This is a genomic window from Janthinobacterium sp. RA13, from assembly GCF_000745325.1.
Lineage (GTDB): Bacteria > Pseudomonadota > Gammaproteobacteria > Burkholderiales > Burkholderiaceae_D > Janthinobacterium > Janthinobacterium rivuli.
The window spans coordinates 3714638-3829980 of record NZ_JQNP01000001.1 but is presented as its reverse complement, the minus strand read 5'-3'; the positions used below and the strand labels follow the sequence as shown (position 1 = coordinate 3829980).

The window sequence follows — 115343 nt, the reverse complement described above, 5'->3', positions numbered from 1 at the left end:
CTGGAAAACGTGTGGGCGCCGGAAACCCGCATCGCCCAGGCCAATCCTCTCGGTAAAGTGCCCTGCCTGGTGATGGAAGATGGCAGCACGCTCATCGATTCGAAAGTCATCGTCGAATACCTCGACACGCTCACGCCCGTCTGTAAACTGCTGCCGGCCGGCGGCAATGGCCGCGAGCGGGCCGATATCAAGAACTGGGAAGCGCTGGCCGACGGCATTCTCGACGCGGGCGTGCTGGTGCGCCTGGAGCGCACGCAGCGCCCGCCCGAGCAGCAAAGCGCGGCCTGGATCGCGCGCCAGCTGGACAAAGTCACGCTGGGCCTGGCGGCTTTGGCATCGCGTCTGGGCGAAAGCGCGTATTGCGCCGGCAAGAACTACACCCTGGCCGACGTGGCCGTGGGCTGTACCCTGGGCTGGCTCAGCTTCCGCTTCCCGGAAATCGACTGGCGCGCGGATCACCCGGCGCTGGCGCGTTTGTTCGACAAACTGTCCGAGCGGCAGTCGTTCAAGGACACCGCGCCGCAGTGAGCGCACGATGACCGGCAACGATACGAAGGCGCAGCAACGCCTGCAGATGGCCGATATCGCGCGTCTGGCTGGCGTGTCCACGTCGACCGTGTCGCGCGCGTTGAGCGGCAGTTCGCTGGTCAATGAAGAGACGCGCGCGCGCGTCATCGCGCTGGCCCGTTCGCTCAAGTATTCCATCAATATCGGCGCGCAAAACCTGCGCCTGAAACAGAACCGCACCGTGGGCGTGGTGGTGCCGTATGACGCGGCCACGCGCCAGCACCTGTCCGATCCTTTCTTTCTGAGCATGCTGGGCAGCCTGGCCGATGCGCTGACGGAGCAGGGTTTCGACATGCTTATCTCGCGCGTGGATGCCGAAACGCTCGATGCGGCCGCCCAGTCCTTCGACAGCGGCCGCGTGATCGGCATCATCCTGATCGGCCAGTGGCGCCACCATGAACAACTGAACCAGCTGGCCGCGCGCCAGGTGCCCATCGTCGTGTGGGGCGCGCAATTGCCGCAGCAGCTGTATTGCACCGTCGGCGGCGATAACATCGCCGGCGGCCGGCTGGCCACGGAACACTTGCTGGCGGCGGGGCGCCGGCGCATCGCCTTCTTTGGCGACGCCAAGCTGCCCGAAGTGGCGCAGCGCCATCAGGGCTATGCGCAGGCGCTGGCCGCGCAGGGACTGGCGCCCGACCCGCAACTGTACGTGGCCGGCTCCTTCCTGCCGCAGGGCGGCGCGACGGACGTGCAGGAACTGCTGGACCGCCAGCTGCCGTTCGACGCCATCTTTGCCTGCAGCGACTTGCTGGCCATGAGCGCCATCAGCGCCCTGCGCGCGCGCGGCGTGGCCGTGCCGGAACAGGTGGCCGTGGTCGGCTACGACGATATTGAACTGGCCGCGTATTTCCATCCGCCGCTGACCACCGTGCGCCAGCCGATCCGCGCCGCCGGGCGCGCGCTGGTGGCCTCGCTGCTGGCGCTGGTCGACGGCGCACCTGCGCCATCGCAGCAATTGCCAACCGAGCTGATCATACGCGCCTCGGGCCGCTGAAGAGCGCGTTGCCTCTCGGCTGCAACCGATTGCAATAAATTCCAATTTATCCGTATATTTTCATGCTGCGCCGCAGCATGAAAACCGTCGTATTCGCCTCATATCCCGCATGTTTGGCTCTGTGTCACCCGTAAAATTCTCTTGAAAACAACATAAAATCCATGTTGCAGTGCTCGATTGCAATCGATTGCAATAAATTCTTATTCGTTGAATAATGACGTACCGGCTCAGCCAGCGCGCCACGGCATGCGGCGGCCAGGACTCATAACAAGCGGATACCTCGATGTATCGGCATACAACACTGGAGACAAGATGAAGACACGTACTGCTCAACGCGGCTGCATGGCCGCCGCCGTCGCCCTGGCCTTGCTGCAATGGGGCGCCGCCCAGGCGCAAACGACCGCCGATACCACCAGCGCCGCTCCCGCCGATGGCCTGAACCTGGAACGCATCGTCGTCACGGGCACCACCGGCGGCACGTCCAAAATGAAATCGAGCAATTCCGTCAGCAGCATGGAGCTCGACACCATCCTGCACAACGCACCGACCAGCGCCGCCGAAGTCCTGCGCTCGGTACCGGGCTTGCGCGCCGAATCCTCGGGCGGCGAAGGCAATGCCAACATCACCGTGCGCGGCTTGCCCATTTCCGCTGGCGGCGCGCGCTATGTGCAGATCCAGGAAGATGGCTTGCCCGTGCTGCAGTTCGGTGACTTCAACTTCACCACGCCCGACAGCTTCGTCAAGATCGATTCCACGCTCGACCACCTGGAAGTGGTGCGCGGTGGTTCGGCCTCCACCCTGGCCACCAATTCGCCGGGCGGCATCATCAATTTCATCAGCAAGAATGGCAAGGAGAAGGGCGGCAGCGTGGCCCTCAGTCGTGGCCTGGGCTACGACCAGACGCGCGTCGACTTCGACTACGGTGCGCCGATTTCGGAGCGCACGCGCTTCTTCATCGGCGGCTCCTGGCGCACGGGCGAAGGCATCCGCCATAGTGGCGTGAACAGCGAAAAGGGCGGCCAGATCCGCGGCAATGTCACGCATGAATTCGACAGCGGCTTCGTGCGCCTGTCGTTCAAGCACCTCGACGACCAGTCGCCCACGGCCTTGCCCGTGCCGGTCAGCGTGCGCAATGGCCGCATCGGCGAAATCGCCGGCATCGACCCGCGCAAGGCCAGTTTTTATTCGCCGTACTGGGTGCCCGACATGGTGCTGAACAAGGATAACCAGCGCGTGGCCACCCGCGTCAACGACGGTTTGCACGTGAAGAGCGACACCGTGGGGCTGGAAGCGTCGTTCAAGCTGGGGCAGGGCTGGAGCGTGAGCGAAAACTTCCGCTACGCCGACAATTCGGGCCGCTTCACCGGCGTGTTCCCGTCGAATAACGGCAGTGACGGCAGTTATGTGTTTGCCAGCGGCCCAAACCAGGGCAAACCCTACACGGGCCGCGCGTTTTCCGCCGTGGTGTTCAACACCTCGATCGACGACGCCAGCAATACCCTGAGCGACACCAAGCTGGCCAAGACGTTTGTGCTCGACAGCGGCAAGCTGACCACCACGGCCGGCTTGTACCTGTCGCAGCAAAAGCTGGGCCTGACCTGGAACTTCAATGAATACCTGATGCAGGCCACGGGCGACCAGCCCGCGCTGCTGCAAACGGCCAGCGGCACACCCGGCTACATCGGCCCGGCCTTCGGCGCCTGCTGCTCGCGCGCCGTCGACATGGAATACCGCACGACCTCGCCCTATCTGAACCTGGCCTGGGAAAGCGGCGCGCTGAACCTCGACGGCGGCCTGCGGCGCGACCGCCAGCATGCCAGCGGCACGGCCAACCAGGCCACGGGAGCGCAAGCGTATCTGCCGTCGACGGTGCAGCAGGTCGACTACACCCTGGGCCATACCTCGTACTCGCTGGGCGCGAACTACAAGCTGCAGGCGAATCTGGCCGTGTTTGCCCGCGTCAGCGAAGGCGTGGCCTTCAATGCGGACCGCATCCTGTTCGGCACGCCGCTCGATGGCAGCGTGCCCGTGGCGATCAACACCGTGCGCCAGCTCGAAGGCGGCGTGAAATGGCGGCGGGGACCCCTGAGCACTTTTGTGACCGTGTTCCAGGCCAAGACCAAGGAAAGCAATTACGAAGCGACCACGCAGCTGCGCACGGCCAACAGCTATGAAGCGAAGGGCGTGGAACTGGAAGCGGCCTACAGCGCCGGCGACTTCCGCATCAATGGCGGATTGACATTCACGGATGCCGAGATCACGGGCACGGCGGCGGCCGACGTGGCGCTGATCGGCAATACGCCGCGGCGCCAGGCGCGCGTCGTGTACCAGATCGCGCCGACCTATGAGTGGGGGCAGGCCACCCTGGGCGCGAGTCTGGTCGGCACGGGCAAGTCCTGGGGCGACGATGCGCACACGATCACCTTGCCCGCCTACCAGGTGCTCAATGCCTTCGTCAATTACCAGCTCACGCCGCAGATGCAGGTGGCGCTGACGGCGAACAATCTGTTCAACAAGATCGGCTATACGGAAGTCGAGGGCGATGGCCATGCGGCCCGCTCGATCACGGGGCGCGCCGTCAAGGTCAGCCTGAAATACGCATTTTAAGCAAGGATAGATTCATGATGTCGATACGCAGCCCCCTGGCGCGCCTGCTGGCGCCGCTCCCCACGCACTTGCGCGACGATGCGGCGCGCCGCTATGCGCGCCAGGAGGCGGTCTTGCTTGACCGCCTGGGCAGCCTGTATGGCCAGCGGCCGGACTTCCTGCCCTGGCTGGGCGACCTGATGGAAAGCGTGGGGCGGCTGTATGCGGCACGTGCCCCCGAGCTGCTGCGCCAGGATGCGCAGCGCGCAGCGCAGCCGGACTGGTTTGCCAGCCAGTCCATGCTCGGCTACAGCGCCTATGTGCAGCGCTTCGGCGGCAACCTGCAGGGCGTGGCGGCGCGCATTGCCCACCTGCGCGAACTGGGCGTGACGTATCTGCACCTGCTGCCGTTCCTGCGTGCACGCGCCGGTGAAAGCGATGGCGGCTTTGCCGTCGCCAGCTTCGAGGAAGTCGACCCTGCGCTGGGCAGCAATGCCGACTTGCTGGCGTTGACGGCGCAGTTGCGCGCAGCCGGCATCAGCCTGTGCTCGGACCTCATCCTCAACCATGTGGCCGACGACCATGCGTGGGCGCTGGGCGCCAAGGCGGGCGATCCGTTGCTGCGCGATTTTTTCCATACCTATCCCGACCGTGTGCAGCCGGACCGCTACGAGCGCACCGTGGGCCAGGTTTTTCCGCAGGCGGCACCGGGTAATTTCACCTTCGTGCCGGAGCTTGATCGCTGGGTCTGGACCACGTTTTACCCGTACCAGTGGGATTTGAATTACGCCAATCCGGCCGTCTTCGCGGCCATGGCCGGCGCCATGCTGGGCCTGGCCAACAAGGGCATCGAGGTGTTCCGCCTCGATTCGACGGCCTTCCTGTGGAAGCGCGAAGGTAGCGATTGCATGAACCAGCCCGAAGCCCACAGCCTGCTGCAAGCGTTGCGGGCGATTGCCGCCATCGTCGCGCCGGGCGTGCTGCTCAAGGCCGAAGCCATCGTGCCCACGCCCAAGCTGCCCGCCTACTTTGGCAGCGATGCGGCGCCCGAATGTCATATCGCCTATCACAGCAGCCTGATGGCTGCCGGCTGGGGCGCGTTGGCCGAGGAAAGCACGGACTTGCTGCAGCAGGTGATCGCCGCCACGCCGCCGCTGCCGCCGGCCGCCAGCTGGCTCAGTTATGTGCGTTGCCACGACGACATCGGCTGGAACGTGCTGCTCAATGAAGCGGGCGCGGACGGGCCGGTGCGCCTGGCGCGCATCGCGCAATTCTTTGCGGGGGCAACGGGCAGCTATGCGCGCGGCGCCGCCTTCCAGAGCAGCAGCGCCGACAAGGCGCATGGCAGCAACGGCATGGCCGCCTCGCTGGCCGGCCTGCAAAGCGCCACCACGGTGCAGGAGCAGGAATACGCGTTGCGGCGCCTGCTGCTGCTGCATGGCCTGGCCTTGAGCTTTGGCGCTTTGCCGGTGCTGTACATGGGCGATGAACTGGGCATGACCAACGATGACAGCTACACGCAGCACGCCGACCGGGCGATGGACAGCCGCTGGCTGCAGCGTCCCGCGTTCGACGACAGCCTGCTGGCATGGCGCCACGATGGCGTGAGCGCCAGCGGCCGGCTGTACCTGGCGTTGCGCCAGCTGGTCGATGTGCGCAGGCGCTTGCCGGCCCTGGCCGCCGCCGCGCCGCGCAGCGTGCTGCCCGCCGGTACGCCGGCCGTGCTGGCGCTGCTGCGCGGCGACGCGTTTCTCAACCTGAGCAACTTCAGCGGCGCCAGCCAGCGTTTCACCTTGCCTGCGGGCGAATGGCGCAACAGCCTCGATGGCAGCGTGCTGTCCGGCACGGTGGGCTTGCAGCCATGGCATATGCTGTGGCTGGAAAGGGAACAGTCATGAGCGACGCCAGCGCGCACCGTCCGCATCTGTCGTTCTGGCAGATCGTCAACATGAATGTCGGTTTTTTCGGCATCCAGTTCAGCTTTGGGCTGCAGCAAAGCAGCATGAGCCCCATCTACACATACCTGGGCGCCGACGAGGCGAGCCTGCCGTACCTGTGGCTGGCCGGTCCCATGACGGGGCTGCTCGTGCAACCCTTGATCGGCGCCATGAGCGACCGCACGGTGACGCGCTGGGGCCGCCGCACGCCGTATTTTCTGATCGGCGCCATCCTGTGCAGCCTGGGCCTGCTGGCCATGCCGTTCAGTCCGACTTTATGGATGGCCGCCAGCCTGCTGTGGATACTCGACGCGGCCAACAATGTGACGATGGAACCGTACCGCGCCTTTGTCAGCGACAAGCTCGACAAGAAGCAGCATTCGCTGGGTTTTCTCACGCAAAGCGCGTTTACGGGGCTGGGGCAAACGCTGGCCTACCTGACGCCGTCATTGTTGGTCATGCTGGGCATGAACAAGGATGCCGTCAACGGCAGCCATATCCCGCATATCGTCATCGCCGCCTTCCTGATCGGCGCCGTGTTCTCGCTGGCCTCGGTGCTGTGGACGCTGAAGACGACGCCGGAAAATCCGCTCACGGCGGCCGAGCTGGCGGCCATCCGCAGCCGCCCGCCCGGCTGGCGCCACACGCTGTCCGATATCGGCGCGGCCCTGCGCGACATGCCGCCGACGATGAAACAGCTGGCCCTCGTCAACCTGTTCCAGTGGTACGCCCTGTTCTGCTACTGGCAGTACATCGCGCTGTCGCTGGCGGCCACGCTGTTTCACACGACGGACCCCGCATCACAAGGCTTTCGCGACGCGGGCCTGCTGAACGGGCAGGTGGGCGCCTTCTACAATTTCGTCGCCTTTGTCGCTGCCTTCGCGCTGGTGCCGTTCACGCGCCGCTTCGGCCCCAAGCGCATGCACAGTGTGTGCCTGTGCGCGGCAGGTGTCGGCATGCTGAGCATCCCGCTGATCCACAGCCCGGCGCTGCTGTTGCTGCCCATGCTGGGTATCGGCCTGGCCTGGGCCAGCATCATGGGCAATCCCTATATCATGCTGGCCGGCTGCATCCCGCCCGAGCGCACGGGTGTCTACATGGGCATTTTCAATATGTTCATCGTCATCCCGATGATCATCCAGATATTTACTCTGCCGCTGTATTACCGCAGCTGGCTGGGCGGCAATCCGGAGAACGTCATCCGGCTGGCCGGCGCCCTGTTGCTGTGCGCGGCGGTGGCGGTGCTGTTCGTCAAGCTGCGCCCGCCGCAGACCGGCAAGGCTTGACGGCAGGCGAAAAAAAACCGGCGCTGCCGGTTTTTTTTTGATGCTGTGAAAGGATTACTCTTCAATCGCCATCTGGCTTTGCAGATAATTTTGAATACCGACTTTGGCGATCAGGTCGATCTGCGTTTCGAGCCAGTCGATATGCTCTTCCGTGTCTTCCAGGATCATCAGGAACAGGTCGCGCGAGACGTAGTCGCCCGCTTTTTCGCTGATGGCGATGCCTTCCTTGACGGTGGCGTGCGCGGCGCGTTCCAGCTTCAAGTCGCATTCCAGCATTTCCGGCGTGTTCTCGCCGATCAGCAGCTTGTGCAGCGCTTGCAGGTTAGGCAGGCCGTCGAGCATCAGGATGCGGTCGATCAGCTTGTCGGCGTGTTTCATTTCGCCGATCGATTCTTCATATTCCTTCTTGCCCAGCTTTTCCAGGCCCCAGTGCTTGTACATGCGCGCATGCAGGAAGTACTGGTTGATGGCCGACAGTTCGTTGGTGAGCTGTGCGTTGAGCATGCGGATGACTTCTTTATCGCCCTTCATGGGATTTCCTTTGTTCTGTATTGCGTTCGATGATGAAACCGCAGGCTGCTGGCGTTCACTGCCGGGTGGCGTTGGCTGCCTGGTGGCGCGCAGGTTGCCGGTTTCGCTATGCCCGCATGATAGCGCAAAATGTCGGCGATTTCCGGTGCTAAACGGCATTTTTCCGTCTTTTTAACGTAAATATCGTGCGAATAAAACCCATTCTCAAGTGGATTGCCCACTTGCGCCGTTTTTTATTTGTTAAGGAAAATGAAGGCCATTCTCATTCGCGTTTCCGCTGCTGTTTGGCCGCCGCTGGCGCGACTGCATGGCCGCGCCGAAAAGGCGGGAAATGTTGCTCCGTTCTTGCTTTTGTGTCTTCTTGGCCGCTGCCGGCGATGCGATAATCAGGCAGCGATATTTACTGAAAAAGGATAGCAAGATGATGCTGCATATACCCGGCGTGCTGACGCCGGAACAGGTGACGCAGTTCCGCCAGCGCCTGGCGCAGACGGACTGGGTCGACGGACGCGCCAGCGTCGGCGCGCAAGGGGCGCAAGTCAAGCGCAACCGCCAGCTGGCCGAAGGTTCGCCGCTGGCGCTGGAACTGGGCGAGATCGTCAGCCGCGCGCTGATGGCCAATCCGCTGTTCTTTGCCGCCGTGCTGCCGCTGCGCATCCTGCCGCCGTTCTTTAACAGCTATGCGGGCGGCGAGCACTATGGCCTGCATATCGACGGCGCCATCCGCACGCCGAAAAACGGCATGCAATCGATGCGCGCCGATGTCTCCTCGACCGTCTTCCTGAGCGAGCCGGACGAGTACGAAGGTGGCGAGCTGGTGGTGGTCGATGCGTATGGCACGCATGAAGTGAAACTGCCGGCCGGCGACGTGATCGTGTATCCGTCGAGCAGCGTGCACCAGGTGCTGCCCGTCACCAGCGGCGAGCGCATCTGCTCCTTCCTGTGGACGCAAAGCATGGTGCGCGAAGACTGGAAACGCAGCATGCTGTTCGAGCTCGATCAGAACATCCAGAGCGTGCGCGCGGAGCATGGCGATTCACCGGCGACCGTGGGGCTGACGGGGCATTATCACAACCTGCTGCGGATGTGGGCGGAGATGTAAGGCTGGGGTCAGACCCCCGGCGACGTTGGCGCTGAACTGGGCGTTGGCGGTGTTGAGGGTCTGACCCCATAGCAGGCAAAAAAAAGTCTGCCTGGCCCGGGGATGTAGGCTGGCAGACTGAAACAAGCAAATCGCTTGACGAAAACAGGCGCAAAAAAGCAAGCAGGGCACAGGGTGCGGTGCTTGCGGGCTGGCAGCGGCGCCGTGGCCGCCGGAAGGCTAGCTCAGTTGGAAGGTCAGTGGTACTAAAACGTACACGGGAACAGGCTTGCCGTTTTCGATCATCGGCTTGAACAGCGCGCGCTGGGCGGCCTGGCGGCCCGCTTCGTCGAGGTTGTTGTAGCCGGTCGATTTCTGGATCAGGATTTGCTCGGGCAAGCCTTTTTCGTTGATCAGGATGCGCAACACCACGGTGCCGCTTTCGCCCAGGCGGCGCGACAAATTCGGGTAGATCAGTTGCGGCGCCTTGATGTATTCGACGCTGCTGACGGTGCGCGGCGTCGATGGTGCCGGCGGCGTCGGCGATGGTGCCGATGGTGCCGTCGGCGCGGCGGTGGCAACAGCCGGTGCCGCTTCGGCGCGCGTCGGTTGCGGCGGCGTGATCGTCGGTTCGCTTGGCGCCACGGCGATCAGCGGCAGCGGCGGGATCACGGCGCGCGGCACGGGCGCGCTCAATTCCACGGTTTTCGGTACGGACGGTGCCGGCGGTTTCGGCGGCGCCGGCGGGGCGATGATGCTGATGGTGGTGATGGTCGGCATGGCCGCCGTGACGACGCGGCTCAGCAGGCCGCTCTGGATGGCGTAAAAACCGGCGATATGCAGGACGACGATGGCCATCAGCGGCGCGAATTTGTTGCGCTTCTTGTCGAAGTCGGCAAATTGCTGCACGGCCTGCACCGTTACGGGCGGGGGCATCATCGTCATGGCGTTCATCGCTTTCTTTAGTTTGTCAGTACAGCTCGCATCAATACGGTTTCTTGCAGCGCCACGGTGGCGTTCAGGTGATCGTTCAGCACTTCCCGCGCACAGGTGTGGCATTTGCCGCAGCAGGTGGCCACGCCCAGGTCGCGGCGCAGTTCGGCCATGCTGGACAGGCCAAGATCGACGGCTTGACGGATTTCACGATCAGATATGTTGTTGCAGACACATACAATCATTGATACACCTTCTGGCTGGAGGATGAACAGACACTAGTGCTGGAAAGCATTGTTGCTAGTGTTTTAATGAGAATCATTATCATTACGTTTCATTGTCGCGCAAAGTGCGGGACAATGCAAGCGATTTTGATCAAGTGTGCGGCAGTTGGCGGCCTGGCGCGGCGCATCGATATGCCATTTTTTCGGATGGTGCAGCCCTTGGTGGGGGCGGCTCTCCGGGCTAAATAAAAACTATTCGCATTCATGTTTATAATGCTGGTATTGTCTCGGACGGTTGCCGTCTGGACAGATGGAATGGCCGCTTGTCGGTAATGCGCAACAGTTGCGTTTTACCTCACAAACCTGGAACCGGCGGAAGGCGCCCGCGCCGCAGCCGGTATCAGGTGTTCTTAATTTGAACGGAATTTGCTCATGACTCTAGTTCCACCCATGATGACGCTCGATGCGCTGGCAGTCGGCCAGAGCGGCACGGTGTTGCATATCACGCCCCACACGGCAGGACAGACGGAGGACGGCGTCGACCTGGTCCGCCGCCTGATGGAGCTGGGATTCGTTCCAGGTGAACGCATCCGCATGCTCAAGCGCGGCATTCCCGGCGGCGATCCGCTGGCCATCAAGGTGGGCAATGCCACATTCGCACTGCGCCGCTTCGAAGCGGCGCTGATCACGATTCAACCGCTGCTTCAACCGGAATGACCATGGGTGCTGTCGAAACGATCGTCGATGCGGGCGTGCACAAGCCGCCGCATCAGCCACAAATTGCCTTGCTGGGCAATCCCAACTGCGGCAAGACCGCCCTGTTCAACCGTTTGACGGGCGCGCGCCAGAAAGTGGCGAACTACGCCGGCGTGACCATCGAGCGCAAGGAAGGCCATTTCACCTCGCCCGCCGGCAAGCCCGTGCGCCTGCTCGACCTGCCGGGCGCCTACAGCCTGTCGGCCACCACGCCTGATGAAGCCATTACGCGCGACGTGGTGGGCGGCCTGCGCCGCGGCGACCCGCGTCCGGACGCCATCATCTGCGTCGTCGACGCCACCAATTTGCGTCTGAATCTGCGCCTGGTGCTGGAAGTCAAGCGCCTGGGCCTGCCCATGCTGCTGGCCCTGAACATGACGGACGTGGCGCGCAAGCGCGGCATGCTGATCGACACGGCCAAGCTGTCGGCCGAACTGGGCATGCCCGTGGTGGAAACCGTGGCGGTGCAGCACGACGGCGAAAAAGCCCTGCTGAACGCCATCGACGCCATGCTGCCGCTGCCGGCCGTGGAAGCGAAACCGCTGGCGGCCATCGATGCCGTCAGCGTCGAAGAAACCCAGCGCGAAGTGCGCCGCATCCTGGCCGCCGTCAGCAATGACACGAGCGACAAGGGCAACCTGACGGAAAAGATCGACGACGTGGTGCTGCACCCCGTCTTCGGCCCCATCATCCTGGCCGTGCTGATGTTCCTGATCTTCCAGGCAGTATTTGCCTGGGCCGCCACGCCGATGGAAATGATCACCGATGGCGTGGGCCACCTGGGCGCCGTGCTGACGGCGAACATGCCTGACGGTCACCTGAAAAGCTTGCTGGTGGAAGGCATCATCGGCGGCGTCGGCAGCGTGCTGGTGTTCCTGCCGCAGATCCTGATTTTGTTCTTCTTCATCCTGAGCCTGGAAGACTGCGGCTACCTGCCGCGCGCGGCCTTTTTGCTGGACCGCCTGATGGGCGGCGTGGGCCTGTCCGGCCGCGCCTTCATTCCGCTGCTGTCGAGCTTTGCCTGCGCCATTCCCGGCGTGATGGCGGCGCGCACGATCCAGAATCCGCGCGACCGCCTGGTCACCATCATGATCGCGCCGCTGATGACGTGTTCGGCGCGCCTGCCCGTGTATGCGCTGATCATCGCCGCCTTCATCCCGGAACGCCAGGTGTGGGGCTACCTGAGCCTGCAAGGCCTGGTGCTGTTCGTGCTGTACTTCGCCGGCATCATCTCGGCCATGGCCGTGGCCTGGGTCATGAAGCGCGGCATGGGCGTGCGCGGCAACCAGCCGCTGATGCTGGAACTGCCGGCGTATCACTGGCCGCACCTGCGCAACCTGGCCGTCAGCCTGTGGGAGCGCGCGAAGATCTTCCTCACGCGTGTCGGTACCATCATCCTGAGCCTGATGATCATCCTGTGGTTCCTCAGCACCTTCCCCGGCCCGCCGGACAACGCGATCCACCCGCCGATCTACTACAGCCTGGCCGGCATCCTGGGCCGCGGCCTGGAAGTGATCTTCGCGCCGATCGGTTTCAACTGGCAGATCTGCATCGCGCTGGTGCCGGGCATGGCGGCGCGCGAAGTGGCCGTCGGCGCCCTGGGCACCGTGTACGCGCTGTCGCAAACGGGCGACGCGCTGGCCACCACGCTGGAGCCGCTGATCGCCCATTCGTGGTCGATGGCCACGGCGCTGTCCCTGCTGGCCTGGTATGTGTTCGCGCCGCAGTGCCTGTCGACCCTCTCCGTGGTGAAACGCGAGACGGGCGGCTGGCGCTATCCGCTGCTGATGGCCGGCTATATGTTCGCCTTGGCCTATGCCGCTTCGTTCATCACGTACCGCATCGCCCTGATGCTGGGCGCTTAGGAGAAAAGCATGTGGCAAACCCTGATCGTCGCCCTGATCGTCGCAGCCGCGCTGCTGCATTTTTCGACCAAGTACCTGCCGGCGGGCGTGCGCCGCGCCATCGTGCGCGGACTCGTGCGCTGCGGCCTCGATGAGGCGAAGCTGTCGGCCTTCTTCAAGGTGGCGCCCGGTTGCGGCAGCGGCAGCGGCTGCGGTTCCTGCGGCTCCTGCGACAGCTCGCCGCCACCGTCCGCCACGCCGCCGGCCGACGGCAGCAGCAAGCGTGTGATCCTGATGCAGGTGCAGCGCCAGGATTGATGTACATGTAGCCACGGGCGCGCCCGTGGGCTACACTGGGCTTTCCGCATGGCAAGGAGTGGCAATGGCGATACTGTTGATCTTCATGTTTTTGTTTGCGGTCGCCACCTGGCTGCTGGCCAGCCGGCGCGGCCGCCACGGGGGACTCTGGTTCGGCATCGGCCTGTTCCTCGGGCCGTTTGCCCTGCTGGCGGTGGCGGCGCTGCCGCCCGTGCCGGCGCGCTGACCCAGTATTGTCAAAACCCGCAGATGCGGGTTTTTTTACGCCTGCGCGCCCGTGTGGCGCAGCCGGTACTGGCGCGGCGAGCATTTCTGATTTAGATCACACAGAACTAACCTAACGCCAAATACCTCTACCGAGCTGATGCTTTGTGCCCATGACTTCCTAAGCGTTTTGCGCTGGCCTCCCGATCATGCGTGACACTTCCACTCTACGTTGAGTCACGCGCTTCTTTTGCTATCGCATTTTGTCTTGGGGTATGTTTTTTTACATATCGAAGTATGTCTGTAGTGCAGTGGGTTGCGCTCGCGTCTAAGGTCGCAGCATCCAAGTCACCAAAAGTGCAAACAGCCAATAGTCCCGGCCGCAGACAAATTATTACATGGTTCAGTGTGTGGGCGGCGAGGAGGTCGGGGCTTCCTGGTATCCATGTACAAACACTGTATATCTATACACGTACTCTAAAAAAGGTGTACAATTTCACTTAGTCCACCGTGAAAACAAATTTTTCATTTTAAAAACAAAGACTTAGAAATTAAATGGAAGAATTAGATACAATAAAATCAGATTTAGCCCAGATGGTTAGGCTGTCGCTATCAGAGCAACCTGATGATGTACGCCTATATGTCGCGCGATTGGTGCGAAAGTACCGTATCACTGAACCTCGACTGGCTGAGCAACTAGATTTATTTCTGAGAAACAAGCCAACACGAACCAATGCGCCATTGCGTCGTGCGCCCGTGCTACCAAAGAGTACACAGCACGAGTTGCCTATTGATGATGAATCTCAACTAACACTACTTCGCGTATTCAATGATCCTCGGGATTTCCCTGCTCCATTGTTTTCCGAAGATTTGAGCGCGTCCTTAAATCAGTTGTTGGAGGAGCGTCGTCAAACTGACCGGTTATTGGCGGCTGGGCTGCTGCCATCAAGATCGGCAATTTTCGTTGGTCCCCCAGGCGTGGGTAAGTCTTTGACTGCAAGATGGATTGCGGCTCAGCTAGGATTGCCACTTTACATCTTGGACCTCACTGCAGTGATGAGTAGTATGTTGGGTAAGAGTGGTGTCAACCTACGCGCTGCGCTCGATTTTGCAAAGCGAGTTCCCTGTGTCCTTTTCCTTGATGAGATCGATTCGATTGCCAAACGCCGCAGTGATGAGGCGGATGTTGGTGAACTAAAAAGGTTGGTTAATGTAATTTTGCAAGAAGTCGATAATTGGCCGGCAACCGGCTTGCTTGTCGCAGCGACTAATCATCCTGAATTAATTGATCCGGCACTGTGGCGGCGATTCGACCTTGAAATCAAGTTTGAGCTGCCTGATGATGTTGCTATCAAAGAATCAATACGGCGTTTCTTGGGCAATGATTATGCGTTGCTGGTCAAGTGGGTGGATGTACTGACCTATGCATTTAAGGGGTTGTCGGTTAGCGATATTGAGCGCGCAATTCAAAAGTTCCGCCGTTCGCTAGCATTAGGAACAGCGTCGGATGCAGATATTATTGAAGAATTTATTCGCAGCAGAACCCAAATGCTTGCACACTCTGCCCGTATCGAATTGTCCGTCTTGCTTGCAAAAATTGGAATGTTGTCTCAGCATGCGGTCTCGGATCTGACTGGAGTCAGCCGCGACACCATTCGTAAGTATTCCAACGAATCGAAACCAACGAGAGAGGGGCGTAAGAAAGCATGAATAAACCGAACTTCCTGATTGGACGCGGTGAACTACTGGTGCGTGATATCAAGGGACCTAAGCGCTTTGGCGACAAGGCTGAGGTTTATCCGTATTCCTATGCGATTGAGCGACTCCAGCCACAGTTGAAAAGCGCCTCTCAAGCACTGGACAATCTACCTGCAGAGGCCTGCCCACTTGACTTTGGCGTTGCATTGCTGACGCTCAATCCTGCATATATCGCACGCTCGTATTTCCCCGTCGCGTTGTTGCGTGCTGTGGGTTTGGAATCGATCGGCAGCCGGGCAGTAAAGATTACTCCCGAAGCTTGGACGAAGAAAGGGGTGCCTACCGAATCGAGCACGACTCAATTGTTCATTGCGGGCAAACGCAGCGTATTTCGTAGTTTGCCTGAATGGATCAGCCATACTGAGCAGGAGTCCGACGAGGCACTCGATATTGCACATATTGAAGAGTTTAAGGTGTTCTCACCAGAAGCCAGAGTGCGTGACTATGGTAGTAAAAAAGAACGTTTTTTTGAGATCGGACTTCATCTTCTTCAGAGCGATAGCTCGACATTCATTCAGCGAGCTTTTGTAAAATACGCTACGGAGCTTGATGTAAAATTGCATGACGATTTATCCTTTCGTGCTGGTAGTCTATGGTTTGTTCCGGCAGAAGGTAGTCGCCGAAGCGTTGAATTGTTAGCTCAGTTTACGTTCGTGCGCATCATTAGGCCAATGCCGAAACTTCGCGGCATACGGCCGATCACCCGCACATCAAACATCTCAATTACCTGTCAACTACCTACTGCCCAGCCGTTGTCTTCCGAGCCGAGAGTGGCGATTCTAGATGGTGGCCTACCATCGCAGCACCCTATTTCGCCTTGGGTAAAGGCTTATCATCGTCTAGATCCCAAGGCAGATGATGACATGGAGGCAAACGAGCACGGTTTGGCTGTGACGTCGGCGTTCTTGTTTGGTCCCCTTCCGCCTAATGGTATAGCTGAACGGCCTTACTCATACGTTGATAATATCCGCGTCCTTGACGACGATTCGCACACGGAAGATAGCCTTGAGATGTACCGGACGCTTGGATTTGTTGAGCAGGTGCTACTGTCGCGCCAGTATGAGTTCATTAATTTGAGCTTGGGTCCAGATCTGCCGATCGAGGATTCCGATGTTCACGCCTGGACAGCCGTCATTGACGATCTGCTTGGGGACGGTGACACTTTCATGACCATCGCAGTGGGTAATAATGGTGAGCATGACCGAGAATCGGGGAACGCACGTGTACAAGTTCCGTCGGATTGCGTTAATGGTGTTGCTGTTGGGGCTGCTGATAGCACCAATGCACAATGGGCACGAGCGGCCTACAGCGCAATCGGACCTGGTCGCAGTCCTGGTGTGATGAAGCCGGATCTTCTGGCTTTCGGTGGAGAGTCGTCGGAGTATTTTCATGTGCTGACACCATCCAATCGAATTCGTATGTCACCACAAATGGGTACAAGCTTATCAGGGCCAAATCTTTTGCGATCTGCCGTGGGCATGCGGGCGATCTTGGGGACGGATTTATCACCTCTCACTCTCAAAGCGCTTCTGATCCACGGTGCTGATCAAGCTGGACATGACAAGTGTGAGGTTGGCTGGGGAAAAATTCCAGAGGATCTGATGACGTTGATTACATGTCCAGATGGCGTCGCCCGTATTATCTATCAGGGCGAGCTCAAACCAGGAAAGTACCTGCGTGCACCGCTCCCCCTACCGCAAGGTGGTCTCACGGGAAATATCTCATTGAGTGCCACATTTTGCTACGCTTGCCCGATCGACCCGCAGGATGCGTCGGCTTATACGCGCGCCGGACTTGATGTTGTATTTCGTCCGAATTCTGCCAAAGTGAAAGCAGGTGCCGCAAATGCGAACACCGTGGGCTTTTTTGATATGAAGCAATTTGCTACCGAGGATGAACGCCGTTCTGATATGGGGAAATGGGAAACCGTACTTCATGGAAAAAAGAGTATGCGCGGCACATCGTTGAGTGATCCTGTATTCGACGTTCATTACAATGCTCGTGAAGGAGGCGGAAAAGCAAGTAATGCTGAAAAAATTCGCTATGCATTAATTATCACGATTCAGGCACCGAAGCATGCTGATATTTATAATGACATTTTGCATGCTTACACAAATATTCTGACGCCAATCCAACCTCAGATTTCTCTACCAATTCGTGTGTAATTCAATTGGAGCCGTAATAGTTATTAAGTGAAAGCCCTTCTCTGAAGGGCTTTTCAATTTGTTGTTGCCACTTATTCTTACGCGTCTTTTTTGTCAGGTGTCATGGATCAAGCTTTACCGGCCAGTTTGTCGACCACCGGCACCAGCGCTGCCGGGCGGCAGCCGAAGGCGGCCAGGCGGCCTTGCGCGTTGGGCGCCAGGTCCAGGTCATACGGCAAACGGCCCGCCACCAGCCACAGTGTATCCTGCGGCAGGGCTTCGACGAGGCGGCGCTGGCCATCGACGAACATGGCGTTATACGTTTGCAGCACGATCTGCCGCGCGCCTTGCGCAAAGGCGATGGCCTCGTTAACTTCGTCGTCCAGCGCTTCGGCCGACAAGGCGTACTCGCGCACGTCCAGGCCCGCTTCGAGCAGCGCCGGCAGCATCGAGCTGCGCGCCTCCTTGTTGCGGCCCAGCGCCACTTCGTCGATTTCGCTGCGCGAACGCACTTCCACCGTCAGCAGGGTCACGGGCAGGCTGGCGTCGAGCGGGCGGTAGTCGCCCTGCACGCGCAAGGCGGCTTTTTGCAGCAGCTGCGACAGGGCCATGGCGGCTGGCTGCATCAGCGCCGGCGGCGTGACGGGACGTTCGCGCCAGTCGCGCACGGCGCGGTTGCGCTTGAGTTCAGCCACGCGCGCGCAAGCGGCGTCGATGCGGTCGATGGCGATGTCGCCGCGCTCCACGGCCGCGATGACGGCGTCGATGGCGGCCGTCTGCTGCGCTTCGCGGTGCGAAATGAGGACGATGTCGGCGCCCGCCTGCAAGGTGGCGATGGCGCCCTGGGCGATGCCGATGCCGTCGGCAATCGCCGCCATTTCCAGGCAGTCGGTGATGACCACGCCCTGATATTTCAACTCGCCGCGCAGCAGGTCCGTCAGCACGCCTTTCGACAGGGTCGCCGGCACCTTGGTATCGGCCTCGAAAGCGGGGAAGACCACGTGCGCCGTCATGATGGCGTCGACGCCGCCGGCAATGGCCGCGCGGAACGGCGCCAGTTCCACGGCGTGCAGGCGATCCTTGCCGTGCGGGACCAGGGCCATGGCGTAATGCGTGTCGGTGGCCGTGTCGCCGTGGCCGGGGAAATGCTTGGCGGTGACGGCCATGCCGCTGGCGCGCTGGCCGCGCATGGCCGCCATGCCGTAGGCGATGACGGTGGCGGCATCCTCGCCATACGCGCGCACGCCGATGACGGGGTTGTTGCGGTTGTTGTTCACATCGAGCACGGGCGCGAGCAGCAGGTTGATGCCCAGCTGGCGCATTTCATCGCCGCTGATCTGGTTCATGCGTTCGCAGTCGTCGATGGAGCCGGCAGCCTGGAAGGCCATCGCGGCGGGAATTGGCGTCACGCCCTGCTCGATGCGCATCACCATGCCGCCTTCCTGGTCGATGGAGATCAGCAGCGGAATGTCGGACACTTCCGCGTTGATCTCCTGCAGTTCGCGGCACAGGGCGGACACTTGCGCGGGCGTGTGCACGTTGCGGCGGAACAGGATCACGCCGCCCACCTTTTTTTCGCGTATCAAGGTCTTGATATGCTCGTCCGCCTGCAGGGCGTCGAAGCCCACCATGAATAGCTGTCCTACTTTCTCGCGCAAACCCTGCTCCATGCTGCAACTCCTCCGGTATGTATTTTGACGACGGCATACGTATTCTGGCACCGTGGTGGCGCATCGTGGCGGTCACCGGAAAGCTGCCTTGGTTTTGTACTCGTTTTGGTATTGTATTGGATTTGGGTTTTTGCGCAAGTGGTTATTAAGTGGTATTGCTCCACTTGCGTAGTGCCGGCATCAATCGAGGCGCTGGAACGAAGCCGCTTGCGCCTTGGGCCAGTACAGGCCGAACACGGGCGGCAGTTGCGGCAGCTGGCTCGGGTCGAGCAGCTGGCCCGCTTCCAGGAAGGGCAGCAGGGCCGACGCCAGTTTCACCTGATTCGGCGAGATGCGGCGCACCAGGTGATGCGGACGCAGTTCCTGCGGGTGCGCCAGGCCGGCGGCGGCGATCAGTTCGGCCAGCGCCTTCATGGTGTTTTGATGGAAGTGCGCCACGCGGGCGATCTTGTCGGATACCACCAGCGCGCGCTGGCGTTGCGGGTCTTGCGTGGCCACGCCCGTCGGGCAGCGGTCCGTGTGGCAGCTTTGCGACTGGATGCAGCCCAGCGCGAACATGAAGCCGCGCGCCGAATTGCACCAGTCGGCGCCCAGCGCCAGCAGGCGGGCGATGTCGAAGGCCGTGATGATCTTGCCCGAGCAGCCGATCTTGATCTTCGCGCGCAGGTTGGCGCCCACCAACGTGTTATGCACGAGCACCAGCGCTTCCTGCAGCGGCGTGCCCACGTGGTCCGTGAATTCCAGGGGCGCGGCGCCCGTGCCCCCTTCGCTGCCGTCGACGACGATGAAGTCGGGCGTGATGCCCGTTTCCAGCATGGCTTTCACGATGGCGAAAAATTCCCACGGGTGGCCGATGGCCAGCTTGAAGCCCGTCGGCTTGCCGCCGGAGAGCGTGCGCAGGCGGTCGATAAAGTGCAGCATTTCCAGTGGCGTGGAAAAGGCGCTGTGCGCGGCCGGCGAGACGCAATCCTCGCCCACCATCACGCCGCGCGTGGTGGCGATCTCGATCGTCACTTTCGGGCCGGGCAGCACGCCGCCGTGGCCGGGTTTCGCGCCCTGCGACATTTTCAGCTCGATCATTTTCACTTGCTCGGAGCTGGCGTTGGCGATGAAGCGCTCTTCCGAAAACGTGCCGTCCTGGTTGCGGCAGCCGAAGTAGCCGGAGCCGATTTCCCACACCAGGTCGCCGCCGTTTTCACGGTGATAGGGGCTGATGCTGCCTTCGCCCGTATCGTGCATGAAGCCGCCGCTGCGCGCGCCGCCGTTCAGGGCCAGGATGGCGTTGGCCGACAGGGCGCCAAAGCTCATCGCCGAGATATTGAAGACGCTGGCCGAATACGGCTTTTCACGCGGGCAGTCCGGATGGTTGCCGATCTCGATGCGGAAGTCGTGGCCCGTCACCTTGGCGGGCGCGATGGAATGGTTGATCCATTCATAGCCCGCTGCATACACGTCGAGCTGGGTGCCGAACGGACGCTTGTCCGTCTGCTCCTTGGCGCGCTGGTAGACGATGCTGCGCTGGCTGCGCGAGAACGGCGTCGCCTCGCTGTCGCTTTCCAGGAAATACTGGCGGATTTCGGGGCGGATGCTCTCGAAGAAAAAACGGAAATGCGCGAGGATGGGGTAGTTGCGGCGCAGGGCGCGCTTCGTTTGCAGCAGGTCGCTGATGCCGACCAGGGTCAGCGCACCGGCCAGCACGGGCAGCCAGTAATGATCGTAGTAAAACAGGGACAGGACAAAGATGGCTGCCGTCGCAATGAAGGTCAGGTAGCGAAATGGTACTAGGTGCATGGGCACTCCGGTGAAGTCAGACTGATACTGCTGAGTCTACCTTCGAATCGCGGAACGTGCTGGTGGGAAAGAACGCGGCGCCCCGTGGACGCCGCGCGGGATTAGCGCTGTGCGGCGCGGATACGCTCGACCCGTTCAGTGCTGGCCGGATGGCTCGACAGGTAGGGCGTGCCCTGGTCCAGCTTGCCCAGGGCGACAAACACTTGCGCCAGGTGTTCCAGCGGGATGCCGTTCTGGCGCAGCATGGCGATGGCGTAGTCGTCCGCGTCGCGTTCGACGTCGCGCGAATACTTCAAGTCCAGCAGCAGCGGCGGCAGGGTCGCCACCACCGTCGACACGTCGCCGAACAGCAGCGCGGCGCCGGCGCCGACGGCCGAAGTCTGGATGATGCGCCGCGTCAGGTGGCGCTGCTGTAAATGCCCCAGCTCATGCGCCAGCACGCCCATGATGGCCAGGTCGTCCGGCAGCAGTTCGATCATTTCATCGGTCAGCACGATGTCGCCGGACGGCAGGGCGAACGCGTTCGGACCGATCTTGCTCTTGCGGAAAACGATGCGGTGCTGGGGCGTGCCGTCGCCGGGCGTGGCCAGGCGCGCGAACTGGGCGCGCAAGGCTTGCTGGCGCGCGTCAGCAAGCTTGCTCGCCTCAAATACGTGCTGGTCGAGGAAATCGAGCACGCCCTGGCCCAGCTGGCGCTCGACGGACTGGGGAATCGCATACGCGACCCCTTTCGCCACCACGGGCAGCAGGTACTGATAGCTGAGCCATAGGGCCAGCACCGTGGCGACCGTGGCCAGCAGGGCGCCGCGCCAGCTTTGCTGCAGCCGCACCACCCAGCCGTCGCGGTGGCCCGTGGCGTGCAGCAGGCTGTTGAAGGCCGCCTGGTCGGCGATCTCCAGGTAGGCGCCGTCGGGGAAGCTGACCTTGCGCACGGCGTGGCTGCTGCGTTCGGACACGTGCAGCTCGCCCAGCGGGCAGCTGCGCGCGATATCGCCGGCCAGCACGGCGACTCCATCGCGCACGCTGAGCGTCACGTGGTACAGGCGCGAACTCTGGCCGTCGAAATAGCGGGCGGCCAGCGCGGCGTGGTCTTCTTGCGTGTCGGCGTGCATTGCTTACATCGACAGGTCGAAGTCCAGCAGGTCGGCCATGCCTTCGCCCGTGGCCGACACTTGCTGGCCCGTGGCGGCGACAAACTCATCCAGGCTGCCGTGCACCAGCATCGACGTCGCTTCCAGGCGGTACTTCAGCCAGCGCACATGGGCGAATGGCGCGAACAGGCCCAGTGTGACGACGACGCCCAGCAGGTTGGTCAGCATGATGAAGGTGGTACGGCCCCAGGTCAGCTGCGACTGGAACTGGTGCTGCTGCAAGCGCGTATGGTTCCAGATCAGGTTCTGGATCATGGTCATGAACAGCGGCAGCACGGTGAACGCCCACAGGTACAAGGCGCCGATGGCAAACAGCAGGCTGCCAACCTTGGCCTTGTCATTCATATTGGCCGCAAACGAGGTGAACACGCTGCCGAAGACGACGAAAATCAGGACCAGCAGGCCGCCCAGCAGCAGCGCGAAGAACAGCAGATAGGTCTTGTAGAAGCTGCCGACCGTGGCGTCAAAGCTGAAATGGGTGGCGCCGAAACGGCTTTGCGTGTGCTGAAAGCGCTTCAGGCGCTGGTGCAGGAATGGCGTCATCAAGCCCAGGGTGAAGGTATTGAGGATGGGCAACCACAGGAAATACTTGTAGGCTTCCCGGGCGCTGCCGCCGAAACCGAAGCGGATGCCCCGGTAGCTGGTGTTGTACAGCTTGAACTGCAGGCTTTTCCATATCAGCCAGGGCAAAATGGCGGCCAGCAGCACGAACATCAGCAGGCCCACGATGGGCGAAACCTTCAGGGCGATGTTGTAGCCGCCGATCAGCACGACGGCCGCGATGCGGCCCTTCAGGATGGCCACGGCATTGCCATGGTATTCGAAGCTGCTGCCAGCCAGGTGGGTGCTCGAATAGAAATAGCGGTTGCGGCGCACCTTGGCCCAGGCGGAGTAAATGCCCAGGGTGACGATGCTCAGCAGCAGGTTGACGATCCAGATGCGGAAGTATTCGCTGCCGGTGGCGCTGAAGGTGATGGCTTCGCGCTGGGTGTTCGGGGTGTTGGTGTCGATATCCACGCCAGGAATCCTTGCAGTTGAAAAAGAATTAAGATGCATGATTGTCAATAAGTTGTCAAGAAAAATATTGTTCAGGCGTAATACATTTTCGCATGAATGGGCGAATTGATGCCGCGCGCGTCCTGTGCGCGGTGTCCGGCTATACTGGAACTCAACCATCGTTTACCGGAAATCGCCATGATCGTCGTCCACCATCTGAACAATTCGCGCTCGCAGCGCGTGCTCTGGCTGCTTGAAGAGCTGGGCCTCGACTACGAGGTCAAGCGCTACCAGCGCGACCCGAAAACCATGCTGGCGCCCGCTTCCTTGAAAGCCGTGCATCCGCTGGGCAAGTCGCCCGTGATCACCGATGGCGCCAACACCATCGCCGAATCGGGCGCCATCATCGAGTACCTGGTCGAGCGCTACGGCAATGGCCGTTTGATCCCGGCGGCTGGCACGCCGGACAAGCTGCGCTGGACTTACTGGCTGCATTTCGCGGAAGGCTCGGCCATGCCGCCGCTGCTGATGAAGCTGGTGTTCGACAAGGTCGAATCGTCGCCGATGCCGTTTTTCGTCAAGCCGATCGCACGCGGCATCGCTAGCAAGGTCAAGAGCAGCTTCATCCTGCCCAATATCACCAGCCAGCTGGCCTACATGGAAGCGGAGCTGGAGAACAGCAAATGGTTTGCCGGCAATGAATTCACGGCGGCCGACATCCAGATGAGTTTTCCGCTGGAAGCGGCCGCCATGCGCGGCGGACTCGACGAGCGCCTGCCGAAGCTGACGGCGTTCCTGCAGCGCATTCATGCGCGGCCGGCCTACCAGCGCGCGCTCGAACGTGGCGGGCCCTACGATTTCGCCAAATAAGCGGCATTCAGGCCCGATGTGCGGGGAACCATACGGTAAAATGCCCGATTCAACCAGTATCCACTTACCGCATGGCCAGACTCCTCGCTATCGACGGCTTGAATATCGTACGCCGCGTCTACGAAGCCAGTCCTGAACCCGATTCCGACCTGAAGGCGGAGATCGCGCTGCGCCATGCGCTGTCGTCATTCCGCACCCTCATCAACGACCACGAGCCGACGCATATCCTGCCGGCCTTCGATTTCGGTGGCCCGACCTGGCGCCACGCCCTGTATGCCGGTTACCGCGAGGGGCGCCAGCCCATGCCGCAGGTGCTGCGCGACGCCTTGCCCGGCTTTTACGACACCCTGGCCAGCTTCGGCATGCACGTGGTCAGCATTCCCGAGGTCGAGGCCGACGACGTGATCGGCACGGCCGTCATGCGCTGGCTGCACGAGGGGCGCGGCGCGGCCGTCATCGCCACCACCGACAAGGACTTGCATGGCTTGATCGCGCACGGCGCGCTCGTCTGGGATCACTTCAAGGGCATCTGGCACGACCACGCCTGGGTCGAGAAAAAGTTCGGCGTGCCGCCGGAACTACTGCCCGACCTGCTGGCGCTGATGGGCGACGTCACCGACAGCATCCCCGGCGTGTCGAAGATCGGCCTGAAAACGGGCGCGAAACTGTTGCGCGCCTACGGCAATATCGACGCCGTGATGGCCGGCGCGGGCATTTTGCCCGGTGCGCTGGGCGAAAGCCTGCGAAAAGAGCGGGAAATACTGTATCTTTCAAGAAAGTTAGTGGAACTCAAGACCGACGTAACCTTGGGTGTCACCTGGAACAAGCTGGCGTGGGAAAAGTAGAGCGCCAGGCAAGAACAATCAAGCAAGGGAAGTAAATCATGATGTTAAAGACAGTCCTGATCGATAGCAGCGCCGTGGCGCGCGGCCTGCTGAACACGGTCCTGACCGATGGCGGCTACGATGTCTGCGGGCAGACGCATACGAGCGCGCTGGGGCTGGCGCTGCTGGTCAAGCACCACCCGCATTTCGTGTGCATCGCGCGCGAGCAGGTGGAAGATGGGACGAATGTGGTGCAAACCATCCGCGCCCAGTATCCGAAGACGCTCATTTTCATGGTCTCGGGCGGCATCGATGCCGCCTCGCTGCAGGCCGCCCACGCCATGGGCGTGTCGGGCTTCATCGTGAAACCGTTCATGGCCGACACGGTGCTGAAAACCGTGCGCAATACGGTGATTGCCATGGTGCGCAAGCAGCAGCAGGCCTTGGCTGCCGCCGCGCAAGGCAATAGTTAGACGCCTTCCAGGCCGCTCGCGCTGGCGATAATGCCGCCGCCGAGGCACACGTCGCCGTCGTACAGCACGGCCGACTGGCCTGGCGTGACGGCCCATTGCGCCTGGTCGAAGGCCAGGCTGAAGTGTTCATTCCCGTCCGGCAGCAGCTGGCAAGCCACGTCGGCCTGGCGGTAGCGCGTCTTGGCGCTCAATGCACCTGCTTGCGGCGCCACGCCGGCAACCCAGCTGGCCTGGTCGGCCGTCAAGGCCGGCGACAGCAGCCACGGATGGTCATGGCCCTGCACCACCCACAGGGTATTGTTGGCGATATCCTTGCGCGCCACATACCAGGCGTCGCTGCTGCCGTCCGCATTCTGGTACGACTTCACGCCGCCGATGCCGATGCCCTTGCGCTGGCCCAGGGTATAAAAACTCAGCCCCACGTGTTCGCCCACGGTCTTGCCGTCGGCCGTTTTCATTGGGCCCGGCTTGTACGACAGGTAGCGGTTCAAAAATTCGCGGAACGGGCGTTCGCCGATAAAACAGATGCCCGTGGAATCCTTCTTTTGCGCGTTCGGCAGGGCCAGTTTCTCGGCGATCTGGCGCACTTGCGTCTTCGGGATTTCACCGAGCGGGAACAAAGTCTTGGACAACTGCGCCTGGTTCAATCGGTGCAGGAAGTAGCTTTGGTCCTTGCTGGCGTCGACGGCTTTCAGCAGTTCATAGCGGCCCGCATCTAGAGGCGCCTGGCGCACGCGCGCATAGTGGCCGGTGGCGATCAGGTCGGCGCCCAGGGTCATGGCGTGGTCGAGGAAGGCCTTGAACTTGATTTCGGCGTTGCACAGCACGTCCGGGTTCGGCGTGCGGCCGGCCTGGTATTCGCGCAAGAAATCGGCGAACACGCGGTCCTTGTATTCGGAGGCGAAATTGACGGCTTCGATATCGACGCCGATGACGTCGGCCACGCTGGCCGCGTCGATCCAGTCCTGGCGCGTGGAGCAGTATTCCGAATCGTCGTCATCTTCCCAGTTTTTCATGAACAGGCCGATGACTTCATAGCCTTGTTCCTTCAGCATCCATGCCGCGACCGAGGAATCGACCCCGCCCGACATGCCGATAACGACTTTCTTCTTGCTCATCTTGCTTTCCAGTTACTTTAATAATATGGCAATGCGTATTGCTATGCGCTATTGAAAACGGACGCATGCGTGTGCAGCAGGGCCAGCGGCGCGCGCCGGCCGGCCAGGTATTCGTCCACGCACTGCAGCACCAGCGGGCTGCGGTGGCGTTCCTGGCACGCGGCCAGTTCGTCGCGCGTCATCCACAGGGTGCGGATGATGCCTTCGTCCAGCGGGCGGTCATGCTCGGCGCCGGCCGTGCCGCAAAAGGTGAAGCGCAAATAGGTCACGTCCTCGCCCGTGCGCAGTGACTGATAGCGCGACATGTACATGCCGACCAGTGCCGTGGGGATGAAATCGTAGGCCGCTTCTTCCAGCGTTTCGCGGATCACCGCCTGTTCCAGCGACTCGAACGGGTCGAGGTGACCGGCCGGTTGATTGATCTTGATGCCTTCGCTGGTCTCTTCTTCAATCAGTAAAAACAGGCCGTCGCGCTCGACGATGGCGGCAACGGTGACAGAGGGTTTCCAGATTCTCGGCATGATTCCATCCTTGAAAGAGCCGACATTTTATCTTGTTCTGCGCGCGCGGTTTGAACCCGGCCTTCTGTTGCGCGGACATATTGATAAATGACAACGTTTTAGCAAATAGCGGTGGGAGGTACTTACGTCTTTCCCGGGGAGCGCACTAGCATGGGGGCTTAGGCGGCAAGATGGCAGGAAACGCCCGCTAATATAGGCTTTACCGGTGGTCAAAACAAGCGCGCACACGTGCTCGACTGTGGTGAGATTGACACACCTTTCCCACAATACGGGCGCCATACCGCATGGCGGAACGAGGATTGGTATTACGGGTAAATTAGTGTCGTACGACTAAAAGTTGCTGGTTCACAAACGTTTAACGCGCTGCTTTCCGTGTTAGATTCTAGTCAGTTTATCAATTAGCGGAGGCATCATGAGGATAGGCATACCGGCCGAAACACGGCCTGGTGAAACGCGGGTGGCGGCTACGCCCGAGACAGTCAAGAAGCTGGCAGCCAAGCATCAGATCGTCGTGCAGTCGGGAGCGGGCTTGCAAGCATCGATTCCCGACGACGCGTATGCCGCCGCCGGCGCGCAGATCGGCACCGCCCAGGAAGCCTATGGCTGCGCCATCGTGCTCAAGGTGCGCGCGCCCGATGCCGAAGAACGGGCCCTGATGGCCAGCGGCACGGTGCTGATCGGCATGCTCAACCCGTTTGACGCGGACAATATCGCCGCCATGGCCACGGCCGGGCTGTCCGCCTTCGCGCTGGAAGCCGTGCCGCGCATCACGCGCGCGCAGTCGATGGACGTGCTGTCGTCGCAGGCGAACATCGCCGGCTACAAGGCCGTGCTGGTGGCCGCGAATACCTATCAGCGCTTCATGCCGATGCTGATGACGGCGGCCGGCACCGTCAAGGCGGCCCGCGTGCTGATCATGGGCGTGGGCGTGGCAGGTTTGCAGGCGATCGCCACGGCCAAGCGCCTGGGCGCCGTCATCGAGGCGTCCGACGTGCGCCCACCCGTCAAGGAACAGGTGGAGTCGCTGGGCGCCAAGTTCCTCGACGTGCCTTTCCTCACCGATGAAGAAAAGGAAATCGCCAAGGGCTCGGGCGGCTATGCGCGCGCCATGCCGGCCGACTGGATGCGCCGCCAGGCTGAACTCGTTCACGAACGGGCGAAACTGGCCGACATCATCATCACCACCGCGCTGATTCCCGGCCGCGCCGCGCCCGTGCTCATTTCCGAAGAAACGGTGAAAGCCATGAAGCCCGGTTCCGTCATCGTCGACCTGGCCGTGGAGCAGGGCGGCAACTGCCCCTTGTCCGAACTGGGCAAGACGGTGGTCAAGCACGGCGTGTACATCGTGGGCGAACCGAACCTGGCGACCCTGGTGGCGGCCGATGCCTCGGCCCTGTATGCGCGCAATGTGCTGGACTTTTTAAAGCTCATCATCGACAAGGACGATCAATTGCTGATCGACCGCGAGGATGAAATCATCAAGGCCAGCCTGGTTTGCGCGGGCAATGACATCCTCAGAAAATAACGCGGCGCCGGAGAGAACAACATCATGGAAATCAGTCACACCATCACCAACCTGATCATCTTCGTGCTGGCCATTTATGTCGGCTACCACGTCGTCTGGACCGTCACGCCGGCGCTGCATACGCCGCTGATGGCCGTCACCAATGCCATTTCCGCCATCATCATCGTCGGCGCCATGCTGGCGGCTGGCCTGACGCAAGGCCCGCTGGCGCAGGCGGCCGGCACCCTGGCCGTGGCGCTGGCCGCCGTCAACGTGTTCGGCGGCTTCCTCGTCACGCAGCGCATGCTCGAGATGTTCCGTAAAAAAGAACCGAAAGCCAAGCAAGGAGCAAAAGAATGAGTCACGCCATGAGCTTCGTCACCATGAACCTGGTGACGATGATGTACCTGATCGCCTCGGTGTGCTTCATCCAGGCCTTGAAAGGCCTGTCGTCGCCCTCGACGGCGCGCCGCGGCAATGCCTTCGGCATGAGCGGCATGGCCATTGCCGCCGTCACCACCGTGGCGCTGATCCTGAAACTGAAGGAGCAGCAAACGGGCGGCATGGGCCTGACCCTCGTCATCATCGGCATCGTCACGGGCGGCGCCATCGGCGCCTACCTGGCGAAAACCGTGGAAATGACGAAGATGCCGGAACTGGTGGCGGCCATGCACTCGCTGATCGGCCTGGCGGCCGTGTGCATCGCCGTGGCGGCCGTGTCGGAACCGTGGGCCTTCAATATCGCCAAGCACGGCGAGGCGCTGCCCATCGGAAACCGCTTCGAGCTGTTCATCGGCACCTTTGTCGGCGCCATCACGTTCTCCGGTTCCGTGATCGCCTTCGGCAAGCTGTCGGGCAAATACAAGTTCCGCCTGTTCCAGGGCGCGCCCGTAAGTTTCAAGGGCCAGCACATGCTCAACCTCGTGCTGGCGCTGGTGATGATCGCGCTGGGCCTGGTGTTCTGCTTCGCCGACGGCGTCGAGCCGGCCTGGACGCCGTTCATCGTCATGACCGTCATCGCCTTTGCGCTGGGCGTGCTGATCATCATCCCCATCGGCGGCGCCGACATGCCGGTGGTGGTGTCGATGCTCAACAGTTATTCGGGCTGGGCCGCGGCCGGCATCGGTTTTTCGCTGAATAACTCGATGCTGATCATCGCCGGTTCGCTCGTGGGATCCTCGGGCGCGATCCTGTCGTACATCATGTGCAAGGCCATGAACCGTTCGTTCTTCAACGTCATCCTCGGCGGCTTCGGCGGCGATGCGCCGGCCGCTGGCGCGGCGGGTGCGCAGGAACAGCGTCCCGTGAAATCGGGTTCGGCCGACGACGCCGCCTTCATCATGGGCAATGCGGAAACCGTCATCATCGTGCCCGGCTACGGCCTGGCCGTGGCGCGCGCGCAGCACTCGCTGAAGGAACTGGTGGAAAAGCTCACGCACAAGGGCATCACCGTCAAGTACGCGATCCACCCCGTGGCGGGGCGCATGCCGGGCCACATGAACGTGCTGCTGGCCGAGGCGGAAGTGCCGTACGACCAGGTTTTCGAGATGGAAGACATCAATGGCGAATTCGGCCAGACGGATGTGGTGCTGGTGCTGGGCGCGAATGACGTCGTCAATCCGGCGGCGAAAGACCCGAAATCGCCGATCGCCGGCATGCCGATTCTGGAAGCCTATAAGGCCAAGAGCATCATCGTCAACAAGCGTTCGATGGCGTCCGGCTATGCGGGCCTGGACAACGACCTGTTCTACCAGCCGAACACGATGATGGTGTTTGGCGATGCCAAGAAGGTGATCGAGGATATGGTCAAGGCAATCGAGTAAGGTCGCTCGATGCAAGACGAGCGGCCCGCCTTGTGCGGGCCGTTTTTATTGGCTGGCTGCTGCCGCGACGACCTGGTTGCGTCCCTGGTGCTTGGCGACATACAGGGCCTTGTCGGCATCCGACATGGCCGCGTCCAGGCTGGCGCCCTGCACCAGCGGCGCCACGCCGATGCTGATGGTGACGTGCAGCGCGCCGCCGTCGGGCAGCACGGTGACGGCCGCTGCCACGGCGGCGCGGATGCGTTCGGCCACCTGGTGCGCCTGCTGCAGGCTGGCGTCGGGGAAGAGCAGGCCGAATTCCTCGCCGCCGAGGCGCGCCGCCACGTCGGTGATGCGTCCCGTGTCGCGCAGCGCCTGCGACACCGTGCGCAGCACGGCGTCGCCCACGGCATGGCCATAGCGATCGTTGATCTTCTTGAAATGGTCGAGATCGGCCACGCCCACGCTCAGGGCGGCGCCGCTGCGCGCCGCGCGCGCCATCGCCTGCTCGGCTTGCGCTTCATAGGCGCGCCGGTTCGGCAGCGACGTCAGCGCATCGTGCAGCGCCTGCTGTTCCAGCTGCGCCAGCAGGCTGGCGTTCTTTGCCGCCAGTTCGCGCCGTTCGCGCACGTCGAGCAAAAAGGCGCCGAAATAGCGCATGCCGTCGACCACGCCCAGGTCCATCGCCTTCATTTCGATGGGGATCATCTGCGTGTCGCGGTGGCGGATGGCGAATTCGCGTATCTTGCCCAGCACGCTGGAGGTGCGCGAGCTGCGGATGTAGTTGATCACGTGGTTGTCGTGCTGCGCGCCGACGGCGTCGGGCAGCAGGCCGTTCAGGGTCTGGCCCAGCAATTCTCCGCTGGCATAGCCGGACAATGCCTGCATGGCGCCATTGATATAGCGGATGCGGCACTGCTCGTCGATGATGATGACGGCGTCGAGGGCGTCTTCCAGCAGGCGGGAAAACAGCACTTCGGGAAGAGCGGCAGGCGGTGCTGCGGGCAATGCATCTGTCATGGAACGGTCGCCAGAAACCAGGTGACAGCCATTGTCGCATCCGCGGGCCGTTTACTCCATGCCGGATATGTTCCCTGTTTCTTTTTTGCCCCAGCTCTTTCCTTATTGCTAAGCCTTAGCGGCGGCCGTACATCATCAGCCCAGCCAATGCCTTGCGTGCAGGGGGAAATGCGTCCAGCAGGCCCAGCGACAGGCCCAGCAAGCCCTGTGTGGGAGCGCTGCCCGTGAAGATGCGCGCCATGGTGTCGGTGACGCGCACGGTCAGCCCCCGGTCGGCCTGGCGCAGGCTGGCGTAGCGTTCCAGCCCGGCCGGGCTGCCGTCCTGCGCCAGCACGCGGGCCAGCACGGCGGCGTCGCGCAAGCCCAGGTTCAAGCCCTGTCCCGCCACCGGGTGCAGGGTTTGCGCCGCATTGCCGATGGCGACCGTGCGCGGCGTGCCGCCCCCTTGGGCGTTCAGGCCCAATGGATAGGCCAGGCGCGCCGTCGTATGCGTAAAGCGTCCCAGGCGGCTGCCGAAGGCGGCGCCCAGGCGCGCCAGGAAGGCCGCGTCGTCCAGGGCCAGCAATTGTTCGGCGCGCGTGGGCGGCACGCACCACACCAGCGCGTAGCCATCGTCCTGAGGCAGCAGGGCCAGCGGGCCTTCGTCGGTGAAGCGTTCATACGCGCGGTGGGCGATGGGGCTACTTGTGCGCACATGGGCGATGATGGCGCTCTGGCCATAATCGCGGCTGACGGCGCGTTCCTGCTGCTGGCCGAACAGGCCGCCCTCGGCTTGCACCAGCAGGCTGGCGCGCAAGCTCGAGGCGGCGCCCGCCTGCTCGATCTGCACTGTGACCCCGTCGGCATCCTCGGCACTGCCCGTCACCAGGGCCGGGCGCAGGCTGGCCACGCCCAGGCGCTCGCACACGTCGGCCAGCGCGCTGACGACGGCGCCGTAACGGGCGACATAGCCGAGCGCTTCGACGCCATGCTCGCCGCGGTCCATCAGGCTGCGCCCGAACTGGCCGCGGCGCGAAACGTGAATCTGGTGGATCTGCGTCGCCTCCACAGGCCAGGCGCCCGCTTCCTCGAGAATCTGGCGGCTGCCGTGCGACAGGGCGATGGTGCGCGGGTCGCGCCTGGCTTGTTCGATGGATTTGGCGTCGAGCAGGACGATGCCGGCGGCGCGGCCGCCGCGCTGCACCAGCAGGGCGGCCAGCGCCATGCCGACGGGGCCGGCGCCGCAGATGGCGAGATCGAAAGTGGACGGTGTATGCATGCGGCGGCGTTAATCCTGTGACATCAGTTGTTCGATTTCAGCGACGCTCTTGGGCGCCGAACTGAAGACTTCATGGCCTTGCGGCGTGACCAGCACATCGTCTTCGATGCGGATGCCCGTATGCCAGAACTGCTCCGGCACGCCCGCGCCCGGGCGCACATAGATGCCCGGCTCCACCGTCAGCACCATGCCCGGTGCCAAAGCGCGCCACGGCTTGCCGGGGGTATCCGTGTCGCGGTAGGCGCCCACGTCGTGCACGTCCATGCCCAGCCAGTGGCTGGTGCCGTGCATGTAGAAGGGCATATACGCCTTGTCGGCGATGACGTCCTGCACGCCGCCGCTTTTCTGCCGGTCCAGCAAACCGAGGTCCAGCATGCCCTGCGCCAGCACCTGCACGGTCGCCTCGTGGATGGCGCTGTGCGGCAAGCCGGGACGCAGCATGTCCAGCGACGCCTGCTGCGCCGCCAGCACCAGTTCATACAGCGCCCGCTGCGGGCCGCTGAAACGGCCGTTGACGGGCCAGGTGCGCGTGATGTCGGAGGCATAGCCATCGAGTTCGCAGCCGGCGTCGATCAGTACCAGTTCGCCGTCTTGTAAGAGCGCGTTGTTGGCGCTGTAATGCAGGATGCAGGCGTTGCCGCCGCCGGCCACGATGGAGGAGTACGCGGGGAATTGCGCGCCGCTGCGGCGAAATTCGTACAGCAGCTCCGCTTCCAGCGCGTATTCGTGCATGCCGGGCCGCGTGGCGCGCATGGCGCGCACGTGGGCGGCGCTGGAAATGGCGGCCGCGCGGCGCATCAGGCCCTGTTCTTCCGTGTCTTTCAGCAGGCGCATGGCGTCGAGCATGTCATTGACGTCATGCGCGATGGCGGGCGCCGTGACGCCGCTGCGGGCCTTTTGCCGCACGTTGTGCCGCCAGACTTTTACTTGCGCATCGAGGCTGCCGCCCAGCGCATAGTAAATGGCGGGGCAGTCGGCCAGCAGGCGCGTCATTTCCACGTCGAGTTCCTCGATGGGGAAGGCGCTGTCAAAACCGAAGCTGGCACGGGCTGCCTCGGGGCCGTGGCGGAAACCGTCCCAGATTTCGCGCTCCGTGTTCTTGGCGCGGCAAAACAGGATGGCGCGCGCGGGCGCCGTGGCGCTGGCGGCCACGAGGGCCACGGCGCTGTCGGGTTCCGTAAAGCCGCTCAGGTAATAGAAATAGCTGTCGTGGCGATACGGATAATCGCAATCGCTGTTGCGCGGCACCTCGGGCGCCGTGGCAATGACAGCCACGCTGCCCGGCAGCATCTGCGACAGCAGCGCCGCGCGCCGGGCCGCGTAGTTGGCCATCATGCGGCGGGCGCCTTGGCTGTCACGCCATTGAGCGCGTCGAGCTGTGCCGGCGTACCCACATTCGTCCACTCGCCGGGATAGACTTCACCGCCCACGCGGCCCTGGTCCGCATACCGGCGCAACAAATCGCCGAGCTTGGCGTGGCTGCCGGGCGCGATGCCGTCGAACATTTCAGGGCGGTACACGCCGATGTTGGCGAAGGTCCACTTGGTGTCGTCCGTATTGTTGATCGCGAACAAGGTCAGACCGAAGTCGCCCTGTGGGTGGAAGTCGGGATTGGGCACCAGGTAAGTCCAGGCGATGTCGCGCTGGTCGGCCGGATACGGCGTGCCCAGCACGTCCTTGTCGGCCAGCACGTCGAGTACCTGCTTGAAGTCGAAATACGGGCAATAGATGTCGCCGGAAATGGCGAGAAAGGGTTCATCGCCCAGCAGGTGGCGCGCCTGGGCGATGCCGCCTGCCGTTTCCAGCGGCGTGGTCTCGGGCGAATACGCGATGCGCGCGCCGTACGCGCTGCCGTCGCCCAGGGTTTCCTCGATCAGATGGCCTAGGTGCGAATGGTTGATGACGATGTCGGTGATGCCGGCGCGCACCAGGTTCAGCACATGCCAGACGATCAGCGGACGGCCGCGCACTTTCAGCAGCGGTTTGGGACAGGTATCGGTAAGCGGACGCATCCGTTCACCGCGGCCTGCGGCAAAGATCATGGCTTTCATGGTGAGACTCGTTTTCTGTTTCGTTCGGTAAAGGTTGCGTGGCGTGAGCCGTACAATAAGTTAATTCTGCAGTAGCGACACCTGGCAAAACCGTAGCGAGCGGCAGTGATTTGTGGCCGAGAAGCGCAACCGTACTCTAGTACGGTGAGCATCGCCGGCCGCAAAGCGCGACGCGCAGTAGGTTTTGGCCGGTGTCCTCAGAAGGTGTAGCCGACTTGGGGCGTTTTGTTCTCGAGGGCATCGAGCAAACGTACCAGCGGCTTGAGTTCCGTGTAGCGGTTGGCCGTCTTGCGCACGTAGTCGAGCACGGTTGGCAGGTCGCCCATGTACAGATCCTTGCCATCGCGGTAATTCAGGCGCGCGAACAGGCCAAGGATTTTCAGGTGGCGCTGCAGGGCCGTGAATTCGAAATCGCGGTAGAAGGCGTCGATGTCGGGATTGACTGGCAAGCCCAGCTGCTTGGCGCGCTGCCAGTAGCGGATCACCCAGTCGAGCACCAGTTCCTCATCCCACTGGATATACGCGTCGCGCAGCAGCGAGGCGATGTCGTAGGTGACGGGGCCGAAGACGGCGTCCTGGAAGTCGAGGATGCCGGGATTGGGGATGGAACCATCGTTGATGTGCATCAAATTGCGCGAATGGTAGTCGCGGTGCATGAACACTTGCTGCTGCGACAAGATATTCGCCGTGATGGCCTCGAAAACCTTGTCCAGCTGGGTCTGTTGCACATCCGTCAAGGTGGCGCCCAGGTGCTTGCCGATAAACCATTCCGGGAACAGATTCATTTCGCGCAGGATGAAGGCGCGGTCGAATTCAGGCAAGACGTCGGGCTGGCTGGCCAGCTGGATTTTCATCAGCGATTCCAGCGCTTCGGCGTACAGCACGCTGGCATTGTCGTGGTTCAGGGCGTCGAGATAGGTGGTCGTGCCCAGGTCGGACAGCAGCAGGAAGCCCTGTTCCAGGTCTTGCGCGATGATCTCGGGCACGGACACGCCGGCGCCTTTCAGCAAGCCGGCCACCTTGATATAGGCGGGCACGTTTTCGCGCTCGGGCGGCGCATCCATGGCGATCAGTGTACTTCCTGGCAATGTTGCATTGCCTGGCAGCACGTCGAGACGGTAGTAGCGGCGGAAGCTCGCATCGCTGGAAGCGGGGCGGGCGGATTCGGGCGCGACGAGGTTCAGAGGGGCCAACCAGGCTTTCAACAGGGTCAGGCGAGCGTCGGCGGAGGCCGGCGCGGTGGAGGAATTGGGGGAGAATGACATTAAGCGGCCTGTGGAATCGGGTTGATGGTGCGTATTCCCATATAATAAGGGATTCAAATCAAAAAATCGCCTGTCATGGTGCTTGCCCCTTCCAATTCATGAGCTGGTTTTCGGCCTCCCCCCCTTCGCAGCGCTGGGCTTTCGCCATCAGCGCGCTCGTCGCCGCCACGACGGTGCCTGTCCACGCCCAGAAAGTGCCGCGCCCGGTTCACGTGGAAGATCCCGACGCGCCCACCGTCATGACGGCGAACAGCATGAACGGACGCCCCGAAAGGGAGATCAATCTCGACAAAAATGTCGTGATTGAGCGCGGAAAAACCACAAAAATGACGGCCGATACAGCTTGTTACAAACAAGTTGAAGATCAGTTCGACGCCGAGGGCCATATCAAGATGTGGCGTTTCGGCGATTACTACACGGGCGACGTCCTGAAGCTGAACATGGAGACCGGCAAGGGTTTCCTGCTCAACCCGACGTACCGCTTCGAAGTGGGCGGCGGCCAGGGCAAGGCCGAGCGCGTCGACTTCATCAACCCCGACGAAGCCACTGTCATCGATGGCACCTACAGTACCTGCGAAGGGCCGAATCCGGACTGGTACCTGAAATCGAGCACCTTGAACCTCGATACGGGCCGCGACGTGGGCACCGGCAGCAAGACCATCATCTATTTCAAGGACGTGCCGATCCTGGGCACGCCGGGCATTTCATTTTCGCTGTCCGGTGCGCGCCGCTCGGGCTGGCTGGCGCCCACGCCGGGCTTTGCCTCGAAGAACGGCTTCGAGCTGCTGATGCCGTATTACGTGAACATCGCGCCGAACCGCGACCTGACCCTGTTCCCGCGCTACATCCAGCGGCGCGGCATCCAGCTCGGCGCGACGGGCCGCTACATGGGCGAGACGGATGCCGGCCTGTACCAAGGTGAAACGTCGTTCGAGTTCTTGCCTAACGACAAGCAAACCAAGACCAACCGCTACATGATCAAGTCCAGGCATGAGCAGGCGCTGGCCAAGGGCTGGAGTTACAGCTGGGATCTGCGCGAGGCGTCCGACAATAATTACCCGAACGATTTTTCGAAAACCGTCGCCACCGCCACCGAGCGCCAGTTGCTGCGCGAATTGCGCACCGATTACCGCACCGAGGACTGGAACCTGACGGCGCGCGTGCAGAATTACCAGGTGCTGCAGGATCCCGATCCCAACGTGACCGTGCCGCGTCCGTATGACCGCTTGCCGGCGGTGAACTTCCACGCTGGCAAATATGACGTCTGGGGCGGCTTCGACTGGACCTTCGACGCGGAAGCGACGCGCTTCGCCCACCCGACCCTGGTGCAAGGCTCGCGCCTCGTGGCCGTGCCGCAGGTGAGTTTCCCCATCATGCGCCCTGGCTACTTCGTCACGCCCAAGCTGATGCTCAATGCCAGCGCGTATCAGCTCGACAATGACGCCAGGACCAAGGCGCTGTTTCCGGATACGTCGTTTACGCGCGCCGTGCCGACCTTCTCGGTCGACAGCGGCCTGGTGTTTGAACGCGACACGAATCTGTTTGGCGCCAAGGGCGGCACGCAAACCCTGGAGCCTCGCCTGTTCTACGTCTACACGCCGTACCGCGACCAGTCGCAGTTTCCGAATTTCGATACGGCCGACGGCACTTTCAACCTGACGCAGATATTCACGGAAAACCGTTTTGTCGGTAGCGACCGCATCGGCGACGCCAACCAGGTCACGGCCGCCGTCGTCTCGCGCTTCCTGCAGTCGGACGGCACGGAGCGCATGCGCCTGACCTTTGGCCAGCGTTTCTATTTTGCCGACCAGCGCGTGCAGCTCAATTCGACCACGCCCGTCAACCAGTCGCGTTCCGATATTCTGCTGGCGGCAACGGGCCGCGTGTCCGAGACTTGGACCGCCGACAGCCTAGTGCAGTACAATCCCAGCGATCGCCGCCTGATGAGCTACAACTACAGCTTGCAATATCAGCCAGGTCCCAAGAAAGTATTGAATTTCAGCAATCGTTTCCAGCGTGACAGTTTGCGCAATGCGGAAATATCGACGCAATGGCCGTTGACGGACCGCCTGTATGGCGTGGGACGCATCAGTTACTCCATCAAGGATCGCAGCATGCTGGAAAGCCTGGTCGGTCTGGAATACAAGGGCGACTGCTGGGTGTTCCGCATGGGCGCGCAGCGTTTCGTGACGACGGCCAAGACTGTCTCGACGCCGATCTTCTTCCAGCTGGAATTGACGGGCTTGTCGAACGGCCTGGGTCTGGGCGCGAATGGCCTGGAAACTTTTACAAAAACCATCCCTGGTTACCAGACACTGAGCCAGCCACTCCGTTAAGATAGGCACCGTTGCCGCCGCCGGTGTCCCCGGCGCTGGCACAAACCGGTTTTTTTATTCACCTGAACTCATGAGCGCTCTACACATTATGCGTAATGCCAGTATGCACCAACTCAAAATTGCAACGGTTTTGTTGTGCGCCATTTCCGGCGCCGCGACCAGTAGTGTCTGGGCGCAACAGGCTGCGTCAGCGCCTGTCGCCACGCCCGCTGCCGCTGCCCCAGCGCCGGCCAAGGGGTTCACGCCACCGGCCTCGAGCAGTGGCCAGACCATCGACTCCATCGCCGTCGTCGTCAATGATGAAGTGATTACGCGCAATGAAGTAGTTGCCCGCATCAAGAGCGTGGAGCAGCGCATGAAGGCGCAGAACGTGCCCTTGCCCGATCCGGCCGACCTGCGTCGTCAATTGCTGGAGCGCATGATTGTTGAGCGCGCACAAATGCAGCTGGCCAAGGAAATGGGCGTGCGCGTGGATGACCAGACCCTGGACCGCGCGATCGGCCGTATTGCTGAGCAGCAAAAAATGACGGTGCAGGAATTGCGCAACCAGATGGAAAAAGAAGGCACGCCGTTTGCGACCTTCCGCGAAGAAATCCGCGATGAAATCATCATGCAGCGCCTGCGCGAACATGAAGTCGACGCCAAGATCCAGATTTCCGATTCCGAAGTGGATAACTTCCTGGAAGCGGAAAAAGCGGCCGCCAGCGAACAGGTGGAGCTGAATCTGGCGCAGATTCTCGTGCGCATTCCGGAAAACTCCAGCCCCGAACAGATCGCCGCGCGCCGCGCGCGTGCCGAAGAAGTCAGCCGCCAGCTGCGCACGGGCGCCGATTTCGCCAAGATGGCCGCCACCTATTCCGACGCCAGCGATGCGCTGAGCGGCGGCGATATCGGCTGGCGCCATAGCGACCGCGTGCCGCCCCTGTTCACGGAGCAACTGCTGAAACTGAAACCGGGCCAGATCACGCCTATCATCAAGAGCAACACCGGTTTCCATATCCTCAAGCTGGTGGACCGCCGCAGCGCGGCCGAAGCGCAAGCCGTCGCTGCCGTGCAGCAGACGCATGCCCGCCATATCCTGCTGAAAGTAACGCCGACCCTGTCGGCTGCCGAAGCCAAGCGTAAATTGCTGGAATTGAAAGAGCGCCTCGACAACAAGGCCGCCAAGTTCGAAGACCTGGCCCGTTTGTTCTCGAATGACGGTTCGGCGGCCAAGGGCGGAGACCTGGGCTGGCTGTATCCAGGCGACACCGTGCCGGAATTCGAAACGGCGATGAATGCGCTGAAACCGGGCGAGGTGAGCGAGCCGATCGAATCGAGCTTCGGCTTCCACCTGATCGAAGTGCTGGAACGCAAGAGCGACGACGTCTCGAAAGAGAAACAGCGCGCCGCCGCACGCAATGCCTTGCGCGAACGCAAGCTGGAAGAAGCGACGGAAAACTGGGCGCGCGAAGTGCGCGACCGTGCCTACGTCGAATTCCGCGCGGACGACCAGTAATGCCGCTGATTCATTGCGCATGAGTAACTTGCCCCCTGCACGCCGCCCGGCCATCGCCATCACTTGTGGCGAACCGGCCGGTGTTGGCCCGGAAATTTCCATACGCGCGGCCTGGGCCATGCGCAATGAGGTCAACTGCATCCTGCTGGGCGACGCTGCCTTCCTGGCGCTGACGGCCAGCCTGATCGATCCGGAGATCCGACTGGCGGCGCTGTCGCTGCAAGCCGTGCGCAACAGCGGCTTGCCTCAGTTCGGACCGGGCCGCCTGGCCGTGATCGATATTCCCACCGTCAACAATGTCATTCCCGGCGTGCTGGACAAGGAAAACGGGCGTTCCGTGCTCGCGACCCTGGACGCGGCCGTGGAAGGCATAGCAGCCGGCTGGTTCGGCGCCATGGTCACGGCGCCCTTGCAAAAAAGCACGATCAACGACGCCGGCGTGGCCTTTTCCGGCCACACGGAATACCTGGCAGAAAAAACCAATACACCGCAAGTGGTGATGATGCTGGCTGGCGAACCGGGACATGGCGAACCGACCCTGCGCGTGGCGCTGGCCACCACGCACCTGCCATTGAAGGACGTGTCCGCCGCCATCACGATGGACAGCCTGGCCGTCACGCTCGATATTCTCCAGACGGACCTGCAACAGAAATTCGGCATCGCCGCGCCGCGCATCCTCGTTACCGGCCTGAACCCGCATGCGGGCGAGGGCGGGTATCTGGGACGCGAGGAAATCGACGTCATCGCCCCGGCGATTGCCGCGGCGCAAGCGCGCGGCATCGATGCGCGCGGACCGTATCCGGCCGACACCCTGTTCCAGCAAAAATATCTGGCCGACGCCGATTGCGTGCTGGCCATGTACCACGACCAGGGCTTGCCTGTGCTGAAATACGCGACATTCGGGCGCGGCATCAATATCACCCTGGGCTTGCCGCTGATCCGCACCTCGGTCGACCATGGCACGGCGCTGGACCTGGCCGCGCAAGGGCTGGGGCTGGCCGATTGCCACAGCATGGAGCAGGCCCTGCAAACGGCGCTCGACATGCTGCGCGCGAGTACCCCGACCAGAGCGTAGGTCGGGTTAGCCGCAAGGCGTAACCCGACGCTGCCTGCTCAACGATCCCGCCGGCCTGTGCCGGCTTTACCGCATTGATAGAAAAAAATTATGAAACACGTTGCCCGCAAACGCTTTGGCCAGAACTTCCTGCATGACCGCTTCGTCCTCGACGACATCACGGCCGCCATCGGGCCGCAGGCGGACGATGCCATGGTCGAGATCGGTCCCGGCCTGGGCGCCATGACGGAGCAGCTGCTGCGCCATTTGAAACAGATGCATGTGGTCGAGCTGGACCGCGACCTGATCGTGCGCCTGGAAAAAACGTTTAACCCGGCCAAGCTGACGATCCATTCGGGCGACGCGCTGAAGTTCGATTTCGCGCAAATCCCCGTGCCGGCCGGCCAGAAGCTGCGCATCGTGGGCAACTTGCCGTACAACATCTCCAGCCCGCTGCTGTTCCACCTGGCGGATTTCGCGCCGCTGGTGCAGGACCAGCATTTCATGCTGCAAAAGGAAGTCGTCGAACGCATGGTGGCCGAACCGGGCAGCAAGGCGTATGGCCGCCTGTCCGTGATGCTGCAATGGCGCTACAAAATGTCGCTGCTGTTCATCGTACCGCCGACAGCGTTTGACCCGCCGCCGAAGGTGGAATCGGCCATCGTGCGCATGATCCCCGTGGCCGAGCGCCTGGCGTGCGACCAGGCGACGCTGGAAGCGGTGGTCATGAAGGCCTTCTCGCAACGCCGCAAGGTGATCCGCAACTGCCTGGCCGGCATGTTTACGGAAGAGCAGATCAAGGCGGCCGGCATCGACCCGACCCTGCGTCCGGAAACCGTGGGGCTGGAGCAGTATGTTGCTTTGGCGAATCTGCTCAAAGCACCGCAGTAAGCATTGTCAAACCCAAGGGCGAGGACTGGGGTCGGACCCTCAGGGTCCGACCCCGGCTGTTCATCCGTTGGGTTTATTCAAAACCACTGGTCGACCTGCTGCAAATCCTGCCGCAGCGCTGAAAAACAGTCGTCCACGTGGTGGTTGCGGCTGATTTCATTGCGCCGCATCAAGGCGATCTTGCGCTTGCACGTGGGTTGGCGCAGCGGTGCCACGTGCAGGTCCTCGTCGTTGAGGAAGGTCGTGTACAGGCTGGGCATGATGCCCACGGCGATGCCGGCGCGCACCACGCCATACAGCGATTCGCTGTGTATCATCTGGTACAGGCTCGACGGGCTCAAGCCATGCTGGCGCAGCGCGCTCGAGGCGAATTCCCAGATGCTGCCCTTGGTGAACACGACGATTTCCTGGCCCGCCAGTTGCTCCCAGCGCACTTCCTTCAGTGGCGCCAGCGCATGGCGTCCCGCCGTCACCAGCACCAGCTCGTCTTCAAACAGGCCCACGCTTTCCAGCGACACGGAGCCGGGCACCTCGATGCCCACGCAAAAGTCCAGCTGACCCGAATGCAGCGCGTGCAGCAAGCCGTCGTTGGGCATGTCCGACAGGACGATTTCCACTTCGTCGCCATGCTGCTCGCAGTAGCGCGCCACCACCACGGCCGTCATCGCCATGGCGGACGGTATCGCGCCGATGCGGATGCGGTGCCGGCCGCTGCCGATGGCGCGCTGGATATCGGCAAACGTGTTGCTCGCCGTATTCAATAAATGCGTGGCGTAATCGAGCGCCAGCTTGCCTTCGCGCGTCAGTTCCAGCTGGTGGGTTGTGCGGTTAAACAACTTTTTCCCCAGTTGATTTTCCAGCAGCTTGATCGACGCGCTGAGGGCTGGCTGGGTCACGCACAATTCCTGTGCAGCCTTGCTGAAGCTGTTTACCCGGGCTAAGGTGGCAAACGCTTGCAAATGTCGTAAGGAAATCTTCTTGCTCAACTCATGCATGGGTTTTGCTTATTAGAAAAAGTAATGGATTTATAAAAATAAACAAATTTTCTTATCCCGCAATTTACCATATTCTGGACTGGTCTTTACTTGTCTTGAAGGCAACAATCTTCAGAGAAGCGCTTGCCAGGCGGCGCCGGTACTCGCGGTGGCACGCCATGCAGGGGACGCATCAATACAATAATTCCAAAAAACTCAGGGTTTATTCTTTTTAGGGTGGCGGCGATGAACAAATGGATGACGGGAACGATGGTCGTGGGTGGCTTGCTGGCGGCGCAGGGCGCGGCGCAGGCGCAAAGCAGCGTGCAAGTGTATGGCTTGCTGTCGGCCGGTATCGGCTATGTCTCGGATGAGGGTAACGGCAGCCGCACGCATGCGCTGAGCGGCACGAATCAGAATCCCCGCATCGGTTTCCGCGGCCAGGAAGACCTGGGCAACGGCACCAAGGCCATCTTCGTGCTGGAAAACGGTTTTAACGTGATGACGGGCGCGGCCTCGCAAAGCGGTCGCCTGTTCGGCCGCCAGTCGTATGTGGGCCTGTCCAGCAACGACAAGGGCACCCTGACTCTGGGGCGCCAGTACGAAGCCGTCAAGGATCTGCTGGGCCCGGTGGTCATCGCCAGTAACGGCGTGCATATCGGCGACAACGACAATGGCTACAACAACTTGCGCGTGCAAAACGCCGTCAAGTACGTCAGCCCGAACATCAGCAACGTGTCGTTCACGGGCTTGTATGGTGTCAGCGAAAATCCCCAGGATTCCAACCGCAACCGCGTCTACAGCATGGGCGCCGGCTACAAGGTCGATGCCTTCAGCTGGGCCGTCGCCTATACCAAGATGGATCACCCGAACAGCCCGGACGCGCCGAATGGCGCCATTGGCAATGACTATGGCAGCCCCTTGTTGATCTTCAACAAGAGCGCCGTCAGCGGCGCCGGCGTGAATGACCAGGCCATCGCCGGCACGGGAGGCTTTTATAATGTGGGCAAGACCAAGTTTGGCGCGCTGTACACCAACGTGCGCTACCACTACCTGGATCAAAGCAATCTGACCTTGCAAAACGTGGACCTGAACGTGAACCACAAGCTGACGGAAGCGCTGAACCTGGGCGCCTCGTATTTCTTTACCACCGGTAAATATGACGTGATCAACAAGACGCCGAAATGGCATCAGGTCAACTTCCAGGCCGATTACTTCCTGTCCAAACGCACCGATGTCGCCATCACCTGGAGCTACCAGAAAGCGGCGGGCGACGCGACGTTCGCGCGCGTGTTCGGCTTTGGCGCCTCGGGCGGCAAGACGCAAAGCGTTCTGATCGTCGGCATGCGACATTATTTCTGAGTCTGATACATCTTTACAGGCGCTGTCCCGCAGCGCCGTCCCCTGAAAGGAAGCATCTTGAAAAAGCACCTCATGTTGGCGTTGAGCCTAGGCTTGCTGGCTAACGCCGCCCACGCGGAAAAACGCGAGCTGGTCATTTCGGCCTATCCGATTGCCCAGCCCTTGTTCATGAAGTATGTGTACGAGCCGTTCAAGGCCAAATGCGGTTGCGATATCAAGGTGGAAACGGGGAATAATGCGGACCGCATCGCCAAGCTGGTGGTGCACGCCAAAAATCCGGTGATCGACCTGGTGCTGCTGTCCGATTCCGGCATGCTGGAAGCGGCGCAAAAAGGCGTCATCCAGCCCATGGATTATGCCAAGCTGAGCAATTACAAAGCCCTGTATGACGTGGCGAAAAACCCCATCGGCGGCAACTTCGCCGTCGGCTACACCTTGTACTCGGTCGGCCTGGTGTACCGCAGCGACAAGATTGCCCCGCTGACGTCGTGGAAGGACCTGTGGCGCCCTGAACTGAAGGGCCGCGTGGCCTTCCCCGACGTGAGCACCACGCAGGGCCCGTTGATGCTGCGCATGGCCGATGCGGCCTGGGGCGGCAAGACGGACGACTACGCCACCGGTTTTGCGAAGATCGTCGGCATGAAGGGCAACGTCGTCACGTTCTCGAAGAACAGCGCGCAGCTGGCCGCCCTGTTTGCGCAAGATGAAATCTGGGCCGCGCCCGTGGCGCGCTTTACGTGGTCGCAAATGCTCAAGACGGGCCTGCCCCTGAAATGGAGCATCCCGGCCGAAGGCCAGGCGGCCGGCATGAATGTGATGGGCATCGTGGCCGGCTCGAAGAATGCGGACCTGGCGTACCAGCTGATGGATTTCTGGCTGTCCAAGGAAGTGCAGACGCAGCTGGCGACCAACCTGGTCGACTCGCCCGTCAACAAGGACGTGCGCCTGTCCGTGGCTGCCGCGCAATTCAATACCTATGGCGCCGATCAGATCACTTCGCTGAAATTCGTCAAGCCGGAAACCATCATCAAGCAGCGCAGCAACTGGATGACGCAGTGGAACAAGGCCATGAGCAAATAGTGGTGACGAGGAGAGAACACCATGTTTGCTGATCCAAAAAAGCGTCTGGGACTGCTGCTGGTCCTGCCGGCGCTGATCTTTATCGTTGTCTGCTTCCTGCTGCCCGTGCTGGCTTTGCTGGTCGACGCCTTCCGCGTCGGCGACGGCATGCAGTGGGGCGTTGACCGCTTCATTGACTTCTTCTCGCAGGAATTCAACCGCACCATCTTTTGGCGCACCCTGCGCATCGCCGCGCTGGTGACGCTCGCCTCCATCATCCTCGGCTACCCGGCCGCGCAAGCCGTGGCGCGCGTGTCGCCGAAGTGGCGCGGGCTGGTGGTCGGCATGATGATCCTGCCGCTGATGGTCTCGCCGATTGCGCGTACCTATGCGTGGATCGTGCTGCTGGGCCGTAACGGCGCCATCAACGCGGCACTGGTCAACATGGGCTTGACGGAAGAGCCGCTGCGTTTGCTGTTCAGTGAGTTCGCCGTGTTTGTCGGCCTGCTGCAATTGCTGCTGCCGCTGATGCTGATGTCGCTGGCGGGCGCGCTGGAAAACCTGCCGCGCGACGTCGAGCCGGCCGCGGCAACGTTGGGCGCCAATCCATGGCAAGTCTTCTGCAAGGTCACCCTGCCGCTGACGCAGGAAGGCCTGGTTGTCGGCGGCACCCTGGTATTTACGGGCTGCGTGACGGCCTACGTGACGCCGGCCCTGCTGGGCGGCACCAAGGTGCTGATGCTGGAAACCCTGCTCTACCAGAAGGTCAGCGTGGAGAGCGATTTCGGCGCGGCGAATGTCATCGCCGTCATCCTCGTCTGCATGACCCTGCTGGTGAATGCCGGCCTTAAACGTATTTCCTCGAGCCGGAGTTCCGTATGAAAGAAAGCCTGTTTTCGCGCGCCGTCCTGTGGCTGGTGTTTTTGTTCCTGCTGGGGCCTTTCGCCATCGTCGTGCTGGCCGGCTTTTCCGGCGGCGAGACGCTGGCGTTCCCGCCCGAGTCGTATTCGCTGCGCTGGATACTCGAAGTGTGGTCGGCGCCCGAGTTCCGCCGCGCTTTCCAGACCAGCCTGGAGATCGGCCTGATCGCCACCGTCATCGCGCTGCTGCTGGGCATACCCGTCGCGTATGCGTTTTCGCGCATGCCGCCGCCCGGTATCGGTGCCATCCGCCAGATCCTGACGTCGCCGCTGATCATTCCCGCTATCCTCGTCGGCCTGGGCTTGCTGCACCACCTGGTGCTGACCATCAACGCGCCCGTGTATGTCGGCCTGCTGATCGGCCATATCGCGCTGTTGATTCCGTATTCGGTGCGCGTCGTGTACGCCAGCCTGGTGAATTTGCGCGTGGATATCGAGGATGCCGCCATCACGCTGGGCGCGTCGCGCCTGCGCGCGTTTTTCATGATCGTGCTGCCGAATATCCGCAACGCCGTGATCGCCGCCTTCTTCCTCGCCTTCGTCACCTCGTTCAACCAGGTGCCCGTGTCGCTGTTCCTCACGGGTCCCGGCATCAGCACCTTGCCGATCGAGATGCTGGGCCATATGGAAAACAGCTTCGATCCGTCGATCGCTGCCCTGTCGACCTTGCTGGTCTTGTTCACCATGGCCTTCGTGATGGTGACCGAGAAGGTGCTGGGCATTTCTAAATACATGTAAGAGGCAACACACCATGAGTTATCTGGAACTGCACAAGCTGAACCTCGGCTACGCGAAGAACACGACGTCCGTGAAAGACCTGGACTTGCACGTCGAGCAGGGCGAACTAATTTCCCTGCTGGGCCCCAGCGGCTGCGGCAAGACCACCACCATGCGCGCCATCGCCGGCCTGATGCCGCTGCAGTCGGGCCGCATCGTTTTGGATGGCCGCGAAATCGGCAAGCTGGCGCCCAATAAACGCAATATCGGCATGGTGTTCCAGTCGTATGCGCTGTTCCCGCACCTGAATGTGTACGACAACATCGCGTTTGGCCTGCGCCTGCGCAAGGTCGCGCCGGCCCTGCTGAAAACCAAGGTGGAAGCCGTGATCGGCGCCGTGGGCCTGACGGGGTTCGAGACGCGCTTGCCGGCGCAGATGTCCGGCGGCCAGCAGCAGCGCGTGGCGCTGGCGCGCGCCATCGTCGTCGAACCGGCCCTGTTGCTGCTCGATGAACCGCTGTCGAACCTGGACGCCAAGCTGCGCGTGCAGATGCGCGCCGAACTGCGCCGCATCCAGCGCGAACTGGGCATCACCATGCTGTACGTGACGCATGACCAGGAAGAAGCGCTGGCCCTGTCCGACCGCATCGTCGTCATGAATGGCGGGCGCATCGAGCAGCTGGCCGCGCCGGAAGCCGTCTTCAATACGCCGTCGACGCGCTTTGTCGCCAACTTCATGGGCTTTGAAAACCTGTTCGACTACCGCGACGGCGCGCTGCACCACGCGGGCGCCAGCCTGCCGTACACGTCTCCCGTCGCTGCCGGCACCACGGTGCTGGGCTGGCGTCCGGACAAGGTGCGCGTCTGCGCCTTTGATGACGCGGCGGGCCAGTATCCGGGCACCGTGCTGGCGCGTGGCTTCCTGGGCGACACCGTCGAATACCTGCTGCAAACGCCGCTGGGCCAGGTCAAGGGTATCTGTGCGGCCGGCGGCGCCGCCTGGCGCGAAGGCACTGCCGTCTCGTTCGTGCTGCCTGCCGGCAGCGCCCTGTGTTTGGCTGCGTAACCTCGTTTGGAATCATCATGGACAAACCCTTGAAAAAGATCTGGCTCGACACCGATCCCGGTTTCGACGACTGGCTGACGATGCTGCTCTTGAGTAGCAATCCGGACATCGAGTGGCTGGGCGTGAGCGTGGTGGCGGGCAATGCGCCCGTCGCCATCACCTACGACAACGCCTTGCGCATCAAGGCCCATGACGGTTTGACGGTGCCGATCTACCGCGGCTGCGAAGAGCCGCTGGCCGGCGTCATCGAAACGGCGCAGCGCATCCTCGGCGACAGCGGCATGCCGACGACGGGCGAGATCCTGCCACCCGGCGCGGCCACGGACGCTCCCGGCCACGCCGTCGATGCGCTGATTGACGCCGTGCGCAAGTATCCTGGCCAGATCACCATCATGGCGATTGCGCCGATGACCAATATCGCAACCGCGCTGGCCAAGGCGCCCGACATCGCGGAAAAAATCGTCGAAATCATTTTGATGGGCGGCTCGACCGACCAGGGCAACCATACGGCGGCAGCCGAATTCAATATCTATGCGGACCCGGAAGCGGCCGCCCAGGTGTTCCAGGCCGGCATCCCGCTGCGCATGTTCGGCCTGAACCTGTGCCGCCAGCTCTTGGTGACGAATGCGGAAGTGCGGCAGCTGCGCGCCATCGGCACGCCGCGCGCGCAGCGGCTGGCCGGCTACCTGGAAGCGTATGTGCGCATCCGCAGCGCCGACGGTTCCGTGCCCATGCCCATGTACGACCCCGTGGTGGCCCTGTACCTGGAAGCGCCGCAGCTGTTCCAGTTCCAGAGCGCCCACGTGGCCATCGAGTTGACGGGCGAACTGACGCGCGGCATGACGGTGTGCGAGTTCCGCGTGCCGCGCCGCGCCGCCATCAATACGCAAGTGGCGATGCTGGCCGACGGCCCGGCCGCCATCGCACTGCTGATGCAGCGCCTCGCCGGCATTCTCGCCTGATCCACTCCATTACGAAACGAGTTTCATGTCTAATTCCCCCCTGAGCATCGAACAGTTTTTACGCGCCATGCCGAAAGTGGAGTTGCATTGCCATTTGTTCGGCACGGTGCGCCAGGCAACCTTCCGCGCGCTGGCCGCGAAGACGGGCAATGTCGTCACCCCCGAGGAAATCGACTCTTTCTACACGCGCGGCGACAAGCCCGTCGGCGTGCTGCGCGTGCTGCGCGCGCTCGATGCGCACCTGATCGTCTCGCCGACGGACCTGTATTGCCTCGCCTACGAATACCTGGAAGACGTGCATGGCCACGGCGTGCGTTATGCGGAGTTCTTCTGGAATCCGACCGGCACCGTGCGCGTCTCGGGCATCCGCTATGAAGCGGCGCAAGACGCCATCGTGGCCGCCATCCGTGATGCGCAGCGCGACTTTGGCGTGATCGGCCGTTTGATCCCCAGCATCGACCGCGAAGCGGCTCCCGCGGAAGCCGTGCAGATGGTGGAATGGATGAAGGCTTACCGCGCGCCGGAAGTGATCGGCATCGGCATCGACTACCGCGAAAACGACCGTCCGCCCGAGCTGTTCATCGACGCCTACCGCGCCGCGCGCGAGGCCGGATTCAAATGCACGGCGCATGCGGGCGAATTCGGCATGCCGTGGATGAACGTGGCGACGGCCATCGAGCAACTGCAGGTGGACCGGGTCGACCATGGCTACACCATCGTCGACAACCCGGAACTGGCGCAGCGCTGCGTGGAGCGCGGCCTTGTCTTCACCGTGGTGCCAACCAATTCCTATTATCTGCGCACGCTGGCGCCCGAGCGTTGGGCGCTCGATCACCCGATCCGCGCCATGGCCAAGCTGGGCCTGAAACTGCATCCGAACACGGACGACCCGACCCTGCACCACGTGACGCCGACGGGCGCCTGGATGATGATGCGCGAATTCGGTTTCGGCCTCGATGACATGCGCGGCTTCATGTTGAATGGCCTCGACGCGGCCTGGATAGACGAGTCCACGCGGCGCGACTGGCGCGCGGAGTTTGCGCGCGAATTCGATGCGTTGCGCGCCCGGGTCGCCGAGTAAATCAGGCCGACGCTGGCGGCGGTGCCAGCAGCGACGGAAACGCCCGCTGCGGGCAGCTTTGGCGCTCGCACACCTTGCAGCCCGTGCCGATGGGCGTGGCGCTGCTCGGGTCGTGCAAATCGAGTCCCTTCGAGTAGATCAGCCGGTGCGCCTGCGAAATGTCGCAGCCCAGCGCCACGGCAAACGTCTTGCCCGGTGCCCGAAAGCCCGGCGAGGCCGTGCTGACCTGGCGCGCGATCCACAGATAGGTGCAGCCGTCCGGCATGCTGGCCACTTGCGTGAGTACTTGTCCCGGATGGCTGAAGGCGTCGTAGACGATCCACAGCGGGCACGTGCCACCCACTCTTGAGAAATGAAAGTCCGTGGCCGACTGGCGCTTCGAGACGTTGCCTGCGCGGTCGACGCGCACGAAGAAAAACGGCAGCCCGGCCGCGTCGGGGCGCTGCATGGTGCTCAGGCGGTGGCACACGGCTTCGAAGCCCACGCCGAACTGGTGCGCCAGGCGCTCGATATCGTAGGCGCGCGTTTCCGCCGCCTGCAGGAAGCGCTGGTACGGCATCAACAGGGCGCCCGCGAAATAATTGGAAAACGCCAGGCGCGCGCTCGTTTGCGCGGCCGCGCCGGAGAGTCCCGCCGCCAGCACGAGAGCGTCGATCAGCTCGCTGTGCTCGAGCAGGCTGATTTGCGCCGCCATCTGGAAGGCGCGCTGGCCGCCCGTCAGGGTGTCGGGCAGCCACAAAATCTGTTGCTGGGCGTCGTAGCGGTGCTTGCGCACCATGCCCGCGTCGCCATCGGACAGGCGCACTGCGATGCCGTGGCGTTCCAGCAGCCGGCCTTGCAGCGCATCGAGCGTGCGCAGGGCGGGATCGAATTGTCCCGCCACCAGTTCCGCCGCCCGGTCCAGCTCATCGATGTAATTTTGCCGCCGGTTCAGGTATTCGCGCACTTCCTCGTCCGTGGACGGCGCCGCCGAGCTGGCGCCGCGGCTGCCGTCGTCGAGGCGCGCGGCCAGCGTGTCGGCCCGTTCCGCCATCACCCGGTAGCGCCGCTGCAAGAGCAAAATCGAGCGGGCCAGTTCCGGCATGTTTTCCACCAGCATTTTCAATTCCGCCATCGAGGTGGGCGGCGCGTCGGGCAATTCGCCGAACACGTCGCGCACGTCGGCCACGAGGCTGGCGCTGTCGTGTTCGGAAAAGATTTGCGGATCGACCCCCAGCACGGTGCCGATGCGCAGCAAAATCGGCACCGTCAGCGGGCGTTGGTTGCGTTCCATCTGGTTCAGGTAGCTGGGCGAAATGCCCAGGGACTTGGCCAGCGCCACCTGCGTCATGCGCCGTTCCTCGCGCAGCCGCTGCAGGCGCACGCCCATGAAAACCTTTGCCATCGCGTTTCCTCTTCCCCGGTTTGTGGAATCTGCAAATTTACAACATTTGCAGATTAACAGATTCAGCTTTGCATTATCTCGCATTTTCACGCCTTGTTCGCGGCGGCGATTGTGCGAATAATGCAAACAGACTGATACCCACACAAGGAGACACCGAGTGACCACGCAAACTGCAATTCCGACCGTTCCCCTCTTGATCAACGGCGAGTGGGTTGAATCCCAGACCACCGTCTGGCGCGACGTCGTCAACCCGGCCACGCAGGAAGTTCTGGCCAAGGTGCCGTTCGCCACGCCGGACGAAGTCAATGCGGCCATCGCCTCGGCCCAGCGCGCCTTCAAAACCTGGCGCAAGACGCCGATTGGCGCGCGCGCACGTATCTTTTTGAAGCTCCAGCAGCTGATCCGTGAAAACATGGCCGACCTGGCCGCGACGCTCACCATGGAACAGGGCAAGACCCTGCTCGACGCGGAAGGCGACGTCTTCCGCGGTCTGGAAGTGGTGGAACATGCCGCCAATATCGGCACCCTGCAAATGGGTGAATACGCGCAAAACGTGGCCGGTGGCGTCGATACCTACAGCGTGATGCAACCGCTGGGTGTGTGCGCCGGCATTACCCCGTTCAATTTCCCCGCCATGATCCCGCTGTGGATGTTCCCGATGGCGATTGCCTGCGGCAATACTTTTGTTTTGAAACCATCGGAGCAAGACCCGCTGGTGACGGAAAAACTCGTGCGCCTGGCCTTGCAGGCGGGTATTCCGGCCGGCGTGCTGAACGTGATACACGGTGGTGAAGACGTCGTCAATGCCCTGTGCGACCACCCGGACATCAAGGCGATCTCGTTCGTTGGCTCCAGCAAGGTGGGCACGCATGTGTACCAGCGTGCCAGCCTGAACGGCAAACGCGCGCAATGCATGATGGGCGCCAAGAACCACGCCGTCGTGCTGCCGGACGCCAATAAAGAACAGACACTGAACCAGCTGCTGGGCGCCGGTTTCGGCGCGGCCGGCCAGCGTTGCATGGCCGCCTCCGTCGCCGTGCTGGTGGGCGAGGCGCGCGAGTGGCTGCCGGAATTGTCGGCCAAGGCGCAGACCCTGACGGTGGGCGCGGGCAAGGACAATCCGGATCTGGGTCCCGTCATTTCGTGCGCGGCAAAAGAGCGCGTGTTCAGCCTGGTCGCCAAAGGCATCGAGCAGGGCGCGGTGCTGACCCTCGATGGCCGCGACGTCAAGGTCGATGGCTATCCGAACGGTAACTTTGTGGGACCGACGATTCTGTCCGGCGTGAAACCTGGCATGGTCGTGTATGACCAGGAAATCTTTGGCCCCGTCCTGATCGTCGTCGAAGTCGACACGCTCGATGAAGCGATTGCCCTGGTCAACGCGAATCCGAACGGCAACGGCACGGCGCTGTTCACGCAAAGCGGCGCGGCCGCCCGCTACTTCCAGGAAGAAATCGACGTGGGCCAGGTCGGCATCAACGTGCCCATTCCCGTGCCCGTTCCCCTGTTCAGCTTTACGGGTTCGCGCGGCTCCAAGCTGGGCGATCTGGGTCCGTTCGGCAAGCAAGTCGTGCTGTTCTACACGCAGACGCAAACGATTACCCAGCGCTGGTTCACGGACGCGGCCTCGGTGGGCAAGGTCAACACCACCATCAGCCTGAAATAAGGAGCTGGCATGGACTTTGAACTGAGCGACGAGCAGCGCGAGTTCCAGCAGGCGGCGCGCGCGTTTGCCGAAGGGGAACTGGCGCCGCACGCGGCCCATTGGGACGCGGAATCGATCTTTCCCGTGGAAACGATCGCCAAGGCGGGCGAGATGGGCTTTTGCGGCCTGTACACGCCGCAGCGCTGGGGCGGCCTGGGCCTCTCGCGCCAGGATGCGGCCATCGTGTTTGAAGAGCTGGCCGGCGGCTGCACCTCGACCACGGCCTACATCACGATTCACAACATGGCCACCTGGATGCTGTCGCGCTGGGGCCAGGAAGCCCTGTGCGACGAGTGGGTGCCGGCCCTGGCCGCTGGCCAGAAGCTGGCCAGTTATTGCCTGACGGAACCGCAGTCGGGTTCCGACGCGGCATCCTTGCGCACCAAGGCCGTGAAGGACGGCGACTTTTATGTACTCGACGGTACGAAAGCCTTCATTTCCGGCGCGGGCCAGACGGACATGCTGATCGTCATGGCGAGAACCGGCGGCGAAGGCGCGGCCGGCATTTCCGCGTTTGCCGTGCCGGCGAACTTGCCCGGCATCGTGTATGGCAAGAAAGAAGAAAAGATGGGCTGGAACAGCCAGCCCACGCGCATCATCAGCTTCGACCAGGTGAAAGTGCCGGCTGCTAACTTGCTGGGTGCGGAAGGCGAAGGCTTTGCCATTGCCATGAAGGGCATCGACGGCGGACGCATCAATATCGCCGTGTGCTCGGTGGGTACGGCGCAGGCGGCCCTCACGCGGGCGCAGGTGTACATGAAGGAGCGCACGCAGTTCGGCCGCGAACTGGCGCAATTCCAGGCTCTGCAATTCAAGCTGGCCGACATGCTGACGGAACTGGTGGCGGCGCGCCAGATGGTGCGCCTGGCGGCCTGGAAACTGGACCAGGAAAGCCCGGACGCCACGGCGTATTGCGCCATGGCCAAACGTTTCGCCACGGATGTCGGTTTTAATGTGGCCAACGATGCGCTGCAATTGCACGGCGGCTACGGCTACATCCGCGAGTATCCGCTCGAGCGCCACGTGCGCGACACGCGGGTACATCAAATCCTGGAAGGGACGAATGAAATCATGCGCCTGATCGTCGCGCGAGCGATTTTGAAAGACGGCGCCACGGAGACCTTACGATGAGCAAAGTGTATACAAATTTACTGCTGGAACGCCGTGGCCACACGGCCCTGGTGACCCTCGACAACCCGCCAGCCCACACGTGGACCCTGGCCAGCCTGAACGCGCTGACGCAGCTGGTGGCCGACCTGAATGCCGATCCGGACGTGTATGCGCTGGTGATCACGGGTGGCGGCGCCAAGTTCTTCTCGGCCGGTGCGGATCTGAAAGTGTTTGCCGACGGCAATAAGGACACGGCGTTCGCCATGGCCGCCGCCTTTGGCGAGGCCTTCGAGGCGCTGTCCGCGTTTCGCGGCGTCAGCATCGCCGCCATCAATGGCTATGCCATGGGTGGCGGGCTCGAGTGCGCGCTCGCTTGCGACATCCGCATCGCCGAAGAACACGCGCAGATGGCCTTGCCGGAAGCGTCGGTCGGCTTGCTGCCGTGCGCGGGCGGCACGCAGCATTTGCCGTGGCTGGTGGGCGAAGGCTGGGCCAAGCGCATGATTTTATGTGGCGAGAGAGTCGATGCGGCGAAGGCCCTGGCCATCGGCCTGGTCGAGGAAGTCGTGCCAACCGGCAAGGCTGCCGCCACGGCGCTGGCCCTGGCCGCCAAGGTGGCGCGCCAGAGCCCCAGCAGCGTGACGGCGTGCAAGACCCTGATCCAGGGCGCGCGCAGCCATCCGCTGGTCAATTCCTTGCCCGACGAGCGCACCCTGTTCCTCGGTCTGTTCGATACGCAAGACCAGAAAGAGGGCGTGCAAGCGTTCCTGGAAAAACGTCCGGCGGAGTGGAAGAATGGTTGAGACCGTCAAGATAGAAGAACGCGACTGTCCCGGCGGCATGAAGCTGGGCGTCATCACCCTCGACGCGCCAAAGTCGCTGCACGCCCTGACCCTGGACATGATACGTGCCATCGATGGCGCCCTCGTGCGCTGGGCCAGTGACGCTGCCATCGCCTGCGTGGTGCTGCAATCGTCGACCGACAAGGCCTTCTGTGCCGGCGGCGACGTGCGCAGCCTGCGCACGGCCGTGGTCGAGCAGCCGGATGTCGTGCCGAACCCGCAGGCGCTGGCCTTCTTTGCCGAGGAATACCGGCTCGACCACCGCATCCATACGTACGTGAAACCGTTGCTGGTATGGGGCGGCGGCATCGTCATGGGCGGCGGGCTGGGCCTGATGGCGGGCGCCAGCCACCGTGTCGTGACGGAAAGCACGCGCATCGCCATGCCGGAAATTACGATCGGCCTGTTCCCGGACGTGGGCGGCAGCTGGTTCCTGGGCCGCATGCCGGGGCGCAGCGGACTGTTCCTGGGGCTGACGGGGGCGCCGATGAACGCGGCCGACGCCCTGTTCACCGGTCTGGGCGACTATTTCCTGCGCCAGGAAGAGCGCGCCATGGTGCTCGACTCTCTGGCGCTGGCGCAATGGCAAGCCAGCCCGCAAGCGAACAGCGAGCAGCTGAATCGCCTGCTGCGCGGCTTCTCGGCGCCGGCATCCATGCTGCCCGTCTCGGAAGTGCGCGCCAACTTCGACGCCATCGCCGTGCTGACGCAAGCGCCCACCTTGCCTGAAGTGGTGGCGGCCATTGCCGCGTATGACGGCGATTCGGCGTGGTTGCAAAAGGCGGCTCACTCGCTGGACAAGGGCGCGCCCACTTCGGCCGCCTTGGTGTGGGCCATGCGTGAACGCACACGCCACATGAGTCTGGCGCAAGTGTTCCAGCTGGAACTGACCGTGGCGGTGCAGTGCTGCGCCCATGCCGATTTCCGCGAAGGCGTGCGCGCCTTGCTGATCGACAAGGACAACGCGCCGCAGTGGCAGCCGGCCAGCCTGGCCGAGGTCAGCGATGCGTACCTCAATGAATACTTCACGGCGCCGTGGACACAGCATCCATTGGCCGATTTACCCATTTAAACATTTAAGTAGTGCATAAAAATGCTCAGGGCTAGGCGCCTTGCCGAAGGCAGTACGACTAGTACGACGAGGCAAGGCAACAACGCCATGGGCTTTTTTAGGCGCTACAGGAGACATACATGCAACATATCGCTTTCATCGGCTTGGGCAACATGGGCGCGCCGATGGCCCGCAATCTGGTGGCCGCCGGCTTCCACGTGTCCGTGTTCGACCTGGCGCCGGCGGCAGTGGCGTCCCTCGTTGAGGCGGGCGCCACGGCGGCTGCGTCCGCCAGCGCGGCCGTGCAGACGGCCGACGCCGTCATCACCATGTTGCCAGCCAACAAGCACGTGCAGGAACTGTACCTGGCGGCCGGCGGCGTGCTGGACTCGGCCAAGCCCGGTGCCTTGTTCATCGATTGCAGCACCATTGCGGCCGATGTGGCGCGCCAGGTAGCGCAAGCGGCTGGCGAGCGCGGCTTTGCCATGATCGATGCGCCCGTCTCGGGCGGCACGGCGGGCGCGGCGGCCGGCACCCTGACCTTTATCGTCGGCGGTAGTGTAGCGGCCTTGCAGCAGGCGCGGCCTTTGCTGGAAAAGATGGGCAAGAACATCTTCCATGCGGGCGAGGCGGGCGCGGGCCAGGTGGCGAAGATTTGCAACAACATGCTGCTGGGGATCTTGATGGCGGGGACGGCCGAGGCGCTGAACCTGGGCGTGGCGCATGGCCTGGACCCGAAAGTGTTGTCCGATATCATGGCCAAGAGTTCGGGCCGCAACTGGACCCTGGAAGTGTACAACCCGTGGCCCGGTGTCATGGACGGCACGCCTGCTTCGCGCGATTACACGGGCGGCTTCGGCACGGCGCTGATGCTGAAAGACCTGGGCCTGGCGCAGCAGTCGGCCCTGTCGGCGAACGCGCCCACGCCCTTGGGCGGGCTGGTGCGGCAGTTGTACCAGATGCATGCGCAAGCCGGTTATGCGCAGCAGGATTTCTCTAGCATCGTGCAAATGTTGCAGCCGGGCTTGAATAAACCCGTTTGAGGAATTTTGGGCAAAAAAAAGCCCGCTGGTAAAAGCGGGCTAAATCCAATTCTTGGAAGAGTTGGAGGAGACAGATGCATTATGCTGCATCGCCACATATAACTCCAATTTATCTTTGGAATATCAACTATAGATTTCCGTGATATCTCTTCCCGGTAGCCGCGCAGCGGCTACCGTTGCCGCCACTCAGGCCGGATTGCAAACGATCTGCACCGTCGTCACATTCGCTTCGCCCATGGTGCCGCCGCCTGTACCTGGCTGTACCGTGCACTTCAGCCCCTTTGGCTGGGTTTCGGAGACGCTGATGCCATAGGTGTCGCCATAGGCGACCGAGCCGGACATGGTAAAGGTCGTGGCATCCTTGGCCACCGTTGTTGTCGTACTGCCGTTAATCAGCACCAGGCCGTCCACCGTCAGGCCGGAAACCGTGCCGCCCACGGTATATTTGTTTTGCGAGCAAGTAACCGCGGCGCTGATATTGATGTAATGGCCAGCCGAACCGGAACCACCGCTGATGCCGCAAGTCATGTGGGCTGGTTGTTTATTGACGGTGATGTTGTAGTCGGTGCCATAGTCGATGCGCTTGCCGAAGGTAAACGACGTTTTGCCCGCAGGAACCGGCAGGGTGTCGCTGCCGTTGGCCAGGATCAGTCCTTCATTGTTCAAGCCTGTGATGGTGCCGCTGACATCATACGAGGCCTTGCCGCCGCAAGCGGCCAGTCCCAGGGTCAGCAGCAGTGCGGCGAGTGGGCGCAAGCAGGATAACTTCATGTATTTCTCCAAAAAATAGGTGACGGATCGCAAGGATTACTGCGGCGTGCAGTCAAGTGTGGCCGCGGTCGTGGCGGTGGAGCCCATCGTGCCGACCGTATCGCTGCCGTCCGCACTGCTGGAACCCTGGAAGCGGCACTTCAGGCCCGTTGGCTGAGCCAGTATGGAAATGCCGTACGCGGCGCCGTCATCAACACTTGCGAATTCGTAGGCGGTGGCGCCAGCCAGCAGGGTGGTGCCGTTGGGGCCCATCACCAGACGCAAGCCATCGGCGCTCAGGCCCGTGACCGTGCCGCGAAGCGGGTAGGTATTGGTCTTGCAGATCACCTGGGCCGTGGTCACAGAGTAGCTCGATGCCTTGCCGACGCCATTGATAATCGTGCAAACGGCGCCCTTGGGCTGTTGCGCGATGGTGATGTCGTAGCGGTCATCGTTCTTGACCAGCTTGGTGAAAACAAACTGGCCCTGGCCCGCAGGGACCGGCAAGCGTTCCCCGTCATTCTGGAGAATCAGGCCATCCTTGGCCAGACCGCCAACCGTGCCTTGCAGATACAGGTTGCCGCCGCTGCCGCCGCAGGCTGCCAGTGTGGCGGCGCAAGCCGCCGCCAGCATCGAGCGCAGGTACAAATTTTTCATACAGTCTCCAAAACGAATTAGGTTGGGTAGCGCAACGCGGACGCTGGCGCCGCATTGGAATGGCGCCTATTTTAGTCTATCTGGCAAGCTGAATGATCTTGCCTTGTATCACCCTGTAACAATTTTTCGCCGGGAAGCGCTGGCCCGGCCCCATTTCACGGGGGCGCAGCCATGCCGGCGGCGGCGATCGGTGCGACAATAGCTATACCCTGCGCACTGTGACGCAGCATCCCATTGTGAGTCCCATGTCCCTTGCTCCTGTAAAACCCGCCGTGCCGCCCAAGGCCATCCTCTTCGACCTCGACGATACCTTGTGGCCCATCGCGCCCGTGATTGCCGCCGCCGAAACCCTGCTGCACGACTGGCTGGCCACGCATGCACCCAAGGTGGCGCAGCAGTTTTCCATCGAGCTGCTGCGCCGGCACCGTCTGGCCATGCTCAATGAACAACCGCATTTCCATGGCAACCTGATCGAGTTGCGCCGCGCGGGCCTGCTGGCCGCCTTCGAGGCGGCCGGCGAGGATCCCGCCCTGGTCGACGGCGCCATCGCGCAGTTCCTTGCGGCCCGTCATCGCGTCCAGCCATATGACGACGTCTTGCCGGGCCTGGCCTGGATGGGCCAGCGCATGCTGGTCGGCTCCATCTCGAATGGCAATGCGGACCTTGAAATTATCGGCCTGGCGCAGCATTTCAAGGTATCGATCGCCGCCAGCGACTTTGGCGTGGCCAAGCCCGACGCCAGCATCTTCCTGGCCGCTTGCGCAGCGCTGGACGTGGCGCCCCATGAAGCCGTGTATGTCGGCGATGATCTGTATTTCGATGTGACGGGAGCGCAGGGAGCGGGCATGCGTGCCGTGTGGATGAACCGCAAGGGCAGCGATGCCCACCTGGCCGCCGGCGTGCAGCCCGACGCCATCTGCGCCAACTTTGATGAATTGCTGTTGTGGTTGCAGGAGCAACTGGAAGATTGATCGCCGCAGGACGGGCGAACGTGCATAATAGGCGCTGTTGCTGCACGTTCGGCCGCTTTCGTTGCCGCTTGCTTAACAAAACACTTGCTTAAATAAAACACCATGCAACTCGATACACGTGCCCAAACACTGCTGAAAGCCCTGGTCGAGCGATATATCGCCGACGGCCTGCCGGTCGGTTCGCGCGCCTTGTCGAAAATTTCCGGCCTCGACCTGTCGCCGGCCACGATCCGCAACATCATGGCTGACCTGGAAGAGCTCGGTTATGTCTCCAGTCCGCACACCTCGGCCGGACGCATCCCCACGCCGCGCGGCTACCGCATCTTTGTCGACACCTTGCTGACCGTGCGGCATCTGGACGAGCACATGGTGGAGTCGCGCATGCGCCTGCAGACGCCGCAGCCGCAAAAAACCATCGCCAACGCGGCGCAGATGTTGTCGTCGCTGTCGCAGTTTGCCGGCGTCGTGCTCAGCCCGCGGCGCGAATCCGTGTTCCAGCAAATCGAATTCTTGCGCCTGTCCGAAAAACGCATCCTGCTCGTCATCGTCGCTCCCGGCGGCGACGTGCAGAACCGTCTATTGCTGACGGAGGCCGACTATACGCCGGCGCAACTGGTGCAATCGGCCAACTATATCAACCAGAATTATGGCGGCCTGTCCTTCGACGCCGTGCGCGTGCGCCTGCAGGGCGAGCTGCGCCAGTTGCGCGACGACATGGGCAGCCTGATGCAGGCGGCCGTGGAAGCGGGCAGTGAAGCGATGGCCGACCATAGCGACGACATGGTGATTTCCGGCGAGCGCAACTTGCTCAGCGTGAGCGATCTGTCATCGAATATGCATTCGCTGCGCCAGATGTTCGACATGTTCGAGCAAAAGACGGGCTTGATGCAGTTGCTCGACGTGTCGAGCAAGGCGACGGGCGTGCAGATTTTCATCGGCGGCGAATCGAACCTGGTGCCGATGGATGAGATGAGCGTGGTGACGGCGCCGTATGAAGTCAACGGCAAGATCGTGGGAACGCTGGGAGTGATCGGGCCGACGCGCATGGCTTACGAACGCGTCATCCCGATTGTCGATATCACGGCCAAGTTGCTGTCAAGCGCGCTCAGCCATCATTGATCGTACTGCCTGACGCGCCAGCCGCTCCGTGGGACCGGCAAGCGTGGATCAGGCGGTTTTGTGCGGGCAAGCTGTCTTGGTGCAGTTGCCGTAGATGGCCAGGGCGTGTTCGGCGATCTTGAAGCCGCGCTCCTCGGCCACTTTTTGCTGGCGGATTTCGATTTCTTCGTCGAAGAATTCTTCGACCCGGCCACAGTCGAGGCACACCAGGTGGTCGTGGTGGGAGCCTTCGTTGAGCTCGAAAATCGCCTTGCCGGTTTCAAAATGGTTGCGGTTGAGCAAGCCAGCCTGTTCGAATTGCGTCAGGACGCGGTAGACAGTTGCCAAACCGACATCCATATTGTCGGCCAGCAGAATTTTATACACGTCTTCCGCGGTCAGGTGGCGTACCGGGCTACTCTGGAAGATATCGAGTATCTTCAGCCGTGGCAGGGTGGCTTTCAGGCCGCTTGCCTTGAGATCACTAGGATTGTTACTCATGTTTGTTGCTCGTATGTGGGTCAGGTGCTTTATCATATAGCGTTTTGTCGGGGAGTGCCAAAATATGCTTTTTTTTGGCGGGCCGGTCACTCCTGGCGTTTTGTTCATCCAATTGAGGTCATTTATGCGCGTAACACCGGCTGTATTGCCATCTCTCTGGCACCGTATTTCATTTCGAGCACCAGTCGTGGCAGGCATGGTCTGTGTCGCGCTGGCCATGTCCGGCTGCGCCAGCCGTGGCATTCTGGGCGAAAAGCCGGCAGCTGCTCAAAAAGAAGGCAAGGAACTGGTCCCCGAACAGGGCGCACAAACGACCACCATCACGCCGCTGCAAAAATTCATGTGGTTTTTCTCGCCCTACCGTCCTGACATTCAACAAGGCAACTTTGTCTCCGAAGAGATGCTGGCCCAGTTGAAAGTGGGCATGACGCGCGACCAGGTGCGTTTCGTCCTCGGCACCTCGCTGCTGACCGATATCTTCCATGCCGACCGCTGGGATTACCCGTTCCGCCTGGCCCGGGGCAGTGGCGAAACCACCAGCAGCCGCGTGGTCGTGTACTTCGGCAAGGATGGCAAAGTGGAACGTTTTGAAGGCGGCAACTTGCCGACAGAGAAAGAATACATCGACCGCATCGCCGGTCCGTCGCCATTCGCCAAGGTTGCCAAGGCTGACGCGCCTGCCGCCGCCCTGCCATCGCCCGTGGCGCCAAGCGCCGTGCCGGTGCCGGCCGATGCCGCGCCAGCCATTCCTGTGAGCAAGCCTGCGCTTGTACCTGCACCTGCAACGGCGCCTGCCGCCGAGCCTGCACCTGCACCTGCTGCCGAACCCACCAAATAAGTTGTTGTAAGAGAATAAAATGACTGAACTGAAAATTGCCATCGCTGGCGCCAGCGGCCGTATGGGCCATATCCTGATCGAAGCCGTCAGCAACGCGCCTGACGCTGTTCTCGCTGGCGCGCTCGACCGCGCTGGTTCGCCGTCCGTCGGCCAGGATGCCGCCGCCTTTCTCGGTAAACCTGCCGGCGTGCTGATCGAGTCAAGCCTGGCCACCGGCCTGGCCGGCGCCGATTACCTGATCGACTTCACGCGTCCCGAAGGCACTTTGCAGCACCTGGCGTATTGCGCCGAGCACGGCATCAAGATGATCATCGGCACCACCGGTTTCGATGACGCTGGCAAGGCCGCCATTGCCGCCGCCGCCGAAAAGACGGCCATCATGTTCGCGCCGAACATGAGCGTGGGCGTGAACGTCACCATGAAGCTGCTGGAACTGGCCGCGAAAAGCCTGTCCGAAGGCTACGACATCGAGATCATCGAAGCCCATCACCGCCACAAGGTCGATGCGCCGTCGGGCACGGCCCTGCAAATGGGCGAAGTGGTGGCCGGCGCCCTGGGCCGCGACTTGAAGGAATGCGCCGTGTACGGCCGTGAAGGCGTGACGGGCGAACGCGACCCGTCGACCATCGGCTTTGCCACCATCCGCGGCGGCGATATCGTCGGCGACCATACGGTGCTGTTTGCCGGCATCGGCGAGCGCATCGAGATCAGCCACAAGTCGAGCAGCCGCGTCACCTACGCCCACGGCGCCCTGCGCGCCGCGCGTTTCCTGGCCGACAAGCCGACCGGCCTGTTCGACATGCAGGACGTGCTGTCGCTGAAGAACTGAGGAAGCTATGGCCACTGCCATCCTGAATGGAAAAGACATCACCGACGTAGCGAGCTTTCACGCGCAATGCGTGCCAGCCTTCGGTTTCCCCGCGTTTTACGGCAACAGCATGGATGCCTGGGTCGATTGCCTCAGTTATCTGCGCGACGACGAAAACATGACGCAGTTCCGTTTGAAACCAAACGAAGTGCTCGACATCGTTGTGCAGGATGCGGAAGCGATGAAGGCGCAAGTGCCGGACTTGCTGGAAGAAATCACGTTCTGTATCGCCGGCATCAATGAGCGCTATGAGGATTATGGCGAGAAGCCGGCGTTGAAATTGACGCTGAAGTAATTCCGGGGGCAGTCGCTTCGCGATCGGAATGCGCCCGATTCGGGCGCATTCCCCCTCAGGGTCCGACCCCAGCCGTTCCGCCGTTGGGGTGAGTTACACCACCTTGCGCTCGCGCAAGCCGTCAATCTCCGTACTGTCCAATCCCAGCCATTGCTGCAGCACTTCCTGCGTATGCTGCCCCAGCAATGGTGGCGGCAAGCGGTATTGCACCGGCGAGCTTGAGAGGCGCACGGGATTGGCTACCAGCGCCACCGTGCCCGCCGTGGGATGCGGCATCTCCACTTTCAAGCCACGCGCCACCACTTGCGGGTCGGCAAAGACCTGGTCGATGCGGTTGACGGGACCGCACGGCACGGCTTGCGCCTCGAAGGCGCTGATCCACTCGGCCGTCGTGCGCATGACCGTGGCCTGGCGCATCAGGGGGATCAGGATGGACCGGTTTGCCACGCGCTGCGGATTGGTGGCAAAACGTTCGTCCAGCGCCCATTCCGGGTGGCCGGCGACGGCGCAAAAGCGCGAGAATTGCCCGTCATTGCCGATCGCCAGAATCATGTCGCCATCGGCCGTAGGAAAATCCTGGTAGGGCACGATGTTCGGATGCGCATTGCCCATACGCTGCGGCACTTTGCCGCCGCACAGGTAATTGGCGGCCTGGTTGCCCAGCGCCGCTACTTGCACGTCGAGCAAGGCCAGGTCGATATGCTGGCCCAGGCCCGAGCGTTCCCGTTCGGCCAGCGCCGCCTGCACGGCGATGGTGGCGTACAGGCCCGTCAGGATGTCCGTCTGCGCCACGCCCACTTTTTGCGGCCCGGCACCGGGCTGGCCATCGGGTATGCCCGTGATGCTCATCAAGCCGCCCATGCCCTGGATCAAAAAGTCATAGCCGGCGCGCGCCGCGTACGGCCCATCCTGGCCAAAGCCCGTGATGGAGCAGTAGACGAGGCGAGGATTGAGCGCCAGCAAACTGGCCGCGTCCAAACCATATTGCTTCAAGCCATCGAGCTTGAAATTTTCCAGCAGCACGTCCGATTCGGCCGCCAGCTTGCGCACCAGCGCTTGCCCTTCAGGGGCGGCCAGGTCGATGCACAGCGAGCGCTTGTTGCGGTTGGCACACTGGAAATAGGCGGCCTCGGCAGTATCACGGCCGTCCTCGTCTTTCAGGTACGGCGGGCCCCAGGAGCGCGTGTCGTCGCCGCGGCCCGGCTGTTCAACCTTGACGACGTCCGCACCGAGGTCGGCCAGCATTTGCCCGGCCCAGGGGCCGGCCAGCACGCGCGACAGGTCGAGCACGCGCAAGCCGACCAGCGGCGCGGGCCGCAGGGTGGAAGCCAAGGCGTCCATTAGTTGAAGGCGGCGATGCCGGTGATGGCGCGGCCGATGATCAGCGCGTGCACATCGTGCGTGCCTTCATAGGTGTTGACCACTTCCAGATTGACCAGGTGGCGGATGACGCCGAACTCGTCGGAAATACCGTTGCCGCCCATCATGTCGCGCGCTACGCGGGCAATATCGAGCGCCTTGCCGCAGCTGTTGCGTTTCATGATCGAGGTGATTTCCACGGCGGGCGAACCTTCATCCTTCATGCGGCCCAGGCGCAAGCAGCCTTGCAAGCCCATGGTGATTTCCGTCAGCATGTCGGCCAGTTTCTTTTGCACCAACTGGTTCGCGGCCAGCGGACGGCCGAATTGCTGGCGGTCCATCGTGTACTGGCGCGCCTTCAGGTAGCAGTCTTCGGCCGCGCCCAGCGCGCCCCAGGCGATGCCGTAGCGGGCGCTGTTCAGGCAGGTGAACGGGCCCTTCAGGCCGCGCACGTCGGGGAAGGCGTTTTCTTCAGGGCAGAACACTTCATCCATGACGATTTCGCCGGTGATGCTGGTGCGCAAGCCGACCTTGCCGTGGATTTCCGGCGCCGACAGGCCTTTCCAGCCTTTTTCCAGCACGAAGCCGCGGATCGCGCCTTCATCGTCCTTGGCCCAGACGACGAACACGTCGGCGATCGGGCTGTTGGTGATCCACATCTTCGCACCCGACAAGCTATAGCCGCCCGGCACCTTGCGCGCGCGCGTGACCATGCTGCCAGGATCGGAGCCGTGGTTTGGTTCCGTCAGGCCGAAGCAGCCGATGAACTCGCCCGTCGCCAGTTTCGGCAGGTATTTCTGTTTCGTTTCTTCGTTGCCGAAAGCGTTGATCGGCACCATCACCAAGGATGATTGCACGCTCATCATCGAGCGGTAGCCCGAATCGACGCGCTCGACTTCGCGCGCGGCCAGGCCATAGCAGACGTAGTTCAGGCCGGCGCCGCCGTATTCTTCAGGGATCGTTGTGCCCAGCAAGCCCAGCTCACCCATTTCGCGGAAGATGGCCGCGTCCGTGCGGCCATGGCGGAACGATTCGAGGACCCTTGGCACCAGGCTGCCCTGGCAATAGTCTCGGGCCGCTTCCAGCACGGCGCGTTCGTCGCCCGTCAGTTGTTCTTCCAGCAGCAGGGGGGAATTCCAGTCGAATACGGTTTTGCTCATCACAGGCCTCGCAGGTGAGCGCCGGTGATCGGCGCAAGATTGAATATGGCTCATGGTAGGTTTTTGCCTAGCCTTGCGCAAACGATTTTTTCGCACCCAGACATGCGTGCTGCGCATATCTTGCGGCATACTAGGGGTCTTTCACTGGCCGGATACCCCCCATGTCACGCAAAATCCCCATGCTGCAAGCCTTGAACTGCTTCGAGGCGGCTGCGCGGCACCAGAGCTACACGCATGCGGCGCGCGAACTGTCGCTGACGCAAAGCGCCGTGTCGCGGCAGATTTCATCGTTGGAAAGTTTTCTCGGCGTGCAACTGTTCCAGCGCACGCGCCATGGCGTGCTGCTGACCAGCGCCGGCGCCGCGTATGCGCGGCAGATCGCGGCCCGCCTCGATGGCCTGGAGCGCGACACGCTCGACACCATGGCGCGCCAGGGCGGCGGCGGCGCCTTGCAGCTCGCTTCCGTGCCCACGTTTGCCACGCGCTGGCTGATGCCGCGGCTGTCGTCACTGGCGGGGCTGCACCCGGACATCGTCGTGCATATCGATGCCTACACGAAACCATTTATGTTTGCCGATACGGAATACGACGGCGCCTTATACGCGGGCACGCCAGAGCAACTGGCGCGCTGGCCCGGCACGCGCGCCACCTTGCTCATGCATGAAGAAATCGTGCCCGTCGCCAGCCCGCGCCTGCTGGCCGCGCGCAGTGAGTGGCAGCCGCAGGATTTACTGGAACTGACCTTGTTGCAGCAAAGTACGCGCCCAGGCGCCTGGCGCCAGTGGTTTGACGCCATGCAGGTCGAGGGGGAAGGACGCGATGGGGCGCACTATGGCGCCCGCTATGAACTGTTTTCCATGCTGGCCATGGCGGCCGTGCAAGGGCAAGGCGTGGTTTTGCTGCCACGCATGCTGGTCGAAGCGGAACTGGCGCGCGGCGAATTGCGCATCGCGTGCGAGCGCCCACTGCGCGGTCAGCGCGCGTATTACCTGATCACGCCTGAAACGGCGCATGAAAAGACGGCCCTGCAGCAATTTCGCGCATGGCTGCAGGGCGAAGCCGCCTAAACGACCTTGCTGGTATCGAAATGGGGATTGTCGATCAGGCCGATCTGGTTGCCGAACGGGTCGAGCAATTCCACCGTGCGGATGCCGTCGCCCACGTCCGTGATCGGATGGTGCAGGCTGCCGCCCAGTGCCACGATGCGTTCGACTTCCTGCTCGATGCCGTCCACGCCCCAGTACGTCACGCTGCCCTGCGTGCCCGGCTGGCCATCCGGCAGCAAGCCCAGCTCGAAGCCGCCGATATTAAAACCGACATAGAACGGCTGGTCGAAATACGGCGCCGTGCCGAATACCTGGCTGTACCAGGCCTTGGCCTTGTCCAGGTCGGGGACGGGATAGGTGACGGTGCGTAAACCCTTGATCATGTTCTGCTCCTGGTGAATGAAGAATCACGCCATCATGCCACTGGCGCGCGGCGCGTGATTGTAAAAATGGAAGGTGTTCAAGTGCGCCTGCCCGCCAGCCACGCCTCGGGCGAGCTGCGGGCGAAATCCTGGAAGTCGTGGATCAGGTGCGACTGGTCGAAATAACCATATTGCAAGGCCACTTGCGCCCAGTCCTGTTGTCCCGCCAGGTTTTGCATGCCGGCGCTGGCCGCGCGAAAGCGGCAGATGCGGGCAAACAGCTTCGGGCTGATGCCCACTTGCTGACGAAATTGCAGCGCCAGGTGCTGGCGCGACACGCCCAGCTGCCGCGCCAGGCCGTCCACGCGCACTTGCCCCGCTGCCGCCTCGATGGCGGCGATCGCATGCTCGGCCGCGCCCGCCTGACGCCGTGGCGGCGCGGTGCGCAGGCGCAGCAGCAGATATTCCTGCAAGATGGCGATGCGCTGCGTGTTGCTCAAAGGCTCGCTCCATAGCGCATCACCGAGGCGCGCCGCCAGCTCGCGGCCCCACAGCTGCTGCAAGCCCGTGCGGCCATCGCTGAGTTCGCACAAGGGGAGCTGGAAGAAGCGTGCCGCCGCGCCCGGCTTGAAGCGGGCCGCCACCGTTTGCACGAGACCGTGGCTGACGACGGCAATCGGCGCCGTCATCATGCCCACGGCAAAGCTGGCGTCCTGCTGGTCCTGGCACAGGATGTCGATGCAATTGTCGGGCAAGACCTGGTGCGTGACGGGTGTGGTGCCCGTTTGCACGCGGCACGTCCAGACGCAATCGAGCCAGGGCCGCAGGGCGGGGAGGGGCGGATATTCCTGGTAGACGATCATGGCCGGTTTTGATGCAAAGAACAAGATTGTGCATATATTACACAGCAGAATTGCGCGCCGGCCAAAATTTGCCAGACCGGGCCGCCAGCGCGCCGTGCTATCGGGCGGCGACAACCAGTATAATGCTCGGTTCATATCCACTATTGGCCGGGCCACGCTGGTCGCACATCATCATGCAAGATAAATATAGTCCCGCCGACGTCGAACAAGCCGCCCAATCGCACTGGAAGGCGATCGACGCCTATAAAGCCGTCGAACACGACCCACGTTTCCCTAAAGGCAAGTATTTTGCCTGCTCGATGCTGCCTTACCCTTCGGGCAAGCTGCACATGGGTCACGTACGCAACTATACGATCAATGATGTGATGTACCGCTACCTGCGCATGAACGGCTACAACGTGCTCATGCCGATGGGCTGGGATGCGTTCGGCATGCCCGCGGAAAACGCGGCCATGGCCAACAACGTGCCGCCCGCGCAATGGACGTATTCGAACATCGCCCACATGAAGCAGCAGATGGAATCGATGGGCCTGGCCATCGACTGGTCGCGCGAAATGACCGCCTGCAAGCCCGAATACTACAAATGGAACCAGTGGATGTTCCTCAAGATGCTGGAAAAAGGCATCATCTACAAGAAGACCGGTACCGTGAACTGGGATCCGATCGACCAGACCGTACTGGCCAACGAACAAGTCGTCGATGGCCGCGGCTGGCGTTCGGGCGCGCTGATCGAGAAGCGCGAAATCCCCATGTACTACGCGCGCATCACCGACTACGCGGAAGAATTGCTGGCGTATGTGGACGACAAGCTGCCGGGCTGGCCCGAGCGCGTGCGCATCATGCAGACCAACTGGATCGGCAAGTCGACGGGCGTGCGCTTCGCCTTCCCGCACCAGATCAAGGATGCCGAAGGCAGCCTGATCGGCGACGGCAAGCTGTATGTGTTTACCACCCGTCCTGATACGGTCATGGGCGTGACCTTCTGCGCCGTGGCCGCCGAGCACCCGCTGGCCATCCACGCCGCGCAAAGCAATCCTGCGCTGGCCGCCTTCAACGCCGAATGCAAGCTCGGTTCCGTGATCGAAGCGGACATGGCGACGATGGAGAAGAAGGGCATGCCGACCGGCCTGTTCGTCACCCATCCGTTGACGGGCGCGCAAGTGGAAGTGTGGGTCGGCAACTACGTCTTGATCACCTACGGCGATGGCGCCGTGATGGGCGTGCCGGCGCACGACGAACGCGATTTCGGCTTTGCCAAGAAATACAATCTGCCGATCAAGCAAGTGATCGAAGTCAAGGGCCAGGAATTTTCGACGGACGCCTGGCAGGAATCGTATGGCAGCAAGGATGGCGTCTGCGTCGCCTCCGGCAAATACGACGGCCTGCATTTCGCGTCCGCCGTCGATGCGGTGGCCGCCGACCTGGCGGAACTGGGCCTGGGCGAAAAGAAAACCACGTTCCGCCTGCGCGACTGGGGCATTTCGCGTCAGCGCTACTGGGGCACGCCGATCCCGATGATCCATTGCGCGGACTGCGGCGTGGTGCCGGTGCCGGAAAAAGATTTGCCGGTGGTGCTGCCGGAAGACTGCGTGCCGGACGGCACGGGCAATCCGCTGAACAAATATGAAGCCTTTCTGCAGTGCGACTGCCCGCAGTGCGGCAAGCCGGCGCGCCGCGAGACGGACACCATGGATACCTTCGTCGATTCGTCGTGGTACTACATGCGCTATACCTCGCCAGGCTCGAACGACGCCATGGTCGACGCGCGCAACGATTACTGGATGCCGATGGACCAGTACATCGGCGGCATCGAACACGCCGTCATGCACTTGCTGTACGCGCGCTTCTGGACCAAGATCATGCGCGACTTCGGCCTGGTCAAGTTCGACGAGCCGTTCGTCAACCTGCTGACGCAAGGCATGGTGCTCAACGAAACGTATTTCCGCAAGGACGCCGTGGGCAAGACCACCTGGTTCAATCCGGACGACGTGCGCCTGTCGCTCGATGACAAGGGCCGTCCGCAAAGCGCCGTCCTGGTGGCCGATGGCCAGCCGGTGGAAATCGGCGGCACGGAAAAAATGTCGAAGTCGAAGAACAACGGCATCGACCCGCAAGCGCAGATCGAACAGTATGGCGCCGACACGGCCCGTTTGTTCACCATGTTCGCCTCGCCGCCGGAACAGACGCTGGAATGGTCCGGCAGCGGTGTCGAAGGCGCGAACCGTTTCCTGCGCCGCGTGTGGAACTTCGGCTACGCCCGGTCGGCGACGATCCAGGCCGCGCTGGCTGGCGGCGCCGCTCCTGCCACGGGCGACGCGCAGAAAAACCTGCGCCGCGAATTGCACAAGCTGCTGCAGCAAGCCGATTACGACTTGAAGCGCATCCAGTACAACACCGTCGTGTCGGCCTGCATGAAGATGCTCAACACGCTGGAATCGGCCAAGCTCGATGACAGCGCGCAGTCGAAGGCGCTGATCGCCGAAGGCTTCTCCATCTTCCTGCGCCTGTTGAACCCTGTCGCGCCGCACATCACCCACGTGCTGTGGCAGGAACTGGGCTACGCTGGCGTGCACGGCGACCTGCTCAACGTGGCCTGGCCGCAAGTTGACCCGGCCGCATTGGAACAGTCCGAGATCGAGATGATGATCCAGGTGAACGGCAAGCTGCGCGGCTCGATCACGGTGGCCAAGGATGCGGACAAGGCCAGCATCGAAGCGGCCGCGCTGGCGTGCGAAAGTGTGCAGAAGTACGTCGAGACCACGCCGAAGAAGATCATCGTCGTGCCAGGCAAGTTAATCAGCATCGTGGTGTAATCATGACGACTTCCTCTCAAGTATCGCTGTTGGGCCGCCGCGCCGTGCTGGCGTTGGGCCTGACTGTTTTGCTGTCGGCCTGCGGCTTTCATTTGCGCGGTTCGAACGGCAGTTTCATGCTGCCGTTCGCGACGATGTACATCGGCTTGCCCGACACGTCGCCGCTGGCGATCGGCCTGAAGCGCTATATCCGCGCCATTGGCAGCACGGAGGTGGTGAGTACCAAGGATGGCGCCGACGCCGTCCTTGAAGTGCTCAACGACCCGGAGAGGAATCGTACCAAGACCATTTTGTCGCTGAACAAAAATGGCCGCGTGCAAGAGTACCAACTTGGCTATTCGATCAATTTCCGCGTGCTGGACAAGGAAGGCAACCAGTTGCTGGCGCCGACCACCATCAGCCTGGTGCGTCCGATCACCTTCGACGAATCGCAGGTACTGGCCAAGGAAACGGAAGAAGCGGCGCTGTACCGCGACATGCGCAACGACCTGGTGCAGCAGATCATGCGCCGCCTGGCCGCCATCAAGCCGGTGCTGCCGGCCATGTCGGTGGCGCCAGTGGCGCCCGTGACGCCGGTCGCGCCAGCCCCGCAGCAGTAACGGGGACGCCATGCAATTGCGGATAGACGCGCTCGACGGGCATGTGGCCAAGCCGCTGGCGCAGCTGTATGTGATCACCAGCGACGAACACTTGCTGGCGCTGGAAGCGGCCGACAAGATCCGCCGCGCGGCGCGCGCGCAAGGGTTTTCCGAGCGCGACGTGCTGACGGTGGAGCGCAGCTTCAAGTGGGGCGAACTGCTGGCGGCGAATCAGGAGCTGTCGCTGTTCGGCGATAAAAAATTGATCGAGCTGCGGATCCCCACCGGCAAGCCGGGCAAGGATGGCGGCGCGGCGCTGCAAAGCTACGCGAAAAACCTCAGCCCCGACAACCTGACCCTGATCACCTTGCCCAAGCTGGACTGGGCCACGCAGAAGGCGGCCTGGGTCGCCAGCCTGCAGCAGGCGGCCGTGTATATCGACATTCCAAATGTGGAACGGGCGCAGTTACCGGCCTGGATATCGCAGCGCCTGGCCGCGCAGGGACAAAGCGCCGAACGGGCCAGCATCGACTTCATCGCCGAGCGGGTGGAAGGCAATTTGCTGGCGGCGCACCAGGAAATCCAGAAACTGGGACTGCTGCATGCCGCGGGCAAGCTGACGTACGAACAAGTGCAGGACGCGGTGCTGAACGTGGCCCGCTATGATGTCTTCAAGCTGTCCGAAGCCATGCTGGCCGGCGACCCGGCGCGCCTGGTGCGCATGCTCGAAGGCTTGAAGGGCGAGGGCGAGGCGCTGCCGCTGGTGTTATGGGCCGTCTCCGAGGAAATCCGCACGCTGTTAAAATTGAAGGCCGGCATGGCGCAAGGGCGTCCATTGGGCGCGCTGCTGAAGGAATACCGCATCTGGGGTCCGCGCGAGCGGATGATGGAACCGGCCCTGCGGCGCATTTCGCTGCCGGTGCTGGAAGCGGCGCTGCAGCAGGCGGCGCAGGTGGACAAGATGATCAAGGGCTTGCGCGCCAAGGGCTACGCGGGCGACGCCTGGGACGCCATGCTGCAACTGGGCCTGAAGATCGCCAAGGGTTAACTTTTATGGATACGAGCATGGACATCACAGAATATATGCAGGACGTGGGCATGCGCGCGCGCGCCGCCTCGCGCGCCATGGCGCGTGCCGACAGCGCCACGCGCAACCGCGCCTTGAGCCTGATCGCCGCCGCCATCGTGCGCGATGCCGACCTGCTGCGCGCGGCCAACCAGCGCGACCTCGATGCGGCAGCCGCCGCCGGCCTGGCGCCGGCCATGCTCGACCGCCTGACCCTGTCCGACGCCGCCATCGCCACCATGGTCGAAGGCTTGACGCAGATCGTCTCGCTGGCCGATCCGATCGGCGAAATCTCGAACATGAAGTTCCGCCCGACGGGCATCCAGGTGGGCCAGATGCGCGTGCCGCTGGGCGTCATCGGCATCATCTATGAAGCCCGTCCGAACGTGACGGTGGACGCGGCCGGCCTGTGCATCAAGAGCGGCAACGCGACGATTCTGCGCGGCGGCTCGGAAGCGATCCATTGCAACCGCGCGTTGGCCAAGCTGGTGGCGGAGGGTTTGCAGGGAGCGGGCTTGCCGGCTGATGCCGTGCAAGTGATCGACACCACGGACCGCGCCGCCGTCGGCGCGCTGATCACCATGCCGCAATTCGTCGACGTCATCGTGCCGCGCGGCGGCAAGGGCCTGATCGCGCGCCTGATGGAAGAGGCCACCGTGCCGATGATCAAGCACCTCGACGGCATCTGCCACGTGTATATCGACGCCAAGGCCGATATCAAAAAGGCGATCGATATCGGCTTCAACGCGAAGTGCCACCGCTACGGCACCTGCAACACCATGGAAACTTTGCTGGTGTCGCGCGCCGTCGCCGCCACCGTGCTGCCGCAGCTGGCCGAACTGTATTTGACCAAGCAGGTGGAACTGCGCGCCGATCCGGAAAGCCATGCGATCCTGGCCGCCGCTGCCTATCCGCACCTGGTGCCGGCCACCGAGGAAGACTGGCGCACCGAATACCTGGCGGCGATCCTGTCGGTGAAGGTGGTCGACGGCATCGACGAAGCGATGGATCACATCAACCAGTATTCATCGAAGCACACGGAATCGATCATCACGGAAGACTACAGCGACGCGCTGCGCTTCCTGCGCGAAGTCGATTCCGCCTCGGTGATGGTGAACGCGTCAACGCGTTTCGCCGACGGCTTTGAATATGGCCTGGGCGCCGAAATCGGCATCTCGAACGACAAGCTGCATGCGCGCGGTCCGGTGGGACTGGAAGGCCTGACCTCGCTCAAGTACGTGGTCTTTGGCCACGGCGAAGTGCGCAAATAGTCTCTTTCGCGGGCTGCCCACAAGGCGGCCCGTGCTCTCGTTTTTCTCCACCTCCGACACTGGAAACCCCATGCTCTTTCTCTGGACCAAAGCCTTCCACATCATCTTCGTCATGTCCTGGTTTGCCGGCCTGTTTTACTTGCCGCGCATCTTCGTGAACCTGGCGATGGAGACGGAAACGGTCGCCACCGAGCGCCTCTTGCTGATGGCGCGCAAGCTGTACCGCTTCATGTCGCTGCTGGCGCTGCCGGCCATGGTGCTGGGGCTGGCCTTGATGTGGATGCTGTATGGCGGGGGCGAGGGCCGCATGAAGATGCCGGGCTGGATGCACGCCAAGCTGACGTTCGTGGTGCTGCTGCTCGGCTATCACCACGCCTGCGGTTCCATCCTGCGCAAGTTTGAAAAAGGTCTCAACAAGCGCAGCCACACCTGGTTCCGCTGGTTTAATGAAGTGCCGGTGGTGATGCTGCTGGCCGTCGTCGTGCTGGTCGTGGTCAAGCCTTTCTAAGGGAGTCGAGATGAGTGCAAGCCAGAGCAAAGTCGTGCAGTATTTCTTCGCCCCTCACTCGCCATGGACCTATCTGGGTCACGCGCGCCTGATGGCCATCGCCGCCAAGACGGGCGCGCAGATCGACGTGCGTCCCTTCGACCTGGGCAAGGTCTTCAGCGTGTCGGGCGGTCTGCCGCTGGCCAAGCGCGCACCGCAGCGCCAGGCGTACCGCCTGGCCGAACTGGCGCGCTGGTCGGCCTTCTTGCAAGTGCCATTGACCTTGCAGCCGAAGTTCTTCCCCGTGTCGCCGGAAGCCTCGGCCAAGCTGATCATCGCCACGCGCCTTGCGCACGGCGTGGAAGCCTCGCTGAACCTGACGCACGCCATCATGCGCGGCCTGTGGGCCGAAGAGCGCAACATCGGCGACGAGGAAACCTTGGTGCAGATCGCCATTGACGCCGGTTTCGATGGCCGCCAGTTGCTGAAAACGTCGGAAACGGCCAGCGTGCAGGCGGAATACGATGCCAATACGGAGGCAGCTACTGCCGCTTCCGTCTTCGGTTCGCCGTGGTACATCGTCGATGGCGAAGGGTACTGGGGCCAGGACCGCCTCGATTTTGTCGAGCGGGCGCTGGACGCAAAATAACAAAGAATGTAGGTCGGATTAGCGCCCCGCGCGTAATCCGACAAGCTCAGTCGCTAGCGCATGTCGGCTTACGCCCTGGCGGGCTAAGCCGACCTACGTGATATGCAGGATTTTTAGTTAATTGTTTTTCAACGGATAAAAGGTATCCTAATTATGGCTTCATATTTTTGCCCATGCCCGCGCGGCATGGAAGCGGCGCTGGCCGAGGAACTGGGCGAGATCGCCCAGGATAGTTCGACCATGAAGGTCCACAACCAGGTACCGGGCGGCGTACACTGCTCGGGCGACCTGCTGGACTCCTATCGCATCAATCTGCATTCGCGCATCGCTTCGCGCGTGCTGATGCGCATGGCCCATTCCGGCTACAAGACGGAAAACGATATCTATGACCTGACCCTGGCGCAATCGTGGGAAGACTGGTTCGGCGTGCACCACACGATCCGCGTCGACGTCACGGCCGTGAAATCGCCGCTGCGCAGCCTGGAATTCACGACCCTGAAAATCAAGGATGCGATCTGCGACCGCTTCCGCGACCAGTTCAACGAGCGTCCTTCGGTCAACACCAAGACGCCGGACATGCGCATCGTCGGCTTCCTCGACGCGCACACGTTCACCGTCTACCTCGACACCTCGGGCGAAGCCCTGTTCAAGCGCGGCTGGCGCGAAGAGACGGGCGACGCGCCGTTGCGCGAAAACCTGGCCGCCGGCCTGCTGCGCGTGTCGGGCTGGAAGCCTGGCATGGTGCTGTTCGACCCGATGTGCGGTTCCGGCACCATTCTGGCCGAAGCGGCGCAGATGCTGCAGGGCATTCCGCCGGGCGCTTCGCGCCAGTTCGCGTTTGAAAACTTCCACGACTTCGATCCGGCGCCGTGGAATGCCATGAAAAACGCCATCAAGGTCAATCCGCTGCCGGCCGAACCGACCATTTTCGGTAGCGACATCTCGGGCGACATGGTCGCCATGACGCGCCACAACCTGCGCTGCGCCGGCGTGCGCTTCGACGTGCCGCTGAAACAGATCGAGGCGCAGGAAGTCAAGCCGCCAAGCGAGGTGCCGGGCATCATGCTGACCAACCCGCCGTACGGCGAGCGTATCGGCGTGCGCGGCGACAGCACCATCCCGGAAGATGAACTGTCGACGTCCTTCTATTCGGCCATGGGCACGACCCTGAAGCAGCGTTTCGCCGGCTGGACCGTGTTCCTGTTTACGGCCGACCTGGGCTTGCCCAAGCTGCTGCGTTTGAAAGAAGCGCGCAAGACGCCATTCTTCAACGGCGCGCTGGAATGCCGTCTGTTCCGTTTCGACATGGTCGCCGGCTACAACCGCCGCGAAGAAGCCAAACCGAAACCACAGCAGTAAGCGTTCACCGCAAGACCCCCGCAGTAACCCCGCGCGCGGACCGCAACCGGTCCGCGCGCCACTTTGGATCCGCCATGTTTCCCACCCCTCCGGCCGATGTGCCGCCCGACCCGGTCACCCCCGTTCCGCCTCCCACGCCGAGCCACATGGCGCCGCTGAGCCGCGGTGCGCTGGCGATGATGCTGGCCGGGCTGTCGATGCTGGGGCCCCTGTCGATCGACACCTATCTGCCCGCGTTTGGCGCGATCCAGGGTTCGCTGCAGGCGTCGCCGCTGGAAGTGCAGCAGTCGCTGACGTTCTACATGCTGGCCTTTGCCGGCATGGTGCTGTGGCATGGCGCCATCTCGGATACTTTTGGCCGACGCAACGTCATTCTCGTGTCGCTGCTGATGTTTGCCATCGGCTCGCTCGGTTGCGCTTCGGCGCACACGGTGCACTACCTGTGGTTCTTCCGCATCATGCAGGGCGTGTCGGCCGGCGCCGGCGTGGTGATCAGCCGCGCCATCATCCGCGACCTGTATGCCGATGCGGCGGCGGCGCGGCTGCTGTCGCTGGTGACGATGATCTTTTCCATCGCCCCGGCCGTGGCGCCGATTCTCGGCGGCTGGATCGTCATCTGGTTCGACTGGCGCTCGATCTTCCTGTTCCTCGCCTTTTACACGGTGGTGCTGCTGGCGTTCTGCTACTGGCGTCTGCCCGAAACCCTGCCGATGGAAAAGCGCCAGCCGTTCAATCCCCGTTTCCTCGCGTCGAGCTATGGCCAGATCCTGCGCTCACCCCTGTTCCACATCAAGGCTGGCATCGTCGCCCTCAATTTCGCGGGCCTGTTCCTGTTCATCACCGCCGCGCCGGAAATGCTGCCCAAGCAGCTGGGCCTGGGGCCATCGCAATTCGCCTGGCTGTTCATTCCCTGCGTGAGCGGCATCTTCATGGGCGCCGCGGCGGCCAACCGCATCGCTGGCAAGGTCACGTTCGCGCGCCAGATCGGCATCGGCTTTGCCTTCCTGCTGTGCGCCGCCAGCGTCAACGTCGTGTATCACCTGTTCCTGCCGCCATCGCTGCCCTGGTCGGTGCTGCCCCTGTTCTTCTACACCTTCGGCATGTCGCTGGTGGGGCCGGGCGCGACCCTGCTGGCGCTCGACCTGTTCCCGCATATCCGCGGCACGGTCGCTTCGTGCCAGTCGTTTGCCAGCACCTTGCTGGGCGCCGTGGTGGCCGGCGTGATCTCGCCGCTGCTGTCCGGTTCCGTGCTGTGGCTGGCGTCGGGCCAGCTGGCGTTTACGGGCCTGGCGCTGGCGCTGTGGCTGATATCGCGGCGCTTCCGCCACCGTTTGCTGGGTTCCTTCAAGGCATAAGTTTCCACTGCAGAACGCTGGATTTATTTCAACTTAATTTTCTATATTGCAAGTAATATCCGGCGCTTATGATAAGATGACTTCTTTCCCGGCATCCTCTCAGGCAATAGATTTTTTGGTTACAGGAGTGGAGGATTCCTCTGAACGTGGCCGCGCTTCGCTGCTAAGCGCTCATCCTTTTCGAACCGGCAATGCCTGATACGATGCATCAATCTGATCAAGATATTCGCAATCGCCTGCTGATTGCCCGCCTGCCGGCCATGCCGCAGATTCTCCTCAAGCTGATCGCCCACCTGCAGGCCGACGATGCCGGCATGCCAGAGCTGGCCGCCCTGATCGCCAAGGATGCGGGCATGACCAGCAAGATCCTCGGCGTGGCCAACAGCTCGGCCTACCATCGCCAGAGCAAGGTCGTCAGCCTGGAGCAATCGCTCGTGTCGCTGGGCACGGACATGATCAAGACCCTGGTCATCAGCGAATCCGTCTTCCAGACCTTCAACAGCTTCCCCCATTCCGGCAGCACGGATTTGCGCGCCTTCTGGAAAAGTTCGCTGTCGGCCGCCGTCATGGCGCGCGCGCTGGCCAAGGCCATGGCCTATCCGCACGTCGAGGAAGCGTATCTGGCCGGCTTGCTGCACAACGTGGGCCGCCTGGCCTTGCTGGCCACGGCGCCGAAGGAATACGCATTCAATTTCACGGCGCGCGACGATGCCGCCCTGTGCGCGGTGGAGCAGCGCACCTTGCAGATCACGCATGCGGAAGCGGGCGCCTGGCTGATCGAGCGCTGGCATCTCGATTCCTTCCTGGCCGACAGCGTGCTGTATCACCATGAACCGCTGGCGCGTCTGGAAGCGAGCCATCCGTTGATCCGCATCGTGCGCCTGGCGCACCTGCTGTGCTGCCATGCGGACGATGCGGACGAGGCCGAGTCCATTGCGCAGGCGGCAAGCCTGTGCGCGCTGGACGTAGCGGTGCTGGATGACCTGGCCGGCAGCGTTGCGCGCCAGGTGGCGCAGGCGGCGCAGCACCTGGGCATCGACCTGGCCGGCGCGGACGATATCGCCACGCCGCCCGCGTATGCGCCGCCATCCGTCGATCCGGTGCAGCAGCTCCTGTCCGACGAAGTGCGCAATATGGTGCTGGTGTCCGAAGTGGGCCAGACCTTCGCCCGGCAGCAGGGCGAGAGCAGCCTGCTCGAAGCCATCACGCGCTCGGCGCGCATCCTGTTCGATTTCGACACCGCCGTCATCCTGCTGCAAAACCCCACCGGTCATGCGCTGGTCGGCGTGGCGGCGGGCGAACATCAGCATCGCCTGGCCGGCTTCTCTATCCCGCTGGCCAAGGGCGGGCCCCTGGCGGCATCCGCGCTCGAATGCCAGCTGGCGTTCCTGAAACGCGACATGCCGGCGTTGGGTATCGTCGAGGAGCAGCTGTTCCGCATTCTCGGCACGGACAGCCTGGTTTGCATGCCTCTGGCGGCGGGCCAGCGCAGTCTGGGCGTGCTGATTGGCGGCGTCGCGGCGTGGCAGATTCCCGCTTGCCAGAAGCGCGAGGGTTTCCTGCGCGCGTATGCCAACCAGGCCGCCACGGCGCTGGAAACGGCCATCAGCGCGCGCGGCCTGGCGCGGCGCCAGCTCGATCACGTGGCCGAGGAGTACCGCGAAGCGTCGCGCCGCGTCGTGCATGAAGTGAATAACCCGCTGTCCATCATCAAGAATTACCTGAGCGTGCTTGATCACAAGCTGGAGAAGCAGGAGCCGGTGACGGGCGAGATGGCTATCCTGAACGAGGAAATCGACCGGGTCGGCCAGTTGATCGGCGGCCTGGCCGATCTGCAGCCGGTGCCGGCCAGCGGCGTGACCGATTGCGCGCGCGTGGTCGACGACGTGCTGCGATTGTTCCGCGCCACCGATTTCCTGCCGCCGAAGATCGAAGTGGTCACGCGCATGCAGGATGCGCCATGCGAGGTGGAGGCCGATGCCGGCATGCTCAAGCAAATCCTGCTCAACCTGCTGAAAAACGCCGTCGAAGCCTTGCCCGACGGCGGGCGCATCGAAGTGGTGAACCGTGGCCACGTCAACCGCGACCGCCGCCTGTACCTGGAACTGTGCGTCAGCGACAATGGCGCCGGCCTGGCGCCGGAAGTGCTGGCCAATCTGTTTTCCCCTGTGCGCAGCAGCAAGGAAGGCGCGCATCACGGCCTGGGCCTGTCCATCGTGCACGACCTGGTCACGCGCCTGCATGGCGTGATCGGCTGCCGCAGCAGCAAGTCCGGCACCTCGTTTGAAATTTTACTGCCCATTCCCGTGCCGGCGAGCGCTGCAACCGCGCTGCCCGCGCCCGGCAATATCGCCTTGTCCTCGTAACGTCCATGAACTCCTCCGCCATTCCGTTTGACCTGGAAAACAGCCCGCGCATCCTGCTGGTCGACGACGAGCCCCGTTTGCTCGCCTCCCTCCACGAATTGCTGAAGGACGGCGGCTACCAGCTGTACACGGCCACCTGCGGCAGCGAGGCGCTGGCGCAGCTGTCGAAACTGCGCTTCGACCTGATCCTGCTGGACTTGCGCCTGCCCGACATGAGCGGCCATGAAATCATGGACCACATCAACCGGCGCGGCATCGAGGGCGACGTCATCGTCATGAGCGGCGACGTCGGCATCGAGGCGGCCATCGGCGCTCTGAAGCGCGGTGCCTACGATTATCTGCGCAAACCCTACAGCCGCGAGGAGCTGCTCAAGACGGTGGAGAACGCGCTGCAAAAGCGCAAGCTGGCGCTGGAGAATGAGCGCATCGCGCTGCAGCTGGAAAACTCGGAAAAGATGTACCGTTACCTGGTCGACAGCTCGCCCGACATCATCTACACCCTGAACCATGAAGGCCGCATCACCTTCATCAACGACCGGGTGCACCAGTTGCTGGGCTTTAGCCGCGAAGAGCTGATCGGCAGCCATTATTCCATCCTCGTGCATGATGAAGACCAGGAGCGGGCGCGCTACGCCTTCAATGAGCGCCGCATCGACGAGCGTGCCTCGCGCAATGTGGAACTGCGCCTGAAGTGCCATAGCGGCAGCGGCAGCGACCGTACCTTCAACAACACCTTGATGACGGTTCCGCTCAATTCGATCGGCATGCACGGCCACGATCAGGAAGCGAAAAAGCAGGAGTACTTCGGCACCTACGGCGTGGCGCGCGACATCACCGACCGCAAGCGCGCCGAGGAAGTCATATCCTACCAGGCCTATCACGACATCCTGACGGACCTGCCGAACCGCATGCTGTTCAAGGACCGCCTCGGCCTGGCCGTGATCCAGGCGCGGCGCAAGCTGACGGAACTGGCCGTGATGTTCATCGATCTCGATCGCTTCAAGCTGGTCAACGATACCCTGGGCCACGTGAAGGGCGACGAATTGCTGCAGCAGGTGGCGCTGCGCCTGAAGGATTGTTTGCGCCGCGGCGATACCCTGGCGCGCCAGGGCGGCGATGAATTCACCATCGTGCTGCCGGAACTGCGCGACCGCCAGGACGCGCGCCTGATCGCCGACAAATTCCTCGAATGCCTGCACCAGCCCTTCGATCTCGATGGCAACCAGGTGCATATTTCAGCCTCGATCGGCATCGCCATCTATCCGGGCGACGGCGAGACCATCGACGAGCTGCTGCGCCACGCCGACATCGCCATGTACCAGGTCAAGGCGCTGGGCAAGAACGGCCACAGTTTTTATCACGAGTCCATGCTCGACGTGTCGCACCAGAAGATCGCGCTCGAGCAAAGCCTGCGCAAGGCGCTGGAACTGAACCAGCTGGAGATGTATTACCAGCCGCAGGTCGACGTGATGACGGGCCGCATCGTCGGCGCCGAAGGCCTGATGCGCTGGAACCACCCGCAACGGGGCTTGCTGACGGCTGGAGAATTTTTGCCGTTCGCCGAGGAAAACGGCTTGATGCTGCCGATCTCGGACTGGATGCTGGGCGCCCTGTGCCGCGATCTGGTGCAGTGGAATGCGGCCGGCGGCGAAGCCGTGCGCCTGTCGCTCAATCTGTCGCCGCAATACCTGGACCGGGGCGACTTTTTCGAGAAGATGCGCGGCGCGCTGACGCGCTATGGCATCGCGCCGGAAAAGATCGAAGTGGAGATCACGGAAAACATCTGCATCCGCAACCCGCAGTATGCGATCGAGCAGTTGAACAAGCTGTGCCAGCTGGGCGTGTCGGTGGCCATCGACGATTTCGGCACCGGTTATTCGTCGCTGTCGTACCTGCACCGCTTTCCCATCCACACGATCAAGATCGACCAGTCGTTTGTGAAGGAAATCCACGACGAGCACGGACACTATCCCGTCATCCTGGCCATCATCTCGATCGCGCGCGGCCTGGGCCTGCACCTGATCGCCGAGGGCGTGGAAACGGAAGGCCAGGCGCGCTACCTGCAGGACAAGGGCTGCACCACGATGCAGGGCTATCTGTATCACCGGCCCATTTCGCTGGGCAGTTTCATCGGCGTGCTGCAGGAGCAAAATCGCCTGATCGCCGATGCCGCCCCCGCGCTGCCCCAGACGCTGGCCATCGAGGCTTGACCGTGCCGCTTGCCGATCCCCGCTCCACGGCCGCTCATTCCACGGCTGCTCATTACACAGCTGCTCATTACACAGCTGACTATTTGCGCCTGAAAGGCCTGGCCGAGAAGGGCAATGCGAACGCCCAGCACAGCCTGGGCTTCATGCATTTCAATGGCCAGGGCATCGAACAAAGCTATGCGCTGGCGCTGCACTGGTACGGCCTGGCCGCCGCGCAGGGGCTCGAACACGCGCAATACAACCTGGGCGTGATGTGCCAGAAGGGGCAGGGCGTGCCCCAGGATTTTGCGCAGGCGGCGCATTGGTACCAGCAGGCGGCCGAGCAGGGGTACGCGGCGGCGCAGTACAACCTGGGTTGGCTGTATGCCAAGGGCCAGGGGCTCGCGCAAGATAGCGGGCTAGCCATGCTGTGGTTCAGCCGCGCGGCGGAACAGGGCGACGCCGGTGCACAAAACAACCTGGGCATGATGTATGACAATGGCAAGGGCGTGCCGCAGGACTTCGTGCAAGCCATCAATTGGTACCGCAAGGCGGCAGAGCAGGGTTATGCGCGGGCGCAGTTCAACCTGGGCCTGCGCTACGACAATGGCCAGGGCGTGCGCCAGGACCGCCAGCAGGCGACGGCCTGGATGCGCAAGGCGGCCGATCAGGGCTATGCGCCGGCCCAGTTCAATCTGGCGCTGCGCTATGAAAATGGCGACGTGCTGCCGCAGGACAGCAAGCAGGCGATCAACTGGTACCGGCGCGCGGCCGAGCAGGGCCACGCCAGTTCGCAATTCAACCTGGGCCTGATCTATGACAATGGCCAGGGCGTGCCCTGCGATAAACAGGCGGCGCTGGAATGGTATGTCAAGGCGGCGGGGCTGGGCCATGCGGCGGCCCAGCACAACCTGGGCCTGCATCATGAACATGGCGCCCACGATTACGCGCAGGCGCAAGCGTTTTACCGCCAGGCCGCCGAGCAGGGCTTTCCCGCCGCGCAGTACCAGCTGGGACTGTTGCATGAGCATGGACAGGGCACGCCTGCCGATGCGCAGGAAGCCATCTTCTGGTACCGCAAGGCGGCCGACCAGGGACATGTGCGGGCGCAGTTCGACCTGGGCCTGCGCTATGAACATGGCCAGGGCGTACCGCAGGATCTGTCGCTGGCGCTGGAATGGTACCGCCGCGCCGCCGAGCAGGACTACGCGCCGGCGCAATACATGCAGGGCGTCTTGCATGACCGCGACGACGGTCCCGCGCCCGACAGCCAGCAGGCCTGCGCCTGTTATTGCCGCGCCGCCGCGCAGGGCCACAGCCTGGCCCAGTTTGCGCTGGGCCTGCGGCATGACAATGGCCAGGACGTGCCGCAGGACTATGCCGCCGCCTGGGACTGGTATGCGCTGGCCGCGCGCCAGGGCCATGCGCGGGCGCAGATGAATCTGGGCTTGATGGCGGCCAGCGGCCAGGGCGGTCCGCTCGATTTGCAGCAGGCATACATCTGGCTGTCGATGGCGGCGGCGGCCGGCGTGGCCGGCGCTGAAAAATCCCTGCGCCAGACGGCGGCGCGCATGCGCGAGACGGATCTGGCGCGGGTGCGCGAACAACTGGCGGCGATAGCAGGCTGAGCTGCGATGCCCGCGTTAGCGTGCGCGGATACAACAGCAGGTGCTGTATAGTCCTTTCCCTTCGCCATCTGTGGCTCTCCTTGTTTTCCCCAAGACGCAAAAAATTGCTGCGGTATTTGCGGTTTTGATGTGCTAAGGTTCCAGCAGAAGGTGGTCTGTCTATTCTTTAGAAAAGGAAAACTATGCGCCTGAACCCTTCCACTGGCCGTTCGGCCGCCCTCCTGTGTGCGCTGGTGTTGCTGTCGTCCGGCGCCGGCGCCGGCCCCCTGGATGCCCTCAGCAACCAGGATGCGAGCAATGGCTTGAAAGCGGCGCTGGAAGCCGGATCGGCGGCCGCCGTTGCCAAGTTGGGCATCGAAAATGGTTTTCTGAACAATGACAAGGTCAAGATCAAGTTGCCCGGTATTCTGGAGCAAGCCAAGCCCTTGCTGAAAATGACGGGCCGCGGCCAGCAACTGGACGACCTGGTGGTGTCGATGAACCGTGCCGCGGAGTCGGCCGTGCCGATGGCCAAGCCCTTGCTGCTCGACGCCGTCAAATCGATGAGCGTGAGCGATGCGAAAAATATCCTCTCCGGTGGCGATACCTCCGTCACGGATTTCTTCCGCCAGAAGACCTCGGCGCCCCTGGCCGTCAAATTCCTGCCCATCGTGAAATCCGTGACCGACCGTTCCGGCCTGGCCAGCAAGTACAACAGCACCATGAGCCAGATCGGCAAGACGGGACTGGTGCCGCAGCAGCAATCGACGGTGGAAGGTTATGTCACGGACCGTGCGCTTGACGGTCTGTACCTGATGATCGGCGAGGAAGAAAAAGCCATCCGCAGCAATCCGCTCGCCTATGGCAGCAAGATTATCGGCAAAGTGTTTGGCAGTTTGAAGTGACAGTTCAAGCGTCATGCAGGGCCGCAGGCGGCGTTTTCGCTGCATGGATAGGTGTGGTGCAAGGGAAACAAGTTAAGCATTTGCTACAAGAAAACAATGTTAAAATTCTGCGACATACATTCCTGAGGCATGGTTAAGCAACGATCAATTGTCCGGGAGTGCCCAGTTTTAGTGGCGAACTGATGCGTGGCATTGCAAGATGCCCGTCGGTTGGCCTTTTTTCGTTTCATTCACGTTTCCCCAAGCTCATTGATTTTCTGAATATATTGTCAGGAATTCCAGGTGCAGGATCTTTTAGGTAGCCGGATTTGTTAAGCGTACTCAGAAAATCAATCAAATATACCTGGTGTGGCTGTCTGGTGCTTGGCGCGCCTTCGGTGATGGCCGCGACCCCGAATCATGGTGGTCAATCCGGCTACATCAATATGCCCAGCGCCGTGGTGGAAACGGACGGCACCTTCAGCGTCGGCTACAGCTATGACAGCCCGTATGGCCAGTTGTGGGCGACGGCGAATATCCTGCCTTTCCTGCAAATGACGGGGCGCTATGTGTCGATCACGGGCATTCCTGGCTTTACCAATGCGCCCGGCGAATATGGCAGTGGCTATGGCCGCTACAAGGATAAAGTCGTCGACGGTAAATTGCGCCTGTGGACGGAAACGGAGTGGATGCCGTCCGTTGCCGTCGGCATGACGGATTTGTTTGGTACCGAGTTGTTCAAGGGCCAATATGTCGTTGCCACCAAGACATTTGGCGCCAGCAAGAATATCGAAGCGAGCCTGGGCTATGCCCATAAACGCCCGGACGGCGTGTTTGCCGGCGCGCGCTGGACGCCGACTGCGCTGCCGCGCTGGTCGGTGGTGGCGGAATACGATACAACGAATTATGTGCGCGACTTCCGCGCCAGCGAAACGGACGCCGGCAAGCGCCGTAAAGGCGCTTCCGTGGGCCTGGAATACCGCTGGGGCTGGCTTGCCCTGCAAGCGGCACGCAGCCGCGACCAGTTCAGCGTGAACGCCTTTGTCAGCATTCCATTTGGCGAACGCGAGTTTGTCCCCAAGGTGTACGAACCGGCGTATTTCGTCGATGACAAGAATCCGCCACCGCTGCCGAGCAAGGAAGAATGGCACCGCGACCCCGTGTATGGCGCCGACCTGGTCAATGCTCTGGTAAAACAGGACTATAAAAATATCCGTGTCGAGCAAGAGGGCAATGTCCTGAGCCTGAGCCTGACCAACAGCCGGATTTCGAACATGGGCCGCGCCGTTGGCCGCGCCGCGCGCACGGCTGTCGCTTTCACGCCGAAGGGCGTGACGACCTTGCGCATCACGTATACCAAGCTGGACCAGCCAATCGCCACCTACGAATTCTTTGATTTGCCAAAACTGAACGACTATTTGACAGGCAAGATCGACCGCAAGGCCTTCCTCGACGTCGTGCTGCTGCGCTATCCGGAGAAAAGCGATGTCATCCGGGACGATCAGCAAGGCTGGCTGCAGGAATTCCTCGATAAGCCGTCGCCCGTCGTTGCCGCTGCACCTGCACCTGCACCTGCGCCCGTGCCGGTACTTGCCGCAGCTCCCGCGCTTGCCGCCGCACCGGCTCCCGCCAGGGCCGCCAACGTCCTGAGCGATGATGGCAAGCTGGCCGTCGGCGTTGGCGTCGATGGCGACGTGGTGCAAATCAAATCGCTGGACCGGGAGGCAAACCGTTTCAAGATCGCCCCCAAGGTGGGCTTCTTCTTCAATGACCCGAGTGGCGCTTTCCGCTATTCGATTTCGGCCGTGGCCAACTACGACCGCCGCTTGGGCGACGGCCTGTACCTGAATAGCGCCGCCAGCCTGCAGTTGCTGGAAACGGTATCGGGCGTGAAGCAGCCATCGAACAGCAATCTGCCGCACGTGCGTACGGATGTCGCGGAATATTTGCGCGGCGGGCGTTTCTCGCTGAGCCGCGTCTTGCTGAACAAATACAACAATCCTGCCGAGCGCGTGTATACCCGCATGTCGGCCGGCCTGTATGAAGACATGTTCCGCGGCGTGGGCGGCCAGGTGCTGTACCTGCCGAAGGATAGCCGCTGGGCGGCCGACGTGGCCGTCGATGCCTTGCAACAGCGAGGCTACAAGGGTTTGCTCGATTCGCGCGACTACAAGACGGTGACGGCGATCGGTTCCCTGCATTACCGCTTGCCGCACGACATTACCGTGACGGCGCGTGCCGGCCGCTTCCTGGCAAAAGACACGGGCGTGCGCATGGAATTCAAGCGCCGCTTCCAGTCCGGCATCGAAGTCGGCGCCTGGTACACGCATACGAACGGCAACGACATCACCAGCCCCGGCACGCCATCGAAGCCGTACCAGGACCGTGGCATCTTCATGTCCGTGCCGCTGAACAGCATGTTGCCGATGGACACGCAATCGACGGCCGGTTTTGCCATTGCGCCATGGACGCGCGACGTGGGGCAGATGGTGGCCTCGCCGGGCGACCTGTACGACATGCTCGAGCGCTCGCGCGCCGACATGCACAGCTACGATGGCCTGGGCAACTTTGCCGAGCGCCCGGACGAACAGCATCTGCCTGCCGTCAATCCGCCGGACCGGCCGTTTGTCAGCCCATGGCCCGCCATGCGCGCGCGCCTGGAGCAATCCGCATCTGCTACGCCTAGCGCCCCTGAATGGCTCAAGGCGACGGCGGTGGTCGGCGGTGTGGTGGTGGCTTCCGCGCTGGCCGACAAACCGGTCGACCGTTTCGTCAAGAAACATGAAGATTCCAAGGTTTATCGCAACTGGGACAAGCTGGGCAAGGCCATGCCCTATGCGGCAGTGGGCGCCGCTGCCGCCGCTTTTGCCCTGGGCGATGAGCGCATGCAAAATACGGGACTCATTTCCCTGCAATCGGTTGCTGCGGCAACGGGTTTGGCGGTGGCCGGCAAATATGCGTTTGGCCGCGCCCGTCCAGAGGAAGACCTCGGAACGTGGAGCCGCGTCGGCAGCGGCAATTCCCGCTCGAACTCCTCATTCCCTTCTGCGCATGCCGCGATCGGTTTCGCCGCCGTGACGCCGTTTGCCAAGGAATATGATGCGCCATGGCTGTACAGCGTGGCCGCCGTCGGTTCCGCCGGCCGCGTGTTTGGCCGCAAGCACTGGGTCTCCGACACGGTCGCCGGCGGCATCCTCGGTTACGCCATGGGCAGCTGGCTGTGGCATGCGCAGCGCGACCAGAGCAAATCGGGCCTGTCGATCAACCCCGGACCGAAAGAAATCAGCGTGACCTGGCAGGGCAAGTATTAAGCGCATGGCGCTCCCTTTACTCATACAACATTCATCCAGACAAAGACCAGCATGAAAAAGCAATTTCGCACTCCCCCGCCTTTCGTGAAACACGTGATTTTCTCGGCTTTCCTGCTGGGTGCCACTTCTGCCTATGCCGTGGAGCAGGAACTTGGCGCGGGTGAGATCCCTCGAACGGATCTCTCGCGGGCACAAGCGAATGATATAGGAAGCAGCAGCTTGCCCAGCATTCGTAGTGGCATCAATGAGCAGCGTCACGCAAAATCGCCACCTGCCAATCCCGGCAACCAGCGTAGTACGGCTGATGTGTCCGTTGGCGCATTTGAAGCGTATGTCGATGGCGTCACAGGGCAAAAATTAAGTGTCTTTGGCAAGGATCTGTTCAGCGATGTACCGTCCACCTTCGCACCGCTCGATGGGGTGCAGGTAAACCAGGAATACGTGATCGGCACGGGCGACGAGTTGCAGGTACGCGGCTGGGGCATGGTCGATATCGACGTCAGCGCCACGGTCGACCGCAGCGGTGCGATTTTCATCCCGCGCGTTGGCTCCATCAAGGTCAGCGGCGTGCAGTACAAGGACTTGCAAGGCTACCTGAAGAAAGCCATTGGCAAGATCTATACCAATTTCGACCTGACAGCGAGCATCGCGCAAACGCGTGCCGTGCAAGTGTACGTGGTTGGCCATGCCGTTCGTCCTGGCACCTATACCTTGAACTCCATGAGCACTCTGCTTAATGCCCTGTTTACGTCGGGTGGGCCGGACGCCACCGGCAGCATGCGCAATATCCAGCTCAAGCGTGGCAAGGATACCGTCAGTACCTTCGACTTGTATGACATGCTGGTCAACGGTGACAAGAGCCGCGACGTCACCTTGCGCGACGGCGATGTGATCTATATCCCTGAAGTAGGTCCGCTGCTGGCGTTGACGGGGAGCGTGAAACGGCCCGCTATTTTTGAATTGAAGGGCAGTTCCAGCCTAGCTGATGTGTTGAGCTGGGCCGGCGGCTTTGATTCTGCCGCGGAAACGAAGCAAGTGATCGTTGAGAGAAACGTCGATAACCAGTACAGGACGGTGCTGGAGTTGGCTGCCGATAAAGTCATCAGTCATACCCAGCTGGTCAGTATCGCAGTCAAGCCTACCGATATCTTGCGGGTGTTCGCGCCTGGTGCAGTGCCCGTCCAGGCACAAATCCAGAATGAATACGTGCGCGTGGCGGGCGAGGCAAAGCAGAGCGGTATTTTTTTGTTGAAAAAAGGTGAAACGCTGCGCGAGCTGATCGCCCGTGTCGGCGGCGCCAATGAAAACGGCTACTTGTACGCCACGCAGCTGAACCGCGAATCCGTACGTCGCGCCCAGCAGATCAAACTGAATCAGGTTGCAGACCGCTTTGAGCGGGAGCTGGAATCGAATGCGACCCAGCGCATGGCCGCTTCTGGTGACAAGGAAAATGCGGCGAAAACCGCTGCCGAAGTGGAGCAGCAGCGCCGCATCGTGCAAAAACTGCGTTCCGTTAAGGCCGAGGGCCGCATTGTGCTCGATTTGCCCGGCGTTGACACACAAGTCAAAAACCTGCCGGATTTGCCGTTGCAGGACGGCGATTCCATCCTGATCCCACGCCGTCCTGGTACGGTAGATGTGCTTGGTTCCGTCTTCCAGCAAAATGCGTTCGTCTACCGTCCGCAACGTACGGTTAACGATTATGTACAACAAGCCGGCGGCATCACATCCAACGCGGACAAATCTGAAATGTACGTGATTCGTGCCGACGGCACGGCGCAAAGCGGTCAAGGCACGGGCTGGTTTAGCGGTCTGGGTGGCACGGCGTTGAACCCTGGCGATACCGTCGTGGTACCAGAGAAAATTGAACGTAGCACGTTCATGCAGAGCCTGAAGGACTGGACTGCCATCTTTTATCAGTTTGGTTTGGGTGCGGCTGGTTTGAAAGTATTGAAAAACTAGAGTGCCTGTAAACCGTAAAGTACATCTTTGGTAGTGGCTATTGATGGCCGAGCGGTTTTACAGTACTTTGCCGTTTATCGCGTGACAATTCAGATACCATCGGTGATTGCTTGACATATAGTTATTCCGATGGTTTTTTAAATATTCAGCCCCTAAAAAATATTCACGTTATTTTTATTGTGCGTGAAATAACGAAGTAGCGAGAAAAAGATGTCAACTTTAAATCCTCCAAATAATAGTGGTGACGGGATGGCTGGAAAATCAGAATATTTGAATATTTTTGATTTTTTCAAAATAATAAAAAAAAATAAAAGGATCGTATTCCTGACGCCGTTGGCATTCGCCATAGCAACAGCGGCCGTAAGTATGTTGTTACCTAATATATATACTGCGTCAGCGAAAATCCTGCCACCGCAGTCACAATCGGGCGCATCTCAGCTGCTTGGGCAGCTCGGCGGCCTTGGCGGTCTCGCTGGCGCGGCCTTGGGTAGCAAGAATACAGGTGAGACATACGTCGGCATGCTAGGCAGCCGTACCGTTGGCGATAATCTGGTCCAGCGATTCAACCTGATGGAAATATACAAAGCCGATTTCAAAAGTGACGCCCGTAAGGCACTGAAGAAAGCGACCACGATTACTAATGGACGTGACGGCATTATTGTCATCGATGTCGATGATAAAAATCCTGAACGTGCCTCACTTTTGGCCAATGGTTATGTTCAGGAGCTGCAAAAACTAACGGAATCGTTGGCGATCACGGAAGCTTCAAAACGTCGGCTGTTTCTTGAGAAACGTTTGGGTGAATCTAAAAAAGCTCTTTATGAGTCAGAGCTGGCATTGAAGGAAATTCAGGAGAAAACTGGGCTCATTAAACTTGATGGTCAGGCACAGGCAACGATTACGGCCATTGCAATGATTAAATCACAAATCGCCTCGAAAGAAGTTGCCTTGGCGGCAATGCGTACCTTTGCCACCGCAGACAACCCCCTGTATATCCAGAACAGACAGGAAATAAATGGCTTGAGGGCTCAGCTGGAGAAAGTGGAGCGAGGTAGCAATCAGGGAAATGGTGATATTTCCATTTCCACCGAAAAGTTACCGGGTCTGGGCATGGAATATATCAGGAAAGTCAGGGATGTGAAATATAACGAACTGTTGTTCGAAAACCTGGCGAAGCAGTTTGAGATTGCACGTATTGATGAAGCACGCGATAGTTCGATGATCCAGGTATTGGATGATGCGGTGATTCCGGATAGGAAGTCAAAACCTACCCGCAGCATATTGGTGATGATATTTTTGATGTTGGGTGGTATTGTCGGTCTGGTCTGGGCATTTTCAAAAGAAGCGTTGGCACAAGCTGGAAATCCATTTCTAAAAAATAATGAATAATTATGCTGGAGGAAAAATTGCCTTCGATTTTTTTTGGTGGACGCTCAAATGTTTTTGAAATATGCCGGCTCGAAAGTCGCGAGGGATATTGTTAAAGTTCTTTCTGGAAACGTTGTAGCTCAAGGACTATCATTTCTCGCGATAATTATCATATCGCGGGATCTTGGCCCCAAGAGCTATGGCGATTTTGCCCTGATCATTGCCATTTTCACGTTCCTTACCCAGATATCTGATTTTGGTACGTCTACTTCTTATGTGAAGTTTTTGAGTGAAAATAAAGCCGAGGAGAAAATAATATTTTCTTCGGTTTTGATATTCAAGACACTGACAGGTATTCTATTCTCTGCGGCGATCTGGTTTTTTTCATCCAATATATCAGAGTATTTTTTCTCGATAGGCCGGTATGAGTATTATTTCAGGTTGGCCGCCATTGCTATTGTTTTTCATTCTATATTGGGAACGGTTATTGCCCATTTTCAGGGGCTGGAGAAATTCAGGCAGTATTCTCTCGTCAGCATTTCGCATTATGCTCTTCGGTTTGTGGCGGTAGTCGTCGTTATCTTTGCTTTTGCTGCAGGAAAAAGGTTCGAGTATTTTATCTATATTTATTTCTTCGCTGTCGTGATTGTCTCACTGACCGCTATTTATATCTTGAAGACCGGATTTTTATTCAAGTGGAAATATGTTGAAGAAATTTACAAGCTGGGATTTTGGATATTTTTCTCATCTGTAGCGGTCGTTATAATGATGAGAATTGATGTGGTCATGCTGAAGAAATTAGGCGATGCCGAGGCGGTTGGATTCTATTCTGTCGCGTCAAATGTGGCAATGATTCTGCCATTGATTACCATGTCGATCACGGCGACATTGATGCCAAAAATGGAAGCTTTCTTAAGGGAAAGCACCATTAGAGAATTCATTAAGAAAATACTCAAAAAAGTAAAGTATGTGATCGGCATCAGTTTGCTTTTACAAGCGGCGTCACCGTTGATCATCTATATACTATTTGGTGAAGCATATTTAAAAAGTATTCCAGTCTTGCTGATACTTGTCGTTTCTTATATGTTTGGCGTCATCGTCAATCCGATCTCTTTGATCTATTACCAGATAAAGAAACCATTTCTGTTGACTGCTGTGAACTGGGGACAACTTTTGATCGGCTACTCCCTCAATCTGCTGCTGATTCCCGATTTGGGAGCGATAGGCGCCGCCATTTCTTCACTCGGCATACATATATTCAGCAGTTCGATTATTGTTGGATACCTTTATTTTTCCAAGGTTCGAGATTTCAGTTTAAAAGAGAAACTAATATAAGAAATTGGACATAATATGCGTGTGGCTTTAATGACGGAATACAATCACATTGGTGGTGGTGAGTCAAATTTACTCAACTTGTGTGAAGAGCTGAGCAAGAGTATAGAAGTTGTACTTTTTTGTGACGGTGCAGTTTATCAAAGAGCTAGCGAACTTGGACTTGCATGTAGAAAAACTGATTTATCGGGAAAAAAATGGTTCCGTTTTATTCCGTTCCTGTCTTTCCCTGTTGAGCTCAGAAATGAGTTGAATAGTTTTGATGTGGTTCATTCTTACTCATTAAATGTTCTTTCCCGCCTGGCTTTTCTGAAGCGTCCTGTTATATGGACTACGCATGGTTTCTGGGAGAGCCCTTTTGGACTGCGCGCGAAAGTCATCAATCTGATTGTTGATAAAGTAGTAGCAGTTTCTACAGATGTATACGATATTTGTAGCTTTGGATCAGAGAAGCTGTCCAAGATTTTCTTGGGCACGAAAATGAAAGGAATCCAAGGAGCTAAAAAGGAAATTGATCCCCGCAATATTACTATATCCTGTATTGGCCGTTTTCAACGGATAAAAGGTCAGGATATTCTGTTGTCAGCGTTGATAGATATTGCAAAAGAGCGGCGCGACATTAATATAAAAATACACTTTGTTGGTGGCGTGAATAGTAATAAAAAAGAGGATATCGATTTCCATGCGGGATTACATAGTATTGTAGAAACGCAAAGGCATGAGAATCTGGAGGTTGTTTTTGATGGATTCCAGGCAGATATTTCTCCCTTTCTGATGGCTAGTGATTTTATCGTCGTGCCTTCGCGTTATGAATCTTTTAGCATGGTAGCAATTGAAGCTCTTGCATATGGCAAGGCAGTGATTTGTCCGAATATCGGTGGCCCTAAAGATATTATTAACGCCAAAAATATTGGAATCTTGTTCACTCCGGAAGACCCCACAGCGTTGAAGAAGTCAATATTGGAAATGATCGAGAGTTTTGAGATGTTTGATCCAGAGCAAGCCAAGATTAGGGCTGAGGATTTTTCTATTGTTCGCCAGGCTCGTGAACATTTGACGATTTATCAGGACGCCTGTAATGGGTAAAGTATTGATTGTTGCGACCAGTTATCCGTATCCCGAGTATAGGGATGGCCTGGCGAAGATAAATGCAAATTTGCTCAAGAAAAATGATTATTTTGATGCCGATATGCTTTGTATCGGTGATTTAGGCGACTTGAATACTTGCGATGTTGGAAATATATTTAAAATTCCTCCAAAGAAGAAAAAAGATAAATTTTCTCAAATTTTCAGTTTCATCTTTTCGATGAAGCCACTTAATGTATCAAAATATTCTGAGTATGTTCGTCAATACAAGGATTTTTTGCTCGAACATCACTCTCGTTATTCGGTTATTCATCTTAGTTCCCCTTATCTAGCGGAAATAGCTATTGGCATGCCATCAGAAATTGTCAATAAGATGATTATTTTTCCTATCGACTGTATGACGCTGTTCTGGTGTCGCCGCAAGAAAAATGAAGAGAATTTTATTAAAAAAATAATTTATTCTATCGAGTTTCTAAAGTGTTCATTATTCGAGAAGAGATATTATAATATATTCAAGGCTGCCGTCTTTGTTTCGGATGTCGACCGAGATTATGCTAGGGCAATTACCAAAAAAGATAATTATTACTCTATTCCTAACGGTGTAGATGTAGATTACTTCAAGTCAGATAGTTTGGCTCAAAGGGATAAAAATTTCCTGATTTTTACGGGAGACATGTCATATGCCCCAAATAAGGATGCGGTCAATTTTTTAGTTAATAAAGTACTCCCCAAAATAGACCAAAAATACCAACCACATCTGCTTCTGGTAGGGCAAAAGCCGGATGAAACCACGTTATCTTTTGCTAGTGAACATATCACGGTAACCGGCTTTGTCGAGGATCTGAGGCCATACCTGAACCGTTCCAAGGTCTATATTTCTCCTTTGCGCTTTGGGAGTGGAATTAAGAACAAAATTCTGGAAGCCATGTCCATGGGGATGGTTGTCATTGGGACGAAGGTAAGTTTTGAAGGGATCGGATGTACCCCTGGTCATGATTGTGTACAGGTTGAGGTTGATGAATTTAAAATGGCAAAAGCCGTGGAAGAAATTTTTCAGAATCAGTTAGCTTATACGTCAATGTGCAAAAATGCCAGGGACTTGGCTGAGAAGAAGTATTCGTGGGACTCCATAAGAAAAGCATACGGATTGATTTATGAAAATCGCTTTAGTAACTGACAAATTTTCTACCGGTGGGGGATTGGAACATATTTATCAACTATGTCGCGGCATGCCGGATGTAGAGTTTGGTGTGTTTGCTAAAGATGGGAATGCCAAGGATAAATTCCTTTTACTGAACAATGTTACTGTATTCAATAACGGATACACATCGGAAGCCATTGTTGCCTATGCTCCTGATGTGATTCACTTCCACCATTTAAGGCCGTTGCTGGCATTTAGAGGTAAAGCCAAGAAAACCATGTTTACAGTACATGGAATTCATTTGCACCAGTATGAATTCAAAAACGGAGTGGTGTCAAAAATTCAATATTTTATCCGATTAAACCTTGAGAAATTTTTATACCGAAAAGTTGATAAGATAATTTCGGTATCATATGAGGATGAATATTTTATTGAGGAAAAATATGGAGTCAAGGCAAAAACTGTATTTAACGGAATTCAATTCGATGCAATAAAAGATATTAAGGGAAGTCAAGATAGCTATAGAATGTTATTGGATATCCCTTTGGATCGGAAAATCTTTCTTACCGTCGCGCGTTTTGATTTTCCTAAAGGATATGATGTATTAATCAAGGCGATTGGACTTCTGAAGCAGCAAGATAAATTAACCAACCAACTGTTTGTCTTTGCTGGCGATGGTGCGGAACTGACCTCGATGCAGGAACTAGCCGTTACACTAAAGATCGATACATATGTGCGATTTTTAGGGCGTCGGACGGACGTCTATGAGTTGATGAGAACGGCTGATGTTTTCATACTTCCAAGCAGGTGGGAAGGGTTACCCATTACATTAATCGAATCGCTGGTCTCACATTTACCAGTTATTGCTAGCAATACTTATGGCGTAAAAACGGTTTTTAATGAAATAAAAAATAACATTTCTCTTTTTGAAAATGAGAATCCTTCAGATTTGGCAAAGGTTATTCTTGAAGAACTTACCTACGAGCCATGCGATATGAGTATTTTTTCACTTGCTCCCATGATATCGGCTATGCAGAAGGAATACTCAAATGTATAAAATAAGAAAATTTCTGATATTTTTTATATTTTCCTTTTTTTTATTAAGTGTCGTTTCCATGCCTATGGCATTGTTGGATAAATTCACTATTGCAGGAAGTGAATTTTCGGCATCATATATATTTGTATTTTTCATGATACTCACTTTCCTGGTTTTTGCTTTGTCGAGTATAAGGAAAAATTTTCCAATTGAAATAGATAAGAATTTTTTGTGCGTAATTGCTCTTGCCTTCAACTTTTTATTTTTTTCCTTGCTTAATGAACCAGATGGCGGGTTTTTTCTTGGAATCTCCTTTTGGATAATATCAATATTCATTGGTTTGAATATAGATAATTTGAGTAAAAATAAATTTCTAAAAATAATATTTTTTCTCGCCTGGACTTTATCCATTTTCGGGTTGATATTATATTTTCTGAATTTACCATTGCTTGACTTGAAAACGGCTGGCCGCGAACTTTATTTTATAAACTCGAATGGGTATTATCGGGCATCATCTGTATTCTTGAACCCGAATAGCTTTGCATATTTTTTGGTTTTCTATTTTTGTATTTTCTCTACATCAAAAAAATATGACATAAAGTACTGTACCGTATTCCTGATTGTTTTTCTTGCTTTCTACTTTTCCGAGTCCAGGTCCGCCATGCTGTCCCTATTCCTGATTTTCTTGTTTGCCATCTTTGTAAGGATAAGGCCGGCCAATTTGTCAGGGAAATTGTACTTCCTTAATATAGCCATTCTTTTGGCATTGTTCTTCTTGTTGTTATTGTCCGGAGATCTTTTTTCATATGATATCAGGTTTGAAAAATGGCACATGGCACTTGATATCTTTTTTGGAAATTATGAATACCTGTTGAAGGGAATTCCTTTTTCTGTTCCATTGTACTCTCAAGGAATTACTTTTAGCGATAATATGTTTTTGTATATATTATTCAGGCTGGGTTTCTTTGGTTTCTTTGGTTTCTTTGTATTTTATATTTCTGTATTAAAAAAATCATGCACAATCTTGGCGAACGAAAGTGCCCATAGCCAAAGTGCACCATATGCAATGTATTTTCTTGTATCATCAATTTCAATGTTTTATTCAAACTTCTTATTGTTTTATCCAATAATGATTTTGCATGGAATTGCGGTCGGCGTCGTTTTGCAAGAAAAAAATGTTAAAAGTAGGTGTGAAAAATAATGAAGATTGCGATTGTTCATGAGTGGTTTGTAAACTATGCGGGCTCAGAGAAGGTCGTCGAGAAAATTCTGGAGTGTTATCCCGATGCAGATCTGTTTGCTTTGGTTGATTTTTTGCCAGACGATAGCAGAAAATTTATTATGAATAAAAAGGTGAAAACATCATTTATTCAGAAATTACCAATGGCAAAGAAGTCATACAGAAATTATATTGCGTTGATGCCAATTGCAATAGAGCAATTTGATCTTTCATCTTACGATTTAATTATTTCCAGTTCGCATGCCGTGGCGAAAGGTGTATTGACAGGGCCTGATCAATTACATATCAGCTATGTCCATTCTCCAATTCGATACGCTTGGGATTTTCAGCATCAGTATCTGCAAGAGTCAGGGTTGACAAAGGGATTGAAATCCATATTGGCGCGCTGGATTTTGCATAAAATAAGATTGTGGGATACCCGTACATCCAATGGTGTTGATTATTTTTTGGCCAATTCTCACTTCATAGCAAGAAGAATTATGAAGTCATATCACCGGCAAGCTACTGTAATTTATCCTCCAGTTGATGTAGATGCATTTACGTTTCAGGACGGAAAAGAGGAATTTTATCTCACCGCATCAAGAATGGTTCCTTACAAAAAAATTGATTTAATTGTGGCCGCTTTTTCATTAATGAAGAACAAGCGGCTTGTAGTCATTGGTGATGGTCCGGATTTCGAGAAAATAAAGTTGAAGGCTGGCGAAAATGTCGAATTATTGGGCTATCAGGAATTTGATGTATTAAAAAAATATATGATGAATGCCAAGGCTTTTGTTTTTGCTGCAGAGGAAGATTTTGGTATCACCCCGGTAGAGGCTCAGGCTTGTGGCACACCAGTTATTGCCTTTGGCAAAGGTGGTGCGCTTGAAACTGTTTTGCCGTTATCGCATGAGACACCTACGGGAGTGTTATTTTCACAGCAGACAGTCGAGTCGGTCATCGAAGCGGTGAATACATTTGAAAATAACTCTGCACAGATATCGGCGGAAAACTGCAGAAAAAATGCTGTACGATTTAGTAATGACCGTTTTAAAAGCGAGTTTGTTGAATTTGTCAAAAAATCCCATGAAGGCTGCAATGAGAGAAGATTTACAGTGCCTGAGAAATTATTGACTTGAGAGACTAAAGTTACTGCCGGAGAGAGAATCCATCGTATTTCTATTTGCTTATCTGCGGAATATGAAATACAGAATCTCGGTTTCATGCCATGAATCAACTGATGGAGTCAACTTTATCCAGTGGAATTTGTCAGCGCTGGCTCGCCACCATTTTCCTGTGAGTGCCGCGCGTCTTCATGCCAGGCTGTTTGGTTGACGCGGCTATACCGCTGCTGGCGCGACTGTTGCCAGGATCGACTTGCCAGTTGGCACCAAGTTCGGGCTGGCCGTTAGCCTGACCGCCATGTGTGCCAGCATGAAAGCCGCTCCGTCTCTCAGCGATGTGGCGCCGTCCTCTGGCGCGATACGGCGACCTGCTCAGGATTGCGCCGGGTAAAAGAAGGCCAGACCAAGCATGTGCATGGTCTGGCCTTGATTTTTACAAGCGCGACAGACGCCGCTGCTTTTTTTAAAACTTGCAATCCTATTATAAAATTATAATATTTTTGCCACGGCAAGTCGTGGAACTGATCGATCAGGCTTCCTGATGATCATTAATGACATCTACTCTTTGCAATGAAAGGACATCCGCATATATGGAACCTGATTTGCCGGGAGTTGTTCACTATTGACCGCCGATGGCGGTTGGTGATCACCTACAATATACGCTTCAGTACACCCCATATCAGCACTCATGCTCAAGGTGGCTGCCATGCTGCCAATAGCATTGCGCGCAACAATTTGCGAATCGCCGATAGCATCGATATCCCGGAAGTACTGGGTTGAAGTTTCGAGCATGGACGAGGCGACAGGTTCATGACTGGATAATGAAAGCATGTATAAGAATGCCTTATCTTCATGACGTATCAAGTCAATGCCAAAAGTAATCATATCCTCATCACAAATACCTGCAAATGGTCCTGGGCAGGTATTGAGTTGTCGCATTTCCGGTTGAAAGTATGCATTATCGATACCCAAGTGCTTCCAGACAGTATCGCGTGCATAAAACATTTTTTGATAACCATGCACTCCAAAAACTTCGTACCCCTTGTTTTTCATGTATGCGGGTACGCAGTTATCGGCAACCGATGAAAAATTGGTGCCAGAATCGAGTTTTATATATTGGGAACATAACTCACGGATCTCTCCCTGCATGGTGGAACCGTGGTAGTCGGTAAAACCCGAGTCAAGCACTTTGACACCGTCGCGCTGTAACCGCTTCTTAACTGACACCAGCGAGGCATGGCTCTCTCCCCATGACTCGACAACCATCAAAACCATCTTTTTGGGCATCTTTTCTGCACCCTTGATATGATTTAAAAATGTTGGCTCGGCAGTTTTTCCCAAAAAATTATTGTCATTCGAGATATCATCAAAAAACAATGTCTTGATTGCAAACGGTGATGGTGTAATGATCGCTTTCCGTAGCGATGTTGGACCCACATCAAAAATCGACATGGTGGATTTTAAAATAAGTAAAACAACTCCAATAATTAATGCCAATTTCCTGAATCCTAGGGAACTTCTTCTATATATGTCGGAGAAAACGAAGAATGACATTACTGCCACAAATAAAAAGCAGGTAACTAATACAGGCGTAGGAGCATTTCCCATTACTGTAAAGAAATAGAAATTATAAGCGTTCGGCCGGATATTCCAATTTGCCAAGATGGAAATTAAAAAGATAAAGAACCAGGCGGTCTTTATCAAGAGAGACAGCCAAGGCTTGAGGCGTTTTTCCATGTAAGGAAAAAATAGCGGCTCGATACATATGTATATCCTGCCGAATGCAAAACTCCAGATAATGCTGGGTAACAATATCCATAAAAGACAGCGGAAATATATGAATTTTTTAGATTGAAGAGAAAAAAATCGATCTTCTTGTAGTGTATAAGGTGAACTCATGAATTTGGAAATGCAAAAAAGGAATTTTATTGGCGCGAGGAAGTATCTCAGAAAGCACCAAAAGATGTGAATATTTGGCAATGTTTTTTTTGGGTATTTATTGTAACACGCTTGTCATAAATTCTGCCTAGCATACCCACATTCAAAAACGCCGTATAGTCGTGCAAAAAAAAACGCTGTATTTGACTCATTTTTATGACAGTTCAGTGGCAGTGAACCAGTTGGTCTTGAAGCTGGCTGTCTTGCACTGACGTGGCCAAGTTGGCCGGGAATGTGTTGGTATACCCATGTTCTGAGCTGTGGCGCAACGTCAAAGTATGGGCTCGACGACCGGGCATCATGTCATCAACACTTCGAATACCCGGCATCGCTCGGCGATGCAGCCTCGCATGGACCTTGGTAGCCGCGATTGCACTGGAATGGCCTGCGATAGCGTATAGCTTGGCCTTTTGATTCTTCAGGAGGCTAAATTTTGGAAGCGAGGTTAGCAGTGTTTAGGCGAAGACGTCGGCATTGGCCAGCAATGCGCCGAGTTTGTCCTTGCCCGACAAGACCGGTTCGTCATCCAGTGGCCAGTCGATGCCGATTGCCGGGTCATTCCACAGGAGACTACGTTCAAACTCCGGCGCCCAGTAATCGGTTGTTTTGTAGAGGAATTCGGCGTTGTCGCTGGTGACCACGAAGCCGTGGGCGAAGCCTTCAGGAATCCATATTTGTCGTTTGTTGGCCGCTGATAAGGTCACGCCTGCCCAGTGGCCGAATGTCGGCGAGCTCTTGCGTAGGTCGACGGCAACGTCGAATACTTCGCCGGCGGTGACGCGTACGAGTTTTCCTTGCGGCTGTTGGATCTGATAGTGCAGGCCACGCAACACGCCCTTGGCCGACTTGGAATGGTTATCCTGTACAAAGTCACGTGTGACGCCGGTCAGTTCGGCAAAGCGCTTCTGGTTGAAGCTTTCGTAGAAAAAGCCCCGGTCGTCGCAGAACACGGTGGGCTCGAGAATCAGGACATCAGGTATGGCGGTTTTTTGAATTTGCATGATGTGAAATGAGCAGTGCAGCCTTTAGTATATTTTTTCTTCGAGCAGGCGCAGCAGGTATTGACCATAGGCGTTCTTTTTCAAGGGTTGCGCCAATGCCTTGAGCTTGGCAGCGTCGATATAGCCGCGGCGGTAGGCAATTTCTTCAGGGCAGGCGATTTTCAAACCTTGGCGATTTTCGATGGTGGCAATGAATTGTCCAGCTTCCAGCAGCGATGCATGCGTGCCTGTATCGAGCCATGCCATGCCACGTCCCATCAATTCGACGTTCAACTGGCCAAGTGCCAGATAGGCACGGTTAACATCAGTGATTTCCAGTTCGCCTCGCGAAGAGGGAGCGACATTGGTGGCAATGTCACACACCTGGCTGTCGTAGAAATACAAGCCGGTGACGGCGTAGTTCGATTTTGGCTTGAGCGGCTTTTCCTCTATGCTGATGGCGCGACGTTGCGCATCGAACTCTACCACGCCATAGCGTTCCGGATCGTTTACGTGATAGGCGAACACGGTAGAGCCGCTGGTGCGTGCGGAGGCTACGCGTAACTGCGATTCAAAGTCGTTACCGTAATAAATGTTGTCGCCCAGAATCAGGGCCGATGGTGCATCGCCGACAAACTCCTTGCCAATGATGAAGGCTTGTGCGAGGCCATCCGGACTGGGCTGTACAGCATAGGTCAGACTGATACCCCAATTGCTGCCCTCTCCCAGCAATTCCTGGAAGCGCGGTGTATCTTGTGGCGTGGAAATGATCAGGATGTCGCGTATGCCGGCCAGCATCAGGGTGGTCAGCGGATAGTAGATCATCGGCTTGTCATATACGGGCAGCAACTGCTTCGATACGGCCATGGTGACGGGGTACAGGCGCGTGCCGGAGCCGCCAGCGAGGATGATGCCCTTGCGTTCGATGGTGGTTCCCATTATTTTTGCTCCTGGGCCGTATCGCGTGCCGCGTAGTTTTTCTCTACCCACTTCAGGTAGTCGCCCGACTGGACGTCGCGTACCCATGCCTGGTTGTCCAGGTACCACTGGACGGTCTTGCGGATGCCGGTGGCGAAGGTTTCGGCCGGTTTCCAGCCCAGTTCACGCTCGATCTTGCGCGCGTCGATGGCATAGCGTCGGTCGTGACCAGGGCGATCCTGCACAAAGGTGATTTGTTCGCGATAGCTGCCGGATACCTTGGGATCGAGCGTGTCGAGGATGTCGCACAGGGTGTGCACGACTTCCAGGTTGGCCATTTCATTCCAGCCGCCTACGTTGTAGACCTCGCCCAGGCGTCCCGCTTCCAAGACGCGGCGAATCGCCGAGCAATGGTCGCTCACGTACAGCCAGTCGCGCACTTGCATGCCGTCGCCATAGATAGGCAAAGCTTTGCCGGCACGGGCATTGCTGATGTTGAGCGGAATGAGTTTTTCCGGGAAATGGAAGGAGCCATAGTTGTTCGAGCAGTTGGTGGTGAGCACCGGCATGCCGTAGGTATGAAAATAGGCGCGCACCAGATGATCGGACGCCGCTTTCGATGCCGAGTAGGGGCTGTTGGGCGCATACGGCGTTGTTTCCGTGAATGGCGGGTCATTCGGCCCCAGGGTGCCATATACCTCGTCGGTCGAGACGTGCAGGAAGCGGAAGCCCTCCTTGGCTTCGCCTGTCAGGCCGGACCAGTAAGCGCGCGCCGCTTCGAGCAGGCTGAAGGTACCGTTGACGTTGGTTGAAATGAATTCGCCGGGGCTATGGATCGAACGATCGACATGGCTCTCTGCGGCAAAATGCACGATGGCGCGGGGCTGGTGCTCTGCCAGCAGGCGGGAGATGTGGGCGGTGTCGCAAATATTGTAGTGGTCAACCCATCCCGGACACTATGTTAAGTTTTTCTTCGACGACGGCCGGTGCCAGTCCTTGGTTGAACTGATGCGGCCGTATCCAGTTATACCGGTGCATCAGGTAATGGCTGATGTCCCGTTGTGCTTCTTGTGCCGTCATGTAACCTGTTGACGGCAGCCATTCCGTTTTGAAGCTACGGAACAGTCGTTCCATAGGTGAGTTATCCCAACAATTTCCCCGGCGGCTCATACTCTGCTGTATCCGGTAGCGCCACAATCGCTGACGGAATTTTCGGCTGGCGTACTGACTGCCCTGATCCGAATGGAACAGCAGTCCCTGCGGTCGACCACGCTGCTCGTAGGCCATTTCCAGCGCTTGCACAACAAGGTCGGCGTCGGGCCGTAGTGAGAATGCCCAGCCCACGGCTCGGCGAGCGAACAGATCCAACACCACAGCCAAGTAATACCATCGCCCCTGCGCCCAAACATAGGTGATATCGCCGCACCAGACCTGATTTGGCGCCACCACCGTGAACTCACGGTTGAGATGATTCGGAATGTCGACACGCTCCACCGTGGCCTGCTTGTAGGCGTGCTTGCCAGGTTGCTTGCAGACCAGCCCCAACTCCTCCATTAAACGACTAAGAACACCTAACAAAACCTCTGAATATATCGCCAGCAGATGAGTATGCAGGCAAGCGAGAGGAATGCTTGGTGGATATCGGCTCGGCGCTCGTAGCGGATACGCAACCGGCGGAAACGGTGGAGCCAACCGAGTGTGCGTTCGACCACCCAGCGCCATTTACCCAGGCGTTCGCGCGACTCGATGCCGTAGCGGGCTATACGTGGAGCGATGCCACGGCTGCGCAACCAGGCCCGATGGGCACGCGAAGCATATGCCTTGTCGGCGTGCAGTTTGGCCGGACGTTTGCGTGGCCGGCCCGCTAGCCCGGATACGGATGGGACAGTTTCGAGCAGCGGGATCAGCATCCGGGAATCATGTACCTGAGCCCCCGATATGCTCGCCACCAGAGGCAGTCCGCGTTGGTCGACGAGCAGATGGTGCTTGCATCCGAGCTTGCCGCGGTCGGTGGGATTGGGGCCTGTATGCTGTCCGCCGAGGGGGGGATGGCACGCTGGCCGAGTCGACACTGGCGCGTTCCCATTGAATCTGATCGTATTCCCGCAAGTGGTGCAGCATGGCTTCGTGGATGCGTTGCCACACACCAGCCTGTTGCCATGCATGCAGGCGCCGCCAGCAACTCATGCCGCTGCCACAGCCCAATTCACGAGGAAGATATTCCCAGGGCAAGCCTGTCTTGAGGACGAACAGGATACCGGTCAAGGCGGCGCGGTCGTCAATGCGAGGGCGTCCTCCCTTTGGGGAAGGTTGATGTACTGGCAGTAAAGGCTGGATCAGCGCCCACAGGTCATCAGGAAGAAGTGCTTTGGCCATGTGATCGGCTCCCAAAAACGATGTCAGGTGAGTTTGACCAGCTTCGGGGCCGTTTGTTTCTATGGGTGAGGTTTTGTTAGGCGTTCTAACTTTGAAGCGGCCAATGGCCGTGCCTTCCTCGCGCATCATGTCCATGATGCTACGGCTCCCCGCTGAACTTCGGCTCTCAACGAACAGCTCGTGGACGCGGCTACGCAATGCCACGCGCTCAACATCAATGTGTCGCACGCGCTCCCGATGTGCATACAGGCATGACCGCGCGACATCGAACACCGCGCAAATCAACTCGATTGATTCGTCACCACAAATCTGATCGATTACCTGGTACGTTCTATCCCTTCCGACATCAAGAGCGCGGTAGCCTTTTTTAAAATGGATTTCTCCCGCTCAAGACGTTCAATGCGCGCCTCTAGTTCCTGTATTCGCTGCTGATCCGGCGTGATCGCCTTGCCCTGTGGCGTGACGCCTTGTCGCTCCAATTGAAGCTGCTGAACCCAGCGGCGCATTAGCGATTCTCCGACGCCGATCGACCGGCTGGCCTCCACGTGGCTGTATCCCTGATCCAATACCAAGCATGCTGCCTGCTGCTTGAACTCAGGGGAAAATGTACGTCTTTGCTTGCTCATCAAACACCTCTCCATGGCGAGCATTCTCGCCTAAATTGGTGTCTGGGTACATTAACAACGCCTAACAAAACCGTAGCGAGCGGATGTGAGTTGTGGTGGAGAAGCGCAACTGTACGAAGGTACAGTGAGCATCGCAGACCGCAAATCGCGACGCGCAGTAGGTTTTGATAGGTGTTCTACACCACTACATATCGCCGCGTACAAAGTTATGCCGCGGGTCTTGCTCCAGGCTTGCCAGATTGCTGAGATTGCCAGCATAGGTGAGTTTGTCAAAATTGACTACGGGCTCATCGTTGAGCGCCAGCCAGTCGCGTACAAAATTGGAACCGATGAAGCCGGCGCCGCCAGTCACTAAAATCATGCTGTTATCCTTTTATTGGAGCATTGCCGCAATGCCCCCTCGTCTGACTGACTTGAGTGCGAGGGAAGTTACCCATTTATAAAATGCCACCATGTCGGGTTGATGATGTTATTAATACGCGCCATCTTTTTTGAAAATGACTTTAACCGTTTTAAGCAGGATTACAATGTCATTGAATAAAGACCAGTTCTTGACATACCAGGCATCCAGATAAACGCGCGTATCATAGCTGACGTCATTCCTGCCGCTGACTTGCCATAGGCCTGTGACCCCGGGTTTCGCTTCCAGATAATAGTCTACCTGGGGGCCGTAACGCTCCAGTTCCGCATCGACAACGGGACGCGGCCCGACGAGGCTCATTTCGCCTTTCAGCACGTTCCATAGCTGCGGCAATTCATCGAGGCTGGTCCGACGCAGGAAGTGGCCGATCGAGGTGATGCGCGGGTCGTTCTTCAGTTTGAAATCACGGTCCCATTCGGCACGGGCTTCAGGATCGCGCTCCAGTAACTCCTTGAGCAAAACGTCGGCGTTCACGGCCATGGTGCGGAATTTGTAGCAGAGAAAATGCTTGCCATTCTGCCCCACGCGTTTGTGGCCGTAGAAGATGGGACGGCCAGATGCCATGACCTTGGCCGCGATCCACAGCAAGATGGGGGCGCCGACGATCAGCACGCAGATCGAGGCCGCCAGATCAAAGCAGCGCTTAATCAGTTGCAAGCCTGGCCGTGCGAGGTTGTTGCGCATGGTCAGCAGCAATACTTCATGTGCAAAGAAATGGTTGACCTCCATACCGTACAAGGGTAGCCCGCGTACGGCTGGCACAACTTGCATATTGGCAACGCAACGGCTGACTTGCTGGATCATGCTCTGATAAGTGTCGATACCGCCTTGTTCCAGGGCGACAACCGTATGCGGGTCGCCCAGCAACCTGAGCGTTTGTTCCGGGTTTTCACCTAGCTGAATGCAGGGCACGACTTGCTTGCTGCGGTTCACATAATGTTGTCCCAGGCGGTCTTGGCCTTCCGGTATCAGGAACGCAATCAGGCGATATCCCATCAACGCTTCCTCATCGAAGGCGCGCGCTGTTTGCAAGGCATTGTCACCCCATCCGATGATGACCATGGGGCGTATCCAGCCGCCAGCTTTCATCAGCAGGTATTTGACCATGCCGCGCAGCAGCAAGACACAGCATGGCACCAGCAGCCAGGTGGCCAACAGTGCCTCGCGCGAGGAGTCGCGCTTGTCGAGGAAGACCAGGGCAGCGTCGATCAGACCCATGACCATGGCGACCTTCAGGAGTTCCTTGATTTCATTCGAATAAGGACGGCGTTTGGCATGATGCCCCTTCAGTTTGAAGATAGCCACAGTAACTACGGATAGCAGACTGTAACTGAGCAGGCGCGAGCTATCCAGGCCAAAGCTGTTCAAGTCGCTGGCATCGAGCGTCCATTTTCCGGCAAACCAGAATGCCATGAACATGGCAAAGGCATCGGCAAAGGTGAGAAAATATTTCTCTGCCCTGCTGCTGCAATACCATTTCACTTCTTGTACAAAGATGCCTTCGATTGGTTTCATGATGACTTGCTAAACCTTATAAACTTCAGTGTAAATTCTTGCGGTGCCGCATGCATGGTGATGACGTATATGTTCTATCAAACGCGGCCGTAGCGGTCTTCAAAGCGGACAATATCGTCTTCCCCAAGGTAGCTACCCGATTGAATCTCAATCAATTCCAGCGGTAGCTTGCCCGGGTTGGCCAGGGAATGGACGACGCCGAGGGGAATATACGTGGACTGGTTCTCGGTCAGCAAATATTCCTTGTCGCCATTGGTGATCTGCGCCGTGCCGGAGACCACGATCCAGTGCTCGGCGCGGTGGTGATGCATTTGCAATGACAGCTTGGCGCCAGGCTTGACAGTGATCCGCTTGACCTGAAAGCGCTCGCCATTGCCGATGGAATCATAGGAGCCCCACGGACGGAAAACTTCACGGTGCATGGTGGCCTCGGGACGCTCCCTGGCGACCAGTTGCGCAACCAAGGTTTTTGTTTGTTGTGCCTGGTCCGCATCCATGACCAGCACGGCATCGGCCGTTTCCACGATCACGGTATTGCGCATGCCGATGGCGGTGACCAGGCGGCTAGTGCTGTGTACCAGGCAATCGTTGCAATCCTGAATCAGCACATCGCCATGGGCGCTATTGCTATCGGCATCTTTTTCCGCCACGTCGAGTACGGCTTTCCAGGAGCCAATATCATTCCAGCCCGCATCGAGGGCGATGGTCGAGGCATGGCTGGTGCACTCCATGACGGCGTAGTCGACGGCGATATCGGGGCTTGCGGCGTAGGCATCCTTGTCCAGGCGAATGAAGTCGAGGTCGCTCTTTGCTGCGGCGATGGCAGCGCGGCAAGCGGCCAGGACGGCGGGCTGAAAGCGTTCCAGCTCTTCCAGGTAGCGGCTGGCGCGGAACAGGAACATGCCGCTGTTCCAGAAGTAGTCGCCGCTGGCGATATATTGTTCTGCAAGCGCCAGGGCCGGCTTTTCCACGAATTCAAGTACGCGTTGGACTTGCCCGTTTGCAGCGCCCTCGGCGCGAATATAGCCGTATCCTGTTTCTGGACCCGTTGGCGTGATGCCGAAAGTCAGCAAATTACCTGCCTCTGCAGCAGTACGCGCCAGCGCGATGGTCCGATGGAACGCCGGGGTATCCAGAATGACGTGATCCGATGGCAGCACCAGCAGGAGCGGATCTTCGCCGTTCTCCATTGCATGCAAGGCGGCCGAGGCGATCGCCGGCGCCGTATTGCGGCGCATGGGTTCGAGTAACAGGCGGCTATGTTCCAGGCCGATCTCACGCACTTGCTCCGCGACAATAAAGCGCGAGGATTCGTTGCATACCAGCAGTGCTGGCGACGCGCTGTCGATATCTGCCAGGCGTTGCAGCGTTTGTTGCAGCATGCTGCCTTGAGTGGACAAGCGCAGAAACTGCTTTGGGAACGCCTCGCGCGAAAGAGGCCATAAACGTGTGCCGGAACCACCACAAAGAATTACCGGTAGGAGGGGAATAGTCATCTATGCTTCAATGTAAATGTAATTATTGCCAATGGGGGCAATATTCTAATGAATTACAGCGATCTCTGTCTTTTCTCCCGACGCTATTGGGCCTGGGAGGCAGGTAGTTCAGCTCATCCTGTATTGTAGTTTGCTACCCCGGTATTCCTGCTTAGCACACAACGTTTTCAAGCAAAAAAGCAACAAAGACGCATAGGGCACTGATACTGAGAATGAGTACGGCTCCTGCGGCGCAATCCTTGGCGATCTTGATACTGGGATGGAGGGCCGGGTGGAGGTGATCAATCAAATTTTCGAGGGCGGTGTTGAAGAGTTCCGCAGCGAGGACCATGCCACAGTTAAGCAATAACAACGCCCACCAGATCATCGCTGGCCGGTAGCAGGCAAGTACAAGCAATACCAGGAGGGCGGCAAGGCATTGCAGCCGGAAGCTCGATTCCATGCGGAAGGCGGCACTCAAGCCTTGCAGGGCAAATCCCATGCGTTTATGGAAAGGCTGGTTTTTCATTGGCTATGCATGATTGGTCAGGGCGTTTCATGTTCCTGACGGCCGGTGCGCTTCAGCGCGCGCATTATTGAAGAAAAATAAAAAGCCCGTTTTCAAGAAATGAAAAAGGGCTTTTAGCGAGGAAGTGGCGCTGCGTATGACAAGGCCAGCTTCTCGGGGGACCAGGCCAGCGTGTCGAGGTTTGACGTCAATCCGCAGGCTTGGTCTTGTCTGTTTCAGCCAGAGGCGTCGACAGATTACTTGGCGTGGCTTGAGGGCGTGTGCGCGGTGGTCGAATCCGAGCTAGCAGCACCAGCCACAACGGCAACTGCTGCGCCGATTGCGATCAGGGCGCTCGTGCTCAGGCCGGCAACAGTGCCGCCGACGGCAGCGCCGGTAGCGCCAGCAGCTGGTGCAGCTGCTGCTGGTGCAGGAGCTGGTGCCGATTGAGCCATGGCTTGTGCGGAAGCGAAGCACAGGATTGCCGAAGCGATCAGAATTTTCTTCATGGGATATCCTTTTAGGTTGAACAGCGGGAATGCTAAACTGTCACGCGATTGTAGCAACATTTCTCCAGCTAGTCTGTGCCACACAGTTCACGGTAACAATAATTTATTCTATTTTAGCGGTATACCAAACTATTCATCGTGTCCGGCCGCCCGCATTGTTGTGCTATATCAACAAAAACGACATCGTACCGATGTGACTTTATTTGTCTTTTTTATAAACTATCGCGAGAATTGGCGGAAAATTCGAAAGCGACCCGCAAGTTTGCCAAGTCCTTGCCATCCCGCGTAAAATGCAGGCTTCGCGGGTGTAGCTCAATGGTAGAGCAGAAGCTTCCCAAGCTTACGACGAGGGTTCGATTCCCTTCACCCGCTCCATTTTTCGCTGGCGCCTGGCTTGATGCGGCGCAGCCACTTATTTCTCCATTCCCATGTCTTCTGATACCCCAGCAAACGGCCCGGCGCGGCCGATGATGTACGATCCGACCGAACACCGCATCCGCAGTTTCGTGACCCGCGCGGGACGACTTTCCGTGGCGCAGGCGCGCGCGCTCGAGACCCTTGGGCCGCAGTTCCTGCTGCCTTTCGCCAAGGAATCGATGGATTTCGAGCAGGTGTTCGGCCGCAAGGCGCCTGTCATCCTGGAAATCGGCTTCGGCATGGGCGCGACGACGGCGCATATCGCCAAAGCCATGCCGGAGAAGGATTTTATTGGCGTCGAAGTGCATACGCCCGGTGTCGGCAGTCTGTTGAAGCTGATCGGCGAAGAGTCGCTGACGAATCTGCGCCTGCTGCAGCACGATGCGGTGGAAGTGCTCACGCACATGATTCCCGCCAATTCGCTGGCTGGCATCCACGTTTTCTTCCCCGATCCATGGCACAAGGCGCGCCATAACAAGCGCCGCCTGATACAGTCGCCGTTCGTCAAGCAGTTGACCGAGCGCCTGGCGCCGGGCGGCTATCTGCATTGCGCCACCGACTGGGAAGATTACGCGGTGCAAATGCTGGACGTGCTGGGTGCCGAGCCGCAACTGCGCAATAGCGCTGAGGGCTACGCGCCGCAACCGGCGTATCGTCCGCTGACCAAATTTGAAAACCGTGGCTTGAAGCTGGGCCATGGCGTGTGGGATCTGGTGTTCATCAAGAAATAACCTGGCGGTTTGCCCACCTGTGCCGTTTGCACGAGAACAAGCCTGCCGCGGCGACGCTGCAGGCTTTTTTAATGCGCGCGCTAGCGTGCGCTGGCTAGGCAAGGCGGGCGAATTACGGTAGTCTTATCTTTTTTGCATTGGTTGATATTATGTCCAAGAAAATACTCGTGACGGGCGCATCCGGTTTCATCGGTTCGCATACGTGTGTGGAATTGCTGGCTGCCGGCTTTGATGTCGTTGCGGTGGATAATCTGTGCAACAGCGCGCGCGAAGCGATGGCGCGCGTGGAGCGCATTGCCGGTAAAAGCGTGCCCTTCTATGAAGCGGACGTGCGCGACCGCGTGGCCATGGCCGCCGTCTTGCGCGAGCACGCCATCGATGCCGTGATCCATTTCGCGGGATTGAAGGCGGTGGGGGAATCCGTGGTGCAGCCGCTGATGTATATGGATAACAATGTGTCGGGTACCGTGGCGCTGCTGGAAGTGCTGGCGGCGGCGAAGGTGCAGCGTTTTGTCTTCAGCTCGTCGGCCACCGTGTATGGCGATCCGGAAGCCTTGCCGATCCTGGAATCGTCGCGCCTGTCCGTGACCAACCCGTATGGACGCTCGAAGCTGATGGTCGAGCAGATACTGGCCGATCTCGTGCATGCCGATGCGCAATGGCAAGTCGGCGTGCTGCGCTACTTTAATCCCGTCGGCGCGCATGCCAGCGGCTTGATCGGCGAAGATCCGGCGGGCATCCCGAACAACCTGATGCCCTTCATCGCCCAGGTGGCCGTGGGTCGCCGCGAACGCCTGGCCGTCTTCGGCGATGACTACGCTACGCCGGATGGCACGGGGGTGCGCGACTACATCCACGTGGTCGACCTGGCGCTGGGTCATGTGGCCGCGTTGAACCGCCTGTTTGCCACCGAGGGCGGCTTCACCGTCAACCTGGGCACGGGCCACGGCTACAGCGTGCTCGACACCGTACGCGCCTTCGAAGCGGCCAGCGGCCGCAAGGTGCCGTACGACATCGTGCCGCGCCGCCCCGGCGACATCGCCAGCTGCTACGCCTCGGCCGACAAGGCAAAGGAATTGCTGGGCTGGCAAGCACAGAAAAACATCGACGACATGTGCCGTGACCACTGGCGCTGGCAGCACCAGAATCCGCAAGGCTACGCAGCTTGACGCAAATCGAGCACCCATAAAAAATCCCGCTCACACGCAAGTGTGGCGGGATTTTTTTTAGAGCGCCAGCAAACCAATGGCGCCTGAAAAATGTCTGGGGCTAGGCGCAAAGCCGAAGACAGTACGCTAGTACGGCGAGGCGAAGCAACAACGCCCCCAGGCATTTTCTCAGGCAGCCATTATGGATACAAGCCGCGCACTTCGCGAGCTTGCAGCACGCGTGTGCATGCCAGGATGAAGGTCGCGGTACGCATCGACACTTTCTTCTCCTGCGACACTTGCCATACCGAGTCGAACGCTTCGCGCATGATGCGGGTCAGGCGGCTGTTGATTTCTTCTTCCGTCCAGAAGAAGCTCGAGAAGTTCTGCGCCCACTCGAAGTAGCTGACGGTCACGCCGCCGGCGTTGGCCAGCACGTCCGGCACGATCAGCACGCCGCGGTCGGTCAGGATGTCGTCCGCTGCCGGCAGGGTCGGGCCGTTGGCGCCTTCCAGGATGATCTTGGCGCGGATGACTTGTGCGCGTTCAGCCGTGATCTGCTGTTCCAGCGCGGCCGGGATCAGGATGTCGCAATCGATGCCCCAGAAATCTTCGCGTGGCACGAATGCCTCGGCGCCCGGGAAGCCTTCGACGCTGCCCACTTCGGCCACGTGTGCCAGCAATTGCGGGATGTTCAGGCCGCCGGCATGCACGACGGTGGTCTTGTGGTCTTGTACCGCGACCACTTTCGAGCCGGCTTCAGCGAACATGCGGGCAGCGACGCCGCCCACGTTGCCGAAACCTTGCACGATGACTTTCGCGCCTTCGAGCGACATGCCGACCTTGGCGGCCGCATCGCAACCGACGACGAAGACGCCGCGGCCCGTCGCATCGCGGCGGCCCAGGCTGCCGCCCAGCGAGATTGGTTTACCCGTCACCACGCCGGTCGACATATTGCCGCCGATCATGGCGTAGCTGTCCATCATCCACGCCATGACTTGTTCATTCGTGTTGACGTCCGGCGCCGGGATATCCTTGTTCGGTCCGATGATCATGCTGATCTCGCTCGTATAGCGGCGGGTCAGACGTTGCAGTTCGTTGCGCGACAGGGTCTTCGGATCGACACGGATACCGCCCTTGGCGCCGCCGTATGGCACGTTGACCGCTGCATTCTTGACCGTCATCCAGGCCGACAGGGCCATCACTTCCGACAGGGTCACGTCCTGGTGGAAGCGCACGCCGCCTTTGCCCGGGCCGCGCGACAGATTGTGCTGCACGCGGTAGCCTTCGTAGTGGGCAATGGTGCCGTCATCGCGCTCGATAGGCACGTCGACCGTCAGGATGCGCTTTGGACGCTTCAGCGTTTCCACCCAGCGCGACAGGTTGCCCAGGTACGGCGTAACGCGGTCGATCTGCTCGAGGTAGACGCCCCATGGGCCCAGGTCTTCAGGATTCAGGTAGGAAGGAAGTGCGTGCTTGCTGGTCATGCTTGATAAGCTCCTGGACAATACGAATACGTTAGAGGCACAGCCGAGATGCAGCTGCGCGCAGCGGAACCGCATCGTAGGCGATAGCCTCATGCCCCGGCCAATGCTTTGTGCGCATCCGGTTATGCATTTATTGCATAGTTGTATTGCCAGGATTGCCAGTCAGGATCGGGTAGCCTCGGCTGCGCGCTTGCGGCGCTTGCCCATGCGCGCTTTGCCTTCCTGCGCCTGCACCAGGTACTGCCACAGGCTTTCGACGATCTGCTTGCCAGGGCGCAGGCTCGATGGGCGCTCGCGATATAAACGGATTTCCAGCTCGATTTCCCAGCCGGGCGCGCCGCCGTCGGCGCGTGCCAGATGCTTGTATTTGACGTCGCGCATGACGGCCGATTCGGGCAGGAAGGCGATGCCGCGTCCCTCCAGCGCCATCATTTTGAGGCCTTCGGCCATGTCCGTTTCGTAGCAGGTTTCCAGGAACAGCGGTGCCTTGGCGTCGGCCAGAAGCAGTTCCACCATGCGTCCCAGGTAGGCATTGCTGGTGTAGGAAAGGAAGGGCAGCGGCTCCTTGGCGCTGCCGGGCAGGACGAAGTCCGGCACCTTGTCCTGGCCGCAGCGCGCATACGCGCGCAGGGTTTCGCGGCCCATCACCAGCATGTCGTAGCGGCCCGGGTCCAGCTGCACCGGCTGGCGCGGATGGTGGTAGCACAGCAGCAAATCGCAGCCGCCGTCGACCAGCTGCAGCACGGCGTCGTGCACGTTCAGCGCCATCAGGCGGCTGTTGATCGGCGCAAAACCTTCTTCCAGCGCCGTCAGCCACTTCGGCATGAAGGTCAGAGACAGGGTATGCGGCACGGCGAAATCGACGCTCGTTTGCGTGGCGGCGCGCTTGCCGCGCAACAGCGCGCGCACGCCATTGATTTGCCCCAGCATTTCCAGCGCCTGTTCGTAGAACACGGCGCCGGCCGGCGTCAAGCGCGTCGGGTAGGACGTGCGGTCGACCAGGTCGATGCCGAGCCAGTTTTCCAGCGACTGGATGCGCCGCGAGAAGGCTGGCTGGGTGACGTGGCGCAGGGCCGCGGAACGGCTGAAATTATGCGTTTCAGCGAGCGAGATGAAGTCTTCCAGCCATTTGGTTTCCATCGCGGCAGCGTTCTCTTATCAAGGGCAGGGGCAAGGTGAAGTGCTCAGGGCGTCTCGGGCGATGCCGCCGGCTGGTACAGCGCGGCTGGCAGGCCGAAGAAAGACGGCGGGCCCAGGGTCGTGCCATCGAGCGAGCCGCCCGCGTTCAGGGCCTTGTTGATGGCCGCCAGCAGGGAGCTGCGGTCGGCCAGGTTTTGTATCAGCGCGCGCGGGCCGTTGTGGAAAGTGTGCTGGGCGATGTCCGCGGCGACGACAAAGATCGGTTCGCGGCGCAGGGGAAACTCCACCCATTCGCCGTCGTCGTCCTGCGCGCAGAACGTATCGGGCAAGGTCATGTTTTCGGCGCCGGGAAGGTGCGACGCCAGCACCAGGCCGAAGGCTTCCGGCACCACGTCGGCCAGGCGGCGCACGGTGAGGTCGTCCTGCACCAGGGCGCGTACTTGTGCTTCCACCGCATCTTCGGCGTCAGGCTGGGCGCCGAGGATTTTCACGGCCTGGTAAATCAGGTCCGGCGAGAGCGCTTCCATCAAATCTTCCATCAAATCATCTCCAGAATCATGGCGACGATTTCGTCGCCGTACGAGGCCAGTTTTTTCTCGCCCACGCCGCTCACGCCGCGCATCTGCTCGAGCGAAGTAGGCTTGGCCTTGGCGATTTCGCGCAGGGTGGCGTCGACAAAAATCACGTACGCCGGCACGTTGTGCGTGCGCGCCGTCTCCACGCGCCACCAGCGCAGCTTGTCGAAGATCGCCTGTTCGCTGGTGGACAGATCCGTCTCGACATAGCCCTTCGCCACGCTGGTGCTGCGCTTGCTGGTTTTCACCGGTTTCTGGTACTGGCGCAGCTGCACTTTCTGGCCGCCCTTGAGCACGGGGCGCGAAGCGTCCGTCAGTTTCAGCGAGCTGTATTGTTCATGGTCGACCGAGACGAGGCCCAGCGCGATGGCCTGGCGCAAAATCGATTTCCATTCCGCTTCGCCCAGGTCCGAGCCGATGCCAAACACCGACAAGGAATCGTGGTGCCAGGTCTTGATGCGTTCCGATTCCACGCCGCGCAGCACGTCGATCACGTGGCCGCCGGCGAAGCGCTGGTCGACGCGGTAGATGGCCGACAGCAGTTTTTGCACGGGCACGGTGCCGTCGAAGGACACGGGTGGCACTAAACAGGTATCGCAATTGCCGCACGGCGAAGCCGGTTCACCGAAGTATTCGAGGAGGCGCATGCGGCGGCAGCTGAGCGTTTCGCACAGGCCAAGCATGGCGTCGAGTTTCACGCCCAGCACGCGCTTGAAAGTGTCGTCCGCTTCCGATTCGTCGATCATGCGCCGCTGCAGCACCACGTCCTGCAAGCCGTACGCCATCCAGGCGTTGGCGGCCATGCCGTCGCGGCCCGCGCGCCCCGTTTCCTGGTAATAGCCCTCGATACTTTTCGGCAGATCCAGATGCGCGACGAAGCGCACGTCGGGCTTGTCGATACCCATGCCGAAGGCGATGGTGGCGACCATGACGATGTTTTCTTCGCGCAGGAAGCGCGCCTGGTTGGCGCTGCGCTTGGCGTACTCCATGCCGGCGTGATACGGCAGGGCGCGGATGCCGCTCTGGTTCAGAAATTCCGCCGTCTCTTCGACCTTTTTGCGTGACAGGCAGTA

At 59.7% G+C, this 115343-nt stretch carries 98 protein-coding genes, 1 tRNA gene and 5 pseudogenes (2 of these 104 running past the window's edge); 64 read left to right on the top strand and 40 right to left on the bottom strand.

The features are described from left to right. The 5 genes from FG13_RS17020 to FG13_RS17000 all read left to right on the top strand — a co-directional run. A protein-coding gene (locus FG13_RS17020) for a glutathione S-transferase N-terminal domain-containing protein (RefSeq protein WP_035822784.1) crosses the window boundary here: on the top strand, nt 1–528 show its 3' portion. Its footprint begins 87 nt before the window's first position; the window shows 528 of its 615 coding nt (coding positions 88–615); its start codon lies off the left edge, out of view; the stop codon is at nt 526–528. 7 nt (nt 529–535) lie between these two features. Continuing rightward, a complete protein-coding gene (locus FG13_RS17015; protein ID WP_035822781.1) occupies nt 536–1564 on the top strand; it encodes a LacI family DNA-binding transcriptional regulator in 1029 nt (342 codons plus the stop codon). A 312-nt stretch (nt 1565–1876) separates the two neighbouring features. Further along, nucleotides 1877–4171 carry a TonB-dependent receptor gene (locus FG13_RS17010; RefSeq protein WP_051959164.1) on the top strand — a complete coding sequence of 765 codons (2295 nt, stop codon included), beginning with the start codon at nt 1877–1879 and terminating at the stop codon, nt 4169–4171. A gap of 14 nt (nt 4172–4185) precedes the next feature. Then, nucleotides 4186–6048 carry an alpha-amylase family glycosyl hydrolase gene (locus tag FG13_RS17005; RefSeq protein ID WP_235211754.1) on the top strand — a complete coding sequence of 621 codons (1863 nt, stop codon included), beginning with the start codon at nt 4186–4188 and terminating at the stop codon, nt 6046–6048. Then, nucleotides 6045–7373 carry an MFS transporter gene (locus FG13_RS17000; RefSeq protein WP_035822775.1) on the top strand — a complete coding sequence of 443 codons (1329 nt, stop codon included), beginning with the start codon at nt 6045–6047 and terminating at the stop codon, nt 7371–7373. The genes FG13_RS17005 and FG13_RS17000 overlap by 4 nt, the downstream gene beginning before the upstream one ends. 54 nt (nt 7374–7427) lie before the next feature. Here the strand turns inward: FG13_RS17000 and bfr are convergent, their stop codons facing one another. Further along, a complete protein-coding gene (bfr, locus tag FG13_RS16995; RefSeq protein WP_034745609.1) occupies nt 7428–7904 on the bottom strand; it encodes a bacterioferritin in 477 nt (158 codons plus the stop codon). Nucleotides 7905–8325: 421 nt separating this feature from the next. On the opposite strand from bfr, the gene FG13_RS16990 reads away from it, so the two are divergent. Beyond that, on the top strand, nt 8326–9006 hold the full coding sequence (locus FG13_RS16990; protein WP_035822772.1) for a Fe2+-dependent dioxygenase: 681 nt from the start codon (nt 8326–8328) through the stop codon (nt 9004–9006). A gap of 219 nt (nt 9007–9225) precedes the next feature. On the opposite strand, the gene FG13_RS16985 is transcribed toward FG13_RS16990, so the two are convergent. Beyond that, the gene (locus FG13_RS16985; protein ID WP_051959629.1) at nt 9226–9930 is read right to left on the bottom strand and encodes an energy transducer TonB; all 705 of its coding nucleotides are present in this window, start codon (nt 9928–9930) and stop codon (nt 9226–9228) included. A gap of 17 nt (nt 9931–9947) precedes the next feature. After that, entirely contained in the window at nt 9948–10163 is a 216-nt protein-coding gene (locus tag FG13_RS16980) for a (2Fe-2S)-binding protein (protein WP_034745611.1), read from the bottom strand. A gap of 411 nt (nt 10164–10574) precedes the next feature. Between FG13_RS16980 and FG13_RS16975 the strand changes: the two genes are divergently transcribed. The 6 genes from FG13_RS16975 to FG13_RS29555 all read left to right on the top strand — a co-directional run bounded on the left by FG13_RS16975 (nt 10575) and on the right by FG13_RS29555 (nt 17187). Next, complete coding sequence (locus FG13_RS16975; RefSeq protein ID WP_034745614.1) at nt 10575–10859, top strand: FeoA family protein; 285 nt, start codon at nt 10575–10577, stop codon at nt 10857–10859. Nucleotides 10860–10861: 2 nt separating this feature from the next. Beyond that, nucleotides 10862–12763 (top strand): ferrous iron transporter B, encoded by a 1902-nt coding sequence (gene feoB, locus FG13_RS16970; RefSeq protein ID WP_035822770.1) that lies wholly within the window; start codon nt 10862–10864, stop codon nt 12761–12763. Nucleotides 12764–12772: 9 nt separating this feature from the next. After that, entirely contained in the window at nt 12773–13060 is a 288-nt protein-coding gene (locus tag FG13_RS16965; protein WP_035822768.1) for a hypothetical protein, read from the top strand. Nucleotides 13061–13124: 64 nt separating this feature from the next. Beyond that, nucleotides 13125–13286, top strand: coding sequence for a hypothetical protein (locus FG13_RS30475; RefSeq protein WP_161784184.1), 162 nt, complete (start codon nt 13125–13127; stop codon nt 13284–13286). 533 nt (nt 13287–13819) lie between these two features. Beyond that, nucleotides 13820–14974, top strand: coding sequence for an AAA family ATPase (locus tag FG13_RS16960; RefSeq protein ID WP_035822766.1), 1155 nt, complete (start codon nt 13820–13822; stop codon nt 14972–14974). After that, nucleotides 14971–17187, top strand: coding sequence for a S8 family peptidase (locus FG13_RS29555; protein ID WP_081922616.1), 2217 nt, complete (start codon nt 14971–14973; stop codon nt 17185–17187). Before FG13_RS16960 ends, FG13_RS29555 begins: the two co-directional genes overlap by 4 nt. 107 nt (nt 17188–17294) lie before the next feature. Here the strand turns inward: FG13_RS29555 and nagZ are convergent, their stop codons facing one another. The 4 genes from nagZ to FG13_RS16940 form a co-directional block, all read right to left on the bottom strand. Further along, entirely contained in the window at nt 17295–18836 is a 1542-nt protein-coding gene (gene nagZ, locus FG13_RS16955) for a beta-N-acetylhexosaminidase (protein ID WP_035822764.1), read from the bottom strand. 180 nt (nt 18837–19016) lie between these two features. Beyond that, nucleotides 19017–20627: an FMN-binding glutamate synthase family protein gene (locus FG13_RS16950; protein WP_035822763.1), complete on the bottom strand. Its 1611-nt coding sequence runs from the start codon at nt 20625–20627 to the stop codon at nt 19017–19019. 101 nt (nt 20628–20728) lie between these two features. Then, nucleotides 20729–21739, bottom strand: a complete 1011-nt coding sequence (locus FG13_RS16945) for a M48 family metallopeptidase (protein ID WP_035822761.1) — start codon at nt 21737–21739, stop codon at nt 20729–20731. A gap of 3 nt (nt 21740–21742) precedes the next feature. Next, entirely contained in the window at nt 21743–22795 is a 1053-nt protein-coding gene (locus FG13_RS16940) for a YjgN family protein (RefSeq protein WP_235211753.1), read from the bottom strand. Between the two features lie 177 nt (nt 22796–22972). Between FG13_RS16940 and FG13_RS16935 the strand changes: the two genes are divergently transcribed. The 3 genes from FG13_RS16935 (at nt 22973) to FG13_RS16925 (ending at nt 24941) form a co-directional block, all read left to right on the top strand. Continuing rightward, a complete protein-coding gene (locus FG13_RS16935) occupies nt 22973–23644 on the top strand; it encodes a glutathione S-transferase (protein ID WP_035822759.1) in 672 nt (223 codons plus the stop codon). Between the two features lie 71 nt (nt 23645–23715). Further along, entirely contained in the window at nt 23716–24489 is a 774-nt protein-coding gene (locus FG13_RS16930; protein ID WP_035822757.1) for a 5'-3' exonuclease, read from the top strand. Nucleotides 24490–24530: 41 nt separating this feature from the next. Further along, on the top strand, nt 24531–24941 hold the full coding sequence (locus FG13_RS16925) for a response regulator (protein ID WP_035828354.1): 411 nt from the start codon (nt 24531–24533) through the stop codon (nt 24939–24941). On the opposite strand, the gene mnmA is transcribed toward FG13_RS16925, so the two are convergent. Both mnmA and FG13_RS16915 read right to left on the bottom strand, forming a co-directional pair. Continuing rightward, the gene (mnmA, locus tag FG13_RS16920) at nt 24938–26059 is read right to left on the bottom strand and encodes a tRNA 2-thiouridine(34) synthase MnmA (RefSeq protein ID WP_035822755.1); all 1122 of its coding nucleotides are present in this window, start codon (nt 26057–26059) and stop codon (nt 24938–24940) included. The genes FG13_RS16925 and mnmA overlap by 4 nt on opposite strands. A 41-nt stretch (nt 26060–26100) precedes the next feature. After that, a complete protein-coding gene (locus FG13_RS16915; protein WP_034745637.1) occupies nt 26101–26580 on the bottom strand; it encodes an NUDIX hydrolase in 480 nt (159 codons plus the stop codon). A 412-nt stretch (nt 26581–26992) separates the two neighbouring features. Between FG13_RS16915 and FG13_RS16910 the strand changes: the two genes are divergently transcribed. The 3 genes from FG13_RS16910 to FG13_RS16900 are packed head-to-tail and all read left to right on the top strand — an operon-like array spanning nt 26993 to nt 29907. Continuing rightward, nucleotides 26993–28105, top strand: coding sequence for a Re/Si-specific NAD(P)(+) transhydrogenase subunit alpha (locus tag FG13_RS16910; protein WP_035822752.1), 1113 nt, complete (start codon nt 26993–26995; stop codon nt 28103–28105). A 24-nt stretch (nt 28106–28129) separates the two neighbouring features. Beyond that, the gene (locus FG13_RS16905) at nt 28130–28444 is read left to right on the top strand and encodes an NAD(P) transhydrogenase subunit alpha (RefSeq protein ID WP_035822749.1); all 315 of its coding nucleotides are present in this window, start codon (nt 28130–28132) and stop codon (nt 28442–28444) included. Nucleotides 28445–28452: 8 nt separating this feature from the next. Continuing rightward, a complete protein-coding gene (locus FG13_RS16900; RefSeq protein WP_035822747.1) occupies nt 28453–29907 on the top strand; it encodes an NAD(P)(+) transhydrogenase (Re/Si-specific) subunit beta in 1455 nt (484 codons plus the stop codon). Between the two features lie 45 nt (nt 29908–29952). On the opposite strand, the gene FG13_RS16895 is transcribed toward FG13_RS16900, so the two are convergent. From FG13_RS16895 to FG13_RS16875, 5 genes are all read right to left on the bottom strand, one after another. Further along, the gene (locus tag FG13_RS16895) at nt 29953–30906 is read right to left on the bottom strand and encodes a GGDEF domain-containing protein (protein WP_081922615.1); all 954 of its coding nucleotides are present in this window, start codon (nt 30904–30906) and stop codon (nt 29953–29955) included. A gap of 115 nt (nt 30907–31021) precedes the next feature. Further along, nucleotides 31022–32164 (bottom strand): UbiH/UbiF/VisC/COQ6 family ubiquinone biosynthesis hydroxylase, encoded by a 1143-nt coding sequence (locus tag FG13_RS16890; protein WP_035822743.1) that lies wholly within the window; start codon nt 32162–32164, stop codon nt 31022–31024. A gap of 9 nt (nt 32165–32173) precedes the next feature. Next, nucleotides 32174–33496 carry a Xaa-Pro aminopeptidase gene (gene pepP, locus FG13_RS16885; protein ID WP_035828352.1) on the bottom strand — a complete coding sequence of 441 codons (1323 nt, stop codon included), beginning with the start codon at nt 33494–33496 and terminating at the stop codon, nt 32174–32176. Then, nucleotides 33496–34215, bottom strand: a complete 720-nt coding sequence (gene murU, locus FG13_RS16880) for an N-acetylmuramate alpha-1-phosphate uridylyltransferase MurU (RefSeq protein ID WP_035822740.1) — start codon at nt 34213–34215, stop codon at nt 33496–33498. The genes pepP and murU overlap by 1 nt, the downstream gene beginning before the upstream one ends. A 197-nt stretch (nt 34216–34412) precedes the next feature. Further along, nucleotides 34413–35480: an aminoglycoside phosphotransferase family protein gene (locus tag FG13_RS16875; RefSeq protein ID WP_035822738.1), complete on the bottom strand. Its 1068-nt coding sequence runs from the start codon at nt 35478–35480 to the stop codon at nt 34413–34415. A 98-nt stretch (nt 35481–35578) separates the two neighbouring features. On the opposite strand from FG13_RS16875, the gene FG13_RS16870 reads away from it, so the two are divergent. From FG13_RS16870 to rsmA, 4 genes are all read left to right on the top strand, one after another. Beyond that, the gene (locus FG13_RS16870) at nt 35579–37816 is read left to right on the top strand and encodes an LPS-assembly protein LptD (protein WP_035822736.1); all 2238 of its coding nucleotides are present in this window, start codon (nt 35579–35581) and stop codon (nt 37814–37816) included. Between the two features lie 103 nt (nt 37817–37919). Then, nucleotides 37920–39314, top strand: a complete 1395-nt coding sequence (locus FG13_RS16865; protein WP_235211752.1) for a peptidylprolyl isomerase — start codon at nt 37920–37922, stop codon at nt 39312–39314. 19 nt (nt 39315–39333) lie between these two features. Continuing rightward, nucleotides 39334–40389 (top strand): 4-hydroxythreonine-4-phosphate dehydrogenase PdxA, encoded by a 1056-nt coding sequence (pdxA, locus tag FG13_RS16860; protein ID WP_035822731.1) that lies wholly within the window; start codon nt 39334–39336, stop codon nt 40387–40389. 90 nt (nt 40390–40479) lie between these two features. Continuing rightward, complete coding sequence (rsmA, locus tag FG13_RS16855; protein ID WP_035822728.1) at nt 40480–41259, top strand: 16S rRNA (adenine(1518)-N(6)/adenine(1519)-N(6))-dimethyltransferase RsmA; 780 nt, start codon at nt 40480–40482, stop codon at nt 41257–41259. A 77-nt stretch (nt 41260–41336) separates the two neighbouring features. Here rsmA and FG13_RS16850 read toward each other — a convergent pair whose 3' ends face one another. Then, complete coding sequence (locus FG13_RS16850; RefSeq protein WP_034778821.1) at nt 41337–42254, bottom strand: LysR family transcriptional regulator; 918 nt, start codon at nt 42252–42254, stop codon at nt 41337–41339. A gap of 237 nt (nt 42255–42491) precedes the next feature. Here FG13_RS16850 and FG13_RS16845 point away from each other — a divergent pair, with 237 nt between their 5' ends. The 7 genes from FG13_RS16845 to FG13_RS16815 are packed head-to-tail and all read left to right on the top strand — an operon-like array spanning nt 42492 to nt 49400. Then, nucleotides 42492–43595: a porin gene (locus FG13_RS16845; RefSeq protein WP_035822726.1), complete on the top strand. Its 1104-nt coding sequence runs from the start codon at nt 42492–42494 to the stop codon at nt 43593–43595. A 57-nt stretch (nt 43596–43652) separates the two neighbouring features. Then, a complete protein-coding gene (locus FG13_RS16840) occupies nt 43653–44675 on the top strand; it encodes an ABC transporter substrate-binding protein (protein ID WP_035822724.1) in 1023 nt (340 codons plus the stop codon). Nucleotides 44676–44696: 21 nt separating this feature from the next. Next, nucleotides 44697–45536, top strand: a complete 840-nt coding sequence (locus FG13_RS16835; protein ID WP_035822721.1) for an ABC transporter permease — start codon at nt 44697–44699, stop codon at nt 45534–45536. Continuing rightward, nucleotides 45533–46312 carry an ABC transporter permease gene (locus FG13_RS16830; RefSeq protein ID WP_035822719.1) on the top strand — a complete coding sequence of 260 codons (780 nt, stop codon included), beginning with the start codon at nt 45533–45535 and terminating at the stop codon, nt 46310–46312. The genes FG13_RS16835 and FG13_RS16830 overlap by 4 nt, the downstream gene beginning before the upstream one ends. 13 nt (nt 46313–46325) lie before the next feature. Then, nucleotides 46326–47357 carry an ABC transporter ATP-binding protein gene (locus tag FG13_RS16825; protein WP_035822717.1) on the top strand — a complete coding sequence of 344 codons (1032 nt, stop codon included), beginning with the start codon at nt 46326–46328 and terminating at the stop codon, nt 47355–47357. A gap of 17 nt (nt 47358–47374) precedes the next feature. Beyond that, the gene (locus FG13_RS16820) at nt 47375–48319 is read left to right on the top strand and encodes a nucleoside hydrolase (protein WP_035822715.1); all 945 of its coding nucleotides are present in this window, start codon (nt 47375–47377) and stop codon (nt 48317–48319) included. 25 nt (nt 48320–48344) lie between these two features. Next, nucleotides 48345–49400 carry an adenosine deaminase family protein gene (locus FG13_RS16815; RefSeq protein ID WP_035822713.1) on the top strand — a complete coding sequence of 352 codons (1056 nt, stop codon included), beginning with the start codon at nt 48345–48347 and terminating at the stop codon, nt 49398–49400. A gap of 1 nt (nt 49401) precedes the next feature. On the opposite strand, the gene FG13_RS16810 is transcribed toward FG13_RS16815, so the two are convergent. Next, nucleotides 49402–50784: a short-chain fatty acyl-CoA regulator family protein gene (locus FG13_RS16810; protein WP_035822707.1), complete on the bottom strand. Its 1383-nt coding sequence runs from the start codon at nt 50782–50784 to the stop codon at nt 49402–49404. A gap of 157 nt (nt 50785–50941) precedes the next feature. Between FG13_RS16810 and FG13_RS16805 the strand changes: the two genes are divergently transcribed. The 5 genes from FG13_RS16805 to mmsB all read left to right on the top strand — a co-directional run bounded on the left by FG13_RS16805 (nt 50942) and on the right by mmsB (nt 56535). Continuing rightward, nucleotides 50942–52450, top strand: a complete 1509-nt coding sequence (locus tag FG13_RS16805; protein WP_035822705.1) for a CoA-acylating methylmalonate-semialdehyde dehydrogenase — start codon at nt 50942–50944, stop codon at nt 52448–52450. Between the two features lie 9 nt (nt 52451–52459). Continuing rightward, nucleotides 52460–53620, top strand: coding sequence for an acyl-CoA dehydrogenase family protein (locus tag FG13_RS16800; RefSeq protein ID WP_035822703.1), 1161 nt, complete (start codon nt 52460–52462; stop codon nt 53618–53620). Then, complete coding sequence (locus FG13_RS16795) at nt 53617–54402, top strand: enoyl-CoA hydratase (protein WP_035822702.1); 786 nt, start codon at nt 53617–53619, stop codon at nt 54400–54402. Before FG13_RS16800 ends, FG13_RS16795 begins: the two co-directional genes overlap by 4 nt. Then, nucleotides 54395–55513: an enoyl-CoA hydratase/isomerase family protein gene (locus FG13_RS16790; protein WP_035822701.1), complete on the top strand. Its 1119-nt coding sequence runs from the start codon at nt 54395–54397 to the stop codon at nt 55511–55513. Before FG13_RS16795 ends, FG13_RS16790 begins: the two co-directional genes overlap by 8 nt. Nucleotides 55514–55632: 119 nt before the next feature. Beyond that, a complete protein-coding gene (gene mmsB / locus FG13_RS16785; protein ID WP_035822699.1) occupies nt 55633–56535 on the top strand; it encodes a 3-hydroxyisobutyrate dehydrogenase in 903 nt (300 codons plus the stop codon). Between the two features lie 186 nt (nt 56536–56721). On the opposite strand, the gene FG13_RS16780 is transcribed toward mmsB, so the two are convergent. Then, the gene (locus FG13_RS16780; RefSeq protein ID WP_035822696.1) at nt 56722–57306 is read right to left on the bottom strand and encodes a hypothetical protein; all 585 of its coding nucleotides are present in this window, start codon (nt 57304–57306) and stop codon (nt 56722–56724) included. A gap of 36 nt (nt 57307–57342) precedes the next feature. Then, on the bottom strand, nt 57343–57942 hold the full coding sequence (locus tag FG13_RS16775; RefSeq protein ID WP_035822693.1) for a hypothetical protein: 600 nt from the start codon (nt 57940–57942) through the stop codon (nt 57343–57345). A 245-nt stretch (nt 57943–58187) separates the two neighbouring features. Here FG13_RS16775 and FG13_RS16770 point away from each other — a divergent pair, with 245 nt between their 5' ends. Both FG13_RS16770 and hrcA read left to right on the top strand, forming a co-directional pair. Further along, nucleotides 58188–58913: an HAD family hydrolase gene (locus FG13_RS16770; protein WP_035822691.1), complete on the top strand. Its 726-nt coding sequence runs from the start codon at nt 58188–58190 to the stop codon at nt 58911–58913. A gap of 102 nt (nt 58914–59015) precedes the next feature. Then, on the top strand, nt 59016–60032 hold the full coding sequence (gene hrcA / locus FG13_RS16765; protein ID WP_035822689.1) for a heat-inducible transcriptional repressor HrcA: 1017 nt from the start codon (nt 59016–59018) through the stop codon (nt 60030–60032). A gap of 48 nt (nt 60033–60080) precedes the next feature. Here hrcA and fur read toward each other — a convergent pair whose 3' ends face one another. Beyond that, nucleotides 60081–60512: a ferric iron uptake transcriptional regulator gene (gene fur, locus FG13_RS16760; protein WP_034745717.1), complete on the bottom strand. Its 432-nt coding sequence runs from the start codon at nt 60510–60512 to the stop codon at nt 60081–60083. Nucleotides 60513–60708: 196 nt separating this feature from the next. Here fur and FG13_RS16755 point away from each other — a divergent pair, with 196 nt between their 5' ends. The 3 genes from FG13_RS16755 to FG13_RS16745 are packed head-to-tail and all read left to right on the top strand — an operon-like array spanning nt 60709 to nt 62513. After that, on the top strand, nt 60709–61350 hold the full coding sequence (locus tag FG13_RS16755; protein ID WP_051959156.1) for an outer membrane protein assembly factor BamE: 642 nt from the start codon (nt 60709–60711) through the stop codon (nt 61348–61350). Between the two features lie 19 nt (nt 61351–61369). Then, nucleotides 61370–62179, top strand: a complete 810-nt coding sequence (gene dapB / locus FG13_RS16750) for a 4-hydroxy-tetrahydrodipicolinate reductase (protein WP_035822687.1) — start codon at nt 61370–61372, stop codon at nt 62177–62179. 7 nt (nt 62180–62186) lie between these two features. Continuing rightward, entirely contained in the window at nt 62187–62513 is a 327-nt protein-coding gene (locus FG13_RS16745) for a barstar family protein (RefSeq protein ID WP_035822685.1), read from the top strand. A 93-nt stretch (nt 62514–62606) separates the two neighbouring features. Here FG13_RS16745 and FG13_RS16740 read toward each other — a convergent pair whose 3' ends face one another. Beyond that, nucleotides 62607–63854 carry a CaiB/BaiF CoA transferase family protein gene (locus FG13_RS16740; protein WP_051959154.1) on the bottom strand — a complete coding sequence of 416 codons (1248 nt, stop codon included), beginning with the start codon at nt 63852–63854 and terminating at the stop codon, nt 62607–62609. After that, nucleotides 63854–65032, bottom strand: a complete 1179-nt coding sequence (locus FG13_RS16735; protein ID WP_035822683.1) for an acyl-CoA dehydrogenase — start codon at nt 65030–65032, stop codon at nt 63854–63856. Before FG13_RS16735 ends, FG13_RS16740 begins: the two co-directional genes overlap by 1 nt. A gap of 161 nt (nt 65033–65193) precedes the next feature. Here FG13_RS16735 and FG13_RS16730 point away from each other — a divergent pair, with 161 nt between their 5' ends. Next, nucleotides 65194–66099 (top strand): LysR substrate-binding domain-containing protein, encoded by a 906-nt coding sequence (locus FG13_RS16730; RefSeq protein WP_035822681.1) that lies wholly within the window; start codon nt 65194–65196, stop codon nt 66097–66099. Here the strand turns inward: FG13_RS16730 and FG13_RS16725 are convergent. Next, nucleotides 66096–66461 (bottom strand): VOC family protein, encoded by a 366-nt coding sequence (locus tag FG13_RS16725; protein ID WP_035822679.1) that lies wholly within the window; start codon nt 66459–66461, stop codon nt 66096–66098. The two genes, FG13_RS16730 and FG13_RS16725, sit on opposite strands and share 4 nt — an antisense overlap. 77 nt (nt 66462–66538) lie before the next feature. Beyond that, nucleotides 66539–67327, bottom strand: a complete 789-nt coding sequence (locus tag FG13_RS16720; RefSeq protein WP_235211750.1) for a DUF6597 domain-containing transcriptional factor — start codon at nt 67325–67327, stop codon at nt 66539–66541. 149 nt (nt 67328–67476) lie between these two features. On the opposite strand from FG13_RS16720, the gene leuS reads away from it, so the two are divergent. From leuS to FG13_RS16625, 19 genes are all read left to right on the top strand, one after another. Continuing rightward, the gene (leuS, locus tag FG13_RS16715; RefSeq protein WP_035828343.1) at nt 67477–70116 is read left to right on the top strand and encodes a leucine--tRNA ligase; all 2640 of its coding nucleotides are present in this window, start codon (nt 67477–67479) and stop codon (nt 70114–70116) included. A gap of 2 nt (nt 70117–70118) precedes the next feature. Beyond that, nucleotides 70119–70715 carry an LPS-assembly lipoprotein LptE gene (locus FG13_RS16710; RefSeq protein WP_035822677.1) on the top strand — a complete coding sequence of 199 codons (597 nt, stop codon included), beginning with the start codon at nt 70119–70121 and terminating at the stop codon, nt 70713–70715. A gap of 10 nt (nt 70716–70725) precedes the next feature. Beyond that, the gene (gene holA, locus FG13_RS16705; protein ID WP_035822675.1) at nt 70726–71742 is read left to right on the top strand and encodes a DNA polymerase III subunit delta; all 1017 of its coding nucleotides are present in this window, start codon (nt 70726–70728) and stop codon (nt 71740–71742) included. A 17-nt stretch (nt 71743–71759) separates the two neighbouring features. After that, on the top strand, nt 71760–73031 hold the full coding sequence (locus tag FG13_RS16700) for a glutamate-5-semialdehyde dehydrogenase (protein ID WP_035828340.1): 1272 nt from the start codon (nt 71760–71762) through the stop codon (nt 73029–73031). Nucleotides 73032–73101: 70 nt separating this feature from the next. Next, nucleotides 73102–73539, top strand: a complete 438-nt coding sequence (locus FG13_RS16695) for a CopD family protein (RefSeq protein ID WP_034745744.1) — start codon at nt 73102–73104, stop codon at nt 73537–73539. A 10-nt stretch (nt 73540–73549) separates the two neighbouring features. After that, nucleotides 73550–74167, top strand: a complete 618-nt coding sequence (locus tag FG13_RS16690; protein WP_035822673.1) for a 2-hydroxychromene-2-carboxylate isomerase — start codon at nt 73550–73552, stop codon at nt 74165–74167. A gap of 153 nt (nt 74168–74320) precedes the next feature. Next, entirely contained in the window at nt 74321–75526 is a 1206-nt protein-coding gene (locus FG13_RS16685; RefSeq protein WP_371933489.1) for a THUMP domain-containing class I SAM-dependent RNA methyltransferase, read from the top strand. Nucleotides 75527–75600: 74 nt separating this feature from the next. Continuing rightward, nucleotides 75601–76881: a multidrug effflux MFS transporter gene (locus tag FG13_RS16680; protein WP_200880291.1), complete on the top strand. Its 1281-nt coding sequence runs from the start codon at nt 75601–75603 to the stop codon at nt 76879–76881. Between the two features lie 203 nt (nt 76882–77084). Beyond that, nucleotides 77085–79247 carry an HDOD domain-containing protein gene (locus FG13_RS16675; protein ID WP_035822667.1) on the top strand — a complete coding sequence of 721 codons (2163 nt, stop codon included), beginning with the start codon at nt 77085–77087 and terminating at the stop codon, nt 79245–79247. Nucleotides 79248–79252: 5 nt separating this feature from the next. Next, on the top strand, nt 79253–81457 hold the full coding sequence (locus FG13_RS16670; protein ID WP_035822665.1) for an EAL domain-containing response regulator: 2205 nt from the start codon (nt 79253–79255) through the stop codon (nt 81455–81457). A gap of 83 nt (nt 81458–81540) precedes the next feature. Further along, nucleotides 81541–83064 carry an SEL1-like repeat protein gene (locus FG13_RS16665; RefSeq protein ID WP_235211749.1) on the top strand — a complete coding sequence of 508 codons (1524 nt, stop codon included), beginning with the start codon at nt 81541–81543 and terminating at the stop codon, nt 83062–83064. A gap of 182 nt (nt 83065–83246) precedes the next feature. Next, nucleotides 83247–83948 carry a DUF4197 domain-containing protein gene (locus FG13_RS16660; RefSeq protein ID WP_035822663.1) on the top strand — a complete coding sequence of 234 codons (702 nt, stop codon included), beginning with the start codon at nt 83247–83249 and terminating at the stop codon, nt 83946–83948. A gap of 380 nt (nt 83949–84328) precedes the next feature. Then, nucleotides 84329–87238, top strand: coding sequence for a YjbH domain-containing protein (locus tag FG13_RS16655; RefSeq protein WP_081922610.1), 2910 nt, complete (start codon nt 84329–84331; stop codon nt 87236–87238). A gap of 51 nt (nt 87239–87289) precedes the next feature. Next, nucleotides 87290–89200, top strand: coding sequence for an SLBB domain-containing protein (locus FG13_RS16650; protein ID WP_081922609.1), 1911 nt, complete (start codon nt 87290–87292; stop codon nt 89198–89200). Nucleotides 89201–89410: 210 nt separating this feature from the next. Further along, nucleotides 89411–90589 carry a GumC family protein gene (locus FG13_RS16645; RefSeq protein WP_081922608.1) on the top strand — a complete coding sequence of 393 codons (1179 nt, stop codon included), beginning with the start codon at nt 89411–89413 and terminating at the stop codon, nt 90587–90589. A gap of 48 nt (nt 90590–90637) precedes the next feature. Next, nucleotides 90638–91903, top strand: a complete 1266-nt coding sequence (locus FG13_RS16640) for a flippase (protein ID WP_035822661.1) — start codon at nt 90638–90640, stop codon at nt 91901–91903. A 15-nt stretch (nt 91904–91918) separates the two neighbouring features. Continuing rightward, entirely contained in the window at nt 91919–92986 is a 1068-nt protein-coding gene (locus FG13_RS29550; protein WP_081922607.1) for a glycosyltransferase family 4 protein, read from the top strand. After that, nucleotides 92979–94163, top strand: coding sequence for a glycosyltransferase (locus FG13_RS16630; RefSeq protein ID WP_035822655.1), 1185 nt, complete (start codon nt 92979–92981; stop codon nt 94161–94163). The genes FG13_RS29550 and FG13_RS16630 overlap by 8 nt, the downstream gene beginning before the upstream one ends. Continuing rightward, complete coding sequence (locus tag FG13_RS16625) at nt 94141–95184, top strand: glycosyltransferase family 4 protein (protein WP_081922606.1); 1044 nt, start codon at nt 94141–94143, stop codon at nt 95182–95184. Before FG13_RS16630 ends, FG13_RS16625 begins: the two co-directional genes overlap by 23 nt. On the opposite strand, the gene FG13_RS30140 is transcribed toward FG13_RS16625, so the two are convergent. After that, nucleotides 95173–95574: a hypothetical protein gene (locus tag FG13_RS30140; RefSeq protein ID WP_152598791.1), complete on the bottom strand. Its 402-nt coding sequence runs from the start codon at nt 95572–95574 to the stop codon at nt 95173–95175. The two genes, FG13_RS16625 and FG13_RS30140, sit on opposite strands and share 12 nt — an antisense overlap. 421 nt (nt 95575–95995) lie before the next feature. Here FG13_RS30140 and FG13_RS30135 point away from each other — a divergent pair, with 421 nt between their 5' ends. Continuing rightward, nucleotides 95996–96364, top strand: coding sequence for a hypothetical protein (locus tag FG13_RS30135; protein ID WP_152598790.1), 369 nt, complete (start codon nt 95996–95998; stop codon nt 96362–96364). Beyond that, nucleotides 96364–97497 (top strand): annotated as a pseudogene (locus FG13_RS16615) (glycosyltransferase family 4 protein); the annotation flags it as partial. The gene FG13_RS30135 and the pseudogene FG13_RS16615, both read left to right, overlap by 1 nt. A 567-nt stretch (nt 97498–98064) precedes the next feature. Here the strand turns inward: FG13_RS16615 and FG13_RS30130 are convergent. The 12 genes and pseudogenes from FG13_RS30130 to FG13_RS30125 all read right to left on the bottom strand — a co-directional run bounded on the left by FG13_RS30130 (nt 98065) and on the right by FG13_RS30125 (nt 108772). Further along, entirely contained in the window at nt 98065–99243 is a 1179-nt protein-coding gene (locus FG13_RS30130) for a sulfatase-like hydrolase/transferase (RefSeq protein WP_161784183.1), read from the bottom strand. 656 nt (nt 99244–99899) lie between these two features. After that, nucleotides 99900–100445 carry a dTDP-4-dehydrorhamnose 3,5-epimerase gene (gene rfbC / locus FG13_RS16605; RefSeq protein WP_035822645.1) on the bottom strand — a complete coding sequence of 182 codons (546 nt, stop codon included), beginning with the start codon at nt 100443–100445 and terminating at the stop codon, nt 99900–99902. A 24-nt stretch (nt 100446–100469) separates the two neighbouring features. Then, nucleotides 100470–101363, bottom strand: a complete 894-nt coding sequence (gene rfbA, locus FG13_RS16600) for a glucose-1-phosphate thymidylyltransferase RfbA (protein WP_035822642.1) — start codon at nt 101361–101363, stop codon at nt 100470–100472. Beyond that, nucleotides 101363–102274, bottom strand: a pseudogene (gene rfbB / locus FG13_RS16595) (dTDP-glucose 4,6-dehydratase); the annotation flags it as partial. The gene rfbA and the pseudogene rfbB, both read right to left, overlap by 1 nt. 7 nt (nt 102275–102281) lie before the next feature. Further along, nucleotides 102282–102899: pseudogene (locus tag FG13_RS16590) on the bottom strand (IS3 family transposase); the annotation flags it as partial. Nucleotides 102900–102913: 14 nt separating this feature from the next. Next, nucleotides 102914–103718, bottom strand: a protein-coding gene (locus FG13_RS29545) for an IS5 family transposase (RefSeq protein WP_235211844.1) whose coding sequence is annotated in 2 segments (ribosomal slippage) — nt 102914–103381 and nt 103383–103718 — 804 coding nt in all. Because the reading frame shifts where the segments join, the coding sequence is not laid out codon by codon here. 81 nt (nt 103719–103799) lie between these two features. Further along, a pseudogene (locus FG13_RS29540) lies at nt 103800–104344 on the bottom strand (transposase); the annotation flags it as partial. A gap of 187 nt (nt 104345–104531) precedes the next feature. Further along, a pseudogene (locus FG13_RS29535) lies at nt 104532–104705 on the bottom strand (NAD-dependent epimerase/dehydratase family protein); the annotation flags it as partial. A 111-nt stretch (nt 104706–104816) separates the two neighbouring features. Next, complete coding sequence (gene wbaP / locus FG13_RS16575; protein WP_051959149.1) at nt 104817–106280, bottom strand: undecaprenyl-phosphate galactose phosphotransferase WbaP; 1464 nt, start codon at nt 106278–106280, stop codon at nt 104817–104819. 77 nt (nt 106281–106357) lie between these two features. Then, a complete protein-coding gene (locus FG13_RS16570) occupies nt 106358–107776 on the bottom strand; it encodes a mannose-1-phosphate guanylyltransferase/mannose-6-phosphate isomerase (RefSeq protein WP_035822638.1) in 1419 nt (472 codons plus the stop codon). A gap of 151 nt (nt 107777–107927) precedes the next feature. After that, the gene (locus tag FG13_RS16565; RefSeq protein ID WP_035822636.1) at nt 107928–108284 is read right to left on the bottom strand and encodes a diacylglycerol kinase; all 357 of its coding nucleotides are present in this window, start codon (nt 108282–108284) and stop codon (nt 107928–107930) included. Nucleotides 108285–108520: 236 nt separating this feature from the next. Beyond that, nucleotides 108521–108772, bottom strand: coding sequence for a hypothetical protein (locus tag FG13_RS30125; protein ID WP_152598788.1), 252 nt, complete (start codon nt 108770–108772; stop codon nt 108521–108523). A gap of 301 nt (nt 108773–109073) precedes the next feature. Here FG13_RS30125 and FG13_RS16560 point away from each other — a divergent pair. The 3 genes from FG13_RS16560 (at nt 109074) to galE (ending at nt 111089) form a co-directional block, all read left to right on the top strand. Further along, nucleotides 109074–109147: transfer RNA gene (locus FG13_RS16560), tRNA-Gly, on the top strand. A gap of 92 nt (nt 109148–109239) precedes the next feature. Then, on the top strand, nt 109240–109920 hold the full coding sequence (trmB, locus tag FG13_RS16555; RefSeq protein ID WP_035822634.1) for a tRNA (guanosine(46)-N7)-methyltransferase TrmB: 681 nt from the start codon (nt 109240–109242) through the stop codon (nt 109918–109920). Nucleotides 109921–110069: 149 nt separating this feature from the next. Beyond that, nucleotides 110070–111089 carry a UDP-glucose 4-epimerase GalE gene (gene galE, locus FG13_RS16550; protein WP_035822632.1) on the top strand — a complete coding sequence of 340 codons (1020 nt, stop codon included), beginning with the start codon at nt 110070–110072 and terminating at the stop codon, nt 111087–111089. 179 nt (nt 111090–111268) lie between these two features. Here galE and FG13_RS16545 read toward each other — a convergent pair whose 3' ends face one another. The 4 genes from FG13_RS16545 to recQ form a co-directional block, all read right to left on the bottom strand. Beyond that, nucleotides 111269–112555, bottom strand: a complete 1287-nt coding sequence (locus FG13_RS16545) for a Glu/Leu/Phe/Val family dehydrogenase (protein WP_035822630.1) — start codon at nt 112553–112555, stop codon at nt 111269–111271. Between the two features lie 162 nt (nt 112556–112717). Next, nucleotides 112718–113695, bottom strand: a complete 978-nt coding sequence (locus FG13_RS16540) for a LysR family transcriptional regulator (protein ID WP_035822628.1) — start codon at nt 113693–113695, stop codon at nt 112718–112720. A gap of 44 nt (nt 113696–113739) precedes the next feature. Then, nucleotides 113740–114234, bottom strand: coding sequence for a hypothetical protein (locus FG13_RS16535; protein ID WP_035822625.1), 495 nt, complete (start codon nt 114232–114234; stop codon nt 113740–113742). Next, nucleotides 114234–115343, bottom strand: partial view of a DNA helicase RecQ gene (recQ, locus tag FG13_RS16530; protein ID WP_035822620.1) — the 3' portion only. 714 nt of this gene lie beyond the right edge of the window; only the last 1110 of its 1824 coding nucleotides appear in the window; the start codon falls outside the window, past its right edge; the stop codon is at nt 114234–114236. Before recQ ends, FG13_RS16535 begins: the two co-directional genes overlap by 1 nt.

Coding starts and splice junctions, on each gene's coding strand:
- FG13_RS17015 (WP_035822781.1), top strand. CDS start 536: ATGACCGGCAACGATACGAAGGCGCAGCAACGCCTGCAGATGGCCGAT.
- FG13_RS17010 (WP_051959164.1), top strand. CDS start 1,877: ATGAAGACACGTACTGCTCAACGCGGCTGCATGGCCGCCGCCGTCGCC.
- FG13_RS17005 (WP_235211754.1), top strand. CDS start 4,186: ATGATGTCGATACGCAGCCCCCTGGCGCGCCTGCTGGCGCCGCTCCCC.
- FG13_RS17000 (WP_035822775.1), top strand. CDS start 6,045: ATGAGCGACGCCAGCGCGCACCGTCCGCATCTGTCGTTCTGGCAGATC.
- bfr (WP_034745609.1), bottom strand. CDS start 7,904: ATGAAGGGCGATAAAGAAGTCATCCGCATGCTCAACGCACAGCTCACC.
- FG13_RS16990 (WP_035822772.1), top strand. CDS start 8,326: ATGATGCTGCATATACCCGGCGTGCTGACGCCGGAACAGGTGACGCAG.
- FG13_RS16985 (WP_051959629.1), bottom strand. CDS start 9,930: ATGACGATGATGCCCCCGCCCGTAACGGTGCAGGCCGTGCAGCAATTT.
- FG13_RS16980 (WP_034745611.1), bottom strand. CDS start 10,163: ATGATTGTATGTGTCTGCAACAACATATCTGATCGTGAAATCCGTCAA.
- FG13_RS16975 (WP_034745614.1), top strand. CDS start 10,575: ATGACTCTAGTTCCACCCATGATGACGCTCGATGCGCTGGCAGTCGGC.
- feoB (WP_035822770.1), top strand. CDS start 10,862: ATGGGTGCTGTCGAAACGATCGTCGATGCGGGCGTGCACAAGCCGCCG.
- FG13_RS16965 (WP_035822768.1), top strand. CDS start 12,773: ATGTGGCAAACCCTGATCGTCGCCCTGATCGTCGCAGCCGCGCTGCTG.
- FG13_RS30475 (WP_161784184.1), top strand. CDS start 13,125: ATGGCGATACTGTTGATCTTCATGTTTTTGTTTGCGGTCGCCACCTGG.
- FG13_RS16960 (WP_035822766.1), top strand. CDS start 13,820: ATGGAAGAATTAGATACAATAAAATCAGATTTAGCCCAGATGGTTAGG.
- FG13_RS29555 (WP_081922616.1), top strand. CDS start 14,971: ATGAATAAACCGAACTTCCTGATTGGACGCGGTGAACTACTGGTGCGT.
- nagZ (WP_035822764.1), bottom strand. CDS start 18,836: ATGGAGCAGGGTTTGCGCGAGAAAGTAGGACAGCTATTCATGGTGGGC.
- FG13_RS16950 (WP_035822763.1), bottom strand. CDS start 20,627: ATGCACCTAGTACCATTTCGCTACCTGACCTTCATTGCGACGGCAGCC.
- FG13_RS16945 (WP_035822761.1), bottom strand. CDS start 21,739: ATGCACGCCGACACGCAAGAAGACCACGCCGCGCTGGCCGCCCGCTAT.
- FG13_RS16935 (WP_035822759.1), top strand. CDS start 22,973: ATGATCGTCGTCCACCATCTGAACAATTCGCGCTCGCAGCGCGTGCTC.
- FG13_RS16930 (WP_035822757.1), top strand. CDS start 23,716: ATGGCCAGACTCCTCGCTATCGACGGCTTGAATATCGTACGCCGCGTC.
- FG13_RS16925 (WP_035828354.1), top strand. CDS start 24,531: ATGTTAAAGACAGTCCTGATCGATAGCAGCGCCGTGGCGCGCGGCCTG.
- mnmA (WP_035822755.1), bottom strand. CDS start 26,059: ATGAGCAAGAAGAAAGTCGTTATCGGCATGTCGGGCGGGGTCGATTCC.
- FG13_RS16915 (WP_034745637.1), bottom strand. CDS start 26,580: ATGCCGAGAATCTGGAAACCCTCTGTCACCGTTGCCGCCATCGTCGAG.
- FG13_RS16910 (WP_035822752.1), top strand. CDS start 26,993: ATGAGGATAGGCATACCGGCCGAAACACGGCCTGGTGAAACGCGGGTG.
- FG13_RS16905 (WP_035822749.1), top strand. CDS start 28,130: ATGGAAATCAGTCACACCATCACCAACCTGATCATCTTCGTGCTGGCC.
- FG13_RS16900 (WP_035822747.1), top strand. CDS start 28,453: ATGAGCTTCGTCACCATGAACCTGGTGACGATGATGTACCTGATCGCC.
- FG13_RS16895 (WP_081922615.1), bottom strand. CDS start 30,906: ATGACAGATGCATTGCCCGCAGCACCGCCTGCCGCTCTTCCCGAAGTG.
- FG13_RS16890 (WP_035822743.1), bottom strand. CDS start 32,164: ATGCATACACCGTCCACTTTCGATCTCGCCATCTGCGGCGCCGGCCCC.
- pepP (WP_035828352.1), bottom strand. CDS start 33,496: ATGGCCAACTACGCGGCCCGGCGCGCGGCGCTGCTGTCGCAGATGCTG.
- murU (WP_035822740.1), bottom strand. CDS start 34,215: ATGAAAGCCATGATCTTTGCCGCAGGCCGCGGTGAACGGATGCGTCCG.
- FG13_RS16875 (WP_035822738.1), bottom strand. CDS start 35,480: ATGTCATTCTCCCCCAATTCCTCCACCGCGCCGGCCTCCGCCGACGCT.
- FG13_RS16870 (WP_035822736.1), top strand. CDS start 35,579: ATGAGCTGGTTTTCGGCCTCCCCCCCTTCGCAGCGCTGGGCTTTCGCC.
- FG13_RS16865 (WP_235211752.1), top strand. CDS start 37,920: ATGCACCAACTCAAAATTGCAACGGTTTTGTTGTGCGCCATTTCCGGC.
- pdxA (WP_035822731.1), top strand. CDS start 39,334: ATGAGTAACTTGCCCCCTGCACGCCGCCCGGCCATCGCCATCACTTGT.
- rsmA (WP_035822728.1), top strand. CDS start 40,480: ATGAAACACGTTGCCCGCAAACGCTTTGGCCAGAACTTCCTGCATGAC.
- FG13_RS16850 (WP_034778821.1), bottom strand. CDS start 42,254: ATGCATGAGTTGAGCAAGAAGATTTCCTTACGACATTTGCAAGCGTTT.
- FG13_RS16845 (WP_035822726.1), top strand. CDS start 42,492: ATGACGGGAACGATGGTCGTGGGTGGCTTGCTGGCGGCGCAGGGCGCG.
- FG13_RS16835 (WP_035822721.1), top strand. CDS start 44,697: ATGTTTGCTGATCCAAAAAAGCGTCTGGGACTGCTGCTGGTCCTGCCG.
- FG13_RS16830 (WP_035822719.1), top strand. CDS start 45,533: ATGAAAGAAAGCCTGTTTTCGCGCGCCGTCCTGTGGCTGGTGTTTTTG.
- FG13_RS16825 (WP_035822717.1), top strand. CDS start 46,326: ATGAGTTATCTGGAACTGCACAAGCTGAACCTCGGCTACGCGAAGAAC.
- FG13_RS16820 (WP_035822715.1), top strand. CDS start 47,375: ATGGACAAACCCTTGAAAAAGATCTGGCTCGACACCGATCCCGGTTTC.
- FG13_RS16815 (WP_035822713.1), top strand. CDS start 48,345: ATGTCTAATTCCCCCCTGAGCATCGAACAGTTTTTACGCGCCATGCCG.
- FG13_RS16810 (WP_035822707.1), bottom strand. CDS start 50,784: ATGGCAAAGGTTTTCATGGGCGTGCGCCTGCAGCGGCTGCGCGAGGAA.
- FG13_RS16800 (WP_035822703.1), top strand. CDS start 52,460: ATGGACTTTGAACTGAGCGACGAGCAGCGCGAGTTCCAGCAGGCGGCG.
- FG13_RS16795 (WP_035822702.1), top strand. CDS start 53,617: ATGAGCAAAGTGTATACAAATTTACTGCTGGAACGCCGTGGCCACACG.
- FG13_RS16790 (WP_035822701.1), top strand. CDS start 54,395: ATGGTTGAGACCGTCAAGATAGAAGAACGCGACTGTCCCGGCGGCATG.
- mmsB (WP_035822699.1), top strand. CDS start 55,633: ATGCAACATATCGCTTTCATCGGCTTGGGCAACATGGGCGCGCCGATG.
- FG13_RS16780 (WP_035822696.1), bottom strand. CDS start 57,306: ATGAAGTTATCCTGCTTGCGCCCACTCGCCGCACTGCTGCTGACCCTG.
- FG13_RS16775 (WP_035822693.1), bottom strand. CDS start 57,942: ATGAAAAATTTGTACCTGCGCTCGATGCTGGCGGCGGCTTGCGCCGCC.
- FG13_RS16770 (WP_035822691.1), top strand. CDS start 58,188: ATGTCCCTTGCTCCTGTAAAACCCGCCGTGCCGCCCAAGGCCATCCTC.
- hrcA (WP_035822689.1), top strand. CDS start 59,016: ATGCAACTCGATACACGTGCCCAAACACTGCTGAAAGCCCTGGTCGAG.
- fur (WP_034745717.1), bottom strand. CDS start 60,512: ATGAGTAACAATCCTAGTGATCTCAAGGCAAGCGGCCTGAAAGCCACC.
- FG13_RS16755 (WP_051959156.1), top strand. CDS start 60,709: ATGGTCTGTGTCGCGCTGGCCATGTCCGGCTGCGCCAGCCGTGGCATT.
- dapB (WP_035822687.1), top strand. CDS start 61,370: ATGACTGAACTGAAAATTGCCATCGCTGGCGCCAGCGGCCGTATGGGC.
- FG13_RS16745 (WP_035822685.1), top strand. CDS start 62,187: ATGGCCACTGCCATCCTGAATGGAAAAGACATCACCGACGTAGCGAGC.
- FG13_RS16740 (WP_051959154.1), bottom strand. CDS start 63,854: ATGGACGCCTTGGCTTCCACCCTGCGGCCCGCGCCGCTGGTCGGCTTG.
- FG13_RS16735 (WP_035822683.1), bottom strand. CDS start 65,032: ATGAGCAAAACCGTATTCGACTGGAATTCCCCCCTGCTGCTGGAAGAA.
- FG13_RS16730 (WP_035822681.1), top strand. CDS start 65,194: ATGTCACGCAAAATCCCCATGCTGCAAGCCTTGAACTGCTTCGAGGCG.
- FG13_RS16725 (WP_035822679.1), bottom strand. CDS start 66,461: ATGATCAAGGGTTTACGCACCGTCACCTATCCCGTCCCCGACCTGGAC.
- leuS (WP_035828343.1), top strand. CDS start 67,477: ATGCAAGATAAATATAGTCCCGCCGACGTCGAACAAGCCGCCCAATCG.
- FG13_RS16710 (WP_035822677.1), top strand. CDS start 70,119: ATGACGACTTCCTCTCAAGTATCGCTGTTGGGCCGCCGCGCCGTGCTG.
- holA (WP_035822675.1), top strand. CDS start 70,726: ATGCAATTGCGGATAGACGCGCTCGACGGGCATGTGGCCAAGCCGCTG.
- FG13_RS16700 (WP_035828340.1), top strand. CDS start 71,760: ATGGACATCACAGAATATATGCAGGACGTGGGCATGCGCGCGCGCGCC.
- FG13_RS16695 (WP_034745744.1), top strand. CDS start 73,102: ATGCTCTTTCTCTGGACCAAAGCCTTCCACATCATCTTCGTCATGTCC.
- FG13_RS16690 (WP_035822673.1), top strand. CDS start 73,550: ATGAGTGCAAGCCAGAGCAAAGTCGTGCAGTATTTCTTCGCCCCTCAC.
- FG13_RS16685 (WP_371933489.1), top strand. CDS start 74,321: ATGGCTTCATATTTTTGCCCATGCCCGCGCGGCATGGAAGCGGCGCTG.
- FG13_RS16680 (WP_200880291.1), top strand. CDS start 75,601: ATGTTTCCCACCCCTCCGGCCGATGTGCCGCCCGACCCGGTCACCCCC.
- FG13_RS16675 (WP_035822667.1), top strand. CDS start 77,085: ATGCATCAATCTGATCAAGATATTCGCAATCGCCTGCTGATTGCCCGC.
- FG13_RS16670 (WP_035822665.1), top strand. CDS start 79,253: ATGAACTCCTCCGCCATTCCGTTTGACCTGGAAAACAGCCCGCGCATC.
- FG13_RS16660 (WP_035822663.1), top strand. CDS start 83,247: ATGCGCCTGAACCCTTCCACTGGCCGTTCGGCCGCCCTCCTGTGTGCG.
- FG13_RS16655 (WP_081922610.1), top strand. CDS start 84,329: ATGGCCGCGACCCCGAATCATGGTGGTCAATCCGGCTACATCAATATG.
- FG13_RS16650 (WP_081922609.1), top strand. CDS start 87,290: ATGAAAAAGCAATTTCGCACTCCCCCGCCTTTCGTGAAACACGTGATT.
- FG13_RS16645 (WP_081922608.1), top strand. CDS start 89,411: ATGTCAACTTTAAATCCTCCAAATAATAGTGGTGACGGGATGGCTGGA.
- FG13_RS16640 (WP_035822661.1), top strand. CDS start 90,638: ATGTTTTTGAAATATGCCGGCTCGAAAGTCGCGAGGGATATTGTTAAA.
- FG13_RS29550 (WP_081922607.1), top strand. CDS start 91,919: ATGCGTGTGGCTTTAATGACGGAATACAATCACATTGGTGGTGGTGAG.
- FG13_RS16630 (WP_035822655.1), top strand. CDS start 92,979: ATGGGTAAAGTATTGATTGTTGCGACCAGTTATCCGTATCCCGAGTAT.
- FG13_RS16625 (WP_081922606.1), top strand. CDS start 94,141: ATGAAAATCGCTTTAGTAACTGACAAATTTTCTACCGGTGGGGGATTG.
- FG13_RS30140 (WP_152598791.1), bottom strand. CDS start 95,574: ATGGATAAAGTCCAGGCGAGAAAAAATATTATTTTTAGAAATTTATTT.
- FG13_RS30135 (WP_152598790.1), top strand. CDS start 95,996: ATGGCACTTGATATCTTTTTTGGAAATTATGAATACCTGTTGAAGGGA.
- FG13_RS30130 (WP_161784183.1), bottom strand. CDS start 99,243: ATGGAAAAACGCCTCAAGCCTTGGCTGTCTCTCTTGATAAAGACCGCC.
- rfbC (WP_035822645.1), bottom strand. CDS start 100,445: ATGCAAATTCAAAAAACCGCCATACCTGATGTCCTGATTCTCGAGCCC.
- rfbA (WP_035822642.1), bottom strand. CDS start 101,363: ATGGGAACCACCATCGAACGCAAGGGCATCATCCTCGCTGGCGGCTCC.
- wbaP (WP_051959149.1), bottom strand. CDS start 106,280: ATGAAACCAATCGAAGGCATCTTTGTACAAGAAGTGAAATGGTATTGC.
- FG13_RS16570 (WP_035822638.1), bottom strand. CDS start 107,776: ATGACTATTCCCCTCCTACCGGTAATTCTTTGTGGTGGTTCCGGCACA.
- FG13_RS16565 (WP_035822636.1), bottom strand. CDS start 108,284: ATGAAAAACCAGCCTTTCCATAAACGCATGGGATTTGCCCTGCAAGGC.
- FG13_RS30125 (WP_152598788.1), bottom strand. CDS start 108,772: ATGAAGAAAATTCTGATCGCTTCGGCAATCCTGTGCTTCGCTTCCGCA.
- trmB (WP_035822634.1), top strand. CDS start 109,240: ATGATGTACGATCCGACCGAACACCGCATCCGCAGTTTCGTGACCCGC.
- galE (WP_035822632.1), top strand. CDS start 110,070: ATGTCCAAGAAAATACTCGTGACGGGCGCATCCGGTTTCATCGGTTCG.
- FG13_RS16545 (WP_035822630.1), bottom strand. CDS start 112,555: ATGACCAGCAAGCACGCACTTCCTTCCTACCTGAATCCTGAAGACCTG.
- FG13_RS16540 (WP_035822628.1), bottom strand. CDS start 113,695: ATGGAAACCAAATGGCTGGAAGACTTCATCTCGCTCGCTGAAACGCAT.
- FG13_RS16535 (WP_035822625.1), bottom strand. CDS start 114,234: ATGGAAGATTTGATGGAAGCGCTCTCGCCGGACCTGATTTACCAGGCC.